This window comes from Mesorhizobium subarcticum, assembly GCF_055456085.1.
In genome coordinates this window covers 5,648,193-5,757,858 of record NZ_CM144237.1, presented here as the reverse complement: position 1 = coordinate 5,757,858, position 109,666 = coordinate 5,648,193, and the positions used below count along the sequence as shown (strand labels likewise).

General features: G+C 62.4%; 121 protein-coding genes (2 of these 121 only partly in view). 72 read left to right on the top strand and 49 right to left on the bottom strand.

What is annotated here, in order from left to right:
* From ACZYHG_RS28315 to ACZYHG_RS28285, 7 genes are all read left to right on the top strand, one after another.
* Positions 1-1,463: the 3' portion of a DUF2339 domain-containing protein gene (locus ACZYHG_RS28315; protein ID WP_464611379.1), read on the top strand. The gene continues 1,321 nt to the left of window position 1, outside the view; 1,463 of the gene's 2,784 nt are visible here — the last part of the coding sequence; its start codon lies off the left edge, out of view; the stop codon is at positions 1,461-1,463.
* A gap of 157 nt (positions 1,464-1,620) precedes the next feature.
* On the top strand, positions 1,621-2,139 hold the full coding sequence (locus ACZYHG_RS28310; RefSeq protein WP_027034427.1) for a sigma-70 family RNA polymerase sigma factor: 519 nt from the start codon (positions 1,621-1,623) through the stop codon (positions 2,137-2,139).
* Positions 2,136-2,927: an anti-sigma factor family protein gene (locus ACZYHG_RS28305; RefSeq protein ID WP_464611378.1), complete on the top strand. Its 792-nt coding sequence runs from the start codon at positions 2,136-2,138 to the stop codon at positions 2,925-2,927. The genes ACZYHG_RS28310 and ACZYHG_RS28305 overlap by 4 nt, the downstream gene beginning before the upstream one ends.
* Positions 2,928-3,133: 206 nt before the next feature.
* Entirely contained in the window at positions 3,134-4,240 is a 1,107-nt protein-coding gene (locus ACZYHG_RS28300; RefSeq protein WP_464611377.1) for a peptidase C39 family protein, read from the top strand.
* Positions 4,237-5,700: a RimK family protein gene (locus ACZYHG_RS28295; protein ID WP_027057678.1), complete on the top strand. Its 1,464-nt coding sequence runs from the start codon at positions 4,237-4,239 to the stop codon at positions 5,698-5,700. Before ACZYHG_RS28300 ends, ACZYHG_RS28295 begins: the two co-directional genes overlap by 4 nt.
* Before the next feature lie 18 nt (positions 5,701-5,718).
* A complete protein-coding gene (locus ACZYHG_RS28290; RefSeq protein WP_464611376.1) occupies positions 5,719-5,991 on the top strand; it encodes a DUF3303 domain-containing protein in 273 nt (90 codons plus the stop codon).
* A 111-nt stretch (positions 5,992-6,102) separates the two neighbouring features.
* Positions 6,103-6,747, top strand: coding sequence for a hypothetical protein (locus ACZYHG_RS28285; RefSeq protein ID WP_464611375.1), 645 nt, complete (start codon positions 6,103-6,105; stop codon positions 6,745-6,747).
* A gap of 24 nt (positions 6,748-6,771) precedes the next feature.
* Here ACZYHG_RS28285 and ACZYHG_RS28280 read toward each other — a convergent pair whose 3' ends face one another.
* On the bottom strand, positions 6,772-7,704 hold the full coding sequence (locus tag ACZYHG_RS28280) for a LysR substrate-binding domain-containing protein (RefSeq protein ID WP_464611374.1): 933 nt from the start codon (positions 7,702-7,704) through the stop codon (positions 6,772-6,774).
* A gap of 113 nt (positions 7,705-7,817) precedes the next feature.
* Between ACZYHG_RS28280 and ACZYHG_RS28275 the strand changes: the two genes are divergently transcribed.
* A complete protein-coding gene (locus ACZYHG_RS28275; protein ID WP_464611373.1) occupies positions 7,818-8,708 on the top strand; it encodes a fatty acid desaturase family protein in 891 nt (296 codons plus the stop codon).
* A gap of 15 nt (positions 8,709-8,723) precedes the next feature.
* On the opposite strand, the gene ACZYHG_RS28270 is transcribed toward ACZYHG_RS28275, so the two are convergent.
* From ACZYHG_RS28270 to ygfZ, 3 genes are all read right to left on the bottom strand, one after another.
* On the bottom strand, positions 8,724-10,865 hold the full coding sequence (locus ACZYHG_RS28270) for a putative bifunctional diguanylate cyclase/phosphodiesterase (RefSeq protein ID WP_464611372.1): 2,142 nt from the start codon (positions 10,863-10,865) through the stop codon (positions 8,724-8,726).
* 66 nt (positions 10,866-10,931) lie between these two features.
* Positions 10,932-11,567 (bottom strand): HD domain-containing protein, encoded by a 636-nt coding sequence (locus ACZYHG_RS28265; RefSeq protein WP_464611371.1) that lies wholly within the window; start codon positions 11,565-11,567, stop codon positions 10,932-10,934.
* The gene (ygfZ, locus tag ACZYHG_RS28260; protein WP_464611370.1) at positions 11,567-12,427 is read right to left on the bottom strand and encodes a CAF17-like 4Fe-4S cluster assembly/insertion protein YgfZ; all 861 of its coding nucleotides are present in this window, start codon (positions 12,425-12,427) and stop codon (positions 11,567-11,569) included. Before ygfZ ends, ACZYHG_RS28265 begins: the two co-directional genes overlap by 1 nt.
* Before the next feature lie 75 nt (positions 12,428-12,502).
* Here ygfZ and ACZYHG_RS28255 point away from each other — a divergent pair, with 75 nt between their 5' ends.
* Positions 12,503-13,834 carry a dihydroorotase gene (locus ACZYHG_RS28255; protein WP_464611369.1) on the top strand — a complete coding sequence of 444 codons (1,332 nt, stop codon included), beginning with the start codon at positions 12,503-12,505 and terminating at the stop codon, positions 13,832-13,834.
* A 33-nt stretch (positions 13,835-13,867) separates the two neighbouring features.
* Here ACZYHG_RS28255 and ACZYHG_RS28250 read toward each other — a convergent pair whose 3' ends face one another.
* The 4 genes from ACZYHG_RS28250 to ACZYHG_RS28235 all read right to left on the bottom strand — a co-directional run bounded on the left by ACZYHG_RS28250 (position 13,868) and on the right by ACZYHG_RS28235 (position 16,220).
* Entirely contained in the window at positions 13,868-14,647 is a 780-nt protein-coding gene (locus tag ACZYHG_RS28250) for a hypothetical protein (RefSeq protein ID WP_464611368.1), read from the bottom strand.
* Between the two features lie 70 nt (positions 14,648-14,717).
* On the bottom strand, positions 14,718-14,975 hold the full coding sequence (locus ACZYHG_RS28245; RefSeq protein ID WP_027034439.1) for a hypothetical protein: 258 nt from the start codon (positions 14,973-14,975) through the stop codon (positions 14,718-14,720).
* A 349-nt stretch (positions 14,976-15,324) separates the two neighbouring features.
* On the bottom strand, positions 15,325-15,702 hold the full coding sequence (locus tag ACZYHG_RS28240; protein ID WP_027057666.1) for a TIGR02301 family protein: 378 nt from the start codon (positions 15,700-15,702) through the stop codon (positions 15,325-15,327).
* Between the two features lie 83 nt (positions 15,703-15,785).
* Positions 15,786-16,220: an NUDIX hydrolase gene (locus ACZYHG_RS28235; protein ID WP_464611367.1), complete on the bottom strand. Its 435-nt coding sequence runs from the start codon at positions 16,218-16,220 to the stop codon at positions 15,786-15,788.
* Positions 16,221-16,349: 129 nt separating this feature from the next.
* Between ACZYHG_RS28235 and ACZYHG_RS28230 the strand changes: the two genes are divergently transcribed.
* Positions 16,350-17,111: an SOS response-associated peptidase gene (locus tag ACZYHG_RS28230; RefSeq protein WP_464611366.1), complete on the top strand. Its 762-nt coding sequence runs from the start codon at positions 16,350-16,352 to the stop codon at positions 17,109-17,111.
* 127 nt (positions 17,112-17,238) lie between these two features.
* Here ACZYHG_RS28230 and ACZYHG_RS28225 read toward each other — a convergent pair whose 3' ends face one another.
* Both ACZYHG_RS28225 and ACZYHG_RS28220 read right to left on the bottom strand, forming a co-directional pair.
* A complete protein-coding gene (locus ACZYHG_RS28225) occupies positions 17,239-17,394 on the bottom strand; it encodes a hypothetical protein (protein WP_082221857.1) in 156 nt (51 codons plus the stop codon).
* 109 nt (positions 17,395-17,503) lie between these two features.
* Positions 17,504-17,644 (bottom strand): hypothetical protein, encoded by a 141-nt coding sequence (locus ACZYHG_RS28220; RefSeq protein WP_464611365.1) that lies wholly within the window; start codon positions 17,642-17,644, stop codon positions 17,504-17,506.
* Positions 17,645-17,806: 162 nt separating this feature from the next.
* Between ACZYHG_RS28220 and cysS the strand changes: the two genes are divergently transcribed.
* The 7 genes from cysS (at position 17,807) to rarD (ending at position 24,247) form a co-directional block, all read left to right on the top strand.
* Positions 17,807-19,240, top strand: a complete 1,434-nt coding sequence (gene cysS / locus ACZYHG_RS28215) for a cysteine--tRNA ligase (RefSeq protein WP_464611364.1) — start codon at positions 17,807-17,809, stop codon at positions 19,238-19,240.
* A complete protein-coding gene (locus ACZYHG_RS28210) occupies positions 19,237-19,623 on the top strand; it encodes a VOC family protein (RefSeq protein ID WP_464611363.1) in 387 nt (128 codons plus the stop codon). The genes cysS and ACZYHG_RS28210 overlap by 4 nt, the downstream gene beginning before the upstream one ends.
* A gap of 21 nt (positions 19,624-19,644) precedes the next feature.
* Positions 19,645-20,136, top strand: a complete 492-nt coding sequence (locus ACZYHG_RS28205; RefSeq protein WP_464611362.1) for a GFA family protein — start codon at positions 19,645-19,647, stop codon at positions 20,134-20,136.
* On the top strand, positions 20,133-20,609 hold the full coding sequence (locus ACZYHG_RS28200) for a GFA family protein (protein WP_464611361.1): 477 nt from the start codon (positions 20,133-20,135) through the stop codon (positions 20,607-20,609). The genes ACZYHG_RS28205 and ACZYHG_RS28200 overlap by 4 nt, the downstream gene beginning before the upstream one ends.
* Entirely contained in the window at positions 20,606-21,565 is a 960-nt protein-coding gene (gene pip / locus ACZYHG_RS28195; protein ID WP_464611360.1) for a prolyl aminopeptidase, read from the top strand. Before ACZYHG_RS28200 ends, pip begins: the two co-directional genes overlap by 4 nt.
* A 46-nt stretch (positions 21,566-21,611) precedes the next feature.
* Positions 21,612-23,228, top strand: a complete 1,617-nt coding sequence (gene cimA / locus ACZYHG_RS28190) for a citramalate synthase (protein WP_464611359.1) — start codon at positions 21,612-21,614, stop codon at positions 23,226-23,228.
* A gap of 83 nt (positions 23,229-23,311) precedes the next feature.
* Positions 23,312-24,247, top strand: coding sequence for an EamA family transporter RarD (gene rarD, locus ACZYHG_RS28185; protein WP_464611358.1), 936 nt, complete (start codon positions 23,312-23,314; stop codon positions 24,245-24,247).
* Here the strand turns inward: rarD and ACZYHG_RS28180 are convergent.
* Complete coding sequence (locus tag ACZYHG_RS28180) at positions 24,222-25,220, bottom strand: transporter (protein WP_464611357.1); 999 nt, start codon at positions 25,218-25,220, stop codon at positions 24,222-24,224. The genes rarD and ACZYHG_RS28180 overlap by 26 nt on opposite strands.
* Before the next feature lie 174 nt (positions 25,221-25,394).
* Entirely contained in the window at positions 25,395-25,685 is a 291-nt protein-coding gene (locus ACZYHG_RS28175; protein WP_027057655.1) for a muconolactone Delta-isomerase family protein, read from the bottom strand.
* 111 nt (positions 25,686-25,796) lie between these two features.
* On the opposite strand from ACZYHG_RS28175, the gene ACZYHG_RS28170 reads away from it, so the two are divergent.
* Positions 25,797-26,681 carry a LysR substrate-binding domain-containing protein gene (locus ACZYHG_RS28170; protein WP_464611356.1) on the top strand — a complete coding sequence of 295 codons (885 nt, stop codon included), beginning with the start codon at positions 25,797-25,799 and terminating at the stop codon, positions 26,679-26,681.
* Positions 26,682-26,816: 135 nt separating this feature from the next.
* On the opposite strand, the gene ACZYHG_RS28165 is transcribed toward ACZYHG_RS28170, so the two are convergent.
* A complete protein-coding gene (locus ACZYHG_RS28165) occupies positions 26,817-27,428 on the bottom strand; it encodes an LOG family protein (protein ID WP_464611355.1) in 612 nt (203 codons plus the stop codon).
* 157 nt (positions 27,429-27,585) lie between these two features.
* On the opposite strand from ACZYHG_RS28165, the gene ACZYHG_RS28160 reads away from it, so the two are divergent.
* From ACZYHG_RS28160 to ACZYHG_RS28145, 4 genes are all read left to right on the top strand, one after another.
* Positions 27,586-29,307, top strand: a complete 1,722-nt coding sequence (locus ACZYHG_RS28160) for a LysM peptidoglycan-binding domain-containing protein (protein ID WP_464611354.1) — start codon at positions 27,586-27,588, stop codon at positions 29,305-29,307.
* Between the two features lie 81 nt (positions 29,308-29,388).
* Complete coding sequence (locus tag ACZYHG_RS28155; protein WP_464611353.1) at positions 29,389-29,736, top strand: ArsR/SmtB family transcription factor; 348 nt, start codon at positions 29,389-29,391, stop codon at positions 29,734-29,736.
* A gap of 25 nt (positions 29,737-29,761) precedes the next feature.
* Complete coding sequence (locus ACZYHG_RS28150) at positions 29,762-31,645, top strand: ABCB family ABC transporter ATP-binding protein/permease (RefSeq protein WP_464611352.1); 1,884 nt, start codon at positions 29,762-29,764, stop codon at positions 31,643-31,645.
* A gap of 125 nt (positions 31,646-31,770) precedes the next feature.
* Positions 31,771-32,118 carry an antibiotic biosynthesis monooxygenase gene (locus ACZYHG_RS28145; protein WP_464611351.1) on the top strand — a complete coding sequence of 116 codons (348 nt, stop codon included), beginning with the start codon at positions 31,771-31,773 and terminating at the stop codon, positions 32,116-32,118.
* On the opposite strand, the gene ACZYHG_RS28140 is transcribed toward ACZYHG_RS28145, so the two are convergent.
* Together ACZYHG_RS28140 and ACZYHG_RS28135 are read right to left on the bottom strand one after the other, a co-directional pair.
* On the bottom strand, positions 32,115-32,981 hold the full coding sequence (locus ACZYHG_RS28140; RefSeq protein WP_464611350.1) for an SMP-30/gluconolactonase/LRE family protein: 867 nt from the start codon (positions 32,979-32,981) through the stop codon (positions 32,115-32,117). The two genes, ACZYHG_RS28145 and ACZYHG_RS28140, sit on opposite strands and share 4 nt — an antisense overlap.
* 92 nt (positions 32,982-33,073) lie before the next feature.
* Positions 33,074-33,805, bottom strand: a complete 732-nt coding sequence (locus ACZYHG_RS28135; RefSeq protein WP_464611349.1) for a lysozyme inhibitor LprI family protein — start codon at positions 33,803-33,805, stop codon at positions 33,074-33,076.
* A 202-nt stretch (positions 33,806-34,007) separates the two neighbouring features.
* Here ACZYHG_RS28135 and ACZYHG_RS28130 point away from each other — a divergent pair, with 202 nt between their 5' ends.
* Both ACZYHG_RS28130 and ACZYHG_RS28125 read left to right on the top strand, forming a co-directional pair.
* Positions 34,008-34,706 (top strand): phosphatidylserine decarboxylase, encoded by a 699-nt coding sequence (locus ACZYHG_RS28130; RefSeq protein WP_027034463.1) that lies wholly within the window; start codon positions 34,008-34,010, stop codon positions 34,704-34,706.
* A gap of 3 nt (positions 34,707-34,709) precedes the next feature.
* Entirely contained in the window at positions 34,710-35,528 is an 819-nt protein-coding gene (locus ACZYHG_RS28125) for a CDP-alcohol phosphatidyltransferase family protein (protein ID WP_464611348.1), read from the top strand.
* Positions 35,529-35,555: 27 nt separating this feature from the next.
* Here ACZYHG_RS28125 and ACZYHG_RS28120 read toward each other — a convergent pair whose 3' ends face one another.
* Together ACZYHG_RS28120 and ACZYHG_RS28115 are read right to left on the bottom strand one after the other, a co-directional pair.
* Positions 35,556-37,778: an AMP-binding protein gene (locus tag ACZYHG_RS28120; protein ID WP_464611347.1), complete on the bottom strand. Its 2,223-nt coding sequence runs from the start codon at positions 37,776-37,778 to the stop codon at positions 35,556-35,558.
* Positions 37,779-37,917: 139 nt separating this feature from the next.
* Complete coding sequence (locus ACZYHG_RS28115; RefSeq protein WP_183457862.1) at positions 37,918-38,325, bottom strand: tautomerase family protein; 408 nt, start codon at positions 38,323-38,325, stop codon at positions 37,918-37,920.
* Between the two features lie 113 nt (positions 38,326-38,438).
* Between ACZYHG_RS28115 and ACZYHG_RS28110 the strand changes: the two genes are divergently transcribed.
* Positions 38,439-39,302, top strand: coding sequence for a LysR substrate-binding domain-containing protein (locus ACZYHG_RS28110; protein WP_464611346.1), 864 nt, complete (start codon positions 38,439-38,441; stop codon positions 39,300-39,302).
* A gap of 234 nt (positions 39,303-39,536) precedes the next feature.
* Here the strand turns inward: ACZYHG_RS28110 and ACZYHG_RS28105 are convergent, their stop codons facing one another.
* Positions 39,537-40,445: a DMT family transporter gene (locus ACZYHG_RS28105; RefSeq protein WP_464611345.1), complete on the bottom strand. Its 909-nt coding sequence runs from the start codon at positions 40,443-40,445 to the stop codon at positions 39,537-39,539.
* Between the two features lie 54 nt (positions 40,446-40,499).
* Entirely contained in the window at positions 40,500-41,387 is an 888-nt protein-coding gene (locus tag ACZYHG_RS28100) for a DMT family transporter (RefSeq protein ID WP_464611344.1), read from the bottom strand.
* Between the two features lie 231 nt (positions 41,388-41,618).
* On the opposite strand from ACZYHG_RS28100, the gene ACZYHG_RS28095 reads away from it, so the two are divergent.
* On the top strand, positions 41,619-42,125 hold the full coding sequence (locus ACZYHG_RS28095) for an OsmC family protein (protein WP_464611343.1): 507 nt from the start codon (positions 41,619-41,621) through the stop codon (positions 42,123-42,125).
* Between the two features lie 109 nt (positions 42,126-42,234).
* Here ACZYHG_RS28095 and ACZYHG_RS28090 read toward each other — a convergent pair whose 3' ends face one another.
* From ACZYHG_RS28090 to rpsF, 12 genes are all read right to left on the bottom strand, one after another.
* Positions 42,235-42,453, bottom strand: a complete 219-nt coding sequence (locus ACZYHG_RS28090) for a hypothetical protein (RefSeq protein WP_027034471.1) — start codon at positions 42,451-42,453, stop codon at positions 42,235-42,237.
* 160 nt (positions 42,454-42,613) lie between these two features.
* Complete coding sequence (locus ACZYHG_RS28085; RefSeq protein WP_464611342.1) at positions 42,614-43,354, bottom strand: SDR family NAD(P)-dependent oxidoreductase; 741 nt, start codon at positions 43,352-43,354, stop codon at positions 42,614-42,616.
* Between the two features lie 27 nt (positions 43,355-43,381).
* Positions 43,382-44,851, bottom strand: a complete 1,470-nt coding sequence (gene purF, locus ACZYHG_RS28080; RefSeq protein WP_464611341.1) for an amidophosphoribosyltransferase — start codon at positions 44,849-44,851, stop codon at positions 43,382-43,384.
* A 104-nt stretch (positions 44,852-44,955) separates the two neighbouring features.
* The gene (locus tag ACZYHG_RS28075) at positions 44,956-45,612 is read right to left on the bottom strand and encodes a CvpA family protein (protein WP_027034474.1); all 657 of its coding nucleotides are present in this window, start codon (positions 45,610-45,612) and stop codon (positions 44,956-44,958) included.
* A gap of 44 nt (positions 45,613-45,656) precedes the next feature.
* The gene (gene radA, locus ACZYHG_RS28070; RefSeq protein WP_464611340.1) at positions 45,657-47,060 is read right to left on the bottom strand and encodes a DNA repair protein RadA; all 1,404 of its coding nucleotides are present in this window, start codon (positions 47,058-47,060) and stop codon (positions 45,657-45,659) included.
* A gap of 48 nt (positions 47,061-47,108) precedes the next feature.
* Entirely contained in the window at positions 47,109-48,602 is a 1,494-nt protein-coding gene (locus ACZYHG_RS28065) for a replicative DNA helicase (RefSeq protein WP_027034476.1), read from the bottom strand.
* A gap of 218 nt (positions 48,603-48,820) precedes the next feature.
* Positions 48,821-49,798, bottom strand: a complete 978-nt coding sequence (locus ACZYHG_RS28060) for a small ribosomal subunit Rsm22 family protein (protein ID WP_464611339.1) — start codon at positions 49,796-49,798, stop codon at positions 48,821-48,823.
* Position 49,799: 1 nt separating this feature from the next.
* Complete coding sequence (locus ACZYHG_RS28055) at positions 49,800-50,123, bottom strand: YnfA family protein (RefSeq protein WP_464611338.1); 324 nt, start codon at positions 50,121-50,123, stop codon at positions 49,800-49,802.
* 92 nt (positions 50,124-50,215) lie between these two features.
* Complete coding sequence (locus ACZYHG_RS28050; protein WP_464611337.1) at positions 50,216-51,508, bottom strand: class I SAM-dependent methyltransferase; 1,293 nt, start codon at positions 51,506-51,508, stop codon at positions 50,216-50,218.
* Between the two features lie 175 nt (positions 51,509-51,683).
* Positions 51,684-52,268 carry a 50S ribosomal protein L9 gene (gene rplI / locus ACZYHG_RS28045; protein WP_027034480.1) on the bottom strand — a complete coding sequence of 195 codons (585 nt, stop codon included), beginning with the start codon at positions 52,266-52,268 and terminating at the stop codon, positions 51,684-51,686.
* Between the two features lie 217 nt (positions 52,269-52,485).
* Complete coding sequence (gene rpsR, locus ACZYHG_RS28040; protein WP_006203718.1) at positions 52,486-52,734, bottom strand: 30S ribosomal protein S18; 249 nt, start codon at positions 52,732-52,734, stop codon at positions 52,486-52,488.
* Positions 52,734-53,237 (bottom strand): 30S ribosomal protein S6, encoded by a 504-nt coding sequence (gene rpsF / locus ACZYHG_RS28035; protein WP_464611336.1) that lies wholly within the window; start codon positions 53,235-53,237, stop codon positions 52,734-52,736. The genes rpsR and rpsF overlap by 1 nt, the downstream gene beginning before the upstream one ends.
* Positions 53,238-53,702: 465 nt before the next feature.
* On the opposite strand from rpsF, the gene ACZYHG_RS28030 reads away from it, so the two are divergent.
* Positions 53,703-55,427 carry a pilus assembly protein gene (locus ACZYHG_RS28030; protein ID WP_464611335.1) on the top strand — a complete coding sequence of 575 codons (1,725 nt, stop codon included), beginning with the start codon at positions 53,703-53,705 and terminating at the stop codon, positions 55,425-55,427.
* Between the two features lie 34 nt (positions 55,428-55,461).
* Here the strand turns inward: ACZYHG_RS28030 and ACZYHG_RS28025 are convergent, their stop codons facing one another.
* Complete coding sequence (locus tag ACZYHG_RS28025) at positions 55,462-57,390, bottom strand: LTA synthase family protein (protein ID WP_464611334.1); 1,929 nt, start codon at positions 57,388-57,390, stop codon at positions 55,462-55,464.
* A 280-nt stretch (positions 57,391-57,670) separates the two neighbouring features.
* Between ACZYHG_RS28025 and fabD the strand changes: the two genes are divergently transcribed.
* The 4 genes from fabD (at position 57,671) to fabF (ending at position 61,148) form a co-directional block, all read left to right on the top strand.
* Positions 57,671-58,618, top strand: coding sequence for an ACP S-malonyltransferase (gene fabD, locus ACZYHG_RS28020; RefSeq protein WP_464611333.1), 948 nt, complete (start codon positions 57,671-57,673; stop codon positions 58,616-58,618).
* A gap of 59 nt (positions 58,619-58,677) precedes the next feature.
* Positions 58,678-59,415: a 3-oxoacyl-[acyl-carrier-protein] reductase gene (fabG, locus tag ACZYHG_RS28015; protein WP_464611332.1), complete on the top strand. Its 738-nt coding sequence runs from the start codon at positions 58,678-58,680 to the stop codon at positions 59,413-59,415.
* A 199-nt stretch (positions 59,416-59,614) separates the two neighbouring features.
* Entirely contained in the window at positions 59,615-59,851 is a 237-nt protein-coding gene (locus ACZYHG_RS28010) for an acyl carrier protein (RefSeq protein ID WP_006203723.1), read from the top strand.
* A 34-nt stretch (positions 59,852-59,885) separates the two neighbouring features.
* On the top strand, positions 59,886-61,148 hold the full coding sequence (gene fabF, locus ACZYHG_RS28005) for a beta-ketoacyl-ACP synthase II (RefSeq protein ID WP_464611331.1): 1,263 nt from the start codon (positions 59,886-59,888) through the stop codon (positions 61,146-61,148).
* Here the strand turns inward: fabF and ACZYHG_RS28000 are convergent.
* Positions 61,136-61,408 carry a hypothetical protein gene (locus tag ACZYHG_RS28000; RefSeq protein WP_464611330.1) on the bottom strand — a complete coding sequence of 91 codons (273 nt, stop codon included), beginning with the start codon at positions 61,406-61,408 and terminating at the stop codon, positions 61,136-61,138. The two genes, fabF and ACZYHG_RS28000, sit on opposite strands and share 13 nt — an antisense overlap.
* Here ACZYHG_RS28000 and mltG point away from each other — a divergent pair.
* From mltG to gmk, 3 genes are all read left to right on the top strand, one after another.
* Positions 61,407-62,513, top strand: coding sequence for an endolytic transglycosylase MltG (gene mltG / locus ACZYHG_RS27995; protein WP_464611329.1), 1,107 nt, complete (start codon positions 61,407-61,409; stop codon positions 62,511-62,513). The two genes, ACZYHG_RS28000 and mltG, sit on opposite strands and share 2 nt — an antisense overlap.
* Positions 62,514-62,670: 157 nt before the next feature.
* The gene (locus ACZYHG_RS27990; RefSeq protein WP_464611328.1) at positions 62,671-63,561 is read left to right on the top strand and encodes a YicC/YloC family endoribonuclease; all 891 of its coding nucleotides are present in this window, start codon (positions 62,671-62,673) and stop codon (positions 63,559-63,561) included.
* Positions 63,562-63,582: 21 nt separating this feature from the next.
* Entirely contained in the window at positions 63,583-64,239 is a 657-nt protein-coding gene (gene gmk / locus ACZYHG_RS27985) for a guanylate kinase (RefSeq protein ID WP_464614807.1), read from the top strand.
* 147 nt (positions 64,240-64,386) lie between these two features.
* Here gmk and rsmA read toward each other — a convergent pair whose 3' ends face one another.
* From rsmA to lptF, 6 genes are all read right to left on the bottom strand, one after another.
* Positions 64,387-65,226, bottom strand: coding sequence for a 16S rRNA (adenine(1518)-N(6)/adenine(1519)-N(6))-dimethyltransferase RsmA (rsmA, locus tag ACZYHG_RS27980; RefSeq protein WP_464611327.1), 840 nt, complete (start codon positions 65,224-65,226; stop codon positions 64,387-64,389).
* 25 nt (positions 65,227-65,251) lie between these two features.
* Positions 65,252-66,268 (bottom strand): 4-hydroxythreonine-4-phosphate dehydrogenase PdxA, encoded by a 1,017-nt coding sequence (pdxA, locus tag ACZYHG_RS27975; RefSeq protein WP_464611326.1) that lies wholly within the window; start codon positions 66,266-66,268, stop codon positions 65,252-65,254.
* A gap of 13 nt (positions 66,269-66,281) precedes the next feature.
* Positions 66,282-67,214 carry a SurA N-terminal domain-containing protein gene (locus ACZYHG_RS27970; RefSeq protein WP_464611325.1) on the bottom strand — a complete coding sequence of 311 codons (933 nt, stop codon included), beginning with the start codon at positions 67,212-67,214 and terminating at the stop codon, positions 66,282-66,284.
* A gap of 83 nt (positions 67,215-67,297) precedes the next feature.
* Positions 67,298-69,691, bottom strand: a complete 2,394-nt coding sequence (locus tag ACZYHG_RS27965; RefSeq protein ID WP_464611324.1) for an LPS-assembly protein LptD — start codon at positions 69,689-69,691, stop codon at positions 67,298-67,300.
* Positions 69,691-70,776, bottom strand: a complete 1,086-nt coding sequence (lptG, locus tag ACZYHG_RS27960) for an LPS export ABC transporter permease LptG (protein ID WP_464614806.1) — start codon at positions 70,774-70,776, stop codon at positions 69,691-69,693. Before lptG ends, ACZYHG_RS27965 begins: the two co-directional genes overlap by 1 nt.
* Positions 70,773-71,975, bottom strand: coding sequence for an LPS export ABC transporter permease LptF (gene lptF, locus ACZYHG_RS27955; RefSeq protein WP_464611323.1), 1,203 nt, complete (start codon positions 71,973-71,975; stop codon positions 70,773-70,775). Before lptF ends, lptG begins: the two co-directional genes overlap by 4 nt.
* Before the next feature lie 364 nt (positions 71,976-72,339).
* Here lptF and ACZYHG_RS27950 point away from each other — a divergent pair, with 364 nt between their 5' ends.
* From ACZYHG_RS27950 to ACZYHG_RS27900, 11 genes are all read left to right on the top strand, one after another.
* The gene (locus tag ACZYHG_RS27950) at positions 72,340-73,851 is read left to right on the top strand and encodes a leucyl aminopeptidase (protein WP_464611322.1); all 1,512 of its coding nucleotides are present in this window, start codon (positions 72,340-72,342) and stop codon (positions 73,849-73,851) included.
* A 9-nt stretch (positions 73,852-73,860) separates the two neighbouring features.
* Complete coding sequence (locus ACZYHG_RS27945; RefSeq protein WP_464611321.1) at positions 73,861-74,310, top strand: DNA polymerase III subunit chi; 450 nt, start codon at positions 73,861-73,863, stop codon at positions 74,308-74,310.
* Positions 74,311-74,426: 116 nt separating this feature from the next.
* A complete protein-coding gene (locus ACZYHG_RS27940; protein WP_464611320.1) occupies positions 74,427-75,539 on the top strand; it encodes a DUF262 domain-containing protein in 1,113 nt (370 codons plus the stop codon).
* Positions 75,536-76,180: an MAE_28990/MAE_18760 family HEPN-like nuclease gene (locus ACZYHG_RS27935; protein ID WP_464611319.1), complete on the top strand. Its 645-nt coding sequence runs from the start codon at positions 75,536-75,538 to the stop codon at positions 76,178-76,180. Before ACZYHG_RS27940 ends, ACZYHG_RS27935 begins: the two co-directional genes overlap by 4 nt.
* A gap of 97 nt (positions 76,181-76,277) precedes the next feature.
* Positions 76,278-77,294, top strand: a complete 1,017-nt coding sequence (locus ACZYHG_RS27930) for a 3-oxoacyl-ACP synthase III family protein (protein ID WP_464611318.1) — start codon at positions 76,278-76,280, stop codon at positions 77,292-77,294.
* A complete protein-coding gene (locus tag ACZYHG_RS27925) occupies positions 77,291-78,292 on the top strand; it encodes an NAD-dependent epimerase/dehydratase family protein (RefSeq protein WP_464611317.1) in 1,002 nt (333 codons plus the stop codon). The genes ACZYHG_RS27930 and ACZYHG_RS27925 overlap by 4 nt, the downstream gene beginning before the upstream one ends.
* Positions 78,289-79,113, top strand: coding sequence for an MBL fold metallo-hydrolase (locus tag ACZYHG_RS27920; protein ID WP_464611316.1), 825 nt, complete (start codon positions 78,289-78,291; stop codon positions 79,111-79,113). Before ACZYHG_RS27925 ends, ACZYHG_RS27920 begins: the two co-directional genes overlap by 4 nt.
* The gene (locus tag ACZYHG_RS27915; RefSeq protein ID WP_464611315.1) at positions 79,110-80,072 is read left to right on the top strand and encodes a CoF synthetase; all 963 of its coding nucleotides are present in this window, start codon (positions 79,110-79,112) and stop codon (positions 80,070-80,072) included. Before ACZYHG_RS27920 ends, ACZYHG_RS27915 begins: the two co-directional genes overlap by 4 nt.
* A 51-nt stretch (positions 80,073-80,123) precedes the next feature.
* Entirely contained in the window at positions 80,124-80,372 is a 249-nt protein-coding gene (locus ACZYHG_RS27910; RefSeq protein WP_464611314.1) for a hypothetical protein, read from the top strand.
* Complete coding sequence (locus ACZYHG_RS27905; protein WP_464611313.1) at positions 80,369-81,505, top strand: GNAT family N-acetyltransferase; 1,137 nt, start codon at positions 80,369-80,371, stop codon at positions 81,503-81,505. Before ACZYHG_RS27910 ends, ACZYHG_RS27905 begins: the two co-directional genes overlap by 4 nt.
* Complete coding sequence (locus ACZYHG_RS27900; RefSeq protein ID WP_464611312.1) at positions 81,502-82,509, top strand: Rieske 2Fe-2S domain-containing protein; 1,008 nt, start codon at positions 81,502-81,504, stop codon at positions 82,507-82,509. The genes ACZYHG_RS27905 and ACZYHG_RS27900 overlap by 4 nt, the downstream gene beginning before the upstream one ends.
* A 69-nt stretch (positions 82,510-82,578) precedes the next feature.
* Here the strand turns inward: ACZYHG_RS27900 and ACZYHG_RS27895 are convergent, their stop codons facing one another.
* A complete protein-coding gene (locus ACZYHG_RS27895) occupies positions 82,579-83,736 on the bottom strand; it encodes an ATP-grasp domain-containing protein (protein ID WP_464611311.1) in 1,158 nt (385 codons plus the stop codon).
* A 156-nt stretch (positions 83,737-83,892) separates the two neighbouring features.
* Here ACZYHG_RS27895 and ACZYHG_RS27890 point away from each other — a divergent pair, with 156 nt between their 5' ends.
* Together ACZYHG_RS27890 and ACZYHG_RS27885 are read left to right on the top strand one after the other, a co-directional pair.
* Positions 83,893-84,504, top strand: coding sequence for a hypothetical protein (locus ACZYHG_RS27890; RefSeq protein WP_464611310.1), 612 nt, complete (start codon positions 83,893-83,895; stop codon positions 84,502-84,504).
* Positions 84,501-85,364, top strand: coding sequence for a 23S rRNA (adenine(2030)-N(6))-methyltransferase RlmJ (locus tag ACZYHG_RS27885; protein ID WP_464611309.1), 864 nt, complete (start codon positions 84,501-84,503; stop codon positions 85,362-85,364). Before ACZYHG_RS27890 ends, ACZYHG_RS27885 begins: the two co-directional genes overlap by 4 nt.
* 21 nt (positions 85,365-85,385) lie before the next feature.
* On the opposite strand, the gene ACZYHG_RS27880 is transcribed toward ACZYHG_RS27885, so the two are convergent.
* On the bottom strand, positions 85,386-86,276 hold the full coding sequence (locus ACZYHG_RS27880; protein WP_464611308.1) for an AraC family transcriptional regulator: 891 nt from the start codon (positions 86,274-86,276) through the stop codon (positions 85,386-85,388).
* A gap of 50 nt (positions 86,277-86,326) precedes the next feature.
* Here ACZYHG_RS27880 and ACZYHG_RS27875 point away from each other — a divergent pair, with 50 nt between their 5' ends.
* The 5 genes from ACZYHG_RS27875 (at position 86,327) to ACZYHG_RS27855 (ending at position 89,766) form a co-directional block, all read left to right on the top strand.
* Positions 86,327-86,749, top strand: coding sequence for a VOC family protein (locus ACZYHG_RS27875; protein WP_464611307.1), 423 nt, complete (start codon positions 86,327-86,329; stop codon positions 86,747-86,749).
* A 136-nt stretch (positions 86,750-86,885) separates the two neighbouring features.
* The gene (locus tag ACZYHG_RS27870; protein ID WP_464611306.1) at positions 86,886-87,338 is read left to right on the top strand and encodes a hypothetical protein; all 453 of its coding nucleotides are present in this window, start codon (positions 86,886-86,888) and stop codon (positions 87,336-87,338) included.
* 137 nt (positions 87,339-87,475) lie between these two features.
* The gene (locus ACZYHG_RS27865) at positions 87,476-88,057 is read left to right on the top strand and encodes a TetR/AcrR family transcriptional regulator (protein ID WP_464611305.1); all 582 of its coding nucleotides are present in this window, start codon (positions 87,476-87,478) and stop codon (positions 88,055-88,057) included.
* A complete protein-coding gene (locus ACZYHG_RS27860; protein ID WP_464611304.1) occupies positions 88,054-88,890 on the top strand; it encodes an EamA family transporter in 837 nt (278 codons plus the stop codon). Before ACZYHG_RS27865 ends, ACZYHG_RS27860 begins: the two co-directional genes overlap by 4 nt.
* Before the next feature lie 261 nt (positions 88,891-89,151).
* Complete coding sequence (locus ACZYHG_RS27855) at positions 89,152-89,766, top strand: LysE family translocator (RefSeq protein ID WP_464611303.1); 615 nt, start codon at positions 89,152-89,154, stop codon at positions 89,764-89,766.
* Positions 89,767-89,773: 7 nt separating this feature from the next.
* Here ACZYHG_RS27855 and ACZYHG_RS27850 read toward each other — a convergent pair whose 3' ends face one another.
* Positions 89,774-90,085, bottom strand: coding sequence for a transcriptional regulator (locus ACZYHG_RS27850; RefSeq protein ID WP_464611302.1), 312 nt, complete (start codon positions 90,083-90,085; stop codon positions 89,774-89,776).
* 536 nt (positions 90,086-90,621) lie between these two features.
* On the opposite strand from ACZYHG_RS27850, the gene ACZYHG_RS27845 reads away from it, so the two are divergent.
* Positions 90,622-91,074: a hypothetical protein gene (locus ACZYHG_RS27845; protein WP_464611301.1), complete on the top strand. Its 453-nt coding sequence runs from the start codon at positions 90,622-90,624 to the stop codon at positions 91,072-91,074.
* A 423-nt stretch (positions 91,075-91,497) separates the two neighbouring features.
* Complete coding sequence (locus tag ACZYHG_RS27840) at positions 91,498-92,094, top strand: glutathione S-transferase (protein WP_464611300.1); 597 nt, start codon at positions 91,498-91,500, stop codon at positions 92,092-92,094.
* Between the two features lie 63 nt (positions 92,095-92,157).
* On the opposite strand, the gene ACZYHG_RS27835 is transcribed toward ACZYHG_RS27840, so the two are convergent.
* Entirely contained in the window at positions 92,158-92,820 is a 663-nt protein-coding gene (locus ACZYHG_RS27835) for an outer membrane protein (RefSeq protein WP_464611299.1), read from the bottom strand.
* 413 nt (positions 92,821-93,233) lie between these two features.
* On the opposite strand from ACZYHG_RS27835, the gene ACZYHG_RS27830 reads away from it, so the two are divergent.
* The 6 genes from ACZYHG_RS27830 to ACZYHG_RS27805 all read left to right on the top strand — a co-directional run bounded on the left by ACZYHG_RS27830 (position 93,234) and on the right by ACZYHG_RS27805 (position 98,391).
* On the top strand, positions 93,234-93,998 hold the full coding sequence (locus ACZYHG_RS27830; protein WP_464611298.1) for an SDR family oxidoreductase: 765 nt from the start codon (positions 93,234-93,236) through the stop codon (positions 93,996-93,998).
* On the top strand, positions 93,995-96,076 hold the full coding sequence (gene uvrC / locus ACZYHG_RS27825; protein WP_464611297.1) for an excinuclease ABC subunit UvrC: 2,082 nt from the start codon (positions 93,995-93,997) through the stop codon (positions 96,074-96,076). The genes ACZYHG_RS27830 and uvrC overlap by 4 nt, the downstream gene beginning before the upstream one ends.
* Positions 96,077-96,173: 97 nt before the next feature.
* Positions 96,174-96,770 carry a CDP-diacylglycerol--glycerol-3-phosphate 3-phosphatidyltransferase gene (gene pgsA / locus ACZYHG_RS27820; protein WP_027034531.1) on the top strand — a complete coding sequence of 199 codons (597 nt, stop codon included), beginning with the start codon at positions 96,174-96,176 and terminating at the stop codon, positions 96,768-96,770.
* Between the two features lies 1 nt (position 96,771).
* On the top strand, positions 96,772-97,029 hold the full coding sequence (moaD, locus tag ACZYHG_RS27815) for a molybdopterin converting factor subunit 1 (protein WP_464611296.1): 258 nt from the start codon (positions 96,772-96,774) through the stop codon (positions 97,027-97,029).
* A 5-nt stretch (positions 97,030-97,034) separates the two neighbouring features.
* Positions 97,035-97,514 (top strand): molybdenum cofactor biosynthesis protein MoaE, encoded by a 480-nt coding sequence (locus ACZYHG_RS27810; protein ID WP_464611295.1) that lies wholly within the window; start codon positions 97,035-97,037, stop codon positions 97,512-97,514.
* 112 nt (positions 97,515-97,626) lie between these two features.
* On the top strand, positions 97,627-98,391 hold the full coding sequence (locus tag ACZYHG_RS27805) for a YbaY family lipoprotein (protein WP_464611294.1): 765 nt from the start codon (positions 97,627-97,629) through the stop codon (positions 98,389-98,391).
* 5 nt (positions 98,392-98,396) lie between these two features.
* On the opposite strand, the gene ACZYHG_RS27800 is transcribed toward ACZYHG_RS27805, so the two are convergent.
* Complete coding sequence (locus ACZYHG_RS27800; protein ID WP_464611293.1) at positions 98,397-99,200, bottom strand: helix-turn-helix domain-containing protein; 804 nt, start codon at positions 99,198-99,200, stop codon at positions 98,397-98,399.
* 177 nt (positions 99,201-99,377) lie between these two features.
* Here ACZYHG_RS27800 and ACZYHG_RS27795 point away from each other — a divergent pair, with 177 nt between their 5' ends.
* Genes ACZYHG_RS27795 through ACZYHG_RS27785 form a run of 3 tightly spaced genes read left to right on the top strand, consistent with a single transcriptional unit; the run spans position 99,378 to position 100,768 of the window.
* The gene (locus tag ACZYHG_RS27795) at positions 99,378-99,752 is read left to right on the top strand and encodes a hypothetical protein (RefSeq protein ID WP_464611292.1); all 375 of its coding nucleotides are present in this window, start codon (positions 99,378-99,380) and stop codon (positions 99,750-99,752) included.
* Between the two features lie 24 nt (positions 99,753-99,776).
* A complete protein-coding gene (locus tag ACZYHG_RS27790; protein WP_464611291.1) occupies positions 99,777-100,583 on the top strand; it encodes an alpha/beta fold hydrolase in 807 nt (268 codons plus the stop codon).
* Between the two features lie 56 nt (positions 100,584-100,639).
* Positions 100,640-100,768 (top strand): hypothetical protein, encoded by a 129-nt coding sequence (locus ACZYHG_RS27785; protein WP_464611290.1) that lies wholly within the window; start codon positions 100,640-100,642, stop codon positions 100,766-100,768.
* Positions 100,769-100,783: 15 nt separating this feature from the next.
* Here the strand turns inward: ACZYHG_RS27785 and ACZYHG_RS27780 are convergent, their stop codons facing one another.
* Positions 100,784-101,260: a cupin domain-containing protein gene (locus ACZYHG_RS27780; RefSeq protein WP_464611289.1), complete on the bottom strand. Its 477-nt coding sequence runs from the start codon at positions 101,258-101,260 to the stop codon at positions 100,784-100,786.
* Between the two features lie 63 nt (positions 101,261-101,323).
* On the opposite strand from ACZYHG_RS27780, the gene ACZYHG_RS27775 reads away from it, so the two are divergent.
* Positions 101,324-101,779, top strand: a complete 456-nt coding sequence (locus ACZYHG_RS27775) for a MarR family winged helix-turn-helix transcriptional regulator (protein ID WP_464611288.1) — start codon at positions 101,324-101,326, stop codon at positions 101,777-101,779.
* Between the two features lie 78 nt (positions 101,780-101,857).
* Here ACZYHG_RS27775 and ndk read toward each other — a convergent pair whose 3' ends face one another.
* Positions 101,858-102,280 carry a nucleoside-diphosphate kinase gene (gene ndk, locus ACZYHG_RS27770; protein WP_464611287.1) on the bottom strand — a complete coding sequence of 141 codons (423 nt, stop codon included), beginning with the start codon at positions 102,278-102,280 and terminating at the stop codon, positions 101,858-101,860.
* A gap of 228 nt (positions 102,281-102,508) precedes the next feature.
* On the opposite strand from ndk, the gene ACZYHG_RS27765 reads away from it, so the two are divergent.
* A complete protein-coding gene (locus ACZYHG_RS27765; RefSeq protein ID WP_464611286.1) occupies positions 102,509-102,778 on the top strand; it encodes a DUF2934 domain-containing protein in 270 nt (89 codons plus the stop codon).
* A gap of 10 nt (positions 102,779-102,788) precedes the next feature.
* On the opposite strand, the gene ACZYHG_RS27760 is transcribed toward ACZYHG_RS27765, so the two are convergent.
* Positions 102,789-103,481 (bottom strand): glutathione S-transferase family protein, encoded by a 693-nt coding sequence (locus tag ACZYHG_RS27760; RefSeq protein ID WP_464611285.1) that lies wholly within the window; start codon positions 103,479-103,481, stop codon positions 102,789-102,791.
* Between the two features lie 68 nt (positions 103,482-103,549).
* On the opposite strand from ACZYHG_RS27760, the gene ACZYHG_RS27755 reads away from it, so the two are divergent.
* The gene (locus tag ACZYHG_RS27755) at positions 103,550-104,062 is read left to right on the top strand and encodes a DinB family protein (RefSeq protein WP_464611284.1); all 513 of its coding nucleotides are present in this window, start codon (positions 103,550-103,552) and stop codon (positions 104,060-104,062) included.
* 230 nt (positions 104,063-104,292) lie between these two features.
* Positions 104,293-104,826, top strand: a complete 534-nt coding sequence (locus tag ACZYHG_RS27750; RefSeq protein WP_464611283.1) for a hypothetical protein — start codon at positions 104,293-104,295, stop codon at positions 104,824-104,826.
* 119 nt (positions 104,827-104,945) lie between these two features.
* On the opposite strand, the gene ACZYHG_RS27745 is transcribed toward ACZYHG_RS27750, so the two are convergent.
* Together ACZYHG_RS27745 and ACZYHG_RS27740 are read right to left on the bottom strand one after the other, a co-directional pair.
* A complete protein-coding gene (locus ACZYHG_RS27745) occupies positions 104,946-105,536 on the bottom strand; it encodes a GNAT family N-acetyltransferase (protein WP_464611282.1) in 591 nt (196 codons plus the stop codon).
* Positions 105,537-105,619: 83 nt separating this feature from the next.
* Positions 105,620-106,576, bottom strand: coding sequence for a LysR substrate-binding domain-containing protein (locus ACZYHG_RS27740; RefSeq protein ID WP_464611281.1), 957 nt, complete (start codon positions 106,574-106,576; stop codon positions 105,620-105,622).
* A 110-nt stretch (positions 106,577-106,686) separates the two neighbouring features.
* Between ACZYHG_RS27740 and ACZYHG_RS27735 the strand changes: the two genes are divergently transcribed.
* The 5 genes from ACZYHG_RS27735 to ACZYHG_RS27715 all read left to right on the top strand — a co-directional run.
* Positions 106,687-107,523, top strand: a complete 837-nt coding sequence (locus ACZYHG_RS27735) for a hypothetical protein (protein WP_027034544.1) — start codon at positions 106,687-106,689, stop codon at positions 107,521-107,523.
* A gap of 45 nt (positions 107,524-107,568) precedes the next feature.
* Positions 107,569-108,495 (top strand): DMT family transporter, encoded by a 927-nt coding sequence (locus ACZYHG_RS27730; protein ID WP_464611280.1) that lies wholly within the window; start codon positions 107,569-107,571, stop codon positions 108,493-108,495.
* Positions 108,488-108,691: a hypothetical protein gene (locus ACZYHG_RS27725; protein ID WP_027034546.1), complete on the top strand. Its 204-nt coding sequence runs from the start codon at positions 108,488-108,490 to the stop codon at positions 108,689-108,691. The genes ACZYHG_RS27730 and ACZYHG_RS27725 overlap by 8 nt, the downstream gene beginning before the upstream one ends.
* 161 nt (positions 108,692-108,852) lie before the next feature.
* Positions 108,853-109,305: a Ros/MucR family transcriptional regulator gene (locus ACZYHG_RS27720; protein ID WP_082221849.1), complete on the top strand. Its 453-nt coding sequence runs from the start codon at positions 108,853-108,855 to the stop codon at positions 109,303-109,305.
* 144 nt (positions 109,306-109,449) lie between these two features.
* Positions 109,450-109,666, top strand: partial view of an ABC-F family ATP-binding cassette domain-containing protein gene (locus ACZYHG_RS27715; protein WP_464611279.1) — the 5' portion only. 1,661 nt of this gene lie beyond the right edge of the window; 217 of the gene's 1,878 nt are visible here — the first part of the coding sequence; it begins with the start codon at positions 109,450-109,452; its stop codon lies beyond the right edge, outside the window.

Below are 109,666 nucleotides of genomic sequence, written 5' to 3'. Positions count from 1 at the left end.
ACATAGGGTTTGACGGCCTGCAGGTGGCGGCCGGAAATGCGTTGACGCTGCGTATCGGCATTGGCCTTGGCCTGGTCTTCGTCGGCGCGGGTTTCTGGGCCGCCCGCCGTTTCGCCGCCGTCGCGCAGATCCGTGCGGCATGCTGGGCGGCATGGGGCATCGCTGCGCCACTGGTCATCCTGCTGGCGCTGTGGCTCACTTACGGAAATCTCGACCGTGATTTTGCCTACGCCGCGGTCGCTGCTTTGCTGGTCGTGGTTTTTGCTGCCGGCGGCGAGTGGATCGCACGGGCTGAAGAGCCGCCGCTCAAGGGCGGCGTGGCTGTTTCATTCGCCTTTGGGGGCGCGGCGATCGCGGGCCTCCTGATGCTGCATATGGCGTTCGATTCCGGCTGGACCACCATTCTGCTTGGTGCCGCGGCGATTGTGCCGGCGCTGGCCACCCGCTGGCGCTCCTATCCGGTGCTCGGCTGGATTTCGGTCGGCGCGGTGATCGCCGTGCTTGGCCGCGTCGCTTTCGACCCGACCATCGTCGGCGCCAAATTCCTGTCGACGACACCGGTGTTCAACTGGCTGCTGCCCGGCTACGGCGTCCCGGCATTGGCCTCCGGCCTTGCCGCGTGGCAGCTCGCCCGCACTACCCCCGCACTACCAATAACTGGCAATGGCCGGGCGCGCCTTGCCATGGAGGCGGGTGCAGCACTTTTCGCGCTGCTCACCGTCGCCATGCTGGTGCGCCACGCCATGCATGGCGGCGTCATCGACACAGGCGCTGTGACGCTCGCCGAACAGGCGATCTACACGCTGATCGCCATCGGCGCCGGCGCCATACTGGTCGCCATCGACATGCGCTCGCCAAGCTCGGTGCTGCGCTACGGTTCGATGGCCGCCGGTGTGCTCTCGGTTGCCTTCATCGTCTTCCAGCATTTCCTGCAGCTGAATCCTTTGCTTACCGACGAATCGACCGGCCGCATCCCGGTGTTCAACCTGTTGTTCCTGGCCTATCTGCTGCCGGCCGTCGCGGCCGGCGGGCTGGCACTCTTTGCCAGGGATAAGCGGCCGAAATGGTATGCGCAGATGCTGGCGCTGGTGGCGGCAGTGCTTGCCTTCGCCTATGCCACACTGTCGGTCCGTCGCCTGTTCAAGGGCGAGTTCATCGGTCTGTGGAGCGGACTTGGCCAGTTGGAGACCTACACCTATTCGGCGCTCTGGCTGGCCATCGGCGTGGTGTTGCTTACCTCCGGCGTCTGGCTGAAATCGCAGGTGCTTCGTATCGCCTCGGCAGCGCTGATTGCGATTGCGGTGGTGAAAGTCTTCCTCTTCGACATGTCGGAACTGGAAGGCGTGCTCAGGGCACTGTCCTTCATCGGGCTTGGCGCCGTACTGATCGGCATCGGCCTGTTCTACCAGCGGCTTTTGACGCGCGCGGCGAAGGAGAAAATGTCGGTCAGCGAGCAGGGATGACGACAATTTAATGAGCCGGGAATAAACCGGCACCCACCAGCGTTATCTCATTGCTTGGGTGACCGGGGCGGCGGACCGCTTCGCGCTGGCCGCTTGCGTCGCGCCGGGAAGGCGCGTTCAATTGGGATTTACAAGGGCGACCTCAGAACCAGCGGTCATGGACGAAAAGAAGGCAGCAATTCTTGGCGAAATACCGCGCCTGCGTCGTTACGCACGCTCGCTTGTGCGCGATCGCGATTCTGCCGACGACCTCGTTCAGGACTGCCTCGAGCGCGCACTCACGCGGCTCGACAACTGGCAGACAGGAGAGAGCCCCAGGAGGTGGCTGTTTACGATCATGCATCATTTGTTCATCGACCAGATGCGCAAGGTGAACCGCCGCGGCGAAACGGCAATGCTGCCGCTGGAGGCGGGCGAGGGGGTGGCCCAGCCGGCCGAACAGTTAGAGGGCATCGCCTCGCGCGAAATCATCGACGCGTTGCAGGCGATCAGCCCCGATCGCCGCGCGGCCCTTGTCATGGTTGCCATCGAAGGCTTTTCCTATGCCGAGGCCGCCAACATTCTGGGCGTGCCCGCCGGCACGTTGATGTCGCGCATTGCGCGCGGACGCGAGGAATTGCGCGGCCTGCTGGATGACACGGCGCGTCGCCGGGCGATAAGGATCGTCGAGAAATGATCCGCCGCGATTTTTCTGAACGTGACATCCACATGGCGCTCGACGGTGAGCTGCCGGCCGATGAGCGTGCCGCCTACGATGCCTGGCTCGAAGCCAATCCCGAGATGAAGGCCAGGAGCGCCCGCTTCACGGCCGACCGGGAGGCGTTGCGCGCAGCCTTTGCCGGCGTGCTGGACGAGCCTGTACCCGCGCGTCTTCGCAAGGTGGTGCTCGGCGAGGCACCGGTCAAGGCAGCGGTGTCACGCTCACGCTGGTGGCTTGCCGCTGCCGCTGCCGTGCTTTTGGCCACGGGTGGATTTGGCGGCTACTTTGCCGGCATTGACGGCATCGGCCAGGAGAATCCGGCGGAGGATCAGCTGGCCGAACAGGCGATCGCCGCTCATGTCATCTATGCCGCCGAGAAGCGGCATGCGGTGGAAGTGCCGGCCAGCGACAAGGATCATCTGCAGACCTGGCTGTCCAATCGGGTCGGCTTGAAGCTGGTGGCACCGGACCTGACCGCGAACGGTTTTCAACTGGTTGGCGGCCGCTTGCTGCCGGCCGGCGAAAGCAAGGCCGCGATGCTGCTCTACGAGGACGACAAGGGCGAGCGCATATCGCTTTTTGTCACCGCGGAATCGACGGAGAACGCCAAGGGCACCTATGCCTCGGCGCAGGACGGCCCGCAGGCCGTCTACTGGCTGGACAAGGGCTATGGCTGCGCCGTCGTCGGCTCGCTGCCGCGCGAGCAGTTGGCGGTCGTGGCCAAGAGCGCTTACGGCCAGCTTATGGCAGGCCTTGCAAGCTGAGCTGGCCACAATTTTCGTCGCTGGCGGCTCTTCAAAACAGCGATCCTGTTCAAAGCCGGTGCGCTTCCCTGCCGCGGCGGAAACTGTCACAATTCGGCCCTAATCAAGGAGCGATAGCGCTTGATGAATACCGGCGCTTCGGCCGGTGTTTGCGACGCTTTTGACCGGGCCGTTTCCGTAACCCAATCGAGGTTTTCTCAAGTCGCATGCCTGCCGAGATCCGCACGGCCCGCGCGTCTGACGTCGATGATCTCGCCGCCATCGAGAAAGCCGTTTTCTCGAGCGACCGCATTTCCCGTCGCTCCTTTCGTCTGTTCATCGAACGCGAGACCGCTGAGACGCTGGTCGCCGAAGTCGATGGCCGCGTCGCCGGCTACGCGATCGTGCTGTTTCGCAAGGGCAGTGGGGTGGCACGGCTTTATTCCATAGCTACGGGCCCGTTTTTTGGCGGGCTGGGTGTCGGCCGCATGCTGCTTGCGTCAGCGGAGGAGGCGGCCTTCGAACACGACCGCATGATGCTGCGTCTCGAAGTGCGCGAGGACAATAGCCGCGCCATCCGCATTTACGAGCAGGCCGGCTATCGCAAGATCGGCCGTGAGCCGGGCTATTACGAGGACGGCGCGACGGCGCTTCGTTATGAGAAAACCCTGCGCGGCGACATTCCGATCGCCACCCGGGTGCCGTTCTATCAGCAGACCTGCGAGTTTACTTGCGGCCCGTGCTGCCTGATGATGGCCATGGCCAATTTCGACCGCGGCTTCGTGCCCGACCCGGTGATGGAAATCCGCCTCTGGCGCGAAGCGACGACCGTCTTCATGATGTCGGGACCGGGCGGCTGTGAGCCATTTGGCCTCGCCGTCTCGGGGCATGAGAGCGGGCTCGCGGCGGAGATCTTCGTTTCCTTCTATGGCGCGCTGTTCCTGCAGTCGGTGCGCAGCGAGGACAAGCGGCGGGTGATGGAGCTGGCCCAGGTCGACTTTCGCCGCCGTGCGGAACTTTACGGCATCCCGGTGAATTACCGCCCGTTCACCATCGATGATATCAGAACCGCGATCGCTGGCGGAAAACTGGTGCTGGTACTGATCAGCGGCTTCCTGATGTTTGGCAAGAAGGTGCCGCACTGGGTGCTGGCCATTGGCGATGATGGCGACCATATTCTGATCCACGATCCCTGGGTCGAGGACGAAAGGCAGGAAACCATCCTTGATGCCGCCAACATTCCCGTGCCCTACGGCATCTTCATGAACATGGCGCAGTTCGGCCGCGACGGACTGCGCGCCGCCATCACTCTGGGGAAGCGCGACACACAATGACCTGGGTCATCCTTACCGGCCGGCAGAGCGATCTCGACCAGGTGGCGACACCGCACAAGATCATCACCAATCGCGACTATCTCGCGCATCCCTCATTGTTTCGCGGACAGCGGCCGAAGGTCATCAACCTGTCGAACAACTACGCCTATCAGAGCCGTGGCTACTATGCCTCGCTGCTGGCGAGTTCGCGCGGCCACAAGGTCATCCCGACCGTCGAGACGATGATCGACCTGTCGGAACGCAAGCTCTATGAGCACGCGTTGCCGGAACTGGAGCTGGCTCTCAACAAATGCCGCAAGGATCTCGGCGGCGCCTTTCCGGCCAAGGTCTGCATCTTCTTTGGCATCGGCCCGTCCAAGGTGTGGGACCGTTTCGCCAAGCTGTTGTTCGACTGGTTCCGGGCGCCTGCGCTCGAAGTCCACATCAAGGACAGCGCCGAATGGGCCTCGATCCGCAAGATCGGCTTCCATCCGCTGGCGCGGATGACCGAGGACGAAGAAAAAAGCTTCATCCAGTGCTTGGAGACCTACACCAACCGCGAGTGGCGCGACACCAAGGGCCGCACGCCGGCGCGCTACACCTTCGCCACGCTGGTCGATCCGCATGAGGAATTGCCGCCGTCGCAAATCTCGTCGCTACGCTATTGGGCCAAGATCGCTGAAAAGATGGGCGTCGAAATCGAACCCATCACCAGGAAGGATCTGGCCAAGCTCGCGAACTACGATGCGCTGTTCATCCGCGAGACGACTTCGATCTCCAACCATACCTATCGTTTCGCCCGCCGCGCCCAGCAGGAAGGCATGCCTGTCATCGACGATCCGCTGTCGATGATCCGTTGCACCAACAAGGTCTATCTCAACGAGTTGATGGCCTACAACAAGGTGCCGGTGCCACCGACGGTGATGATCGCCGGCACCTCCGACTTCGAATTGGCTGCACAGACACTGGGCTTTCCGCTGGTGCTGAAGATCCCGGATTCGTCCTTCTCGCGCGGCGTCAAGAAATGCGAGAATCTGGAGGAACTGACACGGCTTGCGACCGAATGGCTGGAGGATTCCGACCTTCTGATCGCCCAGAAATTCATTCCCACCGAATATGACTGGCGCGTTGGCGTGCTCGGCGGCCAGCCGCTGTTTGCCGTGCACTATCTGATGGCCAAGAAGCACTGGCAGATCGTCAACCACAAGGCCAATGGCAAGCCCGACCAGGGCGGCATCAAGACCTTCACGCTGAAGGAGACGCCGCCCCATGTCGTCGAGACCGCGGTCAAGGCGGCGCGCTGCATCGGCGACGGCCTCTACGGCGTCGACCTCAAGGAGACCAAGGACGGTGTCTTCGTCATCGAAGTCAACGACAACCCCAATCTCGACCATGGCTGGGAGGATTCCGGCGAGAAGGACGAGGTCTGGGTGCGGCTGACGCAGTGGTTCCTGGAGCGGCTCGACCGGCCGGGGCGTTGATTTAATTGAGGGCAGACTATGCAGTTCATCGTCATCGAGGATTTCACCGGCTGCGATCGCAAGGAGATCTATCGCCGCTTCGGTGAGCGTGGCCGGCTGAAGCCGGAAGAGCTTGTCGTCCACCACAGCTGGATCGCGGCGGATATGAGCCGCTGCTTCCTTTTGGTCGAAGCCGATGACGTCACACTGCTGCAGCGCTGGGTCATCGAATGGGCCGACCTGGTCGAGTTCGAGATCATCCCCGTGGCGACGAACAAGGACATGGTCGAGGCATTGAGCGGACACCTTTGATTTGCCGTCGTGCCCGTGCTTGGCTCAATTTGGTGCGAACTCGATAACCATAGTTAAACTGGTTCATGTTACTCGAGCTGTATTGCGGATTGCTCGGGGTATTTTGGCAATATGATAAAGCTGTTCCAATCGGGAAATTGCGGGCTGCCACTGTATTTCTGCTTGCTAATATTCCTTATCGGATTCGATTTTGCCAGGGAGCCAATCGAGCATTTTCTGGTTGGGGCAAAGGAAGGCATCCAGACGCAGATCTATGCGGCTGACGGCGCGAAGATTGCACAGAGCCAAGAATCCTTTGTCGAGGGGTTGAGGACCGGTGACCGACCTGCACAAGGCGAAGCGGCGCCAACAGACCCTGTACAAGACCATGCGGCGGGGATGGTAGCTCAGGCGCTCGCCATGGAAGCGAAGAGCTCGGCCGTCGGCGCGATCCACATGTCCATACTCGTGGCGATGGGCTATGCCACCCTGGTTGCGATCGTCTGGATGGTATTCGCCCGTGTGCGCGACATTGGCTGGCCGCCCTTGGTTGGCTTCGGCGTGCTTGCTCCAAAACTCGCCATCGCATTGCTCCACGGCGGTCTTTCGCCACTGGCCTTCGACATCCTGCGATACGGCTTCATTGCCGCGTTGATCATACTTGGGTTCGTACCTGGCAAATTTGCTCAAGGCCCTCGTGCCGTACCGGTGCTGCAGACGGTTGTGGCTGAACCGGTCAGGCGCGTTCCGGGCCAGTTCGGCCAAAGACGCCGCTAGTCCGGAGCAAAGTGGCTGATTCCGTTATGTTGCGGATCTGGCACGCAGTGCCGGCGAACCCACTGCGCGCTGGCATTCCTGGATCAGCCAATCGCGGAACACCGCAACGACATCGCGTCTTTCGCTGCGCTCCGGAATCGTCAGGCAATAGGGCTGGCGCAACGCGATCGACCTGACGGCGGGCCGGACCAGCCTGCCATCCTCCAACGCTTCGGCACAATAGACTCCTTGCGCTAGCGCCACACCCAGCCCCGAAATGGCAAGGTCGAGGGCTGCGCGCGACGAGTTGGCCGACAGGCCTCGTTGCGCCGCCCGGCCGGGTTGCACACCGGCAGCGTCGAACCAGTTGCGCCAGGACGGAAACGAGGCGCCGGTCGGTCCCCAGTCGGTGTGGATCAGCGGCAGCCCTGCGAGTGGACCGCCGTGCGTCTTGACCGCGCTGGCAAGCGTTGGCGCGCAGACGGGATAGACAGCGTCCCGGACGATGTCCTCGGTCGGGTGCTCGCGATAGTGCGGACCGTAGGAAAGCCTGATATCGATCAGCCCATGGTCGAACGGCACCGGATCATCATCGCCGCGCAGCGATATGTCGGCGGCGCCGTGGCTGGTGACGAAGCCGGCCAGACGCTGCGAAAGCCAACCCATGGCCATGGATGGCGGCACCGAAACCACTAGGCGCGGGCGAAATGCATCGCCGCTGAGTTCGCGCGAGACACTGCCGATTTCCTGGAAGGCCATGGTCAGCCGTGGCAGCATCTCCACGCCGGCCTCGGTGAGCACAACCCTGCGGTTGACCCGATGAAACAGCTTGCGCCCCATCTGTTCCTCCACGGTACGGATAAGCTGGCTGACGGCGGCGGCCGAAACCGAAAGCCCTTCCGCCGCCGCGGCAAAGCTGCCTGCGCGTGCCGCGGCCTCGAAGGCCTGAAGTCCTTTCAGGGACGGCGATGTGACCATGATCATCCGATAGATAAGGTAAGCTTATCTAGATCGCAGGAATCGTCGTTTTTGGAAAGCTTTTTCACCGAATAGAGTGGGTACCATCAAATCGCCAGCCTGGATCGAAGCCGATGGACCAACGCGACATAATCGCCTCATTGACCCCTGAAGAGCGCAGTCGCCTGACCGCCAAATCCGATGTCGCGGGTCTCTTGCAGCTCGGCGCCCACTGGGGTGCGATTGTGGTCATTGGATCGCTGATCGCGGCCAAAGTGCCGTTCTGGCCGCTGTTGATGCTGCCGCAAGGCATCCTGATCGTGTTCCTGTTCACGCTCCTGCACGAGACGGTTCATCGCACCGCGTTCGAGAGGCAATGGCTGAACGATGCCGTGGCGCGGGTGTGCAGCCTGGCGCTCGCGCTGCCGGCCGACTGGTTCCGCTATTTCCATTTCGCCCATCATCGATACACGCAGGATCCTGAGAACGATCCGGAGCTGGCCTTTCCCAAACCGGAAACGCTGCGGCAGTATCTCGTGCATGTGTCCGGCATCCCGCTGTGGTGGGGGCATCTCAGGACGCTCTACGCCAATGCAGTTGGTGGCAGCCAGGAAAGCTATGTGCCGCCGAAAGGCCGACCCAAGGTGCGAGCAGAGGCACGCGCCATGATTGCCTTCTACGCTGTCGTCCTTCTGCTCGCCGGGTACTTCCGGCTCACAGTGCTTCTCTATGTCTGGATCATTCCCGCACTGCTCGGGCAGCCCTTTCTGCGCCTCTATTTGCTAGCCGAGCACGGCCGCTGTCCGTTCGTTGCCAACATGCTGGAGAACACAAGAACCACGCTGACCAATTGGGTGGTGCGCAAGCTGGCCTGGAACATGCCGTTCCATGCCGAGCATCATGCCTATCCCGGTGTGCCGTTTCACCAATTGCCGCAGTTTCACGCGTTGATCGAGCGGCATCTTCGGGTGGTCGAGCCCGGCTATGTCAGCTTCCATGAGAAGTATATCGAGACACTGCGCTGACTTGCGCCGATGCCATCAGCCGGTCAGGCTGTGCGAGGCACGCGACTTCAACAGGCGCTGGATGTCCGCCGCCTTGGACGGCACGCCGATCAGATAACCCTGCGCCTCGACACAGCCATTGTCGCGCAGCATGTCGAGTTGCAGCTCGGTTTCGACGCCCTCGGCCGTGACGACAATGCCAAGCTCAATGCCGAGCCCGATGATAGTGCGAACGATCGCCGCCGTGTGGCGATTGCCCATGTCGCGAACGAACGAACGGTCGATCTTGATCTTGTCGACAGGGAAACGCCTGAGGTAGCCGAGCGAGGAATAGCCGGTGCCGAAATCGTCCAGCGCGATGCGGATGCCGAGTTCGCGCAATTGTCGCAGCGTCTTCAGCACAGCCTTGCTCTCGTCCATCAGCACGGTTTCGGTGATTTCCAGTTCCAGTTGCCCGGCCGGTACGCCGGAGAAGGCCAGTGCCGAGATGACGCTGCGGGCAAACCCGCCGCTTTTGAGCTGCACGGCCGAGACATTGACGGCAATGCGCAAGCCGGGAGGCCAGCTTGCCGCCGCCGTGCAGGCTTTCCTCAGTGCCCACGCGCCAAGTGGCACGATCAGTCCGGTTTCTTCGGCGACCGGAATGAATACGTCCGGCGTGACAGTGCCGCGTGCCGGCGAATGCCAGCGTATCAAGGCCTCCGCGCCGCTGATCTCGCCGGAGGCGATGTTCATGATGGGTTGGAAATCGAGTTCGAATTCCTGGCGTGGCAGTGCGGCCTCGAGCTCGACCTCAAGCGCCCGGCGGGCCTGCACCATGGCGTCCATTGCGGGCTCGAAGAAGCGATAGAGATTGCGCCCGTCGCTCTTCGCCCGATAGAGCGCCGTATCGGCGTTTTTGAGCAGCGTGTCGGCATCCCTGCCATTGTCGGGAAAAACGGCAATGCCCAGGCTGATGCCGACATGCATCTCCCGGCTCTTGTCACGAAACGGTTTGGCGATTGCCTCGACGATGCGCTTCGCCAGTTTTTCAGCATCGGCAATGCCGTTGGAATTGAACTGCATGACCACGAACTCGTCGCCGCCGAAGCGGGCAACGATGTCTGTTTCATTGCGCAGGCAGCGCTGCAGCCTCTCGGCTACGCATTTCAACAGCCAGTCGCCGGCAGGATGGCCCCAAGTATCGTTGACCACCTTGAAGCGATCAAGATCAAGCGAGAAGATCGCCAACGGCGTGGCCGGGGCGTCCTCAAGCGCCAGGTCCAGCCGCTCACGAAACATGGAGCGGTTGGGCAGTCCGGTCAGCGTGTCGTGATGCGCAAGATGGATCATGCGCTCTTCGGTGCGGCGGCGGTCGGTGACGTCGTCGAAGGTCACCACCCAGCCGCCGCCGCTCATCGGCCGGCGCGTGACCAGAACCGTCCTGCCATCGGTAAGGTAGCGATAGGCCGAATGAATTTTTGCAGCTGCCAGGTAGGCTTCGGTTTTGGCGACCTCGCTGTCGACGTCGATCTTCGTATAGATGCCGAGTTCCAGCAACCGTTCGAGCGCGTCGCGGTGCGTCGTTCCAAGCGGAAAGTCCGCCGCCGTGACGTTGTAGAGCTCCAGAAAACGCCGGTTGCGCACGATCATCTTGCCGTCCGCGTCGTACATCACCAGGCCTTGCGACATGTTGGCGAGTGCCGCGTCGAAACGGCGATGCTGCTCCTTGAGATCCTGTTCGGCGCGCCGCTGTTCGGTGATGTCCTCGTAGATCGAGACCCAGCCGCCCAAGGCCAGCGGGCGGTGCGAGATGCTGATGGTCCGGCCATCCGACAGCGTCTCTTCGTAGGTCGAGGGTTTCGCCTGGTCGATATAGGGTTTGCGGATGGCATAGAGTTCGTCGGCGCTTTGCGAGGCGATGCCGATTTCGACGCTGTGCCGCAGGATGTCGATGAAATGGATGCCCGGTCGCATCAGCTTGGGGTCGAGGCAGAAGATGTTGATGTAGTTGCCGTTGCAGATGATCATGCGCTCGTCGGCATCGAACATGCACAGGCCATGCGACATGTTCTCGACAGCGGCTGAAAAGCGTTGGTTCTGTTCGCGAAGTTCGTGTTCCATGCGGCGCGAGCGCTCCACGCCTTCGGCCACCCGCTCCGGGACGACCGAACCATCCTTGACATCCACGACGGGCATAAGGCGCGCCTGCGGTGCTTGATCGAACACCGCACTGTTGACGTTTCCGGTTAATTTAGCGTTTTTCTACCCAACCGCCGGCGTTGAAACCTGGTGCCGGGACTTCTCAATCGCCGAAAATCGCTTCAGGAAGGCATTCTGCGCCCAGGTTACCGAGCGTGGCGTGAAGTCGAAACGCTCGGCGGAAAAACCGCGTGGGCGGCCGAAGAACTCGGTCGCCTCGGCGGTCGAGAAGCCGGCAAGCAGCGTTGCCTCGAAATAGGCGGCGATCTGATCGGCGCGCTTGATGTCTCGGCGAAGAGCAGCGGCTTGCTCTGGCGGCAGCGAAAAACGCAGATGGATGGCGCGCTGCAAACGCAACTCACAGTCCTTGTAACTGCCGCCCATCACCGATTTGAACGGCGAGATCATGTCGCCGATGACATATTCAGGCGCATCGTGCAGCAGAGCAGCGAGCCGGTCGGCGGGCGAAGCCCGGGGTACCAGGTCGTTGAACAGCGACTCCACCAGCAGCGAATGCTGGGCGACCGAAAACGCATGCTCGCCGCTGGTCTGGCCGTTCCAGCGCGCGACGCGGGCAAGTCCATGCGCAATGTCCGAAATCTCGATATCGAGCGGCGAGGGGTCGAGCAGATCGAGCCGGCGGCCGGACAGCATGCGCTGCCAGGCGCGTGGCGGCGCGCCGGTACGATCAGCCGCCATCAGGCTTCCTCCGCGCTGACGGCTTCCTGAGGAAATCCGAACTTGGCCCAGGCGGGAATGGTCAAAGTCACCGGTGCCTCGCCCACCAGGATCGGCTGGCCGGCGTCCAGCGCCGCCTTGACCCTGTCGATGCGTACGATGGCAAGGCCTGTGGCACCAGCGTTCGAGCCGAGCGTGCCGACCGGCCGTCCCTCGACCGTAAGCTCGGTGCCCGGAGCGGGCAGGGGAAGCCCGGCCTGGACAATCAGCACGCGCCGCCTGGCCGTGCCGCGATGCTGCATGCGCGAGACGACCTCCTGCCCGACATAGCAACCCTTCCTGAAGCCGACACCGCCTGTCTCGTCGAGCAGCACGTCATGCGGGAAGGCGTCGCCCAACGCATAATCGGCGCCACTTTCGGCAATGCCGTGGGCAATACGGAAGGCCTGCCATGCGGCTATGTCGCCGGTGTCTGCACTGCCGGCATAGGAGCGCGAGACGCTTTCATTGGCAAAGCGCCCGTCGGCAACCGCAGTTGAATCATTTCCTGAGGCGATTGACTCTTTTCCCCACGCAAGGGTGACAAGCGCTTGTTCGGATTTGGCAATCTCGACCTTGGCGCGCAGCCTGTAGAGCATCAGCCGGCGTACGAAATCATCTGCAATGTCGGCGCGGCATTCGAGCCGGAAGGCGTTGTCACCGGCACGCGAGATCAGGAAGTCGAACAGGATCTTGCCTTGCGGCGCCAGCAGCGCGCCGGGCTTTGCTTCGCTTTGGCCGAGTGTGTCGAGATCGGTGGTCAGGATGTTTTGCAGAAAGTGCTCGGCATCCGGGCCGGAGACGGAGATGAGCGCGCGGTCTTTCAGCAGGGCAAAGGGCATGGGACGGATAAAAGCCTGATCTTGCAAAACGGTTGGTCATTACGTAAGCCGCTGACACTCCCCCCGCAAGAGAGCATGCCCATGACCTATGACCTCATCCTGACAGGCGGCATTGTGGTCAACCATGACGGCGAGGGTGCTCGCGACATCGGCGTGAAAGATGGGCGCATCGCGGCAATAGGCGATCTCCGCCGGGCCTCGGCCGGAGAGACGATCGACTGCCGCGGTCTGCACATCCTGCCGGGTGTCGTCGACAGTCAGGTGCATTTTCGTGAGCCAGGACTGGAACACAAGGAAGATCTGGAAACGGGCTCGCGGGCAGCGGTGCTTGGCGGCGTCACCGCCGTGTTCGAGATGCCTAACACCAACCCGTTGACCACCAGCGAGGCAACACTTGCCGACAAGGTTCGGCGTGGCAGTGATCGCATGCATTGCGATTTTGCGTTCTGGGTCGGCGGTAACCGCGACAACGCGAAAGATGTCGGCGAACTCGAGCGGTTACCGGGCGCTGCGGGCATCAAGGTTTTCATGGGGTCGTCCACCGGCGATTTGCTGGTCGAGGATGATGAAGGCGTCGCCTCGATCTTGCGCAATACCCGCCGCCGGGCTGCCTTTCATTCCGAGGATGAGTTCCGGCTGCGCGAGCGCCTCGGTGAACGCATCGAGGGCGATCCGTCATCGCATCCGGTGTGGCGCGATGAGATCGCCGCCTTGCGCTGCACCGAACGGCTGGTTCGCATCGCCAGACAGACCCGCGCCCGCATCCACGTCCTGCACATCTCGACCGCGGAGGAAATCTTGTTCCTCGAACAGCATAAGGACGTCGCGACCTGTGAGGCGACGCCGCACCATCTGACGCTGAGTGCCGACGACTATCCCAGGCTCGGCACGCTGATCCAGATGAACCCGCCGGTGCGTGCCTCCCGCCATCGCGACGGCGTCTGGCATGGCATTGCGCAAGGCATCGTCGACGTGCTCGGCTCCGATCACGCGCCGCACACGTTGGCCGAGAAGGCAAAACCCTATCCGGCCTCGCCCTCGGGGATGACCGGCGTGCAGACGCTGGTGCCGATCATGCTCGACCACGTCAATGCGGGACGGCTCACCTTGCAGCGTTTCGTCGATCTCTCCAGCCACGGCCCGCAGCGCATTTTCGGCATGGCCAGAAAAGGCCGCATCGCCGCCGGCTATGACGCCGACTTTACCATTGTCGACATGAAGCGGCACGAGACCATCACCAATGCGCAGGCCGGCTCGAAGGCAGGTTGGACCCCTTACGATGGCAAGCAGGTCACCGGCTGGCCGGTCGGTACCGTCATTCGCGGCCGCAGCATCATGTGGGAAGGCGAAATCGTCACGCCAGGTCAGGGCAGGGCGGTGGAGTTTTCCGAGGCGTTGCCTGCCTAGTTTCCTTGCTCTCCCTCGTGAAGGGTAAGCCGCTCAATCCCCAGCGACGAAAAATGTCCACTGACCGGCGGGTGTGATGCCGACGCGGTAGAAGATATAGGCGCCGAACTGCTTCATGTCGTCGAAATCACCAGCGGTGACGATCTTGAACAGCTCGACGCGCTGCTTGGCGTCGAGCTTGTCCAGCGGCAGCGCGAAGAAATACGGCCAGACGTAGAGCTCCTGTGGCGTCCCGGCGTCGACATGGACATAGCCGGCACTGAGCACCTCCTCCAGAATGGCCAGGATCTCCTGGCCGTCCGGATCGCCCGAGAGCCCCTTGAGGAAGGTGATGGCGTCGCCGTCAATGTCGGTCAGCGACAGCTGGGTCATGCTGTCGCCCTTGCCGATCAAAGGCCTGAGCTTTTCGATGTCGCCGCTCTTGCAGGCTTCGATGATCAGGTCATGCATGCGCCGCACGGGCTCGGGCAGCTTGCCGAGGTCGTAGACGACCTCTGGCGGGGGCGTCTCCGGATCGACGCGAGGCCTGTTGCTGCCGCTGTCCGATGGACCTTCGGGCTCGGCGTCCGGAGCGGCCGGTTGGCTGGTCGAGGGCGGCCTGCCCACCGGGTCAGGCATGGGAATCGAGGTTCCCGGTGCTTCGCCATTCGTGGATGGTGTGACAGGAGCTGGAAGCTCCTCACGTTTGATCTCACTCAGCGCATAGGCAGGGCTGCTGGCAAGGCACGTCAGCAAGGCAATCGCCGCGCAGCAAGCGGCGAGGTGGATGTATAGGACCAGGCCCTTCGGCCCGCCTGACATCGGATAATTCACTGCCCGTATCTCCTTGCTCACGGGCATGATGCCCGAACGGCACTGGATCGTCAAAGAACCGGATATCGGTTCAGTGCCGCAGCCGCTCGGGTTCGAAGGCACCACCAATCACCTTTTCACGCATGCGGTCGAGCAGGGCAAGAGCTGAGGTCTCGCCATTGGCGCGCAACATTTCGCCGAACGCGGTCTCAAGCGCCGCCTCGGCAATGATCTCGGGCTCGATGCCGGCCGAAAGCCCTTCAGCCCAGGCTTCGCTGTGGCTCTCCACCGCCGTCAGGCGCTTTTCTTCCCGGACCAGCGCGTCGATGTCGTTGGCAGCATGTTCCATAAGCGATGTCCACCCTTTCAAGCGGCGATCCATCAGCGGATCAGGCTTGATTTGTTCCGTTTACACGCAGCCCCAAGTAAGTATTTGTAAATACGACATTTTTTTGATCGTTCTTTACAAAAGCCGACTGCGCTTGGCGAAGCTTCATTCAATTCGGCTCAAACTTAGCCGATAAGACCGGCCTGCGGGGCGAAAACCTTCAGTTTGAGTTAATTCCGCATCTGCACGGTAACGTTTCGTTAATACTGTTGCAGAAGTGCCACATCAGGATTGCACCAAGAAATCGCCCGGCACAAGCAGGATATGTCGGTCGCAGGTGGCTCGGATGTGGATATCTGTTGGCGGATGCCTAGTTGCCGTAACGCGAGGCGATATCGCGCGACAGCGTCTCGCCTTCCTTCATGTAACGGCTGATGGCTTCGGTGGCCGAAGCGGTGCATTGGGTATAGGTGCCGCCGAAGGAGCGGTAGCCGCGATTGAAGCTGGCAATGAAACGGGCACGCCGGTCCGGGTCCGGATTTTCCGAATCGAGCAGTTTCTCCATCTCGCCACGCCACTGATCGCCCTTCTCGCCGCACAGATTGCGCAGGAAATGCAGCGACCCGAGCACCTCGGCCAGCCGCATCAGCCCCGGCTCGAACGGCGACTCGGCGCTGAACGCAGGCCGCGCCGACGCGGCCGTGCTGACGGCGAGACAAAGGGCGAGGAATATCGACGGACGGTTCATAGGCTTCTCTGCCTAGGCCGGTATGGCTGGCCAGATAATGTAAGCCTTTGTGGCGAAACAATTTGTCGCCTGCAAGGCGATTTTCAGGGCTGGGTCAGGGTGTTTGAATGCGGATCGAGGAGTTCCTCGGCCACCGCGAGCACCGAACCGGCAAGCGGCAGCGCCGCCATCTCGCCGAGTGTATAGAAAGCGGCTGTCTCGGCGTCGTCGCTGGCCACGGCCTCGCCGCCGGCATAGGCGGCCCCGAACACCGTCAGGCGGTAATCGACCGGGTGGTTATCGTCCCTGCCGTCGATGTGGATTTCCCGCAGCGGGCGAAAACCGGTGGCACGCAGGCCGGTCTCTTCCAGCAGTTCGCGCTTCGCGGCATCCTCCAATGTCTCGCCGGCCTCGACCTTGCCGCCAGGAAAGGCGTAGAGCCCCTGTGAGGGCTGCCGTGCCCGCTTGACCAGCAGCACGGTGTCGCCACGCACCACGGCGACAGAGACTGCCGGAAGTGTCTTGCGCGCTACGTTCATCTGTTCTCGATCAGTTCATTGGAGGGCAGGTCTGTTGTGGACCATGCAGCATGGTGAAGCTTTAGCGGTTGCGCAACGCCAGTTCGATCGCCACTTTCAACCCGAATTGTTCGAAGGGCACAATCGATCATGTGCGGACGCTTTGCCTTGACCGCCACGCCGGATCGGACGGCCGCCTTGCTGGGCTTGGTCGAGCTGGAGGATTTCCCGGCCCGCTACAACATCGCGCCGACGCAGCCGGTGCTGATGGTGACCGCCGGCGTTCCGCGGGCGCCGGGTTCCAATTTGCCGGACCGGCAGCCGATGCTGGTGCGCTGGGGGCTCATTCCTGCCTGGGTCAAGGATATCAGGGAATTTCCGCTGCTGTTCAACGCGCGCTCGGAAGGTGCAATCGAAAAGGCCTCGTTCAAGGCCGCCATGCGCCATCGCCGCGCGTTGGTGCCGGCGTCAGGTTTCTATGAATGGCGGCAGACCGGGGGCAAGAAAGGGCAACCCTATTGGATCCGACCCAGGCATGGCGGATTGGTCGCCTTTGCCGGCCTGATCGAGACCTATGCCGAGCCGGGCGGTTCCGAAATGGACACCGGCGCCATTCTGACGGTCAACGCCAATGCCGACATCGCCCATATCCATGACCGCATGCCGGTGGTGATCGATCCCAAGGATTTCGCCCGCTGGCTGGATTGCCGTACGCTCGAGCCGCGCGATGTCGCCGACCTGCTGCGGCCGGCACAACTCGATTTCTTCGAGGCTATCCCCGTGTCCGACCTCGTCAACAAGGTCGCCAATACTGGACCGGAGATTCAGGAAAAGGGCGAGATCGGGCCGGAGCCTGAGAAGGTCAAGCGCCAGAAGCCCGGCGCGAACGACAGTCAGATGACGTTGTTTTAGAGCATGATCCCGAAAAGTGGCCCCGGTTTTCGGGAAAGATCATGCTCAGCTAAAGACTGAAGCTGTTATCTGGAGGCGTGGATGAGCGCCTCATGCCCGGCGCCGTTGGCGCCGGTCGCGCATCGCTTCAGGCAGCGCGGGGCGATACGATCTTGGGTGCCGGCTTCTTCTTCTTCGCGGTGTGAAGAAGGGCAGCGACGATCGCGGCCGGGCCGATTGCGCGATAGTGGTTGGCCAGCGCCGGTTGCTTGGCGCGGTTGGCTTCCTGCTTGCTTCGAGACATATTCTCTTCCCTGGTAACGTTTTCGTGTTTGCGTTTGATGGCTGATTCCGACCAAATCGTGACGCTTGGTGATCTAGCCGGCGAATGTTTCATGACTGTGCCGACATGTTTAATAAAATGTTTCACTGGCTGATTCCGCGTGATCGAGCGACGGGTTTGCCAGTTCCGGCGACGTTTTTCCTGGGATCAGCGGCTTGACGGCAACACTGACCAAGGCGATAAAGCCGCCCATGAAAACGTCTTTCGCCATTTGTGGCATTTGCATTATTGGCTAGCCTCGCGCTGGTCCGGACGTTTTCGCCTCATCTTTCCCCAGATTGGACAAACGCCCCGGCCAGCAGGCTGGAGTCCGGATGCGCCTCGGTGCGGCTTGGCTCCATCCAGATAAAGTTCTGAACCGGGAAAGCATGGAATGTCCGACGCATCGCAAGGCCTGCGCCTCTACAACACGCTGACGCGCACGAAAGAGGATTTCGTTCCCATCGATGCGCAGAATGTCCGCATGTATGTCTGCGGCCCGACCGTCTACGACTTCGCCCATATCGGCAACGCCAGGCCGGTGATCGTCTTCGACGTGCTGTTTCGCCTGCTGCGTCATCTCTATGGCGAGACGCATGTTACCTATGTGCGCAACATCACCGACGTCGACGACAAGATCAACGCGCGCGCCCTGCGCGATTTCGGTGGCGAGATATCAGCTGGAAAACTGTCGCTCAACGAAGCGATCCGGCGGGTGACCGAAAAGACCGCCGACCAGTTTCACAGGGATGTCGCCACGCTCGGCTGCCTGGAGCCGACGGTCGAGCCGCGCGCCACCGAATTCGTCGAGCCGCGCGCCGACGGCAAGGCCGACATGATCACCTTGATTCAAAGCCTGATCGAACGCGGCCATGCCTATGTCGCGGCAGGCGAAGTGCTGTTCGACACGGTATCAATGCCGGACTATGGGCAATTGTCGAAGCGCAATCTCGACGAGCAGCAGGCAGGCGCCCGCATCGCCGTCGACGCCCACAAGAAAAACCCCGGCGACTTCGTGCTGTGGAAACTGTCGTCGCCGGAGGAGCCGGGCTGGAATTCGCCGTGGGGCAGGGGCCGGCCAGGCTGGCACATCGAATGCTCGGCGATGTCGGCCGCCTATCTTGGCGAGGTTTTCGACATCCATGGCGGCGGTCTCGACCTGATCTTCCCGCATCATGAGAACGAGATCGCCCAGTCGCGCTGCGCCCACGGCACATCAGTCATGGCCAATGTCTGGATGCACAATGGCTTCCTGCAGGTCGAAGGGCAGAAGATGTCGAAGAGCCTCGGCAATTTCTATTCGATCCATGAACTGCTGGCGACCGAGACCTTTGGCGGCCGCAGCTGGCCGGGTGATGTTCTGCGGCTGGCGATGCTGATGACGCACTACCGCGAGCCGATCGACTTCTCCGTGCGCAAGCTGGAGGAGGCGGAGAACACGCTGCGCAAATGGAAACGCGCGGCGGATTTGGCACCAGTGGCGGGGCAGTTGCCGGCGGAGATCATCGATGCGCTGTCGGATGACCTCGCCACTTACGCTGCCTTCCAGGTCTTGACGCAGTTGGCCGGCGAAGCGACTGACGGCAACCAGGCTCCCGCTGCACTAAAGGCGTCGCTGCTGTTCCTTGGCTTCGATGTGGCCTCGGCAGAGGTCGATGAGGACAAGGTCGCCAAGGCAATCGCCAATCGTCTCGCGCTCATCGCCGCCAAGAACTGGGCCGAAGCCGATCGTGTGCGCGACGACCTTTTGGCGCAAGGTGTGCAATTGAAGGACGGCAAGGATCCAGTCACCGGCGAACGCATCACCACCTGGGAGGTAAAAAGATGATCGACCATCTCGGCATCGACGTTGCCGATTTCGACGCTTCGAAGGCTTTCTACGACAAGGCGATGGCGCCGCTTGGCGCCTCGCTGCTTTATATGGTGCCGCTGGAATACACCGGCGGGGCCAAGGTTGGCGGCTACGGCCGTGATCGGCCGGTGTTCTGGCTGCAGGAGGGCAAGGATGGCCAGAAGGCCCATCAGCATGTCGCCTTCACCGCGCGCAGCCGTGCCGAAGTCGATGCTTTCCATGCCGCGGCTCTTGCCGCCGGCGGCAAGAACAATGGCGGACCGGGCCTTCGCCCGCACTATCATGCGAACTACTATGGCGCCTTCGTCGTCGATCCAGACGGCAACAATGTCGAGGCGGTCTGCCATGCGCCGGAGTGAACCCATGATTTGGAGGGAGGCATGAGCCTCGACAACCGGCCGATCTACACCGGCGGCTGCCAATGCGGTGCGGTCCGTTTCCGCGTCGAGGGCGCGCTTGGCGACGCATCGGTTTGCCATTGCCGCATGTGCCAGAAGGCGTTCGGCTCGTTCTATGCGCCACTGGTGTCGGTGCGCGGCGCCACGCTCGACTGGACGCGCGGCGAGCCGAAATATTTCCGTTCATCCAGCCATGTCGATCGTGGTTTTTGTGCCAATTGCGGCACGCCGCTGACCTTCACCGCGCCGGATGGTGTTGGGCTCGCCATCGGTGCTTTCGACAATCCTGGGGAAATCGTGCCGTCGATGCAGTGGGGCACCGAGGCAAAACTGCCCTATGTCGACACCATTCCGGACCTGCCGGGCGAACATACGATGGCCGACATGTCGTCGGCTCCATACCTCGCCGATCTTGTCTCCTACCAGCACCCCGACCACGATACCGAACAATGGCCGCCGGAGAAAAAATCATGACCGAAACTGTTCGAACCGGCGGCTGCCAGTGCGGCGCCGTGCGCTTCCGCATCAAGGGCGCGCTTGGACGCCCGTCCATCTGCCATTGCCGCATGTGCCAGAAACAGTTCGGTTCGTTTTTCGGAGCGCTGGTGACGGTGCCCAAGGATGGTGTCGAATGGACCCATGAAGAACCGAGCTACTTCCAGTCGTCGGTCAATATCGATCGCGGCTTCTGCGCCCGCTGTGGCACACCGTTGACCTACCGCCAGCCCGGCGGGCTCGAAATCGCCATCGGCGCCTTCGACGACCGCTCCGATCTGGCGCCGCAAATCCAGGTCAATTACGCCGCGCGGCTGCCCTGGGTGGAGACGATCTTTGATCAGCCCATCCATCAGGATTCTGACTTCTACACCAGGCAGGAGCAGATCATCTCCTTCCAGCATCCAGATCACGAAACGGCCGACTGGCCGACCAAAGGTTTGCAGCTATGAGCAGTCAATTGCGTACCCTCTATCCCGAAATCGAGCCCTTTGATTCCGGTATGCTCGATGTCGGCGACGGCCACCAGATCTATTGGGAACGGTCCGGCACTAAAGGCGCCAAGCCGGCGGTGTTCCTGCATGGCGGACCGGGCGGCGGCTTTTCGCCAAAACACCGGCGGCTGTTCGATCCAAAGCTCTACGATGTCATCCTGTTCGATCAGCGCGGCTGCGGAAAATCGACGCCCAATGCCTCGCTGGAAGCCAACACGACCTGGCATCTCGTTGCCGATATCGAACGTTTGCGCGAGATGGCCGGCTTCGACAAATGGCAGGTGTTCGGCGGCTCCTGGGGCTCGACGCTGGCGCTCGCTTATGCCGAGACCCATCCTGATCGGGTCAGCGAACTGGTGGTACGCGGCATCTACACGCTGACCCGTGCTGAACTCGAATGGTACTATCAGTTCGGCGTGTCCGAGATGTTCCCCGACAAGTGGGAGCGTTTCGTAGCGCCGATTCCGGAAGCCGAGCGCGGTGACATGATGGCGGCCTACCGCAAGCGGCTGGTCGGGTCCGACCATAAGGCGCAGATAGAGGCTGCTCGCGCCTGGAGCCTGTGGGAAGGCGAAACCATCACACTGCTGCCGGAGCCGGAAACCAGCGGCAAGTTTGGCGAGGACGACTTTGCCATCGCCTTTGCCCGTATCGAAAACCACTATTTCGTCCATGCCGGCTGGCTGGAAGAGGGGCAGTTGCTGCGCGACGCGCACAAGCTCAGGGACATCCCCGGCACCATCGTCCACGGCCGTTACGACATGCCGTGTCCGGCGCATTATGCCTGGGCATTGCACAAGGCCTGGCCGAAGGCCGATTTTCATCTGATTGAAGGTGCCGGCCATGCATATTCGGAGCCGGGCATTCTCGATCAGTTGATCAGGGCAACGGACAAGTTCGCAGGCAAGAAATGACATCGGCCTTCGGGCCAGAGGAGGGTGCGCAGGCACCCGCGCAGCCATGACAAAGCAACGCCTCTATCTCTTCGACACGACACTGCGCGATGGCCAGCAGACGCCGGGCATCGACTTTTCCGTCGAGGACAAGATCGCGATTGCAAAACTGCTCGATGCATTCGGCATGGATTATGTCGAGGGCGGCTATCCCGGCGCCAACCCGACTGACACCGCCTTCTTCCAGCAGAAACGCACGGCACGGGCCAAATTCGTTGCCTTCGGCATGACCAAGCGGGCAGGGGTGTCGGCGTCCAACGATCCAGGCCTTGCTGCCCTCGTGCAATCGAAGTCTGACGTCATCTGCTTCGTCGCCAAGAGCTGGGACTATCATGTTCGCGTCGCGCTAGGCTGCACCAACGAGGAGAACCTCGACTCGATCAAGGCTTCGGTCGAAGCGGCCGTCGTCTCGGGCAAGGAGGCGATGGTCGATTGCGAGCATTTCTTCGACGGCTGCAAGGCCAATCCCGACTATGCGCTGGCCTGCGCCAGGACCGCTTACGATGCCGGCGCGCGTTGGGTGGTGTTGTGCGACACCAATGGCGGCACGCAGCCTTCGGAAGTTCGCGCCATCGTCGACAAGGTCATCGCATCAGGCATTCCCGGCGATCATCTGGGCATCCACGCCCATGACGACACCGGCCAGGCGGTTGCCAATTCATTGGCTGCCGTCGAGGCCGGCGTGCGCCAGATCCAGGGCACGCTGAACGGCATCGGCGAGCGCTGCGGCAACGCCAATCTGATCTCGATCATCCCGACGTTGGCGCTGAAGCCGGCTTTCGCCGATCGCTTCGAGACGGGCATTTCGGCCGAGGCGCTGACCGGCATTTCGCGCCTGTCCCGCGCTTTCGACGAATTGCTGAACCGCGCGCCTGAAGCACAGGCGCCTTATGTTGGTGCCTCGGCCTTCGCCACCAAGGCCGGCATCCATGCCTCCGCGCTGGCCAAGGAACCGGCGACCTATGAGCACGTGCCGCCGGAAGCGGTCGGCAACCGTCGCCGCGTCATGGTCTCCGACCAGGGCGGCAAGGCCAATTTCCTTGCCGAGCTGAAGCGGCGCGGTATCGACGTGCCCAGGGACGATCACCGGCTCGACGCGTTGATTGCCGTGGTCAAGGAACGCGAGGCAGAGGGCTATGCCTATGAAGGCGCCGATGCCTCTTTCGAGCTGCTCGCCCGCAAGATGCTGCATGGCCTGCCCGAATTCTTCAACGTTACCTCGTTTCGCTGCATGGTCGAGCGCCGCTTCGACGCCAACGGTCAGCTGAAGACCGTCTCGGAAGCGATCGTGAAGGTGTTGGTGGACGGCGAGGAGAAGATGTCGGTCGCCGAAGGCCATGGGCCGGTCAACGCGCTCGACATCGCGCTGCGCAAGGATCTCGGCAAATACCAGAGCGAGATCGTCGACCTCGAGCTTGCCGACTTCAAGGTCCGTATCCTCAATGGCGGCACCGAGGCGATCACCCGCGTGCTGATCGAATCGCATGACGGCACCGGCGCGCGCTGGTGGACCGTCGGCGTGTCCGAGAACATCATCGACGCTTCGTTCCAGGCGCTGATGGATTCGATCGTCTACAAGCTGATGAAGAACCGCGAGATGGCTGGGCTGGTGGCGGCGGAGTAAGGTTGAACCATCAGCGAAAGTCCATTGATCCATCAGAACTTTGCGATGGTCTTGCCAAGACTACTGGGCCATAGCGTTGGCCCATGGCCACTGAAGCAATTGCCCTCGACGCAGATTCACAAGCCCGCCGTGGCTTCCTGCTGGCGCTGGGTGCCTATCTCTTGTGGGGATTGCTGCCTTTCTACATGAAGGCCGTGGCCCATTTGCCGCTTGCCGAGGTGATTGCTCACCGCATCGTCTGGTCCGTGCCGATCGCGGCAGTGGTTCTGGTCTGGGCCGGCCGCACAGCGGATTTCAAGGCCGCAATTCGCTCGCCCCGCACCATCGCCATGGCCGCGCTGACGGCCGCGCTCATCTCGGTCAACTGGGGCATCTATGTCTGGGCGATCGCCGTCGACCGCACCGTCGAGACCGCGCTCGGCTATTACATCAACCCGCTGGTGGTCGTTGTGGTCGGTGCGCTGCTGCTTGGCGAGCGGCTCAACCGTTTGCAGATCGCGGCGGTGGTGTTGGCGGCGGTGGCGGTGACCGTGCTGACCATCGAGGGCGGCAAGCTGCCCTGGGTTTCGCTGGCGCTGGCGTTTTCGTTCGCCGCCTATGGCTTCTTCCGCAAGACGCTGCCCATCGGCCCAAGCCAGGGCTTCCTTGTGGAGGTCCTGCTACTATCGGTGCCGGCGCTCGGCTACATCGTCTATCTGATCGCGACCGGGCAAGACCATATCGTGTCAAGCAGCGGTACCGATACGGCGCTGCTGATCGGCTGCGGTCCAATCACATCGATACCGCTTCTGCTCTTTGCCTTTGGCGCCAAGCTCTTGCGCCTCTCCACCATCGGAATCATGCAATACATCGCACCGACCATGGTGTTCCTCATCGCCGTGCTGGTCTTTGATGAGCCGTTCGGCACCACCCAGGCCGTCGCCTTTGCCCTCATCTGGGCGGCTCTCGCGATCTATTCCTGGTCGATGCTGGTCACAGCCCGCCGGGCCGCCGCTACAACCCGCGGCCGAGCCGCCTGACGAACAGGTAGGTGGCCAGAGCGATAACCACCGACACAGCCGTCACCACCCAGAAGCCCGCTGGTGTGTCGACCAGCGGCAGTCCGCCGACATTCATGCCGAACAGGCCGGAGATAATGGTCATCGGCAGCAGCACCGCTGTCATCACCGACAGAACATAGAGCAACTGGTTCGACTGCATCGTCAGCTTGGCCATCAGCTCGTCCTGCAAAAGCCTCGTGCGCGCCTGCAACTGTTCTCCGTCATGATAGAGCGTCTGCGCCCGGTGCGAGAGCCGGGCCGCCATGTCGTTGATCGGGTCAGGCAACTCGTCGCGATGCGAATGGTCGAGATGCCGGAACAGGTTGGTGAGCGTTGCCATCTGCCGGTGGATCACCACCAGCTGCCGGCGCGCCTCGACCAGTGCTTGCCGCTCATTGTGCCACGCATCGCGCACGACGCGGTCCTCAATGCCGTCGAGCGTGTCGCCGAGCTTGCTAAGTTCGATCGCCATGCCATCGAGCGACTGGCCCATGACCGCCTCGATCAGGTCCGCCGGCGAGCGGAATTTCCGAGCCCCATTTTCCACCACCTTGCGGACGGCGTCGACCGATTCCAACGGCTGCTTGCGGGCGCCGATCAGCATCGTGTCGTTGAAGGCGAAGCGGAAATGGACGAGCCCGCGCGCTTCCGAAAAGTCGTGCTTGAGATCAGGCAGATCGCCATAGAGCCAGCCATCCTCATAGTCGATGTGGCAGCCATGGCTGGGGGCGAGGAATGCATCGCGCGCCGGCGCTGGCAGAGCCTGCTCGGCGCCGATTTCCTGGCGGGCGTGGAGATCGGTGATCTGGTAGCTGCGCCAGGTCCAATGCGCCTGCGCGGAGTCCTTGGTGCGCAAGCCTTCAGCGGTGAAATGGTAGATGAAGAACAGCCCGTGTTCATCGGGCAAATAGGGCGAAAGGTCGGTGCCTTCGGCGGGGAGGGCGATATTCATTGTCGCTTCTCCAGATGGTCCAAGCAACGAACCGCGCTAGCGGCTCAACTGCCAGGTTTTAGCATGCGAGAAGCCGGTTTCGTGTGACAGTTTCTTGACGGCCGATCACACTGGGTCGAGCAGTAAGCGTGGTGACGGCGCGCCTCCGCCGTTACCACTCGCGATTGAGGCAATTTAGCGCTTCGGCCCGAAGCCCGGATAGGGGTTGAGCGGCACGATCGCGGCGATGTCCATCATGCCGGCCTTGATCAGCGGCAAAGTGGCAAGATGGCCGCGCACTTCGGCGTCGTCGGCCGCCTCCAACATCATACCGCTGCCGGGAATATCGCCACGGTTCCAGACCTGGCGCACCGCGCCTTCGGCATAGAGCGTGCGCCGTTGCTCGGCCTCGCCGGGCAGAAGCGGTGCAAAGTCAGCATCGCTGAATTTTGCGGTGTTGCGGGTAAGAAGGGCAAAGAACTGCATGTCGGTCTCCTCTGGGTTGGGATGACCGACTATCGCTTCTGACTGGTCAGACTGTCCAAGACTGATTAGGTTAAAGTTGAGACCTAGCAGGACTTTGAGCTTCGGAGAAAAATGTTCGACCTGCGCCAGATCAGATATTTCGTCACCGTCGCCGAAACCGGCAATGTCGGCCGCGCCGCTGAAATCCTGCATATTTCGCAATCGCCGCTCAGCCGGCAGATCATGCAGCTCGAGGAGCAGCTGGGTGTCGCCCTGTTCGAACGGGCAAAACAGCGGGTCCATCTCAACGCCGAAGGCCGCGCCTTCCTCACCGAAGCCCGCGCGCTGCTTGCCAATGCGCGGCACGTGGAGGAGTTCGGCCGCAACCTCGGCAGCGGCGCGGTCGGCCGTCTCGCCATCGGCTATGTCGAAGGCGCGGTGCATGCCGGACTTGTGGCCGATATGCTCAGGCAATTCCGCCGCGAGCGGCCCGATTTCCATCTTCAGCTCAGGAGCAGTCGCACGGCGGCGCAGTTCGAGGATTTGCGGCAGCGTGTGCTCGATCTCGGCTTCGTCTACGCTCCGGCCCCGGCCGACGATCCGGACATCGACAGCATGCTGGTGCGCAGCGAGCCGCTGGTGCTGGCGATCCCCGAAGACGATCCGCTTGTCGAGATGTCGGACATCGGGCCGGGGCACCTCGATGGCCGCACCTGGATCACCGTGGTGCGCCAACCTGACGACACCAATCGCGGCCAATTCCTCGCTGCTTGCGCCAAGGCCGGCTTTCTGCCCGACATCGCCTATGAAACAGCCGATCCGCTGACCTCGCTCGGCCTGGTCAGCGCCGGCCTTGGCCTGGCGACGGTGCAATCCAGCCTGCGTGTCGCAGCACCACCGGGGATCGCGTTTCGCGACCTGCCATGGTTCGACCGCACGGTTTCGATTCATCTGGCCTGGCGGCGTCAGGATCGGCGGGCGGTGATTGGGGATTTGCGGAGGGTAGTAGGGCAGTAGGGCAGTAGGGCAGTAGGGCAGTAGGGCAGTAGGGCAGTAGGGCAGTAGGGCAGTAGGGCAGTAGGGCAGTAGGGCAGTAGGGCAGTAGGTATGTTCTTTCCCCTACTGCCTTACTGCCATACTCCTCCTACTGCCTTACATTTTGTCTATCACCGACTGCACGCCCTCGGTCGGCGAATCAACGGAAGAGCCTGCCACCAAGATGGCGGCGACGATTGCTTCCGGATCGTTGATCACCAATGGCTGAACGCGCTTTGCAGTGTGGATGAAACCCTCCGCCGCCATGTGATCAAGCAACGACAGCATCGGATCCCAGAATCCGTTGACATTGCCGAAGACGATCGGCTTGCGGTGATGGCCAAGTTGCGCCCAGGTCATGATCTCGACGATCTCCTCGACTGTGCCGATGCCGCCGGGCAGCGCCACAAAGGCGTCGGATTTCTCGAACATCTTGTGTTTGCGCTCATGCATGTTGTCGGTGATCAGCAACTCGTCGAGCCGGTCAAGCGCGGTTTCAGTCGCCTCCTTGTTGATCAGGAAGCGGGGAATGATGCCGGTGACCTTGCCGCCGGCCTTGAGCGTGCCTTCGGCGACGGCGCCCATGATGCCTTTGGTGCCGCCGCCATAAACCAGCCGCAAGCCTGCTTTGGCAATCGAGCGCCCAAGCAGGTGTCCGGCCTTCGCATAGATTTCATCGCGGCCCGGTGACGAGCCGCAATAGACGCAGACGGATCGAATCGTGTTCATGCAACTGATCGATAATGAGGTTCGTAGTTAAGGGTCGTGAACCAGATTTATGAGTTCACGACCGAGGTCAAGCCCAAGGGGTTAACAAGCCGGGCTTTTTCTTGTCGGCTTTGGCAAAACACGCTAGACCGGCATTAGGTGGCTAAGGGGTGGGAATATGGCAATCAATCCATTGAAGGGGTTTCTGTTCGCGGCGGGTGGGACCGTCGCGGTGGCAGGAGCCGCCTACGTATCGGGCGCGCTGGACCCGTATCTTCATCCAGTGCCGCCGGCGCAGGTAGCGGCCTTGACGCCGCCCGAGGCGCCGAAACCGGCGGATCCCGGCACGGAAGGGCGACTGCCGGCGCCGGCGGTGCCGGCTGCTCCCGCCGCGGCGCCTCAGGCGACGGCCCCGGCCGCACCGGCAACGACAGCCCCAGCAGCCCCGGCAACGGCGGCTCCAGCGCCGGCTGCACCTGCAACCGAGGCCAAAGCACCGGCAGCACCCGCGACTGATGCGGCGGCACCGGCCGCGCCCGCCACATCAGGCCCGATCGCGCCGACTTTCGATGTCGTGCGCGTCGAGGCCAACGGCTCCATCGTGGTTGCCGGCAATGCCGCACCCAATTCCAAGGTCGAGATCCTCAACGGCACGACCGTGCTGGGTTCGACAGTGGCGGGACCCGATGGTGCCTTTGTCATCGTGCTCGACGATCCGCTGAAGCCGGGCGACTATACGATTTCCCTGCGCGCGACGGTCGGCACGGTTGTGACCGCCTCCGCGCAGACAGCAGTGGTTTCGGTTCCCAAGGATGCCGCCGGCCAGGTGCTGGCCATGGTCGAGGAGCCGGGCAAGCCGGCCGAACTGCTCACGGTTCCGGCGCCTGAGACCAAGCCAGCCGCGCCGGCAACTGGCAATCAGGCTGCCGCTCCGGCTGCCCCGGCGCCAGCCGCTCCGGCACCAGCGGCGCCGGCTGCAACGGCACCGGCCGCCGTCGCGGCGGCGCCAGCCCCGACGGCACCTGCAACGCCGCCCGCCGCAGTGGTCGCGGAACCCAAGATCGTGGTCGAGGCGGTCGAGATCGATGGCAACAAGATCTTTGTCGCTGGCCTTGCCGATCCGGGCCGCAAAGTGCGCGCCTATGCCAATGACATCCTGCTCGGTGACGCGCAGACGTCGCCGGACGGTCATTTCCTGGTCGAGGCGAAGCGCGACATTCCGGTCGGCAGCTACACCATCCATGTTGACGGCCTCGATGCCGACGGCGTGAAGGTCGTGGCCCGCGCCGCCGTGCCGTTCGAGCGCGAGCCGGGCGAGGCGGTCGCCGCCGTGGCGCCCGCCGACACCAAGCCCGCAGAGACGAAGCCCGCCGAAGCAAAGCCGGCTGAAACGAAACCAGCCGCACCTGCTGCTGCCGAGGCGCCTGCGGCTCCAGCTGCATCGGCGCCGGCTGTTGTCGCTGCTGCTCCGGCAGCGCCCGCGCCGGCTCCAGCCGCGCCGGCCACCGAGGCACCAGCACCGGCTCCAGCCGTTGCCGCCGTTCCGGCCGAGACGGCACCAGCCGCACCGGCAGCTCCCGCCACCGAGGCTCCGGCCGTCGTGGCGGCCGCAACACCGCCAAGCGAAGTGCCCGAAGTGGTGTCGCCCAAGCTCGAACATGCCGACGGCGCGGTCATCATCCGCCGCAACGATACGCTGTGGCGGATTTCGCGGCGTGTCTATGGTCACGGCGTGCGCTACTCGACCATCTACCTGGCCAACCAGGACCAGATCAGCGATCCCAATCGTATCTGGCCAGGGCAGGTGTTCAAGGTCCCGGAAAAGTCGAAGGAAGGCGAAGCCGCCGACCTCAAGGCGATGGGCGAACAGGCGACGACCACGCCTACCAAGACGGAATAGGGGGAGAGATCGGTAATTCAGGCGATCTACCCATCGGCCTAGCTTGCCCTGTCATCGTTCATCGTCTATCGCCGATGAACGATGACAGAACACGTCCCTGAGCCAGACCTCCCCAACGGCGCTCCACCCAACCGCATCTTGGACAGCTGCGCTGTCGCGGCGCGTTTCGCAGCGCTGTCACATCCGGCGCGCATAGAAATCATCAAGCACCTCTCGGCCAGCAATTCGTGCTGCTGCCGCGAGGTCGTCGACCGTTTCGATCTGGCGCAGTCGACGGTCTCGCAGCATCTGAAAATACTGGTCGAGGCCGGTCTGGTCCGCTTCGAGCCCGACCGCCAGCGTTCCCGCTACGCGGTCGATCGCGCGGCACTCGCCGAAATATCGGCATCGCTGAGCGCCTTCGTCAATTCCTGCTGCTCCGGCCGCTGACCCTCTCACCCAAAAGGCAAGAAAAGTGGTCGAAAAAACCGTCTCCGCCGAAACCTCCACACTGACGACATTGCGCAACCTTTGGCCCTATATGTGGCCGGCCGACCGCGCTGATCTCAGGGCGCGCGTCACCTGGGCGACGCTGCTTCTGGTCGTCGCCAAGGTGACACTGGTCGCCGGTCCCTATTTCTTCAAATGGGCAACCGATGCGCTGGCGGGCGGCTCCAAATCACCGCCGCCGCTGCCATCTTTCCTGCTTGCCCCTGTGATGCTGGTTATTGCCTACAACGTGCTGAGGCTCGTCCAGCTCGGCTTCAACCAGCTGCGTGATGCACTGTTTGCACGCGTTGGCCAGCATGCGGTGCGCCAGCTCGCCTTCCGCACCTTCGTCCACATGCACCAGCTATCGCTGCGCTTCCATCTCGAGCGTCGCACCGGCGGCCTGTCGCGCATCATCGAGCGCGGCACCAAGGGCATCGAGACGATCGTGCGCTTCATCATGCTCAACACCGCGCCGACCATTCTCGAATTCGCGCTGACCGCCGGCATATTCGGTTTCACCTATGGCTGGAAATACGTGGCCGTCGTCGCAGCCACCGTCTGTCTCTATGTCTGGTTCACGGTCAGGGCGAGCGACTGGCGCATCTCGATCCGCCGTGACATGAACGACAGCGACACCGACGCCAACACCAAGGCGATCGACTCGCTGCTCAATTTCGAGACGGTCAAATATTTTACCAACGAAGCCATGGAAGCCGAGCGCTTCGACCGTTCGATGGCGCGGTACGAGATCGCCGCCACCAAGACCTGGACTTCGCTCGGCTGGCTGAACTTCGGCCAAGGCATCATCTTCGGCCTCGGCACCGTCGTCGTCATGTGCATGTCGGCGCTGGAGGTGCAGGCCCACACGCAGACGGTTGGCGATTTCGTTTTCATCAACGCCATGCTGATTCAGTTGTCCGTGCCGCTCAACTTCATCGGCTTCATTTACCGTGAAATCCGCCAGGGCCTGACCGACATCGAGCACATGTTCGACCTGCTCGACGTTCCACAGGAGATCATCGACAAGCCCGACGCGAAGGCTCTGGTCGTTGGCGCCGGCAAGGTCGAGTTCCGCGACGTGCATTTTTCCTACGATCCGAACCGCAAGATCCTGAAGGGTGTCTCCTTCGAGGTGCCGGCCGGCAAGACCGTCGCCATCGTCGGACCCTCGGGCGCCGGCAAGTCGACCATCTCGCGTCTCTTGTTCCGCTTCTACGACGTGCAGGGCGGCCAGGTGCTGATCGACGGCCAGGATGTCAGGGATGTCACCCAGGACAGCCTGCGCGCGGCGCTAGGCATGGTGCCGCAGGACACTGTGTTGTTCAACGACACCATCGCCTACAACATTCGCTACGGCCGCGTCGGGGCGAGCGAGGAGGAGGTGCGGAAGGCCGCCGAACTCGCTCAGATCGGGCCGTTCATCGAAAAACTGCCCGACGGCTACAAGTCGATGGTCGGCGAGCGTGGCCTAAAACTCTCGGGTGGCGAGAAGCAGCGCGTCGCGATTGCCCGCACCATCCTGAAGGCGCCGCCGATCCTGATGCTCGACGAAGCGACCTCGGCACTGGACAGCCACACCGAGCAGGAGATCCAGGCCGCGCTTGACCTCGTGAGCAAGGGCCGCACCACCATCGTCATTGCCCACCGCCTGTCGACGGTGATCTCGGCCGACGAGATCATCGTTCTCAAGGACGGCCAGATCGCCGAGCGCGGCACCCATATCGAACTGATGCGACAGCATGGCCTCTACGCCTCGATGTGGGACCGTCAGCGCGAGGCGACCGAGGCCGAAGAGCGGCTGCGCCTCGCTCGCGAAGGCGACGAACTGGGCGTCATCGTTCGCCGGCGCACGTCGGAGGTGTCGTAGCGTTTTCCTTCTCCCGCAAGGGGAGAAGGAAAAGAGAGAATCCCTCTTGACCTCAACTTAAGTTGAGATTGTACGCCGTTTTCTGGAGCCCGAAAACACCGTCATCCAGGAACGGAACGATTGAAATGAATGAGATACATCATAATGTTAACGGCAGCAGCGTGTTCAGGGTGGACAAGTTCGTCGTCCCGGCCGCTGCCCGCGAGGAGATCCTCACCAAGGTCAGGACGACGCATGAATTGCTGCGCCAGCAGCAGGGTTTCGTGCAGGATTTCCTGCTCGAGCAATTTTCGGGACCGGGCGAATTCAATCTGGTGACGATCGTCGAATGGGAAAGCCAGGCGGCCGTCGACAAGGTCGTGCCGATCGTCAAGGCGGCGCAAGAACGCGTTGCCTTCAATGCGCAGGAGACGCTTGCCCGGCTCGGCGTTCGGGCCGACATCGCCAACTACCAGCGGGTTCCCGGGCTCTAGCCCGGCCAGCCGACGCCGGGTGCCGGCACTTCCATGCTGAGTACCTGGCCGGTGCGGATATCGCTGACCATGTGTTCGAAGCCGCGCCATTCGGCAGCAGTGATGAACAGCGTCGTCCTGTCCGCACCGCCCAGCATGCATGCAAAACAGCCGCGATCGACGGTGACGGTCTGCCGTACCTCGCCGCCTTCGCGCACGCGCACGCAGTGCTTGTTGGGAACATCCGCATACCAGACCGCTCCTTCGGCATCGAGGCAGATGCCGTCGGGGTAGCCGTCGAGATCGGCCCAGACGCGCCGGTTGGACAGGATGCCGTCGCCTGCGATGTCGAAAGCGGTCAACCGGTTGGCATGGGATTCGGCAATGATCAGCACCTTGTTGTCCGGGGTCACCGCCATGCCGTTGGCGAAGGCTATATCCTCCGCCACCTGTCGGACCGCGCCATCCGGCGTGATCAGAACGATAGTGCCGGGGCCGAAATGCTGGCCGGCGGCCGGCGCCGGCCCGCCGCCATTGATATAGATGTTGCCGCGCCCATCGACGACGATCTCGTTCCACGGGCTTTTCGACAGGCCACGCAGATCGGCATGGGTGACGAGCCTGCCATCGGCCTCTTGCCGCAACAACAAACCTTCCCGGCCTGAGACGACGAGCAGCCGTCCGTCGGGCAGCCATTCGATGGAGTAGGGCAGGACGGCCGGCACAGTGAGCACGATCTCGCATTTGCCGTCGGCATCGATGGCGACGATCTCGCCGGTGCCCCAGTTGCAGACCCACAAACGTCCGTCATGCCAGCGTGGCGATTCGCCGAAGGCGAGGCCGTCGGTGACGATATGAGGTTTGTTGCCGGATGATATCAGCATGGTCGGGAGCCTCCATTGCACGCGCCATCGGCCCTTGTGGGCGCGATACGGGACTTCTCACCAAGGACGGGCGAGAAGGTGGTCTCCCGACACTAGTCTTTCTGCTTTTCACTCAGGAAGAACGTGCCATCGACATGGCCGTTTGCTCCGCATGAGGGCGGTTCCGAATTGCCATCCTTGCCGGTGCCGGTCTGCTCGACAACAAGCGCGTCGCCGTCACGGCGGAAGGTGAAGACAAAGCCGGTCGGCTTGTCGCTGTCGTCTGTGTCGACCAGCCGCAAGCTTTTGCCGGCCTTGACCGTACCACTGATATCGCACTCACCGCCGCCGGTGACAGGATTGGCGACGTCTTCCCACACGCCGAGCTTGCCGGCGCTTGCGGCCTTGATCTCGACCGAGCCGCGCGTGCTGCTCCATGTGCCGATGAAGCCGGTGTCCGCAGGCTTGCGGATGCCGGCGAGAAAGGTCGCGCGGTCGCGCATGAACTCGCCGAGATCGAAAGTCTGCCGATCCTTGGGCGTGTTCTCGTTGAAGCCAGCGATCTGGTCACGATATCCGATGAAATCGCTCTGGTCGTCCCGCAAGGCCTTGCCTGCATGAGGATCAAGCATCTTCAGCAATGCCGCATAGTTCTTCGCCACATCGGCGTCGGCCTGCGCCAAGGCAGGGTCGGCGCAGATGGCCTTTTCCGCCACGCTTGCCGCCTTGGCGCAGTCGAAGGATGGCCTGATCTGTGCCTGCGCAGGGCCGGACATTGCGGACACCATGGCTAACAGCAGCGCGGGATAGAGAACGCGGACCGTGGATTTCCGGCTTTTCATCATGTCTGTTTCCCGCCCAGGCCGGAATTCTGACGGCAATGGCATGGGCGCGCAAGCCGGTCGCGACTTCACGAAATGTGGAGTGTCCGGCTATGCCGACACGACCAGCTCTTGCCCGTTCGCCCGCGCGGCCGATTGTTGCGTTGCGGCGAAGGGGGCTTTCGGCTATTGAGGCCGGACTTGAAACGGAGCCAGTTTATACCCGATGAGCCTTGTCGATACGGTCAAGAACGCGTTCGTACCGATCCATCGCGAGGGCTATCCCTTCATCGCGGCCTTTGGCGCGGCAACGCTTTTCCTCGGCTATTTCTCCTCGATCCTGTTCTGGATCGGCCTGATCCTGACCGCCTGGTGCGTCTATTTCTTCCGCGATCCCGAGCGCGTCACGCCGGTCGACGATCGCCTGGTGGTGAGCCCCGCCGATGGCATCATCTCGGCGGTCGGTCCGGCTTTGCCGCCGCGCGAACTTGGCCTCGGCAATGTCGAGATGACCCGCATCTCGGTGTTCATGAACGTCTTTTCCTGCCATGTGAACCGCGCCCCGGTGCGCGGCCGCATCGCCAGGATCGAACATCGGCCGGGAAAATTCCTCAATGCCGAACTCGACAAGGCGAGCACCGAAAATGAACGCAACGGCCTGGTCATAGAGAGCCCCAACGGCACCGTGGCCGCCGTCCAGATCGCCGGCCTCGTGGCGCGGCGCATCGTCTGCTGGGCCGAGGCCGGGGCTTCGATCGGCACCGGCGAGCGCTTCGGCCTGATCCGTTTCGGCTCGCGCGTCGACGTCTTCTTGCCCTTGACCGCCACTCCGCGTGTTGCCGTTGGCCAGACAGCGGTCGGCGGGGAGACGGTACTGGCCGAATTCGGCGGTGTCGCCGGCACGCCCCTCGTGCGGATTTCCTGACCGGTGGGCACGCAGTACAAAAAATTCGAGGCCCATGCCAGCGGCGGCCCGCGCATCCGCGAGATTCCGATGCGCATGGTGCTGCCCAATCTGGTCACGGTGCTTGCCATCTGCGCTGGCCTGTCCGGCATCCGCTTCGGCTTCGAAGGCCGTTTTGAGCCGGCCGTGGTGATGGTGCTGCTAGCGGCTTTCCTCGACGGTATCGACGGCCGCCTGGCGCGGATGCTGAAGGCGACGTCAAAATTCGGCGCGCAGATGGATTCGCTGGCCGACATCGTCAATTTCGGTGTGGCACCCGCTCTGGTGCTCTATGCCTTCCTGCTCGACCGCGCCGGCTCGCCGGGTTGGATCGCGGCGCTCCTGTTTGCCATCGCCTGCGGGCTGAGGCTTGCCCGCTTCAACGTGCTCGACGACGAGAAGTCCGAACGCCCCCTGTGGCAGTCCGAGTATTTCGTCGGCGTGCCGGCGCCGGCCGGCGCGGTGCTGGTGATGCTGCCGCTCTATCTGTATTTCCTGCGTTTCGGGGTGGAGCCCAGCCGCCCGGCAGCTTTCGTCGCCACTGGCTTCACCATCCTGGTCGCCTTCCTGCTGGTCAGCCGGCTGCCGGTCTATTCCGGCAAGAGCATCAAAATCCCTGGCGACAGGGTGCTGCCGGTCATTCTGGCCGTGGTGCTCTACATCCTGTTGCTGATGACCTATCCCTGGTACACGCTGACGGCGTCGGTCGCGGGCTACCTGATCTTCCTGCCGTTTTCGGTACGCGCCTACTCCAAGCGCGCCAAGCTCGAGGGCGAGAAGGTGCCGCCTTCGGATATAGGTTAAAAGGCGCTCCGAAGTCCTTGATCTGACTCAGGCAGCCACGCCCAGCCCGAGCCTGTCGATCGCCAGCTTTCTTGTCGAGACATAGTCAGTCTTGCCCGAACCGAGCACCGGGATTTCCTCCACCTTGACGATGTCGTTGGGCACCATCAATTCAGCCGCACCCGCCTGTTTGCCAAATTTGCGCAATTCGTCGGGGTTGGCAGCGTCGGCGGTGGTGACCAGCACGATACGCTCGCCGCGCCGCTTGTCCGGTACCGCAACTGCGGCATGGCGCTCTTCCGGCCATAGCGATTGCACCAGCATCTCGACCGCACCTAGCGACACCATCTCGCCGGCAATCTTGGCGAAGCGCTTGGCGCGGCCGCGAATGGTGATGAAGCCTTCGCGGTCGACTGCGACGATGTCGCCGGTGTCGTGCCAGCCGGTCAACGGCTGCAACTCACCGGGGCGGTCCGCTGTCATATAGCCCATCATCAGATTTGGTCCGTCGAGCCACAACTGGCCGGCGTCGGAAATGCCCTCGACGGGTTCCAGCTTCATGCGCATGGCCGGCAACAGCCGCCCGACGGTGCCGTCGCGGCCGTGGATCGCGGTGTTGACGGCAACCACGGGTGCCGCCTCGGTCAGTCCGAAACCTTCGATGATCTCGGCCTGGAATCGCTCGCGATAGACGCGGCGCGTTTCAGGCTTCACCGCCTCGGCGCCGGCGACGACGAAGCGCAGGCTCGAGAAATCGCCGTCCTTGGCGGTGCGCGCATAGTTGGCCAGGAACGTGTCGGTGCCGAACATGATGGTCGGCTTCACCTTGCGCGCGATCTCGGGGATGATCTTGTAGTGCAGCGGCGAGGGGTAGAGGAACAGTTTTACTCCGGTGACCAGCGGCAGGATGGTGCCGCCTGTCAGGCCGAAGGAATGGAACACCGGCAACACGTTGAGCAGGATATCGGCCGGCGAGATGGTGATGCGCGCTTCGGCCTGCATGGCGTTGGCGAGAAGGTTCTTTTGCGACAGGACTACCGCCTTCGGCGTACCTTCCGAACCCGAGGTGAACAGGATCACCCCCGGCTTGGCCGCATCCTGCCGCTGCAGCGGCCAGCGCCACAGCAAGGCGGCGGCAAGCTTGTCCAGCGTGGTGACGCTGGTGCGGATATCCTCCAGCCACAGAAGTTTGGCGCCGCCCTTTTCGACCGCCGCGACTATATCGGCGAGATCGGCCTTCTCGACGAAGGCGCGTGAAGAGATGACGGTGCGCATCACCGCCGTGCGCACGGCAGCCGTAACGCTCGCCGGCCCAGCGGTATAATTGATCATCGCCGCCACCCGGCCCGCCGAGAGAAGGCCGACCAACGACAGCACGACGCCATTGGCGTTGGGCAGCATCACCCCAACCGCTTCGCCCGGCGCCGTCACCGCCTCGAAGCGCTTGCCCAGCACGCGGGCGCCGATGAACATCTTGCGATAGCTCAGCGCGCCCGAGATGACATCCTCGATGATCGGATGCGTGGCGCCGACCCTAGCCGCCGCATCGCGGATGGCCAGGAACAGGCCGCGATCGAGATCGGTGCCGAAAAGCCGAGCCTCGGCGACGCGGTCGAACAGCGCATTGGTGTTGGAGGCCTGGTCCTGATTGCGCGCTACCAGTTCGGCGACGGTCATCGGCTCCAGCACGCTGATCGACAGCTGCGGAAACCAGTGCCGCAGGGCCTTGTCCGCCGGCGTCAGCGAAACAGGCAGGCTGCGCGCGCCGGCAACGAAGATCGGCACGATGCGGGCGTCCGCCTGCATGGCGATGCGGGTGACGGCGCGAAACAGGCGAAACGTCTTGATGTCGGGCTCGACCGCATCCGGCAGATAGACGGCCAGCCGCCCCTTGCCCTTCAGCACACGCACCAGCCGGCGGCTGACGAAGACATGTTCGGCATTGAAGGCGATGGTGCGGCCAAGTTCGCGCCAGGGTTCGAGCCATGGCGAGCGCGCCGAGACCTCGTCGAGTATGTGCAGCGTGTCATCAGGCAGCAGCGACAGCATCAGCGCCGGTTCGAAGCGGGACTGGTGCGAGATCACGTAGATGACAGGAGCCTGCGCCTTGCGCGCGATACGGATGCGGTTGTCGCTGATCCGGTAGGCGAGCTTGAACGGCACATAGAGCAGCGCCTGGGTGAAACGCAGGCCGAGGCGGAGCTTTTCCGCCACGCCGATCAGCAGCCAGGCCAAAACAAGACCCGCAAGCAGCGCCAGTGTCAGGATCATGCCGCATCTCTCCCAACGATTTTTTGTCATCGCGGCTCTGCGGCCGCTTCCGACGCAGAGGGTAGCGGAAGTAGGCCCGAGGTCAATGTAGGAAGACGTTGTGTTCCTTCTCCCGTGGGAGGGAGAAGGAACGAGGCCCTCACGCCGCCTTCAATCGTCCGCTGATGAAGCGGAACTCCTGCGTCTTGCCGCCATAGCCGTAAGCGGCTGCCGGCACCTCATGCACGAAGGCATAGCTTTCCTCGTGCACGCCACCCAGCAGGCGGCCGAAGGCGTCGAAGAGCGCCTTGAGATAGGCTTCCAGCTCGAGCTTGGTGTTGGTACCGTCGACCACCTTGATATCCAACCAGAACGTGTTGGTGCCGTGCTCGGCCAATGACTTGCCGCCGGCGAACCAGTGCTGCGGATCGATATAGGATACCGCAACTGCGGTGATCGTCGGATCCTTGCGCAACTGCGTGGCGGTGATCTCGGTAATTTCCCTGGCGATGCGGGCGGACAAGGCGGCGTCCGGCTTGCCGGTGACGCTGATGTTGATGATGGGCATTTTCTTCTCCTTGGTTTCTAGCGGCGTCTGATCGCCGTTGGAGAGACAATGCCATCATCTTTGAATCAAAAAAATCGAATTGTTTTCAACTAAAGATTCGATAATATCGAATTATGGAAACGCTCGATCCGGATCTGCTCAAAACCTTCCTCGCTTTCGTCGACAGCGGCTCCTTGGCGCAGGCGGCCTCGAGTGTCGGCCGTTCGCCCTCCGCCGTGACTGCCCAGATGCAGCGGCTGGAGGAGATCGTCGGCGAGCCGCTGCTGGCGCCGCAGGGGCGGGGCCGCGGCCTGACGCCAGCCGGCGAGGACCTTGTCGGCCATGCCAGGCGCATTCTTGCCGTGCATCGCGCGGCATGGCTGGCGCTGAAGGGGGCACGAGCCGCCGGGCGTGTCGCCATCGGCACGACACAGGATTTCGCCGACAGTGGCCTGCCTGACCTGCTGCGTGCCTTCGCCACCAGCCATCCGCGCGTCAGGATCGAATTGCGGGTCGGTCGCTCCACGGAGCTGGCGCAGGCACTGCAGGCCGGCAGCCTCGATCTGGCGATCGTCATGCGCCAGGCCGCAGCGCCCGACGAGGTCGGCGTCCTGCGTGAGCCGATGATATGGCTGTGTTCGCAGAAGGGACTGGCCTCGCGGGCTGAAGAGCTGCCGCTGGCGCTGCTTGATCCCTATTGCGGGTTTCGCGAGGCCGCACTCGCGGCGCTCGATGCCGCCGGCCGCCGCTACCGCATCGCCGCCGGCAGCGCCAGTCTGGCCGGCTTGCGCACGGCGGTGAATGCCGGCGTTGCGCTGACCTTGCGAACCCCGCGCTTTGCCCATTCCGGCATTGTAGAAGCACCGCGCGAGCTTTGCCTTCCGCCGGTCTCGATGGCCGAATTCGCGATCCGGCTGCGCGCCGGCGCCGATGCTTCGGCGGGCGATCTGGCGGCACTGCTCAGCGGCAACCTGGCCCTATCGCAACCCACTGGTTGATTTGGCGATGCGCGGGCTTCGTCTGTCGGCAAAGAAAAAGCCGACCTTACGGTCGGGCCTATTCAGCAAAGAAAAAGCCGACCTTGCGGTCGGGCCCATTTAGCAAAGAAAAAGCCGACCTTGCGGTCGGCTTGGGAGTAGGACGGGCCGAGGGGTTTGGGGGGGACTTGGGGGGTGGCCCGTCGTACCAATAATGCCTGATCCCGATGATGGTTCCGTGACTGTGTCACTTTTTTAAGAAATATTTGACGCTGCCTGCTGCGAGCGGGCCACCAGCCAGTCGCGGCCGGCATGGGCAAAAACCGCGCAGAGCACGATAGCGCCGCCGATCATGCTGGCCGCCGGTGCAATCTCTCCCAGAAACAGGAAGGCAAACAGGATAGCGAACGGTACCTCGGCCGAGCCGAGCAATCCGGATTCGGCCGCCGGCAGCAGTCGGGCGCCCTCCGTCCACAGGATTGACGACAGCGCGAAGGATGCGCCGAAGGTGGCGAGCAGAACAGCATCCCTTGACGACACCGCCAGCGGATCGGTGACGAACCAACCAAGTATGAACAGCAGAAAGGCCGAAACCGCGCCGGCCCAGACCACCGGTGTGTCGCGGAAGGCGCGCACCATGATCATATAGAGGCCACTGCCGATCGTCATCAGCAGCGCCAGTCCGTCTCCGAACAGATGGCCTGTGCCGAAGCCTGACCAGACCATGATCGCCACGCCGCAAAGCGAGACGGCTGCGGCGACCATCGTTTGCATGCGGAAGGGTTCGCGCGTCAGCACCCAGGCCAGCAATGCGGTGACGAAGGGCGCGGTGGCGTAGATGACCGCGACATTGGCGACGTAGGTGAATTTGAATGCCGAAATGAAGGCGATGCTCGCCAGCGCGCCTTCCACCGCCAGCAGCCAGCCGCGCCAGCCCAATCTCAAGCTTTCGCGTCCGCCGGAGCGATGCCGCCGCCACAACACATAGAGGCTGATCAGGATCGAGCCGACAAAGCCACGCCAGCAGATGATCGTCAGCGGGTCGGCATGGATCGATTTTGTCAGCACGCCGGTCAGCGCAAAGACGGCGGCCGAACAGGACACCAGAATGATGCCCAGCGTGCGCTCGGCGACAGTGTCTGTGGTGGCGGTCACATCAGTCATGCCGCCAGCCTACGCCGGTGCGTCCTGACATCGTAGCGTCAGCAGTGATGCACATCACAGCCGCTTGCGGAAATGTTCGCCGCCGACGATCAACAGGCCGGCGGCGACGATCAGGGCGGCACCCAGGAAGACTTCGCGGCGCGGCACGTCGCCCCAGATCGCAAAGCCGAGCGCGAACGCCCACAGCAGCGAGGTGTATTCGAGTGGCGCCAGGATCGACGCCGGCGTACGCTTCATGCCTTCGAAGAGAAGATATTGCGCCAGGCCGCCGAGCGCGCCGACGCTGGCGAGAAGCAGCAGCTCGGTCAGATCAGGCGTATGCCACCACAACAGAGCCGGCACCGCCGAAAACACCAGGAAATAGAAATTGTTGAGGAGGAGCTGGATCATCGAGCGTTCGGCCAGTGCGGTCCTGCGCAAGAGCACGATGGCGATGGCCCACAAAAGAGCCGCCGCCAGCACGAGCATCACTGGCACGGACAGGCCGAGATGGGTCGGATCGCAGGCGACGAAGACGCCGACAAAGCCGATCAAAACCGCCAGCCAGCGTAGCATCGGCACCTTCTCGCCGAGCACGAACACCGAAAGCACGGTGACAATGATCGGCGCCGCGTAATAGACGGTGGTGAGTTCGGCGAGCTGCAGGCTGCGGGCGGCGTTGTAGTAGCAAAGCCAGGCGGCAAGCGTGAAGGCGGCGCGTACCAGCATGGGCCGCACGATCGGCGAGCGCACCGTGTCGGCAAACAGCTGCCGCCCGCCGATCGCCGCGCAGGCGCCGAGAATGGTGATGCTGCGGAAGAACATGATCTGCCAGACCGTCATGCCGGTGACCAGCAGCTTGATCGAGGCATCCTGCGTCGAAAACAGGAGATAGGCAGCACCGGTCAGCAGGATTCCGGCGAGAACCCTTTCGCGTGTTTCGAGAATGGCGATGTCGGCCATGGGGCGCGGGACCAGTGTTGCAGGAAGCGACAGAAATGCCGTGGATCAACGCGATGGCCGGGACGTCAGGCCTTCTTGCCAAGCTATACGGTCGAAAGTTGGCACAGCGCTACGCCAGCCCTGGGCTTGCGTTGGGGCAGGAACTGGCTGTCTTGCTTCCGGGACGCGATAGGCACTTATATCTGGCAAAGCCATGCCGCCGGCTGGCGACAAAACGAACGAGGCAACGGAATGGATGCGATCGAACTGAAGGCCATGCAGGCGCCGCTGAAGCAGGCCTATCGCGACGACGCCTCGCAGGCGCTGATCACGCTGAGAGCGAAGGGCTCGATCGACGACCAGTCGGTTGCCTGCAAGGTGGAGACGGGCAGGGCGATCGCGATCGCCGGTTTGCATCCGGCAACCGGTGGCTCAGGGGTCGAACTCTGCTCCGGCGACATGCTGCTTGAGGCACTGGTGGCTTGCGCCGGGGTGACGCTGAAGGCGGTGGCGACGGCGCTCGAGTTCAAGCTCGGCGCCGCCACTGTGGAGGCCGAAGGCGATCTTGATTTTCGTGGCACGCTGGCTGTCGCCAAGGACGCGCCGGTCGGTTTTCGTGCCATCCGCCTCAATTTCAGTCTCGACACCGATGAACCGCAAGAGCGCATCGATTCGCTGCTAAAGCTGACCGAACGCTATTGCGTGGTGTTCCAGACAATCAACCAGAAGCCGGAACTGACGGTGAGCGTCCGGCGCTAAAGCAATTCCAGGAAAAGTGTGAACGGTTTTCCGTCCGGAATTGCGTCATAACAGCTCTGAAATCACAAGGCCCGCAGCCCTTGGCTGGGGGCCTTGTTGTAACGGATGCTTACTGCGCTGCCGGCTCTTCGGCATCGCCTTCGTCGGTGAAGGGCGAGGCGCTCGGCACGCACTGTATGGACCAGCCGGTGGGTGTCGGCTGCTTCTGATATTCGGTGATGGCCGCGGTGCACTGTTCGCGCTTGTCGAAGGTGCTGGGCAGCACCACCATGCCGCCCTGCGGGCCGGCGATTACCAGATACCAAACCAACGCTGCGGTCGTAGCCATGGGGATGTCCTTGTTCTGCCCAGCTCGGGCGCTCGTTGTTGTGGGAGTTTATACGATCCTACCAACTCTGTGGAAACGACGAAAGCATGACAGAAGCGGTGCTTTTCTCGCTCAGATCACAGCCGCGTGATGATACGGCGGATTCGCATGCCGGATGCAGCTATTCGGGCTGCCTGTAGGCGACAAAACGGTTGTGCTTGGCCTGGAAGATCAGCCCGGTCTCTTTCAGCTCAGGGCTGGCCAGCGGCACGATGCGCTTGGCGATCTCGGAGGGGTGCGGCAGCGTCTCCGGATCCTCGCCGGGCACGGCCTGGGCTCGCATAGCGGTGCGGGTGGCGCCCGGGTCGGCGGCATTGACGCGCAGCGGCAGGCTTTGCGTCTCATGCGCCCAGGAGCGCATCATGGTTTCGACCGCAGCCTTCGATGCCGCGTAGGGTGCCCAGAAGGCGCGCGCCGAATGCGCCGCGTTGGACGACAGGATGATGGCCCGGCCGGCATCGGAAAGCCTGAGCAGCGGGTCGACCGAGCGGATCAGCCGCCAGGTCGAGGTGACGTTGATGGTCATCACCTTCTCGAAGGTCTTTGCCTCGACATGGCCGATCGGCGAGATGACGCCGAGCACCCCGGCATTGGCGACGAGAATGTCGAGCTTGCCCCAGCGCTCATGGATGGCGCCGCCCAGCCGGTCGATGCCGGCCATGTCGGAGAGGTCGAGCGGCACCAATGTCGCCTGGCCGCCGGCTGCCTTGATCTGGTCGTCGAGTTCTTCCAGCCCACCGACCGTGCGCGCCACGGCGATGACATGCGCACCGGCGGCGGCCAATTCCCTGGCGATGAAATAGCCGATGCCGCGCGAGGCGCCGGTGACGACCGCAACGCGGCCGGTAAGGTCGAGGGTCATGCGAGAATTTCCGTAGGATGGTCTGGCTTACGCGCCATTATTCGCCAGCAGCGACAGCGTGCGCACATTGTCGTGGCCTTCGAAGTCGAGCAGGCGGGTCGGGTACTGGCCGGTGAAGCAGGCGTCGCAGAACTGCGGCTGGTCGTTGTCGCGGCCCGCCTCGCCGACGGCGCGGTAGAGCCCGTCAATCGACAGGAAGCCCAGCGAATCGACACGGATGAACTCGGCCATCTCTTCCACCGACATGCGCGACGCCAGCAGCTTCGACTTCTCCGGCGTGTCGACGCCGTAGAAGCACGACGCGTTGGTCGGCGGCGAGGCGATGCGCATGTGCACTTCCTTGGCGCCGGCATCGCGCACCATCTGCACGATCTTCTGGCTGGTGGTGCCGCGCACGATGCTGTCGTCGACCAGCACCACGCGCTTGCCCTCGATCATGCGCCGGTTGGCGTTGTGCTTCAGCTTGACGCCCATGTGGCGGATCGAATCGCCGGGCTGGATGAAGGTGCGGCCGACATAGTGGTTGCGGATGATGCCGAGCTCGAAGGGAATGCCCGCGGCTTGCGAAAAACCGATGGCCGCCGGGGTGCCGGAATCCGGCACCGGCACGACGATGTCGGCGTCGACCGGGTTCTCCTGCGCCAGTTCGGCGCCGATGCGCTTGCGCACTTCGTAGACGTTGCGGCCTTCGACCGAGGAATCCGGCCGGGCGAAATAGACATATTCGAAGATGCAGAAACGGGTCTTCTGCGGCTCGAACGGGAACAGGCTTTCAATGCCCTTGGAGGTGACGACGACCATTTCGCCGGGTTTCAGGTCACGCACAAAACGCGCACCGATAATGTCGAGCGCGCAGGTCTCGGAGGCGAGAATCCAGGCGCCGTCGAGATCGCCCAGCACCAGCGGCCTGATGCCGAGCGGGTCGCGGCAGCCGATCATCTTCTTGGCCGTCATCGCCACCAGCGAGAAGGCGCCCTCGACCTGCCGCACCGCGTCGATGAAGCGCGAGTTGAGGTCGCGCTCCTTGCTGGTCGCAACCAGGTGGAGCAGCGTCTCGGTGTCGGAGGTGGAGGAGAAGATCGCGCCCTGCTTCTGCAGCGCGCGCTGCACCGTCATGGCGTTGGTCAAATTGCCATTGTGGGCGACAGCAAAACCGCCATCGGCCAATTCGGCGAAAAAGGGCTGGATGTTGCGCATGCCGGCGCCGCCGGTCGTGGCGTAGCGCGTATGGCCAATGGCGCGGTTGCCTTGCAGGCTGTCGATGACGCGCTGCTTGGTGAAGGTGTCGCCAATCAGGCCGACATGGCGTTCGACATGGAACTGGGTGCCGTCGTAGGAAACGATACCGGCCGCTTCCTGGCCGCGATGCTGCAGGGCGTGCAGGCCGAGTGTGACGATGGCCGCTGCATCCTGTCGGCCGAAAATGCCGAACACGCCGCATTCGTCATGGAAATGGTCGTCGGCCTCGGCGGAAAGCACGTCGTCTGCGTCTGCCATCTTAAGCTCCGCTAAAATCGCCATATAAGGTGCTCACGCGTCGAAAGCAACGGACACCGTGCAGTCGTTCACACCATCGTCTGTCCTGACGCCCGGTTCAGGCGTCAGTTTGCCGGTGCTGCAGGCGCCGGATTGGCCGGCGCGTTGTCGGCTGGCGGCGGTGTTGCGTCATTGTCGTCAGGCGCCGGTGTGTTGGCGTCGTCGCCACCGGCAGGAGCATCCGCGGCCGGCGCTGCTGGCGTGGCTGGCTGATTCGGATTGAGCTTCTTCAGGATGGCGTTTTCGGGATCCTCGGGCAGCAGGCTCTCAAGCTTGGCGCCGATCTGTTCCAGCAGCGGGCGCGACTTGGCTTCCGTCACCCAGGCGGGTGCCTTGGCGCCGGCCAGCCAGTTGAAGAACAAAAGCGCCACCGCGACGACCAGGATGCCGCGCGCGGCGCCGTAGAGGAAGCCGAGCGTGCGGTCGAGCGCGCCGATCCGGGAATCGATGATCCAGTCGGCAAGCTTCATGGTGATGACCGAGACGACGATCAGCGCGATGATGAAGACGGCGCCGGCCGAAGCGGCCATGGCGATCTTTTCGTTCTCGATATAGGGCTTCAGATAGGGCAGGACCGGCTTGTAGAAGAAGAAAGCCGCCGCCGCTGCCGCCGCCCACGAGACGACCGACAGGATTTCGCGCGAAAAGCCGCGAACCATGGCGAGCATCGCCGAGACGAGGGTGAAGCCGACGAGAATTCCGTCAAGCAGCGTAATCGGCATGTCTTTCGCCCCACTTCATGTCGTTTACCACACGACCAGCCGCGTCACTCTTCTTCGTCCGCGCGACTGCGCCGTGAGCCGGCTATGCGTGCCACGAGGTCGGCAAGCTCGGTGGGCTGGAAAGCGCCGGCCCCGATCCCTCCGGCAAGTTCCTCGCTGCCCAAGGGCAGAACCGCGCTACCAAAACCCAGCTTTTCGGCTTCCTTGAGGCGCTGCTGCGCATGCGCAACCGGCCTCACAGCGCCCGAAAGGCTGATTTCGCCGAAATAGACGCAATCGGCGGGAAGGGCAAGACCGGTGAGCGAGGAAACCAGTGCGGCCGCGACCGCGAGGTCAGCCGCCGGCTCGCTGATGCGGTAGCCGCCGGCAACGTTGAGATAGACGTCATGGCTGCCGAAGCGCACGCCGCAATGGGCCTCAAGCACCGCCAGGATCATCGACAGCCGGGCGCCGTCCCAACCGACGACGGCGCGGCGCGGCGTGCCGAGGGAGGAGGGTGCCACCAGCGCCTGAATCTCGACCAGAACCGGCCTTGTGCCTTCCATGCCGGCGAAAACCGCCGCACCCGGCGATTTCGCATGGCGCTCGCCGAGAAAAAGCTCGGATGGATTGGCGACCTCGCGCAGGCCCTTGTCCGACATTTCGAAGACGCCGATTTCGTCGGTCGGCCCGAAGCGGTTCTTCACCGTGCGCAGGATGCGGTAGTGATGGCCGCCTTCGCCCTCGAAATAGAGCACGGCATCGACCATGTGCTCGACCACGCGCGGTCCGGCGATCTGGCCTTCCTTGGTCACATGGCCGACGAGCACGATCGCCGCACCTGTGGATTTCGCATAGCGGATCATTGCCTGGGCGGCGGCGCGCACCTGCGTAACGGTGCCAGGCGCTGAATCGGCGAGGTCGGTCCACAGCGTCTGGATCGAATCGAGAATGACCAGATCCGGCCGTCTGCCGTCGGCGATAGTCGCCAGGATGTCCTCGACATTGGTCTCGGCGGCCAGTTCCACCGGCGTGTCGGCGACTCCGAGCCGCTGCGCCCTGAGCCTGATCTGCGCGACGGCTTCCTCGCCTGAGACATAGACGATGCGGTGGCCTCTCGAAGCAAGGGCAGCGGCAGCCTGGGTAAGCAAGGTCGACTTGCCGATGCCGGGGTCGCCGCCGACCAGCAGCGCGGAGCCGCGCACGAAACCGCCACCGGTGGCGCGGTCGAGTTCGCCGATCCCGGAAATGATGCGCGGCGCATCCTCGATGTCGCCGGAAAGCGTTGTCAGCACCACCGCGCGGCCTTTGCGGGCGTTGCGCGTATTGGCAGGACCCGAACCGATGCCGCCGGACGTGCCTTCCTCGACCAGCGTGTTCCATTCGCCGCAGGCATCGCATTTGCCGGCCCAGCGCTGATGCACCGATCCGCAATTCTGGCAGATGAACTGGACGCGCGATTTGGCCACTAGCGTTGCGCCGCTTGCCAATCGCTGAAGGTTGGGTGGGTCAAAGGACTACTCGAACCTCTCCGCGATATGATGTTCCTCAGCCAGATCGGAGAAGCGGGTGAATTCGCCGTGGAAGGCGAGCGTCACCGAACCTGTCGGGCCGTGGCGCTGCTTGGCGACGATGACCTCGGCCTTGCCGCGCATCTCGTTCATCTCATTTTCCCACTTGACGTATTCTTCCGTGCCAAGCTTCGGCTCGCGGTTCTTGAGATAATACTCCTCGCGATAGACGAACATCACGACGTCGGCGTCCTGCTCGATCGAACCGGATTCACGCAAGTCCGAGAGCTGCGGGCGCTTGTCCTCGCGGCTTTCGACCTGACGCGACAGCTGCGACAGCGCGATGATCGGCACGGCCAGTTCCTTGGCCAGCGCCTTCAGGCCGGTGGTGATCTCGGTGATTTCCTGCACGCGGTTCTGCGAAGACTTGGCGGATGAGCCCTGCATCAGCTGGATATAGTCGATAACGATCAGGTCGAGGCCGCGTTGGCGCTTCAGGCGACGCGCGCGGGCAGACAATTGAGCAATGGAAATACCGCCGGTCTGGTCGATGAACAGCGGGATCTTCTGCATGGTCTGCGAACAGGCGACCAGCTTTTCGAAATCCATTTCGGTGATTTCGCCGCGGCGGATTTTCGAGGACGAGATTTCCGTCTGCTCGGAAATGATGCGGGTGGCGAGCTGTTCCGACGACATTTCGAGCGAGAAGAAGCCGACGACACCACCATTGGCTGCCTTGAACGAGCCATCAGCCTGCTGCGCCGGCTCATACATCTCGGCAATGTTGAAGGCGATGTTGGTGGCGAGCGATGTCTTGCCCATGCCTGGGCGTCCGGCGATGATGATCAGGTCGGACGATTGCAGGCCGCCCATGCGGCGATCGAGATCGCGCATGCCGGTGGCGAGGCCCGACAGATGGCCGTCGCGCATATAGGCGGCGTTGGCCATGTCCACCGCGGTCTTGACCGCGTCGGTGAAGCTCTCGAAGCCGCCGTCGTAGCGGCCCGTCTCGGCCAGTTCGAACAAGCGCCGCTCGGCGTCCTCGATCTGCTCGGAGGGCGCCATGTCGACCGGCGCGTCATAGGCGATGTTGACCATGTCTTCGCCGACGGTGATCAGCGCGCGGCGCGTCGCCAGATCATAGATGGCGCGACCGTAGTCGGTGGCGTTGACGACGGTGACGGCTTCCACCGCCAGCCGTACGATATATTGCGCCACCGTCATGTCGCCGACCTTCTCGTCGGCCGGCAGGAAGGTTTTCAAGGTGATCGGCGTCGCCACCTTGCCCATGCGGATGAGCTCGGCCGCGATTTCGAAGATTTTTCTGTGCAGCGGCTCGTAGAAATGGCCTGGCTTGAGGAAGTCGGAGACACGATAGAAGGCATCGTTGTTGACGAGGATGGCGCCGAGCAGCGCCTGCTCGGCCTCGATGTTGTTCGGCGCCTCGCGATAAAGCGGTTGCTGCTCCGCCACGCCAAATTTTCGCGCTGCCTCTGCCATGATATCCCCGATTTCGATCCCGGCTTCTCGATATCAGAACGAGACGAAACGGTGCTGACCTTTCTGCATCACTGCACAACCAAACAGCCTCGATGCCCGTTGTTCACAGGAACGGCAAACCGTCCACAGGAGAGTGTTCCTGTGTCCCGATTCCGTTTGACTCGGCAAGCAGTGATTCTTACGCGCAGTATTGGAACATAGCAAGAACAATTGGCGGTTCACGTGCTGGCTGGTTCCAGTCTGTCGCCCCAGTCCAACCGTCTTGCCGCTTTGAATGTTTCGCCATCGCGTTTGGTAAAGAGTGTCTCGCCGGCGCGGCCGTTCGGCTCACACAGCTTGAGCAGAACCTTGCCGGAACCGGACTTGGGCGGGGCGATGATCCGCGAGGCATGGGAGGCTGCCGGCTGGCGCGAAACGGCGACAAAAATGAATTTCTCGTCTTCCCACGGCACTTCCGCGTCCTTGGCCAGCCGATGCAGGCGCGAGCGGGCGACGCGGCGGGCAAAGTGGCACCAGTCGGGCGGGTTGAGCGGGCAGGGCGCTTGGTGCGGACAAGGCGCCAGCACATGGGCGCCAGCTGCGATCAACTGCGCGCGCACTGCCAGAATTCGCTGCCAACCCGCCGGCGTGCCCGGCTCGACGATCAGCAACGTATCTGACGTCAGTTGCCATAGCCGGTCGACCATTTTGGGCAGGGATGCCGGCACGATCTCGTCCAGCACATAGGCGCATGTGACGAGGTCTGCCGGCTGAAGATCGGCAAGATCTGTTGTGACGTCACCGGCCCGCCATTGGGTCCGGGCCGCGATCGCATCGGCGGCAAGCGTCTCGCCAACCTTGCGCACTGCTGCACTCGCTTCCAGCAAAACGGCCTGTTCGAGATCAGGCCAGAGCTCGCTGATGGCCCAAAGCACCGTACCAGGGCCGGCGCCGACATCGAGCAGGGTTTTCGGCGTGAAATCCGGCCGGGCTGCGTTCAGCGTGTCGAGGGAGGCGCGGACCGCGGCATAGGTCGCCGGCAGCCGCGTCGCCAGATAGGCCTTGACCGCCATGTCCTGCGCTATGTGCAGACGTCCGTCGCGCAGTTCGGCCCGGTAGCGGTCGGAGAGTGTCTTTGCCGCCTGCTTCAGCTCCGGAAGCGGCACTTTTTCCAGGATGCGATCGACAGCTTGTCGAAGAGGGGCGGGCAGCTCCACGCTATGCTCCTCGCGGTGCGAGCAGGATGATCGAGGCCCCGGCTATGCAGAGCGCAGCACCGGCAACATCCCAGCGATCGGGCCGCACGCCTTCCACCAGCCACAACCAGGCCAGCGAGGCAACAATGTAGATGCCGCCATAAGCAGCATAGGCACGGCCCGCGGCATTGGTGTCGACCAGCGCCAGAAGCCAAGCGAACACAAGCAGCGCGACGAAGCCCGGCGCCAGCCACAGCGGTGATCTTTCCAGCCGCCACCATGCCCATACCGAAAAACAGCCAGCGATCTCGGCCAGCGCTGCTGCGGCATAGAGGAGATAGGTCATGAAAAAGGCCTCGCGACGATCACGAGGCCTTTTTCAGGGCAGGGGCCGGGAATGGCAAGCGCCAATGGCGAAAGCGCACCAACGTTGCGTTTCTATTCCGCCACCTTGCGGCGGCGGGCGGGCTTGGCGGGCTTCTCGACCGGAGCTGCATCGCGGCGGCCCATGTCCCGCATTTCCAGCGTCTTTTCGCATTTGGCCATATAGTCGCGGGTCACCGGCAACGTGTCGTTTTTCTTGGCGATCTGGAACTGGAAGATGACCAGGTCCTGCCAACGGAAGGCGGCTTCCGAAGCGGCCAGATAAAATTCCCACATGCGGCAGAAGCGCTCGTCGTAGATCGCCTTGGCCTTGTCACGGTTGGCGGCGAAGCGCTGGCTCCAGTGCTTCAGCGTATCGGCATAATGAAGCCGCAGGATCTCGACGTCCGTGACCACGAGGCCGGACTTCTCGATCGCGGGAAGCACTTCCGACATTGCCGGGATGTAGCCGCCCGGGAAAATGTACTTGCGGATGAACGCGCTGGTCGCCCATGGCACGCCGGAGCGGCCGATCGTGTGCAGGAGCATGACGCCATCGGGCTTCAGCAACGTTGCCGCCTTGTCGAAGAAGGTCCTGAAGTGGTTCACGCCGACATGTTCGAACATGCCGACCGAAACAATGCGGTCGAAGCGTTCGTTGAGTTCGCGGTAATCCTTCAGCTCGAAATGGACGTGGTTTTCCAGACCTTGCGCATGCGCCCGGTCGGTGGCGACGCCGTGTTGTTCCGTCGACAGGGTCACGCCCTGCACGTCGACGTCAAAAGCCTTGGCGAGATAAAGACCGAGCCCGCCCCAGCCGGAGCCGATGTCGAGCACGGTCTGGCCGGCCTTCAGCCTGAGCTTGGCGGCGATATGGCGCTTCTTGGCTGCCTGTGCCTCGTCAAGCGTCATGTCCGGCTGCTCGAAATAGGCGCAGGAATACTGCATGTCCTCATCGAGGAAGAGCCGGTAGAGATCGCCCGACAGATCGTAGTGGCGCTGCACGTTGCGGCGCGAGCGCGAGGCTGTGTTGATCTGCTGCAGGCGGCGGAAGGCATGGCGCAGGCCCTCTATGGCCTTTGACCATGTCGCGTCGATGCCGCCGCTACCCATGTTCTGGAAGGCAATGCGCATCAAGCCGAGCACGCCGCCTTCGAGAATGTCGAGTTCGCCGTCCATGTAGGATTCAGGCACCGCCAGCATAGGATCGAAGGTGATGGCGCGTTCGGCATGTCGGGTCTTGATATGCATGTGCACCGGCTCGCCGCTGCCGTCGCCGAAAACGAATGTCGAGCCTTTGGGTCCGGTTACCTTGAGATTGCCCGTGCGCACCAGGCGGTCGAGAACGCGCTTCAGCAGAATATTCATAACCAAATGTCCCCTCACGGTCAGACTGGCTGCCTTAATTCTGCAACAATATATAGGGGTTCGGAAAGTTCCATTTGGCACAAAAATGCCCGGGCGAGAGGCCCGGGCATTGGTCCAGAAAGGCTGGATGACCACAAAGTGATCGGAGCGCTGCTCCCTGGCTTGTCGTACGCGATCAGGCGTTGTCTTCGCCGCCCTCGAACTCGCTGTTCGGGTCGAAGAAGTTTTCCGGCCGTGCATTGTCGTTGATGTCGTCGCCATAGATGGCTTCGGCGGTTGTCAGCGTCTCGCCCTTGGACTGACGCTCGGCTTCATCAGCCGTGCGGGCGATGTTGAGCGTGATCGTGACTTCGACTTCCGGATGCAGGGCAACAGCAACATTGGTGAGGCCGATGGTCTTGATCGGATGGTTGAGCAGAACCTGGCTGCGAGCGATCGAGAAGCCTTCCGCCGTCAGCAGGTCGGCGATATCGCGCGTCGACACCGAACCATAGAGCTGGCCGGTTTCACCTGCGGAGCGAACGGTGATGAAGCTCTTGCCGTCGAGCTTTTCAGCTACCTGCGTCGCTTCCGACTTGCGCTCGAGATTGCGTGCTTCGAGTTGTGCGCGCTGACCTTCGAACTTCTTCTTGTTGCCTTCGTTGGCGCGCAGCGCCTTGCCCTGCGGGAGCAGGAAATTGCGGGCAAAGCCGTCCTTGACCTTGACGGTGTCGCCCATCTGGCCGAGGCGGGAAACGCGTTCGAGAAGAATGACTTCCATGGTTTTGTTCCTTTTGGTTGGGCGCCCATTCACAAGGCAGGCGCCGAATTCTCTGGAACAGGTCAGGAAGCAAAAGGGGCGTTGGCGCCGGTGTCGCTGTCCTGCCTGTCGCGGCAGTTAGAGGTTTTGACCTCAACTCGGGATTTGATGCCTAAAACCGGTCATGCCCGTCATGGCCGGCGAAAGGAACGGGCGGCGAACCGCCCGTTCGAGAGAATTAGCGGACCACGTAGGGCAGCAGGCCGAGGAAGCGGGCGCGCTTGATCGCCTTGGCGAGCTCACGCTGCTTCTTCTGGCTGACGGCGGTGATACGCGACGGCACGATCTTGCCGCGCTCGGAAATGTAGCGCTGCAGCAGACGCACGTCCTTGTAGTCGATCTTGGGCGCGTTGGCGCCGGAGAACGGGCAGGTCTTGCGGCGACGATGGAACGGGCGCCGGGTCGGGATCTGATTGATGTCGACCATTATTCTGCACCCCCTTCAAAGCCTTCGCGCGGACGGCGCGGACCACGATCAGCACCGGCGTCACCGCCGAAGCTGCGCGGCGGACGATCGCCACGGTCGCCGCGATCACGGTCGCCGAACGAACGCGGGCCACGGTCGCCACGGTCGCGGTCGCCGAAGCCACCGCGCTCGGAGCGCTCTTCGCGCTTCTGCATCATCGCCGACGGACCTTCCTCATGCGCCTCGACCTTGATGGTCAGGAAACGCAGGACGTCCTCGGACAGACCCATCTGGCGCTCCATCTCGTTGAGCGCGGCCGGCGGGCAGTTGAGGTCCATCAGCGTGTAGTATGCCTTCCGGTTCTTGTTGACCCGGTAGGTGAGGGACTTCAGTCCCCAGTTCTCGACCCGGCCGACGGACCCGCCATTCGCGGAGATGACGCCCTTGTACTGTTCGACAAGCGCATCGACCTGCTGCTGCGAGAGGTCCTGCCGGGCAAGAAACACATGTTCGTAAAGAGCCATTATGTCTTGGTGCCTTTCTTCGTTTCTCTCCCGGTTCCCGGCGGCAAAAGCCTCTGCAACTTCTCTGTCCCGCTGGTCCCGGTTAAAGGGGCGGGGAAGAAAGGAGCATGACGAGACGGTCGAGAGCGGAGACACGGGAGGCGGAAGCACTTCTGGCTTCACACGAAGGCTTTCGAAAAAGCCTCCGGCCCTCCGTTCAGCCCCCAGCTGGGACCGGCAGATTGGCGGCGTCTATACAGCAATCCACTGATAAGGCAAGGGCAGGCGGCATTCCCGATGTCGCAGGCGCCGGAAAATCAAGCGGCAGCGTTGGTGCCGCTGGTCAATTTTCGCGCAACCAGTCCTTAACCACAATGTCAGGTTGCATAGGGTTGAGCCCCTCCGTCAACGGTCGATTCATCATGGAAGGCGCAAAAGCCGGGGCAATCCGCACAGAACAGGCGGCAAGCATTTCCGGGGGTAAGGATGCTTCTCAACAGATTCTGGCGCTCGAAGAGCGGCAATTTCGCGCTTCTGATGGGGGTCGGGCTGCCGGCCATCCTGTCGGCCGTGGCGTTCGCGGTCGATGTGTCGACTATCATGCGGGCCAAGAGCAATTTGCAGAATGCGCTCGACTCCGCAAATCTTGCCTCCTCGCATCTGGGCGATCTCGACATTACCCGCACCGACGCTTTCAATCGCTATTTTCAGGCCAACATTGCCGGGCACGGCGAACTCGCCAACGCGCAGGCGACGCTGACCGTCGACAAGGGCGTCAACTACATCAAGACGAAAGCTGTCGCCTCGGCGGACGTCAATTTGAACTTCGCCTTCCTGTTCGGCCAGAACAAGCACATTGTCGTCGATGCCTCGGCTGTCGAATCGAACAACCAGCTGGAAGTCGTGCTGGTGCTGGACAATACCGGCTCGATGGCTGGGGCAAAAATTGCTGCCCTCAAGACAGCAACCGACAGTTTGCTCAAGCAACTCGAGGCGGCGCAGTCTCCGACGCGCAAGGTCCATGTGGCGCTGGTGCCATTCGTGACCGCTGTCAATGTCAATGGCGACGGGTTCGATCCCTCCTGGATCGACATCGATGGCAAGTCATCCACCAACGGAGTCAATTTCCCCATCATCAATGGCAAGCGGCCCAATCATATGGCGCTGTTCAGGCAGCTTATGAAAGATCCGGCCTCCGCTGCCAAATTGACGGGATGGAAGGACGCTACCGGGGCGGACACGGGCTGGAAAGGTTGTGTCGAAGCACGGCCTGGGACCTTTAACATCTCCGACACGCCGCCGGATCCGTCCAGGCCCGACACTCTGTTCGTGCCTTATTTCGCGCCGGACGATCCGGGAGATGGAACCAAACCTTCCGGCAGCTATTCAAACGACGCCAATTACTACAACAACTCATTTATCAAAGACACAGCTGACGATGCCAAGCTTGCTCGCGACGGCGGCGTCAACATCCTTGGAATAGATTTGAGCGGCCTGCTTGGAAGCGTCGTCAACCTAGTGCTGGGTGGCCCTTCGAAGGCAGATCTCGAGACGGTCGCCAAATATGTGGCACCGCAGAACAGCTCCATTGGCACCGCGGCCACGACGGACCCAAATGCCTTGCAATTGACAGTGGGGCCAAACCGATCCTGCCCGTCGCCGATCGTTCCATTGACAGACGATTTTACAAAGCTTCGAAAGGAGGCCGGCAAGATGCTTGCATGGGCGGGTTCCGGCACGAACGTCGCCGAGGGACTGGCCTGGGGCCAGCGCGTGCTGTCGCCGGGTGCACCGTATACCGACGGAACGCCTTGGAAGACGCCCGGGGTCAGCAAGATCGTCATGTTGCTGACTGATGGCGAGAACGTCGTCTACGGCGCCGCCAACGAGACGACCAAATCCGACTATACGTCCTACGGTTATCTCGCAGGCTCCCCCTATGGCGCACCGGGCCGCATGGGCTCGGACAACCAGACGGCGGCGGCCCGCAACGTTGACGGCTGGACCAAAAGCGTCTGCACGCAGCTCAAGAACCAGGGCGCGCAAATCTACACAATGGTGCTGCAGTCCGACACCGCCGCCAACCGCACGCTGTACAGCGCCTGCGCTTCGGATCCCAGCGACTACTACGCCGTCAACGATCCCGCCAAACTGCCGAACGTATTCGAGCAGATCGCCAACAAGTTCTCGAAGCTGCAGCTGACGAATTGACGCCTGATTCTACAGTCCGAAGGCATCGAACGCGTCAACTCGTATGGGCGACGACCTTGTCGACCGTCTCGGGGAAGAAGTCCGGCGCAGCCTGGCGCTTGCCGAACATCATGTCGTACTGGATGAGCCGGAAATCGCGGATCGCCGGGTCGATATCCTTCTGACGCGACCAATCGGGTGTGGCCTCGCCAGACGGGGTCAGCAAAAGATTGCGGTCGACAACGCGGTAGCGCTCCCGCATCTCGCCCAGGAAGCCCGTATAGTAGGGATGGGTGATGCCCGCTGCGGTGAGGATATGATAGGGCAGGAACGCCGGGCTCACCGTCCCGAGGTTCTTGACCGGACCGGAGCGGTTCGACCAGATGACCAGCGGTGTCTCGTGATGGTCGAGTGCGGCTTCCGGCGTCGGCTCCTTGCGCGGCGCGACATTGTCCTTGAGGAAACCGGTTTCGACATAGACCGGCCCCAGCGGCGGCAGATGGTCCCCGAAGAAGGCGACAATCGTCGGCCGCTCGCGCTTGTTGGCCCATTCGATCAGCCGTTCAAGGCCGTGGTCGGCGTCGGCTGAACCCTCCGCATAGCTCAGCAGCGAGGCGCGCGCCCATTGGCTGATCGGCGCCTGCACCGAGTGGGTCGTGGTGTCATAGCGGTTCGGTTCATAGGGGCCATGGTTCTGCAGGCTGACCGCAAAGAAGAAAACCGGTTCGTCGCTGGCGTCCGCCTCGCGGATGATCTCGTCGGTCATCGACGCATCCGATGCCAGCGGTCCGCGCTTCTCCATGGGCGGCAACGTCTCTTCCGACTTGAAATCGTTGAAACCGAAATCGGCGTAGACCGCGCCACGGTTCCAGAACCAGTTGGTGCCTGGATGGATGGCACGAGCCCGGTAGCCTTCACTCTTCAGGAAGGTCGCCATCGAAGGTGTCGGCGTGCGCACATATTGCTGATAGGGGATGCTGCCGGCGGGCAGGAAGGCGTTGGAAAAGCCGGTCAGCGCCTCGAACTCGATATTCGCGGTCATGCCGCCGAACTCAGGCGAGAACATCGAACCGGAACGCAGTGCCCGCACGGTGGGAATGGGATCCGGCGTGATGGTGACGCCGGGGAGCTTGGTTGGGTCCCAGAAGGATTCGCTCATGACGACAATAATGTCGGGCTTTTCATCAGGCACCGAAGCGGCAATCTGCGGCCGGTCGATCGCGGCAATCGCCTTGTCCGAATAGCCCGGCGGCGCCGAGACATGCGCCATCGGCACATTGAGCGCAAAGGCGAGTGCAAAGCCGTTGGAGGCGTAGTTCTCCTTCTGGTCCCACATGATCGGGATGATCTGCAGCCGGTCCCGGGTCCAGGAGAAGGTCGCGTAGTCCATGATCGAGACGAAGAACGCGAGCAGCGGCACGGCCAGCGTCAGCCGGGCAAGGCGGCCCTTGCGGCTGAGTGCGGGAACCTTGCGGCGCCACAGCCGCCAGCCATAGACGAGTAGCGACAGGCCGGCGACGATGCCGACGACCATGGCGAGCGCGGTCATCGGCCGGTCGCGCACCAGGAGCGGCAGCAGCGCGAAGATCTGGCGGGCATAGAGAAAGTCAGTCGGATAGAGCGGATCGCCCAGATAATGCGATTTCTGGTGGCCGACAAAAGCCAGTGAGAGCGTCAAGGGCGCGACGATCATCAGGCTCTGGTGACTGCGCCCGAGCACGGCGTCGAGACCGATCAGGATCAGCGCGAACACGACGATCGTGGTCCAGCCAGGCTTGAGCGGCTGCAGGAAGAAGGAGACGGTGCCGGCAAAGTCGCCGCGCACGATCAATTCGATGGCAAACACAAGAATGGCCGCGATCGCCAGGCTGATCAGCCCGTAACGGACGACCGGCCACCTCCGGCCCGGCAGATAGCCGGTGGACGGATCGTCTTCCAGGAACTGTGGCGCGGCCTTGCCAGCGCGTTTCGAACTCTTGGCCACCTTAAACTTCCCCACCCAGCGACAGGCACGTCACTCGATTGTCATATAATTGTCACGCAAAGCTAGCGCCTCTAGAGAAAATAAGAAGAGCCAGCAAACGATTCGTGAGCGGTTTTCATCAGGAGTGATCGCCAAAAAGCCCTTTTGGAACAGGCACTCGGCGCGGGGACTTGACCCGGCGCCAGGTTGAACCGGGCTTGACTTGGCAGCCTGCCTTGCGCCACAGGCAGGGAAAACTCGTACTATCAGGCAAGCAAAACCAGTCTTGGAGAGCCCTCGCATGGCCATTGCATTCACCTTTCCGGGACAGGGCAGCCAGGCTGTCGGCATGGGCAAGGATCTCGCCGACGCCTTTCCCGAGGCGCGCAGGATCTTCCAGGAGGTCGACGACGCGCTCGGCGAGAACCTGTCGAAGTTGATCTGGGAAGGTCCCGAAGAGACCTTGACGCTGACTGCCAACGCGCAGCCGGCGCTGATGGCGGTATCGCTGGCGGCGATCAAGGCGCTGGAAGCGCGCGGTTTCTCGCTGAAGGACAAGGTCGCCTATGTCGCCGGCCACTCGCTGGGCGAATATTCAGCGCTTGCCGCCGTGGGCTTTGTTTCCGTTGCCGATGCCGCCCGTCTGTTGCGCATTCGCGGCAATGCCATGCAGGCGGCCGTGCCGGCCGGCGAGGGCGCCATGGCGGCGATCATTGGACTGGAGCAGACCGATGTCGAGGCCGCTTGCACCGAGGCCGCGCAAGGGTCCGGCAAGGTCTGCCAGATCGCCAACGACAATGGCGGCGGCCAGCTGGTCATCTCCGGCGCCAAGGCCGCGGTCGAGCTCGCTGCAAAGTTGTGCACCGAAAAGGGCGCCAAGCGGGCGTTGATGCTGCAGGTCTCGGCGCCTTTCCATTCGGCGCTGATGGCGCCGGCTGCCGACGTCATGCGCGACGCGCTGGCTGGCGTGACGAAGCATGCGCCGGCGGTGCCCGTGCTGTCCAACGTCACCGTGACCCCGACCAGCGATCCCGACGAAATCGCGCGGCGCCTGGTCGAGCAGATCACCGGCCGCGTGCGCTGGCGCGAAACGGTGGAATGGTTTGGCGCCAACGGCGTCACCACACTTTATGAGATCGGCGCCGGCAAGGTGCTGTCGGGCCTGGCACGGCGGATCAACCGCGACATCGCCACATCAGCCGTAGGCACGCCGGCCGATGTCGAGGCCGCGCTGGCTGCACTTGCATAATCCACTGGCGATTTGACCCCTCCCGTGGGAAGGGTGTTCTCTCAGATCAGGAGACGAAAATGTTCGAACTGACCGGCCGCAAGGCGCTCGTCACCGGCGCATCGGGAGGCATCGGCGAGGCGATCGCACGCGTGCTGCATGCGCAAGGCGCCATTGTCGGCCTGCACGGCACCCGCGTCGAGAAACTGGAGGCCCTGGCAAGCGAACTCGGCGACCGGGTAAAACTGTTTCCGGCCAATCTGTCGAACCGCGACGAGGTCAAGGCGCTTGGCCAGAAGGCGGAGGCCGATCTCGAAGGCGTCGACATCCTGGTCAACAATGCCGGCATCACCAAGGACGGGCTGTTCGTGCGCATGTCGGACGCCGACTGGGATAGCGTGATGGAGGTCAACCTGACCGCCGTGTTCCGCCTGACCCGCGAACTCACCCACCCGATGATGCGCCGACGCCATGGCCGCATCATCAACATCACTTCGGTGGTCGGCGTCACCGGCAATCCCGGCCAGACCAATTACTGCGCCACCAAGGCCGGCATGATCGGCTTCTCCAAATCGCTGGCGCAGGAGATCGCCACCCGCAACATCACCGTCAACTGTGTCGCTCCGGGCTTCATCGAATTGGCGATGACCGACAAGCTCAACGACAAGCAGAAAGAGGCGATCATGGCGGCGATCCCGACACGCCGCATGGGAACGAGTGTTGAAGTCGCGTCCGCTGTCGCCTATCTCGCCTCCAACGAAGCCGCCTACGTCACCGGCCAGACCATCCATGTCAACGGCGGCATGGCGATGATTTGACTGTAATGGCGGCGTTGTGAAAAGAGACCATTTCGCCTTGGACCTCAGCGATTTTTCGTGTAATGCGGCCCGCAACCCGGCGGTTCGGGCAAAAACCGGTTCGTGGCCGTTGCGTTTCCGGCAGGACCATATTTCAGCTTGATTAGCGGCATTCTGCCCGCTAACGAAGACAGACAAACAAAAGACGAGGATGCCCCAAATGAGTGACACCGCAGAGCGCGTCAAGAAGATCGTCATCGAGCACCTTGGCGTCGATGCCGACAAAGTGACGGAGCAGGCGAGCTTCATCGATGATCTGGGCGCTGACAGCCTCGACACGGTTGAACTCGTCATGGCGTTCGAAGAAGAGTTCGGCGTCGAAATCCCCGACGACGCAGCCGAGACCATCCTGACGGTCGGCGATGCGGTGAAGTACATCGACAAGGCTTCGGCCTGACGCTTTCCGCAGTCATCACCGGGGAGGACCTGCGATGAGGCGTGTCGTTGTCACGGGCCTTGGGTTGTTGTCGCCATTCGGCATGGGCTTCGAGCACAGCTGGAAGGAACTTCTGACCGGCCGCAGCGCCGCCAAGCGCATCACTGAGTTCGAGGTGGAGGATCTTGCCTGCAAGATCGCTCACGTCGTTCCTCGTGGCGATGGCAGCAATGCCACTTTCAATCCGGAGGCCGTGCTCGAGCCGAAGGAACTGCGCAAGATCGGCGACTTCATCCTGTACGGGATTGTTGCCGCCGATGAGGCGCTGAAGGATTCCGGCTGGGAACCCAAGACCCACGAAGAACAATGCGCTACCGGCGTGCTCATCGGTTCCGGCATTGGCGGCATCGAAGGCATCGCCGAGAACGCGATGATCCTCAAGGAGCGTGGTCCGCGCCGCATCAGCCCCTTCTTCATCCCGGGCCAGATCATCAATCTCGTCTCCGGCCAGGTTTCGATCCGGCACGGACTGAAAGGCCCGAACCACGCCGTCGTCACGGCCTGTTCGACCGGCGCGCACGCCATTGGCGATGCTGCCCGGCTGATCATGTGGGGCGATGCCGATGTCATGGTTGCCGGAGGCGCCGAAGCGCCGGTGACGCGGCTGTCGATCGCAGGCTTTGCTGCATGTCGGGCATTGTCGACCGATCGCAATGACACGCCAGAGACTGCGTCGCGCCCATACGACCGCGATCGCGACGGCTTCGTCATGGGCGAGGGCGCCGGTGTTGTGGTGCTTGAGGAATTGGAGCACGCCAAGGCGCGCGGTGCAAAGATTTATGCCGAGGTGACCGGCTACGGTCTCACTGGCGATGCCCATCATATTACGGCCCCCGCGGAGGACGGCGATGGCGCCTTCCGCTGCATGACGGCTGCGTTGAACCGGGCGAAGCTTACACCTGCCGATGTCGATTACATCAACGCTCATGGCACTTCGACCATGGCCGACACCATTGAACTCGGCGCCGTCGAACGGCTTGTCGGCAATGCCGCGTCGAAGATTTCGATGTCGTCGACCAAGTCGTCGATCGGCCATCTTCTTGGCGCGGCGGGTGCCGCCGAAGCGATCTTCTCGATCCTTGCGATCAGGGACAATGTCGCGCCGGCGACCATCAACCTCGACAACCCGGAGCGCGAAACCGCGATCGACCTGGTGCCGAACAAGCCCCGCGCTCGCCAGATCGACGTGGCGCTGTCCAATTCCTTTGGCTTTGGCGGTACCAACGCTTCGCTTGTGTTCCAACGCTACAATGGCTGATCGCCCGGCTGCCGGGCGATGCTTTGGCCTGCCGTCAATTTTGCCATATTCGCCCCTACTCTGCCGCAGGGGATTCGTTGGGCGATCAAACGGTAGGGCGAAATGAACACAAATCCGGCGGGCAACGGAGAATTCGGGCAACGGCCGGCGAACACCGGGCCGATTGTGCCGAAAACGGCGAGCGAGGCCTTGCGCCCGGAAGCCGGTACTCCGCCACCGAAGCGCTCGCGCGCTTCGCGCAGCCAGGTGGTGGTGTTCATGAACTTCGTCATCACCTCGGTGATGCTGATGGTTCTGGCGGCGGGCGTCGCGGTCTATCTTGGCAAGCAGGAGTTCACCGAGCCAGGCCCCTCGGCTAATGGCGACACCTTCCTGATCAAGCCGAACACCGGCGTTGCGGACATCGCCGACCAGCTTGAGCGCCGTGGCTTGATCAGCGACGCTCGCGTATTCCGCCTTGGCGTGCGTGCCTTCGGCAACGATTCCGCGCTCAAGGCCGGTGAATACGAGATCAAGCCCAAGGCATCCATGCGCGACATCATGGAGCTTTTGAAGAGCGGCAAGTCGGTGATGTACTCACTGACCATTCCCGAAGGGCTGACGGTCGAGCAGGCGCTGCAGCGCATCGCCGACGAACCCGCCTTGAGTGGCGACATGCCAAAGACAACGCCGCCCGAGGGCAGCCTTGCCACCGACACGTTGCGCTTCACGCGTGGCGCGACGCGCCAGCAGATGATCGACAAGCTGGTGGCCGATCAGAAGAAGCTGGTCGATGAGGTATGGCAACGGCGTGCGCCGGACCTGCCGCTGGCCAGCGTCGATGACTTTGTTACCTTGGCTTCGATCGTCGAGAAGGAAACCGGCAGGGGTGACGAGCGCTCGCGCGTCGCCGCCGTCTTCATCAACCGGTTGGCCAAGGGCATGCGGCTGCAATCCGATCCGACCATCATCTATGGTCTGTTTGGCGGCAAGGGAAAGCCCGCGGACCGCCCGATCTACCAGTCGGACATCCAGAAGCAGACGCCCTACAACACCTATGTGATCAGCGGCCTGCCGCCGACGCCCATCGCCAATCCGGGCCGTGCAGCACTTGAGGCCGTGGCCAATCCATCCAAGACCGACGACCTCTATTTCGTCGCTGACGGCACTGGCGGTCACGTCTTTGCCGCGACGCTCGATGAGCACAATGAGAACGTCGCCCGTTATCGTGCGTTGCAGAAGAAGCAGGCCGATGACGCGGCCAAGGCCGCCGCTGCCGCTGGCACCAATGCCGACAAGCCTGCCGACGACAAGCCCGCCGACGCCAAGCCTGCCGACAACAGCGATAGCGATAGCAGCGGCGACGCCGGCGGCGATGCCCAGTAAGACAAAGAAAGGCGTTGCCCACAGGGCGACAGCCTGACATTTGAAAGGACGTCGCGCGTCTGATTTCGACGCATCCGCGGCGCGGTTATCTTTAAGCAGCACTTGCCCCTGTCCGGAAGACTGGTTTCGGGGTGATGCGCCAAGGGGTGCAGGCGACATGAATTTGCAGAGCATGACCGGGTTTGCACGCGCCGTCTCTGAGCATGACGGCACCTCGATCGCCTGTGAGGTCAAGTCCGTCAACGGCAAGAGCGTCGAGGTGCGGCTACGTCTGCCGCAAGGTTTCGAGCGGCTGGAGCCAGCTGTCAGGCAAACGCTGCAGAAGCGTTTCGCCCGTGGCAATTTCCAGGCGACGCTGACCATCGGCCGTGCCGCCGGCGCGCAGGCGCAGCCCGTCGTCAACGAGGCGTTTCTGAAAGACCTTGCCGGCCTTGCCAAGCGGCTGCAGGAGCAGTTCGGCGTAGCGCCCGCGACGGCCGATGGCCTGCTGTCGCTGCGTGGCGTGCTCGACATTCCCGAAACCGTCGAAACCGAAGAGGCGCGCGCCGCGCTCGACATCGCCATCATGGCTGCGCTCGACGTGGCGCTGAAAGGGCTGGAACAGGCACGGCAGAGCGAGGGTGCTGCCTTGGCTCTGCTGCTGTCGGGCCAGATCGACGCCATCGAGGCATTGACGCTGCGCGCCGAGGCGGACCCGTCACGCGATCCGGCGGCGATCCGTGAGCGCATCGCCGAGCAAGTCAGGCTGCTGATGGACGCGTCCGCCAATCTGGACCCGAGCCGGCTGCATATGGAAGCGGCCTTCCTTGCCACCAAGGCCGACATTCGCGAAGAGATCGACCGGTTGAAAACACATGTCGCGTCCGGCCGAACCCTGCTCAAGGACGGCGGCGCCGTCGGTCGCAAGCTCGATTTTCTGGCACAGGAATTTAACCGCGAATTGAATACGCTATGCTCGAAGTCGAATGCCGCAGCCGTTACCGCGATCGGGCTGGAGCTGAAGGCGGTGGTCGACCAGTTTCGTGAACAGGTCCAGAATTTGGAGTAGCCGATGGTTGCCAAGGAACCAATGGTTCTGAGGGATTTGGGGTCCCGCATTCGCCGCCGGGGGCTGATGCTCGTCCTGTCGTCGCCGTCAGGCGCCGGCAAGTCGACGATCGCGCGCAATCTCCTGGAAAGCGATTCCAGCCTCGAACTGTCGGTCTCGGTCACCACCAGACCGCGCCGCGGCTCGGAGATTGAAGGCGTTCACTACCATTTCCGCACCATGCGCGAGTTCGAGCGGCTGCGCGATTCCGACGCGCTGCTTGAATGGGCGGAGGTGCACGGCAATTGCTACGCGACACCGCGCGAACCCGCCGAACTGGCGCTGGCGCAGGGCCGCGACATGTTGTTCGACATCGACTGGCAAGGCGCGCAGCAACTGAAGGAGAAGATGCGCGCCGACATTGTCTCGATCTTCATCCTGCCGCCGTCGATGAGGGAATTGAAGGCGCGGCTGAAGCGCCGCGCCGAAGACCAGGAGGCGGTGATCGAGACGCGGCTGAAGAACGCCCGCAATGAGATCGAGCACTGGAAGGAATATGATTTCGTCATCGTCAATGACGATCTCGACCGCGCCTTCGCCGAGGTGCGCGGCATCGTTGTCGCCGAAAGGTTGCGGCGGGACCGCCGACCCGGTCTGTTCGATTTTGTCTCTGGACTGTTGGACGAGAAGACGGAGTGAGCCCCTTTTCCTTCTCCCCCTTTCACGGGGAGAAGGTGGTTCGAAGGGCCGGATGAGGGGCAGCGCCATACCTGCGAAAAGTTCGTTCCGCCCCTCATCTGCCTGGCAGGCATCGTCTTCCCGTAAAACGGGGAGATCGGCAGTTTCTCAAACCGCGTTGGTTAGCCGGACAAATTCCTCAACGCTAAGCGTTTCGGCGCGTCGGGTCTGGTCGATGCCGGCGCGTTCGAGCAGGGCTTCGCCGCCGAGGCTTTTCACGCTCTGCCGCAACATCTTCCGACGTTGGCCAAAAGCGGCCTCGGTGACGCGGCCGAGTTTCTTGACATCGGTGGGCAAGGGTGTCGCGCGCGGCTCCAGATGCACCACTGAAGAGGTGACCTTGGGCGGTGGCGTGAAGGCCTGGGCCGGCACATCGAAAGCGATCCTGGCCTGCGTACGCCAGCCGGCCAGCACGCCAAGCCTGCCATAGGCATCGCTGCCGGGCGCGGCGACGATGCGCTGCGCCACTTCACGCTGGAACATCAGCGTCATCGAGGCGTAGAAGGGCGGCCAGTCGACGACCGTCAGCCAGCGCACGAGCAGTTCCGTGCCGATATTGTAGGGCAGATTGGCCACGATCCGCACCGGACCGCCGTCTGCGGCAACCGCGGAGGCAAGAGCGGCGAAGTCGGTCTTCAGCGCGTCGCCCGAAATCACCTCCAGGCGGCCGGGGTAATGAGCGGAGACTTCGGCAAGGGCTGCCAGGCAGCGTTCATCGCGCTCGACGGCAACGACCCGGCGCGCGCCGTTGGAAAGCAGCGCCCTTGTCAGCCCCCCGGGCCCCGGTCCAACCTCGATAACCGCAGTGTTTGTCAGATCGCCGGCGCTGCGTGCGATCTTGCCGGTCAAATTGAGGTCGAGCAGAAAATTCTGGCCAAGCGCCTTTTTCGCCTGCAGCCCATGGCGCTCGATGACGTCGCGCAGCGGCGGCAACCCATCGATGCTCATGGTCGAAGACCTGAAGCCGAAAAGCTCATGCGGCCACGGCCTTTGCGTCGGTGTCGGCGAGCCTCCTGGCAAGCTTCAGCGCGGCGATCAGGCTGTCGGGCCGCGCAATGCCCTTGCCGGCGATGTCGAAGGCGGTGCCGTGGTCCGGCGAGGTGCGAATGAAGGGCAGGCCGAGCGTGACGTTGACAGCCTCGTCGAAAGCCAGAGCCTTGGCCGGGATCAACGCCTGGTCGTGATACATGCACAGCGCCGCGTCGTAGCCTGCCCGCGCCCGGACATGAAACAGCGTGTCGGCCGGCAGCGGCCCGAAGGCATCGATGCCTTCGGCGCGCAGGATCTCGACTGCCGGGCGCACGATACGCTCGTCCTCCAGGCCCATGGAACCGCCTTCGCCCGCATGCGGGTTGAGGCCGGCTATGGCCAGCCTCGGCTTGGCGATGCCGAAGCGGCTGGCGAGATCGGCGGCGGTGATGCGCGCGGTCGCGACGATCAATTCGGTGGTCAGCGCTTTCGGCACCTCAGCCAGAGCGATGTGGATGGTGACCGGAACCGTGCGCAGGTCTGGGCCTGCGAGCATCATGACCGGCATTACGTCGACCCCACTGTGCCGGGCTGCCAGATGCGCCAGATATTCGGTGTGGCCGGGAAAACGGAAGCCGGCATCATAGAGCGGCTTCTTGGCGATGGGGCAGGTGACCACGGCCGCCGCCTGGCCGGCAAGGCAAGCGGCGACGGCGCGGTCGATCGCTTCGATGGTGCCGGCCGCATTGGCGGGGTCGGGCCGTCCGGGACTGTCGATGCTTTTGGCCGTCAATGAGAAGATCGGCAGGGCGCGGGCAAACGCTTGCGTCGCTCGCGCCGGCGTCGTTTCGACGATCGGCACCGACACGCCGATGTGGTTTGCCCGCGACGCGATCAGCGCCGGATCGGCCAGCAGATAAAAGGCGGGCAGGCCGAGAGCCTCACGCGCCAAAAAGGCGGCGATGGCGATTTCGGGGCCGATGCCGGAGGGATCGCCGACGCTCAGCGCCAGCGCGGTCATCGCGCTGCTCACGTCAGCGCTTGACGATGCGGGCTTTCGCCTTCAACTCGTCGACATATTTCTTGCTGAGTGCGTCGGCGTCCTTGTCGCCGGAGCCTTCGCTCTGGAACACCATCTGCGCCGTCTTGTCGTCCGACACCTCGCGTGACGAGCAGATGCCGATGAACTCGACACCACGCTCGGTCTCGCGGGTCACGGTAGCGCCGCCGACCTTGGTCGCCTTGATCTGCTCGGCCCAGTCCGGCGGCAATTGCGGCGCCAGAACCCGGCCCAGATCGCGAACGGTGACGTCGATCAGGCCCTTGGCGAACTCGCGCGTCGTGGTGCAGCCGTTGAAGCGGGCGCGCATGGCGTCGGCCTCGCGCTTGCGCTTGGCCAGCGTGGCGCTGCGTTCGGCGGCGGGCACAACGAAGATGACCTGCTGCAGCATATATTCGGTGGCGCTCGGTTTGGCCCCGCCCTTGTCGAGCATGCGCCTGACGGCATCCTGCTCGGTCACGCTGCCGCCTTCACCCGAACGGTAACGCGCGCTCAAGGCCTGGTTCCAGGCCATCTGGGCGCGGATGAATTCCTTGAAATGGTCCTTGCCGACGCCGGATTTTTCCATGACGCCATCAAGCTGGCTGAGCTGCATTTTGTTGCCCGAGGCGAAGCGCTGATAGGCGGCCTCGACCTGCGCGTCGCTGATGCGGATGCCAAGCCGCTTGGCCTCGGCCAGCCGCAGCGTCTGGTCGATCATTTCCTGGCCCGCGTCGCCCTTCTTGTGCTGCAGCTTCAGGAAGGCGGCACGGTGGGCGATATCGCCTGACGTGATCGGTATGTCGTTGACGACGTACTTGATCTCGCTGGCGAAAGCCGGCGGCGTCATGACGGTCATCGACACCGATGTCGCGGCCACAAGCAGCGCAAATCCTGCTGAAAAGAGATATTTCCTCATCGTTAGCATCCCAATTCTATCCCGGTTCCGCCCAATTCAATCCCTTCCGGGTGCGCGAATCCGTGCCAGCCCTATGCGGCGAAACCATGTCGCTATTGGATGGTGTCGACTGCGCTGGTCGACGAGCCGAAGTCGCCAAGGGTGCGGAACGACAGGTTGAAGCCGATGCTCTGCGTCACTTCCCTCGTGGTCAGGTCACGCGACTGCGAGTACGTCATCAGGTAGGTGAAGCAGGAATTGTTGTAGGCGAAGCCGACCCCATCCTTGACCAGCAGGCTTTGCTGCAGATCGTATGTTCCTGTCCCGAACACGCGCCAGTTCTCGGCAAGATGCGTCGATGCACCAAGCGTGACCTCGTGACGGTCGGTGGTGAAACCGTAGAGCGGCTGGGCCTGGATGAAGGCGTATTTGGCGCTCAGCGACACCGGCAGGCCTGAATAGGCGGCTTTCACCTCGGCGCGGCGAACCTCGAAGGTCTGCTCGTCGAAGCGGCCGCTGACCGAGGCCGCGAAGCCGTTCGGGCTGTTGATGCCAAACAGGCCGACATAGTCAGACTTGCTGGTTTGTAGGCCCGAATAAGCGCCGACATTGACCAGATCCGGCGCAGCGAAGGAGTTCTCTCCGCCTATCTGATAGGACTGGCCGAAAATGGCATTGGTGCCCCAGCCGTTGATGTAGGAGCCGGAATAGCGGAAGCCGACATTGGCGCGCGAGCCACCTTCGATGCGGTCATAACCGGAGAATTTGTCGCGTTCGAACAGAGTGGTCGCGTCGAACACCATGCTCTGGGCGTCTTCGTTGGGTATAGCGAGGCCGCCGACATATTGTTCGTTCGGACGCATGAACACCTGCGCCATCGGCTCGATGACATGGCTGGACCCGCTAGCCAAGGAAAACAGCAGCGGCCAACTCATCTCAAGCCCGGCGGTTGCCATGTAACGGGCAAACGATGAGCGCATGTCGTCCTGTTGGCCCAAATTCGTCGCCATCTGGTTGATGGCGGCGAGCGACCCAGATGATGCGTTGAGGTAGTCGACGTCACCCTGCAGCGCCAGCAATGGTGTCACCACCAGCCCGTCATCGGTGACGAATGTCCTTTTCCATTCGGACTCGGTGGTGAGGCGCCCGGATTTACCCTCGATGCCGGGTACGCGCACGGTAGGTATAGTCGAGCCGTCATCGAGATCATCGCGGCGGATGACCCGCGTATTGACATTGAACGACAACTGCCCGCCGGCAACCGACGTATCGGGAATGTAGGCGTAGTCGAGTGAAGGCATCACCCAGGGCTGCTGGCCGCTACGCGCGGTGCTGTCGATGGTGTCTTCTTGAACGTCGAAATGCATGGCGCGCACGTCGAAGTAATTTCGGCCATTGAGGCCCGTCAGGTAAACTGTCGACTGGTGGACGGAGGCGTTGTATTTGTCGATATTATAGGTGTTCGAAAAGTCCTTGTCGGTCTGCAGCAGTACGTCCCAGCCGAAGTTCCAGCGCTCGTTGATGGCGAACTGCCCTTGCGTACCCATCATGCCGCGGAATTTGTTTGGATCGCCCGCCGCGCCCGAATCGACATTGCGGCCGTTGCTGTCGATGAAGGCGTCTGGATTCCGCTGCTGAATCCCGGCGATCTTCAACGTGTATTCGCCATTGTTGAAGCGCTGGCGCCACTCGGCCTCTCCAAGGAAACCCTGCTTGGTGTAGCCGCTTCCCGTCACCGTCAGGTCATATGTCGGCGAAAGGGCGAAATAATACGGAACCTTGACGCTGTATCCCAGATGGCTGTTGTAGCTGATGCTGGGGATCAGGAAGCCGCTCTTGCGCTTCACCGTCGGGTCGGCAATCTCGAACGCCGGCAGGTAGGCGAGCGGAAAGCCGAAGAATTCGAAATTCGCATTCTCGAAGCGAACCGTCTTCTTCTCGCCGTTCCAGATGATCTTCCTGGCCTTCACGCGCCAGGTCGGCGCTTTGTTGGGCTTGTCTTCGCACGGTTCGCAGGCGGTGTAGACGCCATTGTGGAAGGTGGTCAGCACACCGCCCATGCGCTCGGCGCTTTCGGCGGCGAAATAGGCCTTGTCGATGGTTTCAACGCGCAGCGCGTTGGCGAAACCGTCGGCGAAATCGTCGGTGATGTCGATATGTTCCGAATTGATCTTGGTGCCGTCGCTGTTGACGAGTTCGACTTTGCCACTGGCAACCAACCGCTTGGTGGCGCGGTCGTATACAACCCTCTGGGCGACGAGGCGGTTACCGCCGTAGTCGATCTGCACGCCACCGATTGCGGTCACGGTCTGGTTGTCGTTGTTGTACTCCAGCGTGTCAGCCGCCAGCAACATCTGCGTGCCGGCCGGAACGGACGACACGTTGCCAACCTTCTGCGCCAACGCAGGCAGCGCTACGCCGCAGGCAAGCAGGCACGCCAAAGCGCTCGCCGCATAGAGGCGCGCCAAACCGGCCTGCCTGTTGCTGGGCAAAAACGCCTCCCTCACTAGCCGTCTTCCTTGTATAGCAGGAAAGTCACCCCGAAGAACATAGCTACCACGACCGGTACCCAGGCGGCTATGGCGGTCGGCACGAATCCTGCCACGCCGAATGCCTTCACCAGCACCGAAACGACATAAAGCAGAAACCCGGCAACGACGCCACCCAGAATCATCGTTGCCGACTGCCCCATTCGCGCAAATCGCATTGAAACTGTTGCCGCAATCAGCGTCATGGCGACGAGGAGGAACGGCAACGCCACCAGCGAATCGAACTGCATGGCAAAGGCATTTGCCTTAAGGCCGAAGGAGCGGGCAACCTCGATTTTTCCGGGCAGGTCGTAGAACGGGATGGTTTCCGGGCGCGCCAGCCGCTCCTGCACGAATTCCGGCTTCAAATAGGTCGGCACACGATCGCTTGCCGCTGGCGTGATGATGCCGTTCCGGAACGTCTTTACATCCTGCAAATCCCAATATCCGTCGCGAAGATAGGCGCGGGCAGCGTCCTTGCGCTCGACGATATTGCCTTGCGGGTCAAGAATGAAAAAGACGACATCGGCCATCTCAAGGCCCTGATTGAGGATCGCCCGAGCGCCGATAATGGTGTCACCGGAGCTGGTTTTCTGGCGGATCCAGGGGGCGGCGTCGGCCGAAACCGTATTTGATTTGCCGGAGCGCAACTGGGTTTCGATCTGCTCGGACCAGGAGAAGGCGTGCGCGGCGAGCGGGTTGATGAGCCCCACCGACACAAAGCCGAACAGCAAAGCCCCGATGCAGCATGGCAGCAGGAATTGCCAGGCGGAAACACCCGCCGAGCGCGCGATGACCAGTTCGTAACGGCGGTTGAGCGAAACCAGGGTCGCCATTGCCGAGAACAGGCCGACAAACGGCACCGTCTGCAGCATGATCATCGGCATCCGAAGGCCCGAAATGGCCACCGCCGTGCCATAGGTGAAGCCGGGCAGGCCGGTAGTACGGCCGGACAGCTCGGTGAAATCGATCAGGAACACCAGCGCCAGCAGGCCCAGGAAGAACCAGATCGTGATCGTCAGGTAGCGGAAGAAGAAATAACGGCCCAGCGTCCAGCCCATCAGCCGATCCCCTGACCTGAAGTGCCGCGCCGGGAGAAACGCAGCTTGAGCGCGTTCCAGCCGTCGCCAACGCGGCTCGCCAGGTTCGTCATCCAGTCCGCCCAGGCCACCGGCAGTTCCATGGTCCGATTCGAGACGATGAACCAGATGGCTACCACTCCAGCCACGATAGGCACGCAATAGACCATGTAACCGTATACCGCCTCTTCATCGGCCTTGCTGGCGGCAAAGAAACCGAGCCAGCGCACGAACAGCGATATCGTGATGGCGGTGATCAAGGGATTGATACGCGCCTCGCGATGCGAGCGCGCATCGCCTGCGACCGCGAGCGCGATCAGCGCGAAAACCATGGAATAGGTCCATTCCGAAAACCGCTGGTCGATCTCGGCGCGGTATTCCTGGGGGTTTTGCTGAAAATTCTTGTCGTTGGCACTGGGATTGAGCAGGTATTGGGTCGTCTGGTCCTTCGGCAGCAGCGTTACCTGGTTGGCTGCCGCCAGGAAGGCCGACATGTCGAAGGCATAGGAGGTGAACCGGATAACGGACAGATCTCCCGTCACCGTTTTGCGGTGGATGACGCCATCATTCATCACCAGGACTTTTTCACCGTTTCGCTCGGCAACGCTGCCGGTCTTGGCGTAATAGACGAGATTGACGCCTTCCTCGCGCGAATCGGCGACGAAGACGCCGCCCAGCCTGTTGTCGGGAAGCCGCTCACCGATCTGCAGGAACAGCCCGTCCTCGATCTTTCGGAAGGTTCCTTCCTGGATGATCAGCGACAACAGATCGGAGCGCGACTCGGCCACCAAAGCGCGGTTCTTCTGCCGTGCATAGGGGTCGATGCCATTGTCGACGGCAAAGGAAAAAACGCTGGCCGCAAGGGCTAGAAGCATGATTGGCCGCACGATCGTCCAGCGCGATGCGCCCGCTGCGTTGACGACGGCGAGCTCGGAATCCGAATTCATGACACTGAGTGTCTGGGCGACCGCCACCACCAGCGCGAAAGGCACGACGATCGGGATGATCGAGGGAAGAATGAGGGCGGCGACCTCGAAGAAGGTCAGCGACGACTGGCCGCTGTCGGTAACCAGATCGATCTTGGCCAGCACCTGCGTGGTCCATACGATGGCAAGCGTCCAGACCAGCGCTGCCAGGAAGACCACGAAAGCGCGGCGCATGATGTAGCGTTCAACGACCTTCATGAAGGCTTTACTCGGTTTTCTCGAACGGCATCATGCCACCACGCTAAGGGTAGCTGTCCGGCGACGCCCGCACAACTGGCTGCGATAGGCTCGATCAGGCAGGCGATCCGGTTCCCGTCCCACGTCGCGTGCCGCAATGAACCGGAGTGTCGGAGGGAATGGATAAGAAAGGGCGAACATCGATGGTTAACAATAGGTTGCGGCATGAAGCGGGGCCGTGCCGCGACGAATCGCCATCGATTCCATGTGTCATATGGGTAGCCATTTTGGCAAAGTCTTGCCAAATGCCGGAAAACGACCAAATGTCGCGGATCGCTTCAAACCGCGTCGCATACCATCGCGCAATCCCCGAAAGCAGGACATGATGAACCCGAGACCGTCGATCGCCTTTGCAAAATTCGCCGCGCCTCAGCAAGCGGCGAACAGGAAGGGCACCGTCTTCGTGCTGTCGACAGATGACGGTGGCCTGAGCGATGCTGCCAGGGCTTACGATCCCGGCAAGACACTCGACCGGGCCTTCCCGGTGGCAGAGTTCACGGGCAAGTTCGCCGGCGTCGTCGAGATTCTGGCGCCGGAAGCAACGTCGCTCGACAGGTTGATCGCGATCGGTACCGGCAAGGTGTCGGGGCTCGACGAATACGCCTGGCTGAAACTCGGCGGTACCATTGCGGCGTCGCTGCGCAAGGCAACCGACGTCGCCGTGGTGTTCGACCTCGTCGGAGCCTCGCCCGACGGCAAGGATGCCGCCAACCTGGCGGCGGGCATTCTCCTGCGAGGCTATTCCTTCGATAAGTACAAGACCAGGAAGGACAAGGATGACCCAAAGGCCGATCCGAAGAAGCCGGTCAAGATAACCATCCACACCGCCGACCCGGCAGGTGCCAGGAAGGCCTTCGCGGAAGTCGAGGCGGTGGTCGACGGCGTGCTTCTGGCGCGCGACCTGGTCAACGAACCGGCAAACGTGCTGGGACCCGTCGAGTTCGCCGCCTACGCCAAGGAACTTGAGGCGCTCGGCGTCAAGGTCGAGATCCTGACCGAAAAGGAGATGAAGAAGCTCGGCATGGGCTCGCTGCTCGGCGTCGCCCAAGGCTCGCCTCGTGGCGCCCGCATGGCGATTATGCAGTGGAACGGCGGCAAGCCCAAGGACAGCCCTGTCGCCTTTGTCGGCAAGGGCGTGACCTTCGACACCGGCGGCAATTCGATAAAGCCGGCTTCGGGCATGGAGGACATGAAGGGCGACATGGGGGGGGCCGCTGCGGTAACCGGCCTCATGCATGCCCTGGCCGCGCGCAAGGCCAAGGCCAATGTCGTCGGCATCATCGGCCTGGTCGAAAACGCCGTCGACGGCCACGCGCAGCGCCCCGGCGACATCGTCACCTCAATGTCGGGCCAGACCATCGAGGTGCTCAACACCGACGCCGAAGGGCGCCTCGTGCTGGCCGACGCGCTGTGGTACTGTAACGAGCGTTTCCAGCCGAAATTCATGGTCAATCTGGCAACGCTGACCGGCGCTATCATGGTCGCGCTCGGCCTGCACTATGCCGGCCTGTTCTCCAACAATGACGAATTGGCGGAAAGGCTGACGGCGGCGGGGCAGGCGACGCAGGAACGGTTGTGGCGCATGCCGCTTGGTGCCGAATACGACAAGCTGATCGATTCCAAGAACGCCGACATGAAGAACATCGGCGGTCGTTATGGCGGTGCCATCATCGCGGCCCAATTCCTGCAGCGTTTCGTCAAGGATACGCCTTGGGCGCATCTCGACATCGCCGGCACCGCCATGGGCGCGCCATCGAGCGAGATCAACCAGTCCTGGGGTTCAGGCTTCGGCGTGCGCCTGCTCGACCGGCTGGTGCGCGATCACTACGAAAGCTGACCGCGATCCATGGCCGACGTGCTGTTCTACCACCTGACCGAGTTGACGCTGGAGGATGCGCTGCCCGGCCTGCTTGAGCGCAGCGTCGATCGCGGCTGGCGCGCCGTGGTGCAGACCGGCACCGAGGAACGGCGCGATGCGCTCGACCAGCATCTATGGACCTTCCGCGATGATTCGTTCCTGGCGCATGCGACCGATCGCGAGGCCTATCCCGGCGAACAGCCTGTCCTGTTGACCACCGGTGACGGCAATCCCAATGAGGCTAAAATAAGGTTCCTGGTCGACGGCGCGGTGCCGCCTGAGCTCAGCAGCTACGAGCGTGCCGTGTTCCTGTTCGATGGCCACGACGCCGCCCAGGTCGAGGCGGCCCGCGGCCACTGGAAGGTGATGAAGGATGCCGGCCACGCGGTGACCTACTGGCAGCAGACGCCGGACCGCCGCTGGGAGCGCAAGGCGTAAGCGGGGGTTGGCTGCGCCTCAAGAAATCCGGATGGAGTGAGTCAAATATTGGCTTTGCAGCCTTTAAAGTATAGATGACGTTATATTTATTAGTTTGCGAACACGTGGAGGCAGCAGTGCTTGAAAAAGAGATTGAGGACGCTAAGCGTCTTGTAAAGACGGACGCCTATCAGATGTCTGTCGGTGAGATTATAAATATGTATAGGGATGGTGAGTTGATCATAAACCCCGACTTCCAACGCCTGTTTCGTTGGGAGATTGGCCAGAAATCGAAGCTGATTGAATCTCTTCTTCTAGGAATTCCTCTTCCGTCCATTTTTGTATTCGAAAAGGATGACACGAAATGGGAACTTATTGACGGCCTGCAGCGAATCTCAACATTGCTTGAATTTATGGGAGTGTTGAAGAGCCCTACAACAGGCCAAAATGAGGTTCCCAGTTCGCTGGTCGCAACAAAATATCTTCCATCATTAGACAAGGTTGTTTGGGACAAGTCTCCAGAAATACAAGATGTTCCGGTTGATGACCAAGTTCCTTTGCCTGGCCCGCTTCAATTGGCTGTTCGGCGCAGCCGCCTCAGCGTTGAGATCTTAAAAAGACCTAGCTCCAATGAGACGAAGTATGATCTATTCCAGCGTCTAAATGCAGGTGGGACGCAAGCCAATGCTCAAGAACTGAGAAACGTCATCGTCATTATGGTAAGCCCTGCATATTATCAGTTTATGAAGGAGTGTTCTCAAAGGCAGTCATTTTTGGCGGTGCTTTCAGCTAGTGCAGATCAGCTTGAGAAGCAGAGGGATATGGAGTACGTATCTCGTTTCTTTGTGCACACGTACATTCAATTTGATGGCAAGTTGGACGTTGAGGATTTTATCGACAAAAGTATAGTTGATCTAGCAGCTGTCGCTGAAACACAGAAAGCCGCGGAGACTTTCAACGCGACATTTGATCTTCTTCACGAGGCATACGGCAACGATGCGATTTGCCGTTTTAACAACGGTCAGCCGACTGGACGCGTAGTACTGGCCGCCTACGAGTGCATCGCCATCGGAGTCGCCAAGAATATCGCTCATATTCAGGCGAAAGATAATCCCGTGGAGTTCATCCGCCAACGGATAGTTGATTTCTGGCAGAGCCCAGCTATCGACAATTTCTTCGTCGCTGGTTTGCGGGGAACTGTACGTATCCAGCGGACGATTCCGTTTGGAACGGATTGGTTTTCAGTATGAGCAAGCCCTATTCAGAACAGAATCTTTCAGATCTGTTCGACGAGGATTTGATTTGGCGGCGAAGAGAGTTGTCCGACATGAAGGCGGTCGTGAAGGCCGCAGATTCAGCAGCTAAACCTGTAATGCTCCGCGCAATAATCACCATGATATATGCACATTGGGAGGGCTATGTTCGGCTGTGCGCTAACCGATATTTTGAATATCTTTCAATACGTAAGCAGCCGTACACGGCATTGGAGCGACAGATATACGTAAATGCGTTCTTAAGTCGGCTTGATGCCCTGCATCGCAGCCGAGCTAGCGTTGAAGCGCGCTGCAAAATTGTAAATGATATTTTGGACGGAACGGACGGCACATTCCGGTACGTCAATCCGTCACTGATCGATACGAAGTCGAATCTGAATACCGACGTTATCAAGGAAATCTGCCTAATTTGCGCGGTAGATCAGTCGTATTTCGAGTCAAATCGAATTTTTTTGGACCAAATTGTTCTGAGACGCCGGAACGCGATCGCACATGGTCAGCAGGAGTTCATCAAAGAGGACGAAATAGATGGTTTGGTTTCAGATATACTTTCGCTAATGCAGCATTTTAGAACGCTTCTCGAGAATAAGGTGTACCTAAAGGAGTATGCAGCCTAGGCGCCGCCGGGGACGCAATGCTTTGAGGGAGAGCAAGCACGTCTTGCAAAGGACGCAGTTATCGACGAACGATCCGGTTTAAGCATTGAAATTGAAAATGCGCAACTCACGCGGCGGGCTGAGAATGCGGATCGAGATCATCGGAACCGGGCGTGCCGTTCCGGCTGCATGCGTGACATCGCTCGCGCTTGACGAAAGATTGGGGCTTGGCCACGGCCATCTCGAAGCCGTCACCGGCGTCATCGAGCGCTATGTCTGTGAAGGCGAATCGCAGATCGATCTGGCTTGCACGGCGGCGCAAGTGGCGCTCGCCGATGCCGGGATCGAGGCCAGCGAAATCGATCTCATCATCGGCGGCTGCGGCGTGCCTTACCAGCCGCTGCCGTCGACGGCGCCGCTGGTCATGCAGCGGCTGGGCATGGCCGATGGCTCGGCCGCGGCCTATGACGTCAACAGCACGTGCCTCAGCTTCCTCACCGCTTTCGAGACCGCCGGCCGCATGATCGAAGCCGGGCAATGCCAACGGGCGCTGATCTTCTCTTCGGAGATCGCTTCGCGGGCATTGCCATGGAAAGACCAGCCGGAAATCGCCGCGCTCTTTGGCGACGGCGCGGCGGCGGCTGTTCTGTGCCGGTCGGCGTCAGGGGAGGCCAAGGTAATGGCCAATCTCATGCGCACCTATCCTTCGGCCTACGATGCCTGCGGCATCGGTTCGGGTGGCACGCGGTTCGATTTCCACGGCCAGCCGCAGGAGTTCGCCAGCCACACTCTGTTCCACATGGATGGCAAGGAGCTGTTTCGCGTCACGTCGCGCCATTTCAACAGCTTCGTCAGCGACCTTCTCGAACGGGCGGGATGGCGGCTTGACGATGTCGACCTCGTCGTGCCGCATCAGGCCAGCCCTCTTGCCTTGGCTCACATGGCGCGCCAGACAGGCTTCGCCAGGGAAAATCTGGTCGACATCGCGGCACGATACGGCAACCAGATCGCCGCCTCCATTCCATTTGCACTCGACGTGGCCCGCCGGCAAGGGCGCATCACGCCCGGCGCAAAAGTGCTCTTTCTGGGCACCTCGGCCGGGGTGTCGTTCGGCGGCATGGCGCTGCAAGCATGAGGCGCGTGCTCGTCACCGGCGCCAGCGGCTTCCTCGGTCCACATGTCGTGGACCGTCTGGCAGCGGACGGCACACAGATGGTGGCACAGGGCCGCGACTCCGCACGCTGCGCGGCACTCGAAGCGGCCGGTCATACGGTTGTCCGCATCGACCTGTCGCAACCGTTCGACGCCTCGATCAACGCCACGTTTGGCGAACTCGACGCCATCGTCCATTGCGCAGCACTCTCGACGCCCTTCGGCCGGCTGTCGGATTTCGAGACAGCCAATGTCATGGCAACCCGCAATCTCGTCGATTTCGCGCGGCGGCAAGGCGTGCGCCGCTTTGTCCACATCTCCAGCCCATCGGTGTGCTTCGCTTTTCGCGACCAGCTCGGCGTGTCCGAGGACATGGCCTTGCCGAAGCCGGTCAACGCCTATGCCCGCACAAAGCGGCAAAGCGAGGAGATCGTGCTGGCAGCGCCCGAGATCGGACCAGTTGTCCTGCGGCCGCGCGGCATCTATGGCGCCGGCGACCGCGCGCTGCTGCCACGCCTGCTTGACGCGGCGCAGCGGCCGCTGCCGCTGTTTCGCGACGGCCAGGCGCGCATCGACCTCACCCATGTCGACGATGTGGTCGACGCGGTGCTTGCCGCGCTCGAAGTCAGCAACGCCGCTCATGGCCAGATATTCAATGTCTCCAGTGGCGAGGTGCTGCCGGTGCGCCGCATCGCCGAAGGCGCCTGCGCCCGTGCCGGTGTGGCCGTGCGTTGGCGGAAGATGCCGCTATGGCCGGCGATGCTGGCGGCGGGCGTGATGGAGGCCGTGGCGCTGCGTTTGCCGGGTCGTCCCGAGCCGCTGGTGACCCGCTACGGCCTTGGCCTGTTCGCCTATGCCCAGAGCCTCGATATTTCCAAGGCCGGGCGTATTCTTGGCTGGACACCGAAAGTGTCGTTCGAGGAGGGTCTCGACCGCACATTCGGCAACGGGGCGGAAGACGCAGGGAGGGCGGCTGCGTGAAGATTGTCTTTGCCAACAGCGCCTGGGTCAGTGCCGCCGAAAGGCTGATCCTGCGCGGCGGCGGCTGGCGCAGCGTCCGGCTGCGTGTCCGCTATGGCCTGATCATCCATCCGCTGGCCGGCCCGGTGCTGGTGGACACCGGCTATACGCCGCAGGCGATCAGTGGCGACCACAGAGGTACGGCACTGCGCCTCTACGGCGCGGTGCTGAAGCCTCAGCTCAACGCATCAGAACAACCGCTGCCGCTGCTGGCGCAATTCGGTCTCACGCCGCGGGATATCCGCGCTGTCATCGTCACCCATTTCCATGCCGATCACGTTTCCGGCCTGTCGCTGTTTCCCAATGCCCGCTTCATCGCCAGCGACGCTGCCTGGGCACGGCTGAAGGCACGGACGGCCTGGCAGAACTTGCATCATGGTGTGTTCACCGAACTGTTTCCGGCGGATTTCGAGGCACGGCTCGACGGACTGTCGGCGAAACAACAGGTCGCGTCGCGCGCAGCTATTCCCGGCGGCGCCGATCTGTTCGGCGACGGCAGCGTGGTCGCCGTTGATTTGCCCGGCCATGCCGATGGCCAGTTCGGCCTGCTCTTTCCCGACAGGGAGCGCCCGCTGCTTTACGCGGTCGACGTGCAGTGGTTGGTCGCGGCACTTTTGCAGAAGCGCACGCCAGGCTTTCCGGCGAGCCTGCTGGCCGAGGATTTCGCTGCCATCGAGCCGACCAGCGCTATGTTGCGCCGCTTTGCAGCGGCGGGTGGCGACGTGATCTTCTGCCACGATCCCGTTCCGACGCCATACGATCTGGACGCCGGGGGCGAATGAACGGGCTCACTGAGGCACTGGGCTCGTTTGCCGTCACCCAATGGGTGTCGCGCAAGAGCCGCGAAAACTTCGAACGCTGGCAGGCGCGAGCCTTGCGCCGCTGGCTCGACCACGACCTGCCGAGGGCGTCCTTCTACGGCAAACCGCCACGCTGTCTCGGCGATCTGCCGGTGACCGACAAGGCACTGCTGATGGCGAATTTCGGGCGCTTCAACATCGCCGGCGTGTCGGCCAGCGATGCCTGGACCGCGGCTTCCGCCGATGGCCGCCTCGGCGACCTGACCGTTGGCGCCAGCACCGGCACTTCGGGCAATCGCGGCCTGTTCGTGATTTCCGAAGCCGAGACATATCGTTGGCTGGGCGCAATCCTGGCCAAAGCCATTCCCGATCTTCTGTGGCGCCGGCAGCGCGTGGCCGTGATTCTGCCGCAGAACACCGGGCTCTACGACAGCGCCCGGAAATCCCGGCGCATCGAACTCGGCTTCTTCGACCTGACCCTTGGTCCGGAAGGCTGGCGTGGGGACCTTGAGAATTTCGCACCGACAGTGATCATCGCGCCGCCGAAGATGCTGCGGTATTTTGCAACCGAGAATTTCAAGCTGTCGCCGGTCCGCATCTTCTCGGCCGCCGAAACACTTGATCCGGTCGACCGGCCGATCATCGAGGCATTTTTCTCGCTTCCGCTCGACCAGATCTACATGGCGACGGAAGGGCTGTTCGCGGTCACCTGCCGGCAAGGCGGCCTTCATCTGGCGGAAGATTCGGTGCACTTCGAATTCGAGCCGGTCGGCGACGGCCTGGTCACGCCGCTGGTCACCGCCTTCCGCAGGCGCACGCAGATCATGGCGCGCTATCGCATGAACGATCTGTTGCGTCTGTCCAAGGCGCCCTGTCGCTGCGGCTCGCCACTGCGCACGGTGGACGAGATTGTCGGGCGCGTGGACGATGCTTTCCGGTAGACCTCAGCGCATGGACGGATCCTGGTCACCCCCGATATTTTGCGAAACGCTGTGCTGAAGGCGGACCGCCGCATCGACGATTTCCGGCTGATCCTGACCACACCCGATGCCGTCGAATTGCGGTTGGCGCCCGACCTTGCCGGTGATGCAGCGCAGGCCGCACTGGCGGCAGTGCGCGCGCTGCTAGCGGCGCGCCGGTCAATCGCCACTGTCGAACTCGTTCGTGCACCGCTGACGCTGGAAACCAGCCGCAAACTGCGCCGTGTAGAATGTCGGCTGACGCCAGGAGCGGCTCCATGAGCCTCGCAACCCTCGAAGACACCCAGGCCGACCGGGTCGAGAACAGCCCACGCCAGGTCGAGGTCTTCGTCGGACTTTTCAACGAAGTGCCGGTGCATGATCTCATTCGCAACCTGACGGTCAAGGTCGAGACTTTTGAGGTTGCCGGGCGGAGCTTTCCGCTGACGCTGAACGATGCCCGGGAGGCGCCGAACTGTTACATCTGCTGTCCGTCCAGCGCCTATATCGACTACGCCATCGACGAAACGCGCAACTTCAGCTCAGTGCCACTGCTGCAAGGGACGGTTCGCGCGCTGATCCGAGCCTGCGCGCCGCTGGTCAAAGCGAGCGGTCTCGATCACCAGGCGCAGCTCAACAACTGGCTCTATTCGACCAATCCGGTGCCCCGGCTCGACAGAACTGCGATCGCGGCGATAAGGGTCGGTCTGACAGCGCGCTTTCCCGACCGCGCCATCGTCATCCGTTCGCTCAATGAGATCGCCGATCGCTCGACCATCGCGGCACTGAAGGCGGAGGGCTTTCGCATGCTGGCGGCGCGGCAGATCTACATCTTCGCCGATCGCAGTGCCACACCGCCAATGACACGCGACATGAAGCGCGACCGCGCCCGATTGCGCGCGACGCCCTATCGACGTGTTGGCAACAGCGACTTCACCGATGCCGATTACACCAGGAGCGAAGAGCTCTACGCGATGCTCTATCTCGACAAGTACACGCCGCTCAATCCGCACTACACCGCACGCTACATCAGCGAGATGCATCGGCGCGGTATTCTGCAGCTCGCCGGCTTGCGTGACGGCAGTGGCAGGCTCGTCGCCGTCACCGGCCTGTTCGAGAATGGCGGGACGCTGACCCAACCCATCGTCGGCTACGACACCAGCCTGCCGGCCAGCGACGCGCTCTACCGCATGGCGATGGCGATGGCGCAGGATCATGCCACGGCGCGGGGTCTGTTCTTTAACATGAGCGCCGGTGCGGCCGATTTCAAACGCCGTCGCGGCGCCGTGCCGGCAATCGAGTACAACGCCGTCTATGTCGGCCATTTACCCCGCCGTCGCCGCGCGGCGGTGCGGATCATGGAAAAGGTTCTGGCGCTGGTGGGCATACCACTGCTGCGGAGATTTGAACTTTGAGCGAACGCCAGGGCAAGATCGGGCCGAAGGACATCTGGCAAGCGGTGGCGCTGTCGGCCGATGTTGGCCGCAAGCCCTGGCGTGTCCTGCTTGATGGCGCGCCGATCGTGCTGTTTCGTTCGAGCACCGGCATATCGGCCCTGTTCGACCGTTGCGCGCACCGTCTGGTCGAATTGTCGACTGGCAAGATCATCCAGGGCGAGCTCGAATGTCCCTATCATGGCTGGCGCTTCGACGGCGACGGTCACTGCACCGCCATTCCCGGCCACGTCGGCGCGGTGCCGCATTACCGGGTGCGGCGCTATCATGCGATCGAGCGTGACGGCGTCGTCTTCGTGGCGATCGGCGCGCCCACAGGCGAACCCTATCTGCACTGCATGCAGGGCCAGGATGTGATCGTGCGGCGCGTGCGTTCTTCGACGCAATCGACGGTCATCGATGCGGCGGAGAACATCCTTGATGCCACGCACACGCATTTCACCCATAAGGGTCTGTTGCGGGGCCTCAGTGCCAAGCGCCATCTGGTTCGGGTCGAGGTCACCGGCGGCGAGGGCTGGGTCGAAGCCTGCTACACCGGCGAAGAGCGCCAGCAGGGCTTTATCAGCCGGCTTTTGGAAGGAGAGCGGACCAAAACCATCGGCCGCTTCCGTTACCCCGGCATCGCCGAGCTGGAATATTGGGGCAAGGGCGGGCTCGTGCTGGCGACGACCTTTCATCTGCGCCAGGCCGATGAGCGGACCGTCGAGGGCGTCGGCTGGCTGATCGGCCAGCGCCAGGGTGGCTTTGGTCATCTCAAGGCGCTCGCCTTCAAACCGCTGTTCAACATTGCGCTGGAGCAGGATCGCAAGGTGTTGAAATCGGCGAGCGACAATGCGCGCTTTCCGCCTGCGGTGCTGCCGGCAATCGGGCCGCTGGATTTCCTGCGGCGCGACATATCAGCCATCATGGACGGCAAGATGCCATCGGCCGCGACGGAGCCGCGCGTTCACCAGATCGAACTTTAGGTCTCTACGGATACAGTCAGAAAAGCTCGCCTGAACAAAGCGATAGGCGCGTTTGCGGAATCATTTTCATCAATCCTGAAGCGGTCCGTTCCACTCGATGTCGCGGGTCGACGCGGCCTGCAGGCTTATGCGCTGGCGCAGTGCCGTGCCGGCGATCTCGGCCAAGGCGCGCCATTGTGCCCGCTTCGGCGCGGGGTCGCCGGGCCAGTCGAGCAGTTCGCCGGCTTCGCGCATCGTTTGGGCGAAACGCCCGATCTCTCGCGATCGCAAAGCCGCCGGCAATCCATAAATCCACATCGCCAGCCGCACCGTCTGTGGCACATTAACGTCCGGCATCACCTCGTCGCCATCAGCGAGCACGGCCTCGGTGAAGCGCTGCGGGTCGCAAAAGAAATGCAGGCCGCTGGTGGCGCGCGGATTGCATTCGAGCGGCAGAATACCGCCGCTCTGGTCGCGCATCAGGTCGAAGGAAATCTGTCCGGTCCAGCCGGTGCCGGCAACGAAGCTTGCAATGAACCTTCGCACGGCAGGGTCGTCGACCAACTCGAAGCAGATACCGGCGCCCTTGCCGGCGCGGTAGAGCGAGCGATAGAGCCCCAGGGCCTTGAGCTCGCCTTTCACCGCCACCGCATAGGCACTGATCTCATCGCCGCTGACGAAACGCTGTGCCACCCATGGGATTGCCGGTGACGGGTTGATGGCGTCGAGCGTTTCCGGTGGGGGGCGCAGCAGGACATGGCTGGCAAAACGCGACCAGACCGGTTTGAACACCAGCTCGCGGGACTGACCACGCACGGCTCGCAGATCATCCTTGCTTTGCAGCAGCGCTGTCTCCGGCACGGCAAGGCCGAGGCTTTCGGCCAGTCGTATAAACGCGTGCTTGTCATGAACCTCTGCCAACAGCGCCATATCGGGCGCAAACAGCCGGGCCGGCACGGCGCGGTCGCGCCAGACCTGGCCGAGATGGAAGATCTCTTCGCAAGTCGGGATGACGAGTTCGATGCCTTCGCTGCGCACCAGCGCTTCCAAGGCATCGCCATAGGCACGTCCGGCAAAGCGCGGTGGCGGCAGACGGAAATAGCCGGCGCAGGCCGTGCTTGCGGCGGCGATCGGATGGGCCGGGCTGTCGGCAAGGATCACGCGCCGCCCGGCGGCGTGGAGCAGGCGCGCCAGATGCAGTGCGACAGGGGCACGCGCCCCGGTGATCAGCACGGTTCTATTTGGCATGGAACATCAAGAGGCATCACCGTGGTCGCTTCGTTGGCCGGAAGCGTTGCGCGAATTTCGAAGCGTTGGCAACGCAGGCTGGATCGATGGCCAAGCCATCGCCTTTTGATCGTCGGGGCGCTATTGGCAGGGTTGCGGTACTTTGTGGTGATATGAATGCGCTTCTTGTTTTTCCTGATCCTGCTCGCCGGCATTGGCGTCGGTGCCCTCTATCCCTGGGCGATCTCCAACTTCTCCGGCCATGAGATCGGCACTTGGCGGGTCTACGAACAGGGCCATTTCAAACCGGTGACGGTGCCACTCTCCGACCGCGACGCGCCGGTGCGAGTGCTGGTCGATTTGACGGCGCGGGCCGAGCGCATCGTTTCGCAGCAGCGCACCGTACTGACGCTGACCGCTGCCGCCAATGGCCGCACGGCGCTTGCCTCGACGCTGCAGTTCAACCACTCGGACAATCCGCGCCAGGTCAGCCCGCAACTGCCCGACAAGATTTTTCGCGATGAGGCCGGTATCATCGCGACCGTCAATCCCGGCCCCTACACCTTCACCGTTGGTCCAGGCGACGCCGAGGACATTCCGATACGTGCGGTCGATCTCATCTTGCGCTCCGGTGCTGGTAAGGCAGACAGGCGTGCGCGGCCGGTCGGCTTTGTGCTGATGGCGATCGGCTTGGTCGGCTTCCTGCTGACCTTGCGCTTTGGTGGCGGCCGGCCGGAAAATCCGAACTCGCAGCCGCCACCGCCACGCTGGGGCAGGGGATCCAAGTGAATTATCGCCACGCCTATCACGCCGGAAATTTCGCCGATGTCGTCAAGCATGTCGTGCTGACAAGGCTGCTCGACTATCTGAAACAGAAGGACAAGGCATTTCGCGTCGTCGATACCCATGCCGGCATCGGCCGCTACGATCTGTCGTCGGTCGAAGCACAGAAGACCGGCGAGTGGCATGGCGGCATCGGCCGGCTGATCGATGCCTCGTTCGACGCCAAGACGAGGGCGCTGCTGGCGGCCTATCTGGAGACGGTGCGCTCGCTCAATCCCGAGGGCGGCGTGAAGAAATATCCGGGCTCGCCGCTGCTCGCACGCCATCTCCTGCGCAAGCAGGACCGGTTGTCGGCGATCGAGCTGCACCCGAAAGATGTCGCGAAGCTCAAGGCCGAATTCGCCGGCGATTTCCAGACCAGGGTCATGGAGCTGGATGGCTGGCTGGCGCTCGGAGCGCATCTGCCGCCAAAGGAGAAGCGCGGCCTGGTGCTGATCGATCCGCCCTTTGAGGAGCCGGGTGAGTTCGATCGCCTCGTCGACGGGCTCGAAAGGGCGTACAAGCGCTGGCCCGGCGGCATCTATGCACTGTGGTATCCGATCAAGGATCGCAAGGCGATCATCGCCTTCAGGAAAGCGCTGAAGCAATCCGGCATTCCGAAAATTCTCGACATAGAATTCGAGATCAGGCCGGCCTCTTCGGAACCCAGCCTCGACGGCAGCGGCCTGATCGTGGTCAACCCGCCCTTCATTCTTGAAGGCGAATTGCGCACGCTGCTGCCAGCCCTGCACAAATTGCTAGCCGTGGGCAGGCCCGCGCACTGGTCGCTGGAATGGCTGGCTGGGGAGAAGGCGGGCACGGCTTAGACCATGTCGGTCGCGGCCCTGCTACACTCCAGTGTCAGCCAGCGCAGCCAGCGCGGCCGGCGTGATGCCGGATAGCCGCCTGCTTTCTCGTATCAGGTGGGCCTGGTCGGCATAACCGGCCTCGATCGCCAAGACCGCGGTCGAGGTATTGCTGGATGCCTTTCGCAGGCGCCTGAAGCGGTGGAAGCGCAGGATCCGGAGGAGCGTCTTGGGGCCGTAGCCGAAACTTTCCTCGAAACGGCGCCGCAATGTTCGTTCGCTCATATGCAGGGAGCGCAAGAGGAAAGGCACCAGCGGCTTGTTGGCTGGCAGACCCCGGTCGATAACGTCAAAGGCAAAGCCCATGGCCGCATCGGGCGCATGGCGATCTTGAGCCTGTGCCCCGATTGCCGCCTCCAATTGTTCCACCAGCCCAGCGAGATCGGGCGTGGCCCGGATGCGGCCTGCCAGATGGCGCGCCCTGGCGCCCCAGAGCTCGCATAAGTCAAGGCGTTCTCCGATGATCCGGTCGGCCGGCACGCCCAGCCAACCGGCGGCGGCCCCTGGCCGGAATCTGAATCCGACAATCGTCGCGCCTGGCGGCAGTATCTCGATCTGCGGCTCCCGGTCAGGTCCCGCGACCCGGAACCGGCCGTCGATCCATTGCAGGTCGATCGTCGCATCTGGCGTTATCACGACAGGTGGAGCGTCCTGGTCCCGCATCCGGTGGACCCAGACGGATGCGAAGGCGGCGCCCAGTCGCCCCTCTGCGGACCGTTCCTGGAAAAAGCCCGTGGTTTGCGCCAGTACCGCTTCCATCCCGTCAGCCTCCGTCAAGCCGCCATCGAGCCACTGGCCCCGGCCATTTTGGCCGAAATCTTCAAGGCGCACCGTTCCCACCATGGCAAACCGCGCGAAGCATTTCGGTGCCATTCGCGGCCACCGACATCGCGCAGTCGTGAATATAGAAAGGACAAACCGAAATGAAAGCTCGCATCAGCGTCATCACGCTTGGCGTCGACAATCTGGAAGCGTCGCTCGAATTCTACCAAAACGGACTCGGGCTTCCGACCGAAGGCATCATCGGGAAAGAGTTCGAGCACGGCGCCGTCGCCTTCTTCGATCTGCAGGGTGGCTTGAAGTTCGCGATCTTCGAACGCCCCAATATCGCTCTTGACGCCGGCATTGCCCAAACCGGCCGCAGCCCGACCGAGTTCACCATCGGTCACAATGTCACGAGCGAGGCCGAGGTCGATGCCGTGATGGCGCAGGCCATCAGCGCCGGCGCGCGCCTCGTCAAACCGGCCCAGAACACGTTCTGGGGTGGCTATGCCGGCTATTCCCAGGACCCGGACGACCATCTCTGGGAAGTTGTCTTTAACCCTGCATTTCTTCCCGAGGTCTGACCTGGAGAGGAACACGCAGCCGGTAAGGACGTTGGTGGAAGGTCCAGCTCGTTTCTGGAAACCATTGTTTCGGCAACCGCTTGACCGCCGCCAAGCGAATCCGCACAGTGCGCGCAATCGACCTTGAGAGGCTGTCATGACTCGCTTCGCCAAATCCGCACTTGCTGCCCTGATTTCGCTCTGCACCCCGCTTGCCGCGCCCCTCGGCGTCACGCAGGCAGTGCAGGCGGCCGACTATGGCGTCTATGCCGACGACGATGGCGGCGTCTGCGGCCAGCCCTGGGTGCTGAGCAAGATTTCCAGCCGCTTCTCCTACCAGGTGCACCACGTGCCGCATCTGCCGGATGTGCAGATCACCGACTTCCGGCGTATCCACCAGCACCGCTATCTGCCGGCCAACGACACCTGGCCGATCGGCCGTCGCTATTGCGGCGCCACCGTCAGCCTCTCCGACGGCCATGACCGGACAATCTGGTATCTGATCGAGGAAGGCCAGGGCTTTGCCTCGATCGGCGACAATGTCGAGTTCTGCGTCTCGGGCTTCGACCGCTGGATGGTCTATAATGGCCGCTGCCGCGTCCTGCGTTAAGGGCGGCCTTCCCACAATCGATTTCCTTTAGCGCCTGCGACCGGATTGGCCGCAGGCGTTCTTCGTGCCGTGTTGACAGAAGACACTATCCGCCGCATAGCTATGAGACAGACCTGTCTCATCACTTGGTGCGTATCATGACGCCGTCAGCTCTCTCCGACAAACGCCAGCATGTCATCGAAACCGCCTACGCGCTGTTCAAGCGCGCCGGCTTCCATGCCACCGGCATAGACCGGATAATCGCCGAGGCCGAAGTGGCCAAGATGACGATGTACCGCCATTTCCCCAGCAAGGACGAACTGATCGTCGCGGTACTCGACTATCGTGCCAGGCGTTTTGACGATCAGCTCGACCGGCTTGCCCTGAAGGACATCGCGCCGGAGCAGAAGATCGCTGAGATTTTCGACTGGTATGGGCGCTGGTTCCGCAGCCCTGATTTTCATGGGTGCCTGTTCGCCCATGCGCTGGCCGAGTTCGGCGATCCCCGGCATCCGGTGTTCGAGGCTGTTTCCCGGCAGAAGAATGGCTTGAGGCAGCGCATGCAGTCGATCCTTACGCAGGCGATGCCGCGCGGGCGAGCCGAGAACGTCGCGGCGACGCTGTTGATGTTTATCGAAGGGGCGACCCTGATGGCGCAGATGGGGCAGGCGGACACCGCCCTTCGTGAAGCCCGCAAGACGGCGTTGGATATCGTCGCCGCTTCGCGCAGGCCGCAATGAGCCCGCTGGTCATCGGGCTCGCGCTCTTCGCCGCGATCCTGCACGCAAGCTGGAACGCCTTTCTGCGAACCGGAGCCGACAGGTTGTGGACCGTCACCGTCATGAGCTTCTCCAGCACGGCGCTCGCCATTCCCCTTGCAATCCTCAACGGCTTTCCAGCCGCATCAGCCTGGCCCTATGTCGCCCTCTCGGCCGGCCTGCAGGTTGGCTACAGCATGTTTCTGGTGGCCGCCTACCGTTATGGCGAACTGGGGCAGGTCTATCCGATTGTTCGCGGCAGCGTGCCTCTGCTCGTCACGCTCGGCGGCTTCCTGTTCGCCGGCCAGCAGATCACCATTCCTGAGAGCGTGGGTGTTGCCCTGATCGGCGGTGGCATCATGGGTCTTTCGCTTGGCCGTGGAAGAACGGCCACGACGTCGATCCTCTATGTGCTGGCGACCGGGGCAATCATCGCCGCCTATGCGACGGTCGATGCGATCGGCGTTCGTGTGGCGGGCAATGTCGGCGCCTACACAGCCTGGGTCCTGCTGGCCTACGGCGCCTTGCTGCCGGCGACCTTTGTCGCTTATCGCGGCCGGCTCATTGTCGACCCGCGAGCGCCGGAAACCCGCAAGGCTTTGGGCGGCGGCCTGTTCGCGCTTCTGGCCTATGGCGTCGTGGTTGCGGCCTTCGCGCTCGGGCCTGCCGGTCCGATCACCGCGATCCGCGAGACCAGCGTCGTCTTCGCGGCCTTCATCGGCCGACTGTTTCTCGGCGAGACGCTGACGCCGCGTCGGGTCGGTGCCTGCGCCGTCGTCGCGCTAGGCGCCATCTGCCTCGGCTATCAGCCGTGACGATAATGCATGCACCTGTCGGCACGCGCAGCGCCACGATCGACAATGGCCTGTTGGTGATACTCGCGGCGCCTGCGGCTCGGGTCTCGCAGGGCTTGCCTATTCGGCATGGGGCTGGAGCGGCACCTGCCTGTTCGGCGTGGCCTCCGCGGCGGCCGCGCTGCTGCTGTCGCGAAGGCGCTGAATTTTTCGGGCTATCGCCGGCAAGCAAATCGGCTAATCTGAACACCCGAGAGTAACGCATTACCTTCGGGAGCCTTCATGGACCTTGCCACCATCCTTGCCTTCGCGGCCGCCTTCTTCGTGTTCGCCGCCAGCCCTGGCCCCGACAACATGACGATCGTCGCCCGCACGATCTCCAGCGGCGCGGCGTCGGGCATCGCCTATGGCGCCGGCACCGTGGTCGGCATCCTCATCTTCCTTGTGCTCGCTGCCTTCGGCTTGGCGATTATCGCCGCCAAGATGGCAATCGTCATGACGGTGCTTCGCTATGGCGGAGCGGCCTATCTGGTCTGGATGGGCATCAAGCTCTGGACGGCCGCGCCCGTCGTGCCGGAGCTGCAGCCCGTCTCGGGGCGGCGTGGCCTGCTGACGATCTTTGCCACGGGTGTCGCGCTCAATCTTGGCAATCCGAAAATGCCGCTGTTCTATGTGGCACTGCTGCCCAACGTCGTCGGGGCCTCGCTCACATCAGCGCATCTCGGCATCCTGGTCGCAGTGATCCTGGCTGTCGAAATCGTGGTGATCGGCGGGCATGTGATTCTCGCCGGCCGTGCCCGCAATCTGTTGCGCACGCCCAGGATTGTGCGCCGGGTCAACCGCGCGGCAGGCGGCGTGATGATCGGCGCCGGCATCGCCGTGGTCGCCACGCGCTGAGGCAGTGCTATTTCCTGCGTTGTGTCGGCTCGGCCTGATCGATGATCTTGCGAAGAAAGGCAATGTGGCCGCGAAAGGCCCGCCGCCCAATCGTTGTTGCCTTGACCCGTGTCTGCGGCCGTCGCCCGACGAACAGCTTTTCAATATCGACATAGCCCGCTCTGGCCAGCGTATCGAGATGTGCCCCGAGATTTCCATCGGTGGTGTCGATCATCGCCTTCAACTGGGTGAACTCCAGTGCCTCGCGCCTTTCCAGCGTGTTCAGCACGGCCATGATCCTGAGCCGTGTGCTCTGGTGGATAATGTCGTCGGCGCTCATCTAGAAGCTCCAATGCGGCAAAGCCTTGGGCTGTGGCCATATGTGGCCAGGCGATTCGCGAACAGCGTCATTGCTTTCATGGGGTCGAAATCGAAGCAGACTCATAGCTGGTGCAGAATACTCTGCTGAGCAGAGTCATCTGTCAACAAGCCACCGAGCGACGGAAGCATGCTTGACAAGGTGATCTTCAGATGGGTCGTCGCATAGCACGCGGACCGCTCGCTTGCAGAAGATGATCGCCTCGATGAGACGGCAGGTCATGATATTTACGACCGAAGATCATGCGTGAAGCTGCGGGCTAATCTTTGCAGCTTCATGGTGGCGTCGCATCGAGAATGCCGGTGTCAAATTGCTGATGGCATCAGAAGATCAACAGAGGATTTTTGCGATGACGAGTGCGATCATGTGCGGATCTCAACCAAAATTTAAGCTGAGAAAATCATACCATTGCTTCGCTGGCTAGCGAGCCGCGAGTCAGATATGCATTGCGCGCCGGGGTCATTCACGGCCATCGGCATAACGTGAAGGGGCATGACATGGCTAAGCAGTCATCTAAAGCGCCGGCATCCAAGGCACCGGCAAAGAAAGCACCTGCAAAAGCAGTCGCGGCGAAGGCCGCAACGGCAGTGAAGAAGGCAGCGCCTGCGAAGGCGGCGGCAAAGCCCGCAGCCAAGGCAGCACCGGCCAAGAAGCCGGTCGCAGCCAAGGCTGTGGCGAAGCCGGCAGTGAAGAAGGCAGCGCCCGCCAAGGCAGCGGCAAAGCCGGCGGCGAAGGCAGCCCCGGCGAAGAAGCCAGTGGCCAAGGCGGCGGCAAAACCCGCGGCCAAGAAGGCAGCGCCTGCCAAGGCTGCGGCAAAGCCCGCCGCGAAGGCAGCGGCAAAGCCGGCTGTGAAAGCAGCAGCGGCCGCGACAAAGCCCGCGGTGAAGAAAGCCGCCGCGCCGAAGGCCAAGGCAGCGCCTGCGAAGGCGAAGGCTCCGGCCAAGAAGTAGACCGGGTCGTTGGGGCGTCGCGTGTCCTTCGGGACTCCGCAAAGGACGCTCTGACGCTCTGGGTCGAAGCATATTCGGCAACGGGTTCAGCCCTCGGGGCTGAGCATCGGGAAGGGGCCGAGGGGCAAGCAGAGCGAGGCGCGTCAGTTGGCTGCCTCGCTCGCCCGATCTGGTTCTCTCCTTGCCGTGTTGGCGAAGGTCCCGGCACAATGCCTGGGGCGTGTGAAGTGCGACGCAGGTCTGATTCCGCTCAGCCTGTTTTCGTCGCCTGTATGTGATTTCCAGCGTAACAGCCCGTAGGCTTGTCGTGATGCCTGGGCAGAAATCGCGACCGGTTTCTGGCAGCAGCTTTTTTGCGTTCTGGCGGTTGATCGCAGGAGCCTGTCCAGTCAACACTGAGCGTCTGCAAACAGGAAGCCGATCATGCCGAAGCTGCTCTACGCATCCACCTCTCCCTACAGTTCCAAGGTAAGGATGGCCGCAGCCTATGCCGGCATCGCCATCGATCTGGTTGCGGTCAAGACCGAGGACAAACCGGCCGAACTGATCGGTGCCAATCCGCTCGGCAAGATTCCGGTGCTGGTGCTCGACGATGGCCGTTCGGTCTACGACAGCCGCGCCATCACCCAGCATCTCAACCGGATTTCGAAGAACGCGCTGTTTCCACGCAATCCCGACAAGCGGCTGGAAGCGGAAGTGCTGGAGGCGCTGGCCGACGGCATCTGTGATTGCGCACTGTCGATGGTCTATGAGCGCCGCACCCGCCCCGACGAGATGGTCTATCAGCCCTGGCTCGACCGCCAGTGGGCAAAGATCACGGCAGCACTCGACCTGCTCAACGCCAACCCGCCGAAACTGCCCAAGAAGATCACGACCGGCCAGATGGCGTTGCGTGCCTGTCTTGGTTACCTCTCGTTGCGCTTCGCCGGCAAATGGGAAAAGGGCCGTGGCCGTCTGACCCGCTGGGCGGCGCGTTTCGACGAGAAGTTTCCTGAGCTGAAGCCGGCGATTCCAGGCTGAACGGCAAGGCACAAAAAAAGCCGGGCACGAGGCCCGGCTTTTTCGTGTCGTGGCTTGAACGACTTAGAACTTCATACCGACGCCGAAGGTGACGCGGTTGTCCGTGGCCTTGACCTTGCCGATACCGTCGAAGCTCTTCGAGCCGAAGTCGGTGTAGCGGTACTCGACACGGCCGAACACATTGTCGGTCAGCTTGATGTCGGTGCCGAGACCAGCAGTCCAGCCGAGCATCGTGGCGCGGTCTGAACCGAAGGTGGTGTCTTCCACCTTCAAGCTTCTGCCGGCGAGGCCGCCGGTGCCATAGAGCAGGATTTCCGGGGTCACGGCGTAGCCGAGACGGGCACGCAGCGAGCCTTCGAAGCCGGCTTTGGAATTGACGCCGTTATCGTCACCCTTGACGCCGTTGTAGCCGAGTTCGGCTTCACCGCCGTACACGAAGTTCTCCTGCTGCCACTGATAGCCGCCGAAGACGCTGCCGACGAAGCCCTTGGTGCCAACGTCAACGTTGTCGACACCGAGATCCTTCTCCTTGGTGTGGCCGCTGAAGCCGTAGCCGACGTTCAGACCTGCATAGGGGCCGGCCCAGGACGCGACGGGCAGTTCCGCAATCGGCGCTGGTGCCGGCGGCTCTTCCTGAACGACGTCCGCGGCATAAGCGGTTCCACCCAGGGCGAAGAGGCCGAGGGCCACGGCCAGCGGCCGTGCGAATTTAAGATTGGCTTGCATTGTTCTTTACTCCTTAAGCCACAGGACACAGGCTTGTTTCTCACGATCGCCATCAACCCGTCCGGGGGGTGAAACGGATCTGGCGTTCGTCGGTTCCAAATGTCGTGTCAAAATGCGGCTGAAGCGAACCTGAACTTGGGTCATTCCCCGGCGCGAATGAGGCGGAACCTTGACGTTGCATCTTCGCAACAGCGAAATGTCAGCAGCCACTTCGTGCTGCACTGCACACCGCTTGGTGCAAGGAGTCCAGCGCCCTATATTGCGGTCCAGCGGTTCCGAGTCCAGGACGAGTCGCGATGCCGAACCGGGCGTTTCGCCACAATGCTGCCCCAGGTGCGAATGCCGTTTAACGCATGCGAGGCCATATTTCGTCGGCGTCGTGTTTTCGGGCCGAAATTGAGGATTGACAGCAGATGAGTAAAGCCACTGCCGCGGCGCTGGTGACGGGCGGGGCGAAACGGATCGGCAAGGCAATTGTCGAAGACCTCGCCGGCCATGGTTTCGCAGTCGCCATCCACGCCAACGGCTCGCGCGATGAGGCGGATACACTGGCCGCGGGGATCAACCAGTCTGGCGGCCGCGCAGCGGTGGTGATCGCCGACCTGACCGACATGGACGCCGTCAGCGATCTCGTGGGCCAGGCGGAAGCCGTGCTGGGGCCGATCTCGCTGCTGGTCAACAACGCTTCGCTTTTCGTCGACGATTCGGTCGAGGATTTCGACTGGCAGGCCTGGGACCGCCACTTTGCCATTCACGTGAAAACCCCGGCGCTGTTGGCGCAGAATTTCGCCCGCTCCTTGCCGGCGGGGCAGGAGGGGCTGATCGTCAACATCATCGACCAGCGCGTCTGGCGGCCGACGCCGCGCTATTTCTCCTACGCGCTGTCCAAATCCGCGTTGTGGACGCAAACGCAGATGTTGGCGCAGGCGCTCGGCCCGCGCATCCGCGTCAACGCAATCGGTCCGGGTCCGACGCTGAAGAATGTGCGCCAGGATGATTCCGATTTTGACGCACAGCTCGCTGGCCTGATCCTGAAGCGCGGCCCGGAATTGCCGGAATTCGGCGCCACCATCCGCTATCTCTGGGAGGCGCGCTCGGTCACCGGCCAGATGATCGCGCTGGATGGCGGCCAGCATCTTGCATGGCAGACGCCCGATGTGACAGGCATGGCGGAATGAGTCCTCTAGACCAAAAGAACAAGCCGCGCGGCGGCGCCGATGACCTTCCTCCCGAAATCGACCTCGAGGATGAGGCGATCGAGGAGATTATCGAACCGATCGGCCCGGATGTCGCGTTCACGGCCATCGACTGGACGCCGCATGCCGGTGACGCCGACGGCATGGTCGGTGCCGAGGTGATCCAGACGCTGGTCAAGCGGCTGCCCAATGCGCCCGGCGTCTACCGCATGATGAACGCCGCCGGCGACGTGCTCTATGTCGGCAAGGCGCGCAGCCTGAAGAAGCGTGTCACCAACTACGCGCAAGGCCGGTTCCACACCAACCGCATCGGCCGCATGGTGCGCGAGACGTCGACGATGGAGTTCGTCGTTACCCGCACCGAGATCGAGGCCCTGCTGCTCGAAGCCAATCTTATCAAGCGCTTGCGGCCGCGATTCAATGTGCTGATGCGCGACGACAAGTCGTTTCCGTACATCCTTCTGACTGGCGACCATGTCTCGCCCGGCATCTACAAGCATCGCGGCGCGCGCTCGCGCAAGGGCGACTATTTCGGCCCCTTTGCCTCGGCCGGCGCCGTCGGCCGCACCATCAATTCGCTGCAGCGCGCCTTCCTGCTGCGCAGTTGCACCAACTCCTTCTACGAAAACCGGACCCGGCCCTGCCTGCTCTACCAGATCAAGCGCTGCGCCGGCCCGTGTACTGGCGAAATCTCGCATGACGGCTATGCCGAGCTGGTCTCCGAGGCGAAGGATTTTTTGTCCGGCCGCAGCCAGAAGGTGAAGACCGAAATCTCGGCCGCCATGCAGCAGGCCTCGCAAGACCTCGATTTCGAACGCGCCGCCATCTATCGCGATCGGCTTGCGGCCCTGTCCCATGTGCAGAGCCATCAGGGCATCAACCCGGCGACCGTCGACGAGGCCGATGTCTTCGCCATCCATCAGGAAGGCGGCCAGGTCTGCATCCAGGTGTTCTTCTTCCGCACCGGCCAAAACTGGGGCAACCGCGCCTACTTCCCCAAGGCTGACCCGGCGCTGGAGGCGGCTGAAGTGTTGGGCTCCTTCCTGGCGCAGTTCTATGACGACAAGCCGACGCCGCGTAACATTCTCCTGTCGCACACCGTTGAGGATCAGGAATTGCTGGCCGAGGCGCTTTCGACCCGTGCCGGCCGCAAGGTGGCGATCTCGGTACCGCAGCGCGGCGAGAAGAAAGACCTGACCGACAACGCCCTGCAGAATGCCCGTGAGGCGCTTGGCCGACGGCTGGCCGAAACGTCGACGCAAGGCAGGTTGCTGGCCGGTTTCGCCGAGACTTTCGGCCTCGCCAAGCCGCCGGTGCGCATCGAAGTCTACGATAACTCGCACATTATGGGCACCAATGCCGTCGGTGCCATGGTCGTCGCGGGACCGGAAGGTTTCGTGAAAAACCAGTACCGGAAATTCAACATCCGCTCGACCGAGATCACGCCGGGCGACGATTTCGGCATGATGCGCGAGGTGATGGAGCGGCGCTTTTCGCGATTGCTCAAGGACCATGGCGACGTTGTCGTGGCCGACGATGCGGCAGGCGAGGCGATGGCAGCCGAAGCGGGCGATGATATCGAAGACGACATCTCCGGGAACTTCCCGGCCTGGCCCGATGTCATCCTGATCGACGGCGGCCAGGGCCAGATGACGGCGGTGCGCAAGATCCTCTCGGATCTTGGCATTGAGGATCGCGTCGTCGCCATCGGCATTGCCAAGGGCCAGGACCGTGATGCCGGCCGCGAGCGTTTTTTCGTCAGGGGCAAGGATTCGTTTTCCCTGCCTGTGCGCGACCCCGTGCTCTATTTCGTCCAGCGACTGCGCGACGAGGTCCACCGCTTTGCCATCGGCTCGCATAGGGCTCGCCGCAAGAAGGAGATGGTCAAGAGCCCGCTCGACGAGATCGCCGGCATCGGCCCCGGCCGCAAGCGGGCGCTGCTGCTGGCATTCGGCACCGCCAAGGCGGTTAGCCGTGCGGCAATCGAGGATCTGCGGAAGGTGGACGGAATTTCCGAACAGGTGGCGAAACTGGTCTACAACCACTTCCACGAAGGCTGAAAAATCCGGCACTTTCATCTGGCCAGTCGAATCTGGCCTGTTGACCCCCTACATTGGCTTCTGATTTGAGTACGCAGGCAGAAAGAGTCTCCCAGACATGGCCAAGCGCGCGTTCAACCTGCCCAACATGCTGACCTACGCCCGCATTGTCGCGGTGCCGCTGGTGGTGCTGTGCTTTTTTCTCGAAGGCCATCTGAAATCGAGCGACTTCGCCCGCTGGTCGGCGCTGATCATCTTCCTGCTCGCCTCGGTCACCGATTACCTGGACGGCTATCTGGCACGCGCCTGGCAGCAGACCTCCAACATCGGCAAGATGCTCGATCCGATTGCCGACAAGCTGTTGGTGGCCACCTGTCTGCTGCTGTTGGCCGCCGACACCGATCGCCATGCCGGCATCGCCGGATGGTCGCTGTGGGCGGCGATCATCATCCTGTGCCGCGAAATCCTGGTTTCGGGCCTGCGCGAATATCTGGCCGCACTTAAGGTTTCGGTGCCGGTGACGCAGTTGGCCAAATGGAAGACCGCCATTCAGATGGTCGCCATCGCCTTCCTGCTGGCGGGACCGGCCGGCGATAAGATCTTTCCGCTGACCACGCAGACCGGCCTGGTGTTGCTGTGGATCGCGGCACTCGTCACGCTTTACACCGGCTACGACTATTTTCGCGCCGGCCTCAAGCACATCATGGATGAGTGAGATGACAACTCGTCTCATCTATTTTGCCTGGGTGCGCGAACGGATCGGCACATCGGAAGAAGAGGTCGAATTGCCCGCCGGCATCGAGACTGTCGCCGACCTCTTGCGCTGGCTGCAATCGCGCGGCGAAGGCTACGAGCACGCGCTGCAATATCCCGACGTGATCCGCGTTGCCATCAATCAGGAACATGTCGACCACCGCGAGAAGATAGCGGGCGCACGCGAGATCGCGCTGTTCCCGCCGATGACCGGAGGCTGACACCGATGTCGGCCGTCCCGGTGCCGAGCGTGCGCATCCAGCGCCCGGATTTCGACGTCGCCGCCGAGATCGCCGCGCTGACACAAGGCCGTGCCGACATCGGCGCCGTGGTTTCTTTCTCAGGCCTTTGCCGCGACGAGCAGGGCGCGCTCTCGGCACTTGAGCTCGAACACTATCCCGGCATGGCGGAGGCCGAAATCGGCCGCATCGCCACCGAGGCGGTTCAGCGTTGGCCGCTGCAAGGTCTTACCGTCATCCATCGCCATGGCAAGATCGCGCCGGGGCAGAACATTGTGCTGGTGGTGGCTGCCTCGGCGCATCGCCAGGCCGCGTTCGAAGCGGCTGATTTCCTCATGGATTATCTCAAATCGCGGGCACCCTTCTGGAAGAAGGAGCATCGCACCGATGGCTCCGAAGGCGGCTGGGTCGAGGCCAAGGAAGCCGACGCCCTCGCTGCTGGACGCTGGAAGTCGCCGTCCGAATAAATCCCGTCGCAGCCATGCATTGACCGCAATCCTTTGGCCAATTGCGCGAGGTTGATCAGCCTGGGTTTTTGGCAAGCTCGGGCCTTGGCAGTCCGGGGCAAGGGAGGTGGTCATGCTGGACAGGCTTGCGGAGTACTTCGTTTTCGGCTTCGTGCCTCTGGTCATCGGCATCCTAGCAGTGCCGGAACTGTCCGCAGCCGCTGAAACGGCGGTGAGGGGCGAAGTGATCTATCGCGAACGCATCGCCTTGCCGCCCAGTGCCGTGCTTTCCGTCCAGCTTGCCGATGTCTCGCTGGCCGACGCGCCGGCCAAGATCATCGGCGAGCAGACGATCAAGCCCGCCGGCCAGGTGCCGATCAGTTTCGAGATCAAATTCGACCCATCGGTGATCCGGTCGAAGATGACCTATGCACTGCAGGCCCGCATCACCGTCGACGGCAGGCTGATGTTCATTTCCGATGTGCGCCATCAGGTCGATCCGCTCACGGATGCGCCGCAGACCATCATGCTCAAGATGGTCCCTGCAAGCACCGAGCCGACCGCTTCCGTCTTTGGCCAGCTCTGGGTGGTCGACTATGTCGACGGCATTGGCGCCATCACCGCGCCACAGGCGACGTTCAGGGTCAGTGAGGCCGGCAAGGCTGGCGGCAGTGGCCCCTGCAACACCTATTTCGCCACCGCCAAGGTTGACGGCCAGGCGATCGCCATCAGCGAGATCGGCTCGACCTACAAGGCCTGTGCACCGGAGGTCATGGCCGAGGAAAAGGCGTTGTTCGATGCGTTGGCCAAGGCATCGTGCTACAAGGTCGATGCCGGCAAGCTCGCCATATCAGACAGAGACGGCCGCGAAATCCTGCGTTTCAGCGCCGCGAGCTGATTGCATCACGCCGCAGCCGTTTCCTTGACCATGGTCTTCACGATCTCGATGGTCTCGTCGTCGGCCGGAAACAGCATTTCGAGCGCAAGTTCCGCCAGCGTCACGTCGTTGGGCGTGCCGAAAACGGTCGTGGTGTTGAGGAAGGACACGTTGCCGAGCCGCGTTGCGATGCGCAGCGGCGTTGCCAGCCGCTGCGCCGCTTCCAGTCCTTCCGCCGTGTCGGATCCGGCCGGCAGGGGATAGGCCATCACTTCGGCCAGCAGGCCCTGGATGACCGGATCGGCGCGCGCCTCGATCTGCTGGCGCAGGACATGCACCGTATGCGCGCGCCACGCGGCGAAGTTCAGGATGCGCGGACCCATGCCGGCCGGATGCAGGATGAGGCGCACGGCGTTGACCGGGCTGCGCATGAGATCGGCCGAGCATCCCTCATAGAGCTGCGGCAGCGCCGAGTTCGACAGCACCACGTTCCAATGACGGTCGACGGCGAAGGCCGGATAGGGCTTGTGCGCCTGCAGGACGCTGTCGATCGCCTTCCTGGCAGCCTCCAGTTCCGCCAGCGAGCGCTCCTGGAAGCCGGGTGCAAAGCCGGCTGCAAGCAGCAGCGTGTTCTGATCGCGCAGCGGCACGGCAAGGCATTCGGCCAGCCGCACGATCATCTCCCGGCTTGGCCGCGAGCGTCCGGTTTCGAGATAGGAAAGATGCCGGGTTGAACTGTCCGCCGCCAAAGCGAGATCGGTCTGCGTCATCCGGCGCTGCTCGCGCCAGCGCCGAAGCAGCACGCCGAAAGGGGTCTGGTGCAGTGTCATCGTCGGAACCTATCGCGCGAGAGTGTCGCGGTTCAATGACCTGCAAGGTCAAATTCATCGTGATCCCGCAGCCGCTTTTTGACCTCTGAGGTCATGGATTTTGCTCGTCGACCCGGCGAATTCTCCATCCCGAGACACGGCGCATTGCCGCTCTCGCAACCGGATGGAGTGAAGATCATGACCAGGTCAATAAATGCCCAGGCATTGGCCGACCGCTATGTCGCCGTGTGGAACGAGACAGACGCCGAGCGTCGCCGCACGGGCATTGCCGACCTTTGGGTGCCTGACGGTGAGCATTATGTCGGCGAACGCACCGTGCTCGGCTACGAGGCGCTCGAGGCGCGGGTGCGCGGATCGCACGAGAAGAATGTCCGCGACGACCGCAACCGCTTCCGTGCCGCCTCGAATGCCCGCCTGCTGCACGACGTCGTTACTTTCACCTGGGAGATGCTGCCGGCCGATAGCGAAACCGTGCTGGCGACCGGTCTCGAAGTCCTGACCGTCAACGCCGAGGGCCGCATCCTGGTCGACTACCAGTTCGTCCCGGCCTGAACGTCGAAAACCAGGAGACGAAAAATGCCTTTCATCACCACGACCGACGGGACGCAGCTCTATTGGCGCGAATGGGGGCAGGGGCAGCCGATGCTGTTCCTCAGCAGCCTCGGCTTCGGCAACCAGATGTGGGACTACCAGATGGCGGCCTTCGCCGAGCAAGGGTTCCGCTGCATCGCATTCGACCGGCGCGGTCATGGTCGCTCCGATCACCCGGCGCGGGGTTGCGATCACGATACTTTAGCCGACGATGTTGCCACGCTGATCGAGCAACTGGATCTTGGCGGCATCACCCTGGTCGGTCATTCGATGGCGGGCGGCGAGGCGGTGCGCTATCTCACCCGGCACGGCAATGATTGCGTCAAGCGGCTCATCCTGCTGGCGCCGATGACGCCGATGCTGCTCAAGACGCACGACAATCCAGGTGGCGCGCCGCGGGAAGGTTTCGAGGCCTTGTGGGCGTCGTGGAAGCACGACTATCCGAAATGGGTGGCCGACAACATCGCACCGTTCTTCATTCCGGAGACGTCGCCCGCCATGCTGCGCTGGGGCTACACCCTGGTGCAGGTTTCCGTTCCCGTGGCGCTCGCCTGCAGCCGCGACATGGTCGAGCAGGATTTTCGCGCCGAATTGCGCGAAATCACGCTGCCGACCTTGCTCATCCATGGCGACCGCGACCGCTCGGCGCCGATCGAATTGACCGGCATACCGTCGGCGAGACTGATCCCGGATTGCCGCTTCCTCGTCTATGAGGGCGCACCGCACGGCATCATGTACACGCATATGGAACGGCTGCATGCCGATATGCTGCAGTTCGTGCGCGAGACTTGATAGGCCGCCAGTGAAAAGGCCGGCGTTTCACCGGCCTTTTCATATGGAAAACTGCGATGTCGGCTCAGCCGATGGCGTTGTTCAACTCACTGGCGAATGCAGCGTCCTGGCGCATCGAATCCGACAAGCTGGTGATGACGGACAAGGACGCGCGCGACAGCCTGCATTTCAACGCCGCATGCTGAACAGTTCGGAATAAATCAGGGCTGCGGTAGTGGTGGTGCCGGCGTCAGACCGAACCGGCGCATCAGGTCCATGATCCTGGCGCGGTCGGGCGGACCGCCGGCGCTGAAGATGGCGAAGGCCTCGCGGAAATATTCCGGGCCGATCGCCGCCGGCGTGACAACGCACAGCACTTTGGCGATCTCGGCGGTGTTGTTGTCGAAGCGATGGATCGCGCCGCGCGGAATACACAGCGCCTGTCCGGGGCCGACATCGTGCTGATGTCCGTCGACGGTCAGCGTCAGCACGCCTTCAATCCCGTACATCGTCTCCTCATAATGGTCGTGGCTGTGCGCTGGGGCAAGTAGGCGTTGCGAGCCGGGGACCGCCAGTTCGAAGGCGGCGATGCTGCCGTTAGACTGATCGCCGGTGATCAGGAAGCGCACGGCAAGGCCGCCATCGCTGATTGTTTCGTCGGCTGGATTGACACGGACCTGGCTGGCTTTATCTAGCATTCCACCCTCCTATGTGGTAAATCAAATTTACCGAATAGGTAAAGTCAATTTACCGAGGTGTCAATGCCATCTTCCACCCAGGGTCCAGCGAACAAGCCGCCGCTGATTGGCGCGCTGCTGCGCGTGCCGGCGATGGCTATCCACCGCAAGCTGATCCGTGAACTCAGGGCATCGGGTTTCGAGGATCTCAGCCCGCCGCATATGGCGGTGATCCAGTATCCAGGCCCGGACGGGATGCGGCCGAGCGCGCTTGCCGAGCGTGCTGCTATGAGCAAGCAGGCTATGAACCAGCTACTGAAGACACTGGAGGGAATGGGTTATATCACGCGCTCAACAGCCCCGGACGAAAGCGGAGGGACGATAGTCAACTTCACAGACCGCGGGCGCGCTGCTTACCAGAAGATGGCCGACATCCTGCTGGACGTTGAACAGGAATGGGCTCAGGAGCTCGGGGAGAAGCGCTTCACGCAGTTGAAAACGCTGCTCGGCGACCTCTGGGATACGCCACTAGTTCGGTGAGAGCGGCTTGAAGCCGAGACCAAATGAAAAAGGCCGGCGAAACGCCGGCCTTTTCGCATGGGAAATTGCAGCGCCGGCTCAGCCGACGATCTCGGTGTCCGAGAACCAGTACTTGATTTCCTGCGCGGCGGTTTCCGGCGCGTCGGAGCCGTGCACCGAATTCTCTCCGATCGACAGCGCGTGCACCTTGCGGATGGTGCCTTCGGCGGCGTTGGCCGGGTTGGTGGCGCCCATCACTTCGCGGTTCCTGGCAATGGCGTTCTCGCCTTCCAGCACCTGGACGATCGTCGGCGCCGACGACATGAACTCAACCAGTTCGCCGAAGAACGGCCGCTCTCTGTGGACGGCGTAAAAACCTTCCGCCTCGCGACGGCTCATCCACACACGGCGCGAAGCGATGACGCGCAGGCCGGCATCTTCGAGCATCTTGGTGATGGCGCCGGTGAGGTTGCGCCGGGTCGCGTCCGGCTTGATCATGGAGAAGGTGCGTTCGAGCGCCATGGGTCGTCCTTGTCTGAGAATGGAGATTGGAGTGGCGGGCTCTATACAAGTCGCCCGGCCCATTGCCAAGGCCCGATGGGCAGGGAGCGCGAGCGAAGCGCCGGGGGACTGCACGTTTCTGTGTCAGGCCGGCGCCGAGGAGACGACATCGGATGGCTGTAAAGCGATGCTTTGCTTGCTATAGTGGGGTTTCGGCGCCGCGCTGAAGTCGGCCCGAATGGAGACAATATGACCATGACAGACGATCGCCAGGAGCGCATTCGCAACCGCGCACATAAGATCTGGCAGCAAGAAGGGCAACCGGCCGGTCAACACGAGCGCCATTGGCACCAGGCGGCAGCCGACGTCGACCTTGAGGATGCCACGGGCAAGTCGGCCAAAAAGCCATCCAAGAAGGCACCTGGCGCCGGCAAGGCAAAAGACGAGCCCAAGACCGAGGCTAAGGCGGCCAAGGCTGCCAAAAAGCCTGGCAAGCCGAAAAAGGCAGCAGCCAAATAGCTCTACGGCGTCACGCCGCCGCGGCAACCTTTCGTCCCAGCCCGCCATGCAGGTCGAGGCAGCGGGCGAACCACTGCGCCACCACGTCGCTATCGTCGAGCAGCTTGTAAGGCGAGGCGATGCGTGCCCATTGCAGTGCACCGAAGACGATATAGTCGGCAAACAGCGGTGCCGAACCGCCGATGAAGGGCTGGTAGCCGAGCATCGAACGCAGCGGCTCAAGCGAAGTCCGGAAAGCTGCAAGGCCGGCGTCGCGCGCCGCGACGACGTCTTCCAGCTGCTTGCGGAAGCGCTGCTCCCGACTCTGGCGGAAATACACGGCGTTCTCCTCGTCCTGCATGCCATGGAGGTCGACGAGCGCTGCAGTGGTGACGTAGGGGTGGATCGTCAATTGCGACCAGCGCTCGATGAAGCGCGCCATCGCCTTGCCGCCGTAGCCGCCAAACAGCGTCGGCCGATCCGGGTAGGCCTCGTCGAGATAGAGCGCGATGGCGAAGGAATCGATCACGACCTTGTCGCCGTCGCGGATCACCGGGACGGTTTTCGAAGCACCGCCTTCGATGGTGGGGACGTCGAGAAAACGCGTCGGTGCGGTTGAGATATCGAGCCCCTTGTGCGCCAGCGCCATGGTTGCCTTCCAGCAATGCGGACTGAACGGCCGGCTCTCGTCACGCCCGACGAGATCATAAAGCAGAATGGTCATTGGCGCGGGTCCCTTTGCGGTCTAGGTATCGCTCCCGACACCCCGAAAACGGGCGCGGCGGAGAAGAGATGAAACAGCACTTCATGATGTTTGCGGCGTACAATCAATGGGCCAATGGCCGCATCTATGATGCCGCCGCCGATCTTGATGATGAAGAGTTCAATCGCGACGTCGGCGCCTTCTTCCGCTCGCTGATGGGCACGCTCAACCATCTGCTCGCCGCCGATCGCATCTGGATGAAGCGCTTCACCGGCGAAGGCGACGCGCCGACGGCGCTGGACGTCATATTGTACCGGGCCTTGCCCAGCCTGAGGATGGCGCGCGAGGCGGAGGACCGGCGGATCATCGACTGGCTCGCTGGCTCGAGCGACAAGGCGCTGTCGGGCCGCTTCACCTATATGACCGTGTCGGACATGCGCACCGTCTCGCAGCGGCTGGCGCCCGCGCTGGCGCATGTCTTCAACCATCAGACCCATCACCGTGGCCAGGCGCATATGATCCTGACGGTTCTGGGTCGCCCTTCCGTGCCGCTTGATCTGGCGCATTTCCAGCGCACCGAGGAAGGGCGCGCATATGCCTGATTTCGGTCTGTGAATTCGCCACGGGTTTTGTAAAAGTCGTGATCTTGAGAAAAATTAGATAAAAATTCTTCCATCGTAAGTAAAAAATACAATATCCGAAATTTTCAAATATAAAGAATAAAGAAACTAAAACACCTACAAGAACGTGCATGTGTTGCATGCAGAGTATCGGTCGCATATCGGCCTTTTTGCTGCAATGCAGTAAATAGAGTGACCGCATGGAGAGTGTCATGGCTAAAATCTGCAGGGGTATCGCCGGCGCGCTGGCGAGTGGTGCCGTTATGATCGTTCTGTCCTTGCCGGCGAATGCCGGAGGGGTTGGTGTTGGGGTTGGTGCCTCGATTGGTGGCAGCGGCGGCGTCAATGCCGGAGCCGGCGCCAATGTCGGTGGCTCGAACGGCGTCAGCGCCGGGCTCGGCGCTTCGGTTGGCGGCAGCAATGGCATCAATGCCGGGGCTGGCGCCAATGTCGGTGGGCCAGGCGGCGTCACCGCCGGGCTTGGCACCAATGTTGGCGGCACGGGGGGCATCGGTCTCGGCGTCGGTGTGGGCATCGGCGGCGGAACCAATCCGAGCAACCCGTCCAATCCAAGCAATCCGTCGAACCCCAGCAATCCGAGCAATCCTAGCCTGCCGGGCGTCGTGGCCCAGATGTCCAGCAGCCAGGTGACGCGCATGAAGAAGCGCTGCGTCGATGTACTCAGCAGTGAAGGCACCTATGACCGCGACTTGCGTCAGCTCTGCCCGCTGATCGCACGCCGCTGACGGGCGGTAGGGTTCAAATCAAGAATGAAGGATGCGGTCCGCTCCGGCAGGCCGCATTGTTAAATGGCACCAGCAATGGCCGGCTCAGCTTCGCTGGTTGGGAGAGCGGCACGGGCCGGCTATCGCCGCATCTTTTGCTGCAGCATCGCTCTTATATCTGGCCATTCGGAATCGATGATGCTGAATCGGACGGAATTGCGCTTTCGGCCGTCCGGCATGATCCGCTCATTGCGAACGATCCCTTCCTGTTTTGCCCCTATCCGCAGAATGGCCGCTCTCGACGCTTCGTTCAGTTCGTCGGTGGTGAATTGCACCCGCACACACGCCATGACCTCGAAAGCATGGGCCAGGAGAAGGTACTTTGTCTCGGTATTGACCCCTGATCGCTGGGATGAACTGCTGAGCCATGTATGCCCGATCTCCAACTTTCGGTTCGTGCGATCGATCTTCCAGAACCGCGTACTGCCGCAGATCAGCCCGGTGCTACGCAGGACGATTGCATAAGGCATCACGGTCCCGGCCTGTCGTCCGGCCAAGGCGTTGGCAATATAGCCATCGATGGTAGCTGGCCCTGGGACCACGGTGGCCTTCAGGTTCCACAGCTCGCCGTCCGCCGCTGCACTCAGAAGCCCTTCCGAATGCTCCGGCTGAAGCGGCTCGAGCTCAACGATCTCGCCGACCAAGGCGGGTTGCCCGGATTGGACGTCCATCAACCGATCGTCCTCAATCTTTCTGGCTGGTGGTCATCAGGAGACAATCAAGGCACAGTCCGAATTTCATAACAATCCGAACTTCAGACGGCCAAAGCCAAGTCGCTGATTTCGCTATCCAATTGGCGTTGCATCTGAACCGCTTCCGCCATGACCCATTGTTTGAACAGCAGCACCTTGCGTGCGGCAAGGCTCTTTTGTGGAGAGACAAAATACCAACCGGCGCTATTCGGATGGTGGACGGCGAAGGGAGCGACCAGCCTCTCGGCGCGGATGTCACTGGCCATATAGGCACGGTTGGCGACGGCAAAGCCCATCCCGGCATTGGCCGCCTCGTAGGACATCATGCACGAGTCGAAATAGATGCTCTTGGTCTCGCTGAGCACGAAGCTGGCGCCGGCAAAGCCGAGCCAGGATTGCCAGTTCTGGGTGCAGGTGTCGGAATGCAGCAGCGTGAAGTGCCTGAGGTCGTCCGGTGTCACCTTCGACATCGGCTTGTCGCCGAGAACCTCATGGAACAGCTTGGGGCTGCACACCGGTGTAAGGTCTTCCCGAAACAGCAGGTCGGACGGCAGTCCATTGAAATGGCCGTCGCCATAGCGAATTTCGAGATCAAAGTCGGAGGTCGTGAACTCATGCGTCGCGTAGGAGGTCGAGACCCGCATCACGATATCGGGATGTTGCCGCTGGAACGACGGCAGGCGCGGGAACAGCCAGCGCGCGGCAAACGTCGGCAGCACGGATATCTTCAGCACATGCTCCTGCGATTGCCCGGTCGCTTCCATGCTGGCGGCGACGATCCGCTCCAGCGCCTCGCGAACGCGCGAGACATAGGTCTCGCCCTCCGGCGTCAACGACACCGCATTGCCGCCGCGCTGGAAAATCTTGAAGCGTAGCTGATCCTCCAGGCTTTTGACGCGCTGGCTGACCGCCGAGGCGGTGATAAACTGCTCTTCGCCGGCACGCGTGAAATTGCCGTGCCTCGCAGCACTCTCCACGATTTTCAGCGAATTGAGGTTGACCTGACTGAGCAGACGCACGGTTTCGACCTTAAGCTGGGCTTACTCTAGCACCAGCATTCCTAATTTTACAGGGGGGGCCAATTTAATCGACTGTTTACCAAGTGTTGCCCCCCACTTGGAGAAGTAGAATGAACGCCCATACAATTCCCGAACTCCGCTATGCGATGAGCAGAGAAGCCATCATCGGCCACGACACCGCCTGGAAAGTGTCGAGCTTCGGCGTCGCGCAGTATCTGCACGGCTATGACCCGGCCCTGCTTGCCGCGATCGAGGAGGCCGCCTTGAAACTCAAGGCCAGCCATGCCGTGCACAAGCACCTCGATCTGACCTTTATCACCGGAGCTGACCGTTTCATCCCCGAAATCAAGGAGTTGCTGCACGACAAGCTGCGCCTGGAGCGGCTGTCCGACATGATGGGCACCAAGCTTGAGCCCTATCCGCTGTCGATCGTCGGTTCGACCGTCACCTTCATGAATCCGAGGGACGGCGCGGTCGAATGGCATTGCGACGGCGTTCCGGTCACCGAACTCATTCCGCTGTCGATCAGCGATCCGCTGGTCGGCGGTCACCTCGAAATTTATTGCGACGACTCCGAGACCGGCCGCGCCATACTCGAATCCGGCCGCGAGATCCCGCGCAACCGCATCATGCGCATCGATCACAAGATGAAGTACGCGACGCTCGGGCAATTCCTTGGCGTCCTGCATCGCACGGCGCCGATCCAGTATGGCGAGCGCGTTACCCTGGTGCTCAACCAGCGTTCGGTGGCCAAGCCCTATGTCGACGACAACCGCATGTTCTATCTTGCCGCCGACAACGACCAGGATCGCGAATGGGTCAACGAACTGGCCGAAGATGTCTGGACCAACCAGCTGCCGGCCTATCGCCGGTTCGAGGCGGAGCATCCCACGCCCGCCGCCGCTGCCGAAGCACAGTTTCCCAGCGGAGCCAGGGAATCATGGTAGCCAACCATGATCCCAAAAGGTGGGGACCTGTTTTCGGACGCGATCATGGTCAAGTCCGGAGATAGAGCCCCACGCCGATACTTTCGGCACGGATCAGGCTCGGTATCCGCGCTGGTCTTTGCCGCGGGCGCGGTGGCTTTGTGGTCGACCAATGCCTTGGTCGGCAAATCCCTGCTGGCAAACCATCCGGTGTCGCAGGTGCAGTTCCTGCAATTTGTGGGAGCTGCACTGGTCTTCGGCTTGATCCGGTTCATGAGCCGGGATGGAGCACCGCCGGTCGCGGCCAGAGCCGCGCTCGCACCGCTCGCTGTCGGCTTCATCGGTCTGGTCGGCACCATGGTGCTGCAATACATTGCTTTCGCCTCGATGCCGGTGATCGAAGCCAATCTCGTGGCGTACACTTGGCCCTTGATGGTTGCAGCTGCGGTGATAGCCTTCGAAAAACCCCGCCGTCCGGCTTTGCTGGGCGTTGCCGCGATTATTGGGTTCGTCGGCGTCGTGCTGGTGATTTCGGGAGGGCGTGACCGCACCTGGCTCCAGGGCGATCTCGTCGGCTATTTCGCCGCGTTCGGGTCCGCGCTGTGCATGGCTTTCTATTCGGTGATGGTGGGCCGGCTCGCCACTTCGCCGGAGCGCCTGTTGCTGCCGTCGTCGCTGGTCGGCGTCGCCTTGACGCTCGTGTGGTCCGCTGGCGAAGGCGTTTCCTGGCCCGCCGGCACGGATCTCGCCCTCGGGCTGTATCTCGGCGCTGGCCCAATGGGGTTGGGTTATTACTTCTGGTCGCGCGCCTTGAAGCTTGAAGGCAGTGGCAAGGTCGCCGTCATCGCCTATCTCACGCCGATTGCTTCGACGCTGCTGCTGACCCTGTCCGGCGAACGGCTGACGACGACCGCGATTACTGGAGCCGTCCTGGTCATCGGCAGTTGTATTGCGGTCGGCCTGCAACGTTCGGAGGCGCAAGACTATGTTTGACGACAATGAACGTCTCGCCAGGCAGGAAGCGCATTGGCTGCTCAAGGAATTCGGTGCCGACGCATCGCTTTACGCCGCGATGAAGGCCGAAAAAGCCATTGAACAGAAGGATTTCGGGCGTTGCGCCCGCTGGAAACGTATTCTTGAGATATTGGCCGAGGGCCAGACAGCCAAGTCTGCCGTCTCCAAGTATTAGATTTTCTAATTTGCGCGACGTCGATTTCCCAGAAAGATAGTTGACGTCAAGTCTTGATTCGTTTTGGGACTTGGCGGTCCGTTGAGGGGCGCGGTTAAAGAGATACATCGACAAAAGTCTTCGCTGGGGTGGATGACTTTGTCGCAAATAGGGTGAAATAATTGTCAAATATCGATGATAAGACCGTTATCGAGCTAACGGCCGATATTGTCTCGGCCTATGTCGGCAACAATCCGCTTCCGGCTTCCGGCCTGCCTGACCTGATTGCCAGCGTCAGCGCCTCGGTTCGAAAGCTGGCAGGTGCGGCCGTCGTGGAAAGCCCGAGCCTGGTTCCGGCTGTCAATCCGAAAAAGTCGGTGTTTCCCGACTACATCGTCTGTCTGGAGGACGGAAAGAAGTTCAAGTCGCTCAAGCGACACCTCAGGACAGACTATGGTTTGAGCCCGGACGACTATCGGGCCAAATGGGGCTTGCCGCCGGACTATCCGATGGTCGCTCCGAATTACTCGGCGACCCGGTCGGCGCTGGCGAAGTCGACGGGACTTGGCCGCAAGCCGGCAGCGGCACCGGCCGTCGTGGCCAAGGCGACAAAGCGCGGCAAGGCGACTGCCTGAGGCCGCCGGTAGGCCAGCCACTGACCGGCTGCCCAACAACCGGCTGCTTGACGGCGCACTTGCTCGCGCCGTTTTCAGGCCTTGTGCGGCCAACTGGCCCGCAAGGTCTTGCGAAGCGTTGATGTCCGGTGCAAAAGCGCGGCCATGCTTGTAATCAACGACCTTTCGCTCCGTATGGCCGGACGCCTGCTTCTCGACCACGCCTCGCTGACCTTGCCGGCCGGCACCAAGGCTGGCCTTGTCGGCCGCAACGGCACCGGCAAGACGACGCTGTTCAAGGCCATCACCGGCGATTTTCCCTCCGAGACAGGCTCGATCAGCCTGCCGAAGAACACCCGCATCGGCCAGGTGGCGCAGGAAG

Excerpts from the sequence above, each read along its gene's own strand:
- ACZYHG_RS28090 (WP_027034471.1), bottom strand. The coding sequence starts at position 42,453 with ATGGCTACGACCGCAGCGTTGGTTTGGTATCTGGTAATCGCCGGCCCG.
- ACZYHG_RS27870 (WP_464611306.1), top strand. The coding sequence starts at position 86,886 with ATGACTCGCTTCGCCAAATCCGCACTTGCTGCCCTGATTTCGCTCTGC.
- ACZYHG_RS28075 (WP_027034474.1), bottom strand. The coding sequence starts at position 45,612 with ATGCCGATTACGCTGCTTGACGGAATTCTCGTCGGCTTCACCCTCGTC.
- ACZYHG_RS28000 (WP_464611330.1), bottom strand. The coding sequence starts at position 61,408 with ATGAACACCACCACCTGGCTGCGCGAAGCGCGCGAGCGCTTCGGTGGC.
- ACZYHG_RS27735 (WP_027034544.1), top strand. The coding sequence starts at position 106,687 with ATGAACGCCCATACAATTCCCGAACTCCGCTATGCGATGAGCAGAGAA.
- ACZYHG_RS28225 (WP_082221857.1), bottom strand. The coding sequence starts at position 17,394 with ATGTCTCGAAGCAAGCAGGAAGCCAACCGCGCCAAGCAACCGGCGCTG.
- ACZYHG_RS27935 (WP_464611319.1), top strand. The coding sequence starts at position 75,536 with ATGAGCAAGCCCTATTCAGAACAGAATCTTTCAGATCTGTTCGACGAG.
- ACZYHG_RS27755 (WP_464611284.1), top strand. The coding sequence starts at position 103,550 with ATGAAACAGCACTTCATGATGTTTGCGGCGTACAATCAATGGGCCAAT.
- lptF (WP_464611323.1), bottom strand. The coding sequence starts at position 71,975 with ATGAAGGTCGTTGAACGCTACATCATGCGCCGCGCTTTCGTGGTCTTC.
- ACZYHG_RS28280 (WP_464611374.1), bottom strand. The coding sequence starts at position 7,704 with ATGGTCACATCGCCGTCCCTGAAAGGACTTCAGGCCTTCGAGGCCGCG.
- ACZYHG_RS27895 (WP_464611311.1), bottom strand. The coding sequence starts at position 83,736 with ATGCCAAATAGAACCGTGCTGATCACCGGGGCGCGTGCCCCTGTCGCA.
- ACZYHG_RS28255 (WP_464611369.1), top strand. The coding sequence starts at position 12,503 with ATGCCCATGACCTATGACCTCATCCTGACAGGCGGCATTGTGGTCAAC.
- ACZYHG_RS27925 (WP_464611317.1), top strand. The coding sequence starts at position 77,291 with ATGAGGCGCGTGCTCGTCACCGGCGCCAGCGGCTTCCTCGGTCCACAT.
- ACZYHG_RS27875 (WP_464611307.1), top strand. The coding sequence starts at position 86,327 with ATGAAAGCTCGCATCAGCGTCATCACGCTTGGCGTCGACAATCTGGAA.
- ACZYHG_RS28275 (WP_464611373.1), top strand. The coding sequence starts at position 7,818 with ATGGACCAACGCGACATAATCGCCTCATTGACCCCTGAAGAGCGCAGT.
- ACZYHG_RS27845 (WP_464611301.1), top strand. The coding sequence starts at position 90,622 with ATGGCTAAGCAGTCATCTAAAGCGCCGGCATCCAAGGCACCGGCAAAG.
- ACZYHG_RS28245 (WP_027034439.1), bottom strand. The coding sequence starts at position 14,975 with ATGGAACATGCTGCCAACGACATCGACGCGCTGGTCCGGGAAGAAAAG.
- ACZYHG_RS27725 (WP_027034546.1), top strand. The coding sequence starts at position 108,488 with ATGTTTGACGACAATGAACGTCTCGCCAGGCAGGAAGCGCATTGGCTG.
- ACZYHG_RS27790 (WP_464611291.1), top strand. The coding sequence starts at position 99,777 with ATGCCTTTCATCACCACGACCGACGGGACGCAGCTCTATTGGCGCGAA.
- ACZYHG_RS28240 (WP_027057666.1), bottom strand. The coding sequence starts at position 15,702 with ATGAACCGTCCGTCGATATTCCTCGCCCTTTGTCTCGCCGTCAGCACG.
- ACZYHG_RS27950 (WP_464611322.1), top strand. The coding sequence starts at position 72,340 with ATGAACCCGAGACCGTCGATCGCCTTTGCAAAATTCGCCGCGCCTCAG.
- ACZYHG_RS28115 (WP_183457862.1), bottom strand. The coding sequence starts at position 38,325 with ATGCCCATCATCAACATCAGCGTCACCGGCAAGCCGGACGCCGCCTTG.
- ACZYHG_RS28290 (WP_464611376.1), top strand. The coding sequence starts at position 5,719 with ATGCAGTTCATCGTCATCGAGGATTTCACCGGCTGCGATCGCAAGGAG.
- ACZYHG_RS28165 (WP_464611355.1), bottom strand. The coding sequence starts at position 27,428 with ATGAACACGATTCGATCCGTCTGCGTCTATTGCGGCTCGTCACCGGGC.
- pdxA (WP_464611326.1), bottom strand. The coding sequence starts at position 66,268 with ATGACCGCGCTGGCGCTGAGCGTCGGCGATCCCTCCGGCATCGGCCCC.
- ACZYHG_RS27905 (WP_464611313.1), top strand. The coding sequence starts at position 80,369 with ATGAGCCTCGCAACCCTCGAAGACACCCAGGCCGACCGGGTCGAGAAC.
- ACZYHG_RS28085 (WP_464611342.1), bottom strand. The coding sequence starts at position 43,354 with ATGACCCTCGACCTTACCGGCCGCGTTGCGGTCGTCACCGGCGCCTCG.
- ACZYHG_RS28100 (WP_464611344.1), bottom strand. The coding sequence starts at position 41,387 with ATGGCCGACATCGCCATTCTCGAAACACGCGAAAGGGTTCTCGCCGGA.
- ACZYHG_RS28170 (WP_464611356.1), top strand. The coding sequence starts at position 25,797 with ATGTTCGACCTGCGCCAGATCAGATATTTCGTCACCGTCGCCGAAACC.
- fabD (WP_464611333.1), top strand. The coding sequence starts at position 57,671 with ATGGCCATTGCATTCACCTTTCCGGGACAGGGCAGCCAGGCTGTCGGC.
- pgsA (WP_027034531.1), top strand. The coding sequence starts at position 96,174 with ATGGCCAAGCGCGCGTTCAACCTGCCCAACATGCTGACCTACGCCCGC.
- ACZYHG_RS28105 (WP_464611345.1), bottom strand. The coding sequence starts at position 40,445 with ATGACTGATGTGACCGCCACCACAGACACTGTCGCCGAGCGCACGCTG.
- rsmA (WP_464611327.1), bottom strand. The coding sequence starts at position 65,226 with ATGAGCATCGATGGGTTGCCGCCGCTGCGCGACGTCATCGAGCGCCAT.
- ACZYHG_RS27730 (WP_464611280.1), top strand. The coding sequence starts at position 107,569 with ATGGTCAAGTCCGGAGATAGAGCCCCACGCCGATACTTTCGGCACGGA.
- ACZYHG_RS27785 (WP_464611290.1), top strand. The coding sequence starts at position 100,640 with ATGTCGGCTCAGCCGATGGCGTTGTTCAACTCACTGGCGAATGCAGCG.
- ACZYHG_RS27990 (WP_464611328.1), top strand. The coding sequence starts at position 62,671 with ATGAATTTGCAGAGCATGACCGGGTTTGCACGCGCCGTCTCTGAGCAT.
- ACZYHG_RS27780 (WP_464611289.1), bottom strand. The coding sequence starts at position 101,260 with ATGCTAGATAAAGCCAGCCAGGTCCGTGTCAATCCAGCCGACGAAACA.
- ygfZ (WP_464611370.1), bottom strand. The coding sequence starts at position 12,427 with ATGCCCTTTGCCCTGCTGAAAGACCGCGCGCTCATCTCCGTCTCCGGC.
- ACZYHG_RS28175 (WP_027057655.1), bottom strand. The coding sequence starts at position 25,685 with ATGCAGTTCTTTGCCCTTCTTACCCGCAACACCGCAAAATTCAGCGAT.
- ACZYHG_RS28180 (WP_464611357.1), bottom strand. The coding sequence starts at position 25,220 with ATGAATATCGCCCTCCCCGCCGAAGGCACCGACCTTTCGCCCTATTTG.
- uvrC (WP_464611297.1), top strand. The coding sequence starts at position 93,995 with ATGAGTCCTCTAGACCAAAAGAACAAGCCGCGCGGCGGCGCCGATGAC.
- ACZYHG_RS27835 (WP_464611299.1), bottom strand. The coding sequence starts at position 92,820 with ATGCAAGCCAATCTTAAATTCGCACGGCCGCTGGCCGTGGCCCTCGGC.
- ACZYHG_RS27880 (WP_464611308.1), bottom strand. The coding sequence starts at position 86,276 with ATGGCACCGAAATGCTTCGCGCGGTTTGCCATGGTGGGAACGGTGCGC.
- fabG (WP_464611332.1), top strand. The coding sequence starts at position 58,678 with ATGTTCGAACTGACCGGCCGCAAGGCGCTCGTCACCGGCGCATCGGGA.
- ACZYHG_RS27970 (WP_464611325.1), bottom strand. The coding sequence starts at position 67,214 with ATGCTAACGATGAGGAAATATCTCTTTTCAGCAGGATTTGCGCTGCTT.
- ACZYHG_RS28205 (WP_464611362.1), top strand. The coding sequence starts at position 19,645 with ATGAGCCTCGACAACCGGCCGATCTACACCGGCGGCTGCCAATGCGGT.
- ACZYHG_RS27855 (WP_464611303.1), top strand. The coding sequence starts at position 89,152 with ATGGACCTTGCCACCATCCTTGCCTTCGCGGCCGCCTTCTTCGTGTTC.
- ACZYHG_RS27915 (WP_464611315.1), top strand. The coding sequence starts at position 79,110 with ATGAACGGGCTCACTGAGGCACTGGGCTCGTTTGCCGTCACCCAATGG.
- purF (WP_464611341.1), bottom strand. The coding sequence starts at position 44,851 with ATGGCAGACGCAGACGACGTGCTTTCCGCCGAGGCCGACGACCATTTC.
- ACZYHG_RS27765 (WP_464611286.1), top strand. The coding sequence starts at position 102,509 with ATGACCATGACAGACGATCGCCAGGAGCGCATTCGCAACCGCGCACAT.
- ACZYHG_RS28235 (WP_464611367.1), bottom strand. The coding sequence starts at position 16,220 with ATGAACGTAGCGCGCAAGACACTTCCGGCAGTCTCTGTCGCCGTGGTG.
- ACZYHG_RS28145 (WP_464611351.1), top strand. The coding sequence starts at position 31,771 with ATGAATGAGATACATCATAATGTTAACGGCAGCAGCGTGTTCAGGGTG.
- ACZYHG_RS27800 (WP_464611293.1), bottom strand. The coding sequence starts at position 99,200 with ATGACACTGCACCAGACCCCTTTCGGCGTGCTGCTTCGGCGCTGGCGC.
- ACZYHG_RS28310 (WP_027034427.1), top strand. The coding sequence starts at position 1,621 with ATGGACGAAAAGAAGGCAGCAATTCTTGGCGAAATACCGCGCCTGCGT.
- ACZYHG_RS28285 (WP_464611375.1), top strand. The coding sequence starts at position 6,103 with ATGATAAAGCTGTTCCAATCGGGAAATTGCGGGCTGCCACTGTATTTC.
- gmk (WP_464614807.1), top strand. The coding sequence starts at position 63,583 with ATGGTTCTGAGGGATTTGGGGTCCCGCATTCGCCGCCGGGGGCTGATG.
- ACZYHG_RS28135 (WP_464611349.1), bottom strand. The coding sequence starts at position 33,805 with ATGATGAAAAGCCGGAAATCCACGGTCCGCGTTCTCTATCCCGCGCTG.
- ACZYHG_RS27805 (WP_464611294.1), top strand. The coding sequence starts at position 97,627 with ATGCTGGACAGGCTTGCGGAGTACTTCGTTTTCGGCTTCGTGCCTCTG.
- ACZYHG_RS27795 (WP_464611292.1), top strand. The coding sequence starts at position 99,378 with ATGACCAGGTCAATAAATGCCCAGGCATTGGCCGACCGCTATGTCGCC.
- ACZYHG_RS28140 (WP_464611350.1), bottom strand. The coding sequence starts at position 32,981 with ATGCTGATATCATCCGGCAACAAACCTCATATCGTCACCGACGGCCTC.
- ACZYHG_RS27830 (WP_464611298.1), top strand. The coding sequence starts at position 93,234 with ATGAGTAAAGCCACTGCCGCGGCGCTGGTGACGGGCGGGGCGAAACGG.
- ACZYHG_RS28295 (WP_027057678.1), top strand. The coding sequence starts at position 4,237 with ATGACCTGGGTCATCCTTACCGGCCGGCAGAGCGATCTCGACCAGGTG.
- ACZYHG_RS27860 (WP_464611304.1), top strand. The coding sequence starts at position 88,054 with ATGAGCCCGCTGGTCATCGGGCTCGCGCTCTTCGCCGCGATCCTGCAC.
- ACZYHG_RS28160 (WP_464611354.1), top strand. The coding sequence starts at position 27,586 with ATGGCAATCAATCCATTGAAGGGGTTTCTGTTCGCGGCGGGTGGGACC.
- ACZYHG_RS27760 (WP_464611285.1), bottom strand. The coding sequence starts at position 103,481 with ATGACCATTCTGCTTTATGATCTCGTCGGGCGTGACGAGAGCCGGCCG.
- ACZYHG_RS28065 (WP_027034476.1), bottom strand. The coding sequence starts at position 48,602 with ATGGCAGAGGCAGCGCGAAAATTTGGCGTGGCGGAGCAGCAACCGCTT.
- ACZYHG_RS27810 (WP_464611295.1), top strand. The coding sequence starts at position 97,035 with ATGTCGGCCGTCCCGGTGCCGAGCGTGCGCATCCAGCGCCCGGATTTC.
- ACZYHG_RS28265 (WP_464611371.1), bottom strand. The coding sequence starts at position 11,567 with ATGGCGGCTGATCGTACCGGCGCGCCGCCACGCGCCTGGCAGCGCATG.
- rarD (WP_464611358.1), top strand. The coding sequence starts at position 23,312 with ATGGCCACTGAAGCAATTGCCCTCGACGCAGATTCACAAGCCCGCCGT.
- ACZYHG_RS28200 (WP_464611361.1), top strand. The coding sequence starts at position 20,133 with ATGACCGAAACTGTTCGAACCGGCGGCTGCCAGTGCGGCGCCGTGCGC.
- ACZYHG_RS28220 (WP_464611365.1), bottom strand. The coding sequence starts at position 17,644 with ATGGCGAAAGACGTTTTCATGGGCGGCTTTATCGCCTTGGTCAGTGTT.
- ndk (WP_464611287.1), bottom strand. The coding sequence starts at position 102,280 with ATGGCGCTCGAACGCACCTTCTCCATGATCAAGCCGGACGCGACCCGG.
- ACZYHG_RS28155 (WP_464611353.1), top strand. The coding sequence starts at position 29,389 with ATGACAGAACACGTCCCTGAGCCAGACCTCCCCAACGGCGCTCCACCC.
- ACZYHG_RS27840 (WP_464611300.1), top strand. The coding sequence starts at position 91,498 with ATGCCGAAGCTGCTCTACGCATCCACCTCTCCCTACAGTTCCAAGGTA.
- ACZYHG_RS27930 (WP_464611318.1), top strand. The coding sequence starts at position 76,278 with ATGCGCAACTCACGCGGCGGGCTGAGAATGCGGATCGAGATCATCGGA.
- ACZYHG_RS28270 (WP_464611372.1), bottom strand. The coding sequence starts at position 10,865 with ATGCCCGTCGTGGATGTCAAGGATGGTTCGGTCGTCCCGGAGCGGGTG.
- moaD (WP_464611296.1), top strand. The coding sequence starts at position 96,772 with ATGACAACTCGTCTCATCTATTTTGCCTGGGTGCGCGAACGGATCGGC.
- ACZYHG_RS28095 (WP_464611343.1), top strand. The coding sequence starts at position 41,619 with ATGGATGCGATCGAACTGAAGGCCATGCAGGCGCCGCTGAAGCAGGCC.
- ACZYHG_RS28030 (WP_464611335.1), top strand. The coding sequence starts at position 53,703 with ATGCTTCTCAACAGATTCTGGCGCTCGAAGAGCGGCAATTTCGCGCTT.
- ACZYHG_RS28210 (WP_464611363.1), top strand. The coding sequence starts at position 19,237 with ATGATCGACCATCTCGGCATCGACGTTGCCGATTTCGACGCTTCGAAG.
- fabF (WP_464611331.1), top strand. The coding sequence starts at position 59,886 with ATGAGGCGTGTCGTTGTCACGGGCCTTGGGTTGTTGTCGCCATTCGGC.
- ACZYHG_RS28130 (WP_027034463.1), top strand. The coding sequence starts at position 34,008 with ATGAGCCTTGTCGATACGGTCAAGAACGCGTTCGTACCGATCCATCGC.
- rplI (WP_027034480.1), bottom strand. The coding sequence starts at position 52,268 with ATGGAAGTCATTCTTCTCGAACGCGTTTCCCGCCTCGGCCAGATGGGC.
- rpsF (WP_464611336.1), bottom strand. The coding sequence starts at position 53,237 with ATGGCTCTTTACGAACATGTGTTTCTTGCCCGGCAGGACCTCTCGCAG.
- ACZYHG_RS27775 (WP_464611288.1), top strand. The coding sequence starts at position 101,324 with ATGCCATCTTCCACCCAGGGTCCAGCGAACAAGCCGCCGCTGATTGGC.
- cimA (WP_464611359.1), top strand. The coding sequence starts at position 21,612 with ATGACAAAGCAACGCCTCTATCTCTTCGACACGACACTGCGCGATGGC.
- ACZYHG_RS28120 (WP_464611347.1), bottom strand. The coding sequence starts at position 37,778 with ATGATCCTGACACTGGCGCTGCTTGCGGGTCTTGTTTTGGCCTGGCTG.
- ACZYHG_RS27945 (WP_464611321.1), top strand. The coding sequence starts at position 73,861 with ATGGCCGACGTGCTGTTCTACCACCTGACCGAGTTGACGCTGGAGGAT.
- ACZYHG_RS28050 (WP_464611337.1), bottom strand. The coding sequence starts at position 51,508 with ATGAATATTCTGCTGAAGCGCGTTCTCGACCGCCTGGTGCGCACGGGC.
- ACZYHG_RS27750 (WP_464611283.1), top strand. The coding sequence starts at position 104,293 with ATGGCTAAAATCTGCAGGGGTATCGCCGGCGCGCTGGCGAGTGGTGCC.
- ACZYHG_RS27850 (WP_464611302.1), bottom strand. The coding sequence starts at position 90,085 with ATGAGCGCCGACGACATTATCCACCAGAGCACACGGCTCAGGATCATG.
- rpsR (WP_006203718.1), bottom strand. The coding sequence starts at position 52,734 with ATGGTCGACATCAATCAGATCCCGACCCGGCGCCCGTTCCATCGTCGC.
- ACZYHG_RS27865 (WP_464611305.1), top strand. The coding sequence starts at position 87,476 with ATGACGCCGTCAGCTCTCTCCGACAAACGCCAGCATGTCATCGAAACC.
- ACZYHG_RS28010 (WP_006203723.1), top strand. The coding sequence starts at position 59,615 with ATGAGTGACACCGCAGAGCGCGTCAAGAAGATCGTCATCGAGCACCTT.
- cysS (WP_464611364.1), top strand. The coding sequence starts at position 17,807 with ATGTCCGACGCATCGCAAGGCCTGCGCCTCTACAACACGCTGACGCGC.
- ACZYHG_RS27890 (WP_464611310.1), top strand. The coding sequence starts at position 83,893 with ATGCGCTTCTTGTTTTTCCTGATCCTGCTCGCCGGCATTGGCGTCGGT.
- ACZYHG_RS28055 (WP_464611338.1), bottom strand. The coding sequence starts at position 50,123 with ATGACCTATCTCCTCTATGCCGCAGCAGCGCTGGCCGAGATCGCTGGC.
- pip (WP_464611360.1), top strand. The coding sequence starts at position 20,606 with ATGAGCAGTCAATTGCGTACCCTCTATCCCGAAATCGAGCCCTTTGAT.
- mltG (WP_464611329.1), top strand. The coding sequence starts at position 61,407 with ATGAACTTCGTCATCACCTCGGTGATGCTGATGGTTCTGGCGGCGGGC.
- ACZYHG_RS28110 (WP_464611346.1), top strand. The coding sequence starts at position 38,439 with ATGGAAACGCTCGATCCGGATCTGCTCAAAACCTTCCTCGCTTTCGTC.
- ACZYHG_RS28230 (WP_464611366.1), top strand. The coding sequence starts at position 16,350 with ATGTGCGGACGCTTTGCCTTGACCGCCACGCCGGATCGGACGGCCGCC.
- ACZYHG_RS28300 (WP_464611377.1), top strand. The coding sequence starts at position 3,134 with ATGCCTGCCGAGATCCGCACGGCCCGCGCGTCTGACGTCGATGATCTC.
- ACZYHG_RS27745 (WP_464611282.1), bottom strand. The coding sequence starts at position 105,536 with ATGGACGTCCAATCCGGGCAACCCGCCTTGGTCGGCGAGATCGTTGAG.
- ACZYHG_RS28305 (WP_464611378.1), top strand. The coding sequence starts at position 2,136 with ATGATCCGCCGCGATTTTTCTGAACGTGACATCCACATGGCGCTCGAC.